Raw genomic sequence first — 115,343 nt, forward strand, 5'->3', positions numbered from 1 at the left:
CCGTTAACGGCGCAGATGACTTTTTTGGGGCTGTCGTATGAGGGGTGCGCTCGACAGGGCCGTCCAGCAATAACCGAGGTAGCGGGGTTTTACTGGTATCAGCCTCAGGGTGGACATCAGGTGATGTTTAAACTGTCTAAAGACTATAAAGTCCAGTTGGTGAGCCGTGATTCATTTGGAAAGGCGGTGACGGAGCATGGCCAGTGGCAATATCTGCAATCCGGCAAGTTGATCTTCAGTATGCGAGATGCCGAAAAGCATGAATATCTCATGTTATTCCGTCGAGCATCCAACGGTCAGCTAGTGTTACAAACAGGCTCTGATCGTTTGGCTGCATTGGGGGCAACGTTTCAACTTTGGCAGCCTTCAGACCTTCCGGGTGGGCAGCGGTTGCCTGCTGAGAACGCTAATCCAACTGACAAACCGCCGCTGATCAAAGCATCGGCGTTTGTAGAAGCGCCGACGCAACAACCTTCTTCCTTGCTGCCTTCTGCCCAGCCGCCGTCTTTGCTAACCGATACCCTGTTAGAGGACGCGCCGGTACAGGCAGCAGATATTGATGATGAACTCCTCAATGAAATTATTGTTGATGATAACGATCATCATTAAAAGATCCTCAAGCCGTTCAGTGCGGTTTAGGAAAAGTTTTTTAGTAGAAGATCTTTAGCCTGATTAATCTCTGCGGCAAGGTAGTCGCTGCCTCCACGGTCTGGATGGAGTTTTTGCATCAAACGACGATGTGCTTCAATAATCTCCTCTTTTGATGCGCCGGCTTCAAGCCCGAGAATCTGATAAGCCTTGTCGGTCTCGGATGTTTCTGCGGTGTTACTATCATCTTTACGCCAGCTATCACCAAAGCGTTTATCTAGATAGGTTTCCAGTAGACGGGCGGATTGCTCATCGTGTTGACGACAGTAACTCAGTAAGTCGATAAATTCATTTTCACTCAAGGTGCTAAGCTGGCGTCCCTGTAAAGGGCCTTCAAGTACCTCGCCTTCAAGAGAACCACTATCGTGATCGAGCTGCATGTTGAGAATTCTGCTTTGCACTTTAGAGGCATTGCCTGAGGTTTGTTGGTTACTCTTGTAATGCTGGAAGAGTTTACCCAGTACCGGAATCATCGGAATTAACCGTCGAGAGAAGGGGAGCAAAAGGGCGAACACCGCGCCGATCCAGCTCAGCTTACCGGTAAACGTTAGATAAAAGAGGGCGGCGGCGAGGACTGCCGCCAACAACATTAAGTTTGCCTTACGTTGATCCGCAGGTGATTTGGTGCGCAACCAAAGGAACCAACAGAGTAAAACTAAGCTTAGCAATATAAGTACAATGGGGTTCAAGGTTTGAATCCTTAAGATTTGAGCTGATGAGTGAGTTGCAAAATATCGGGGTGCCCATGTTTGGCGTATTCAAGTAGCGCACGTCGGCCACCGGTAGCATACACTGCGACCGCGCTTAATAACGCTTTTAAGGTGGCGGCACTGCTGTTATCAAAACGACAGTATGCCCCGCCTGACAGTTTAGCCATCTGTTTAAACGCGCTGGCGGCGGTAATATCACGGCCCTCTTGGAAGATAAAGAGTGGTGTCGAATGAATGCCCAGTTGCCCGGCTAGCTGACAGAGAAAATCAACCGGTTCTTCAACGCTGTCGCCGATAAAAATAATGGCTTGGACTGCCTGTTGACGTGTCTGTTTTAGACTGTGTTGTAGTAGGCGAGCAATTTGAGTATGACCGCCGAGGCAGTGAACTTGGTTCATCTGGTTGAGTAGACTGTTAGTGTCCCGTAGCCAGGTACTGGCGCTGAATTGATGCAGACCACCGTAATGACATAGTTGTACCGATAGCTTGCCCAATTCTTGGGTCTGGAGGAACATCTCGCTTTGCAGGTGACAGGCATGATCCCAGGTTTTTTCGCGGCTGGCGGTGGCATCCAATGCAAATATTAACCGAGCATCGTTATGAGGCACCGTCAGTTGTTTTGCCTGCTGCAGGAAGGCTTCAATCTCCTGATCGCTGGATATCGGGCTCAGGGCGCGTTTATCTTTCATAGGGTTTAGACCTGAATAGTGATTGAACATGGGTGTCTATTCGAAAGTCTGGCAGAAAAAAAGAGGCCTTGCAGCCCCTTTGTGGGTTTAATCCTGAGAATGTTAGTTTATCTCGCCAATGTAGCGCGCTCTTTTTTTCGCTTTAAGGTAATCCATATCGACGAGTACTAAGCCATCGACGCAGAAATTAAAGTCAGCATCGACACCGAAATCTAGAAAGCGTACGCCGCCCGCTTCGCAGACATCTGCATATTGCTTATACAGTGTGGGGACGGCGCAATTAAGGAAGTCCATCTGTTGCTTCAGTATTTTGAAGTCTTCTTTGTAGTCGTTACCACAGAAGAGGGCTTGCAGGTCTTTGGTCGCTTCCGGTTTAAGGTGATAAGGGGTAAATGATTTACCTAGGTTGTCCCTGTCTGGGAAATAGAGACGGTAAAAGTGTACGAGTAGGTCTTTAGCGTGTTGTGGATAACTGTTGCTAAGACTGACCGGTCCAAACATGTAACGTACGTTAGGATGCCGTTTAAGATACGCACCGATACCATACCAAAGATAATCGAGGCTCCGCTTACCCCAGTATTTAGGTTGCACAAAACTGCGACCGAGTTCTATACCCTGCTCAAAGTATTGCTGCATTGCAGGGGTATAGTTAAACAGTGTTGAGCTATACAGCTGATCATCTTCACTGTTATTCATTTTCCAAGCTTCGGCGAGACGGTAGGCACCGACGATTTCCAGTTCCTCCTCATCCCAGAGAATTAGATGGCGATAATGGGCATCATAACGATCTATATCGAGCTTTTCCCCGGTACCCTCGCCGACACAGCGGAAGGATACTTCTCGCAGCCGGCCAACTTCTCGCATGACCGCCGAGTCCGCATGGTAATCGAACAAGTAGATTCTTTTGCCATCAGCTGTTTCGCCTAGTCGTTCCGCTTGCTTGAGTTCCTTTTTTAACGCTTGGCGATCCTGTGGATGAGCAATGGTTTTTTCGGTTTTGAATATCGGCTTGCGGCCTTTAGCGAGGCGATAGAGATGTTTGCGCACCATCTTGCACTTTTCTTGACCCGCAACAGGGAGTTTATCTAACTGACTGTAGGGAATCGGTTCGCCGATTTTAAAAGGCAGGTTCATGGTGCGCTTATTGAACATCTCTCGTGGTAGTAGCAAGGCGGCAAGCGCTTTATTGATACCGGATACGGTGTAAAACAGAGATGAATTTTTCCCGCCAATGAAGATCGGTAAGATAGGGCTATTAGTTTTTTTAGCAAAGTGAAGAAACCCTTGGTTCCAGTGACTGTCTTTAATACCGGTGGGGCCTGCGCGGGAGACTTCGCCCGCGGGAAAGACGATGACCGCTTCTTCGTTATGCAGCGCATTACTGATATTGGCAATATCCTGTTTGCGGGTGGCTTTATTCAGATTGTCGACCGGTAGCAACAGTGGGCTCAGTTGGGTGAATGACGACAGCATATCATTAGCGACAATGCGTACATCCTTACGGATTTCGCCAATCATTTTTAACAATGCGAGTCCGTCGAGGGCTCCTAATGGATGATTCGCAATGATAAGCACACGCCCGCTAGAGGGGATATTCATAAGGTCTTTATTGCTTAGGGTGTAAGTGAAATTAAAGTAATCTAAAACCCGATCAATAAAATCGAACCCTTGGTAGCGACTGTTTTCTTCGAGAAAGCTGTTGACCTCCTGCTCATGGAAGATACGGCGTAAAACAAACAGTGCTGTATTACGAATCGCCGAGGGCTTGGAGGCAAAAGAGGGGTATTTATGGGTGATAACCTGTTCAACATTGATCACGATTGTCGACCTTTAACTATTATTGTTCACCCGAATCAATTTATGTGATTTTTGTGACAGTAGCTTGGCAGAAACATGACTATCTGGTGACAAGAGGATAGGGCTCAATCGGGCAGGTTTAATGAGTCAGCGTTTAATCAGACAGAGCCTAATCAGTGACGTTAACCCGTAGGTTCAATCAGTCGATGTTAATGAGTAGAACTTGGCGGGTCTTTTATTTGGGGGCTTTTATTAGGAAGGCCTTTTATTTGGCGAGTCTCTTATGGTGGGCTTACTTCAGCGCGAGAGCGTCTTTCCACGGATCTTTGTCCTCCTGACGTCGACCATGATTTTTTCCGATGGTTGGCTTCGAAGCGTATCGGCTCTCGTCGTTTTTTTATACTGGCGTCGATCGGCTCCCGAACGTTTGTCGTTAAAGGGATGATTATGCTCATGTGGCTTGTTGATTTTATTGGTCATGATCAGATTTCCCTCAGTTGTCTATACTTTAATTTAGAAGCTTCAGTTTAGAGGTTTTAGTTTAGAGGCTTCAGCTTAGAGGCTTTTTACTGGAGGGCTAATTTCAGCGCTGAGTAGCGTTCATATAGGGGTTGTTACTTATTTTTACTGTGAATATTTGCAGGTTATTGGGCGGAAGCCTTATAATGTAGTTTACTAAATTAGCAATAACGAATTTTAGGTGATTAGCGCTAAACTCGTTTGTTTAAAGGAAACCGAAGTCTCATGGAAAATCTCAACAGGACGTTTGCGCGCCGGTTGTATATCTCACATCTAATCGCAACCACGGAACGTCCCAGTGTGCCTGTTTTAATGGAACAAACCGCTTGGCCGCGGCGTACCATTCAAGATGTGATTAAAGCGATACCCGGCATGGGCATTAATGTCTATTTTAAGCAGGATGGACGGCGTAATAATGATGGTTATTATGTGATCGATAACTGGGGTGCGATTAACCCAGTTTGGTTAGAAAAAAATATTGAGAGTGTGAAGCGAGCATTGGAGGCTAAATAACTGTTCTTTTATACAGTATTTCGTAGTAGGCTTGGATAAATACAAAATGAGATTGTATTAATCTGGGCCATGAAGTGACCGATACGCTGGTACGAAAAATTATTCATTGTGATTGCGATTGTTTCTTTGCTGCTGTTGAGATGCGCGATGATCCTTCCCTGAGTGATATCCCCTTAGCCATTGGTGGTTCATCTGACCGTCGTGGTGTGATCTCCACCTGTAATTACCCCGCAAGAAAGTTTGGCATTCATTCAGCCATGGCAACGGCCCATGCGATGAAGCTGTGTCCCAGTCTTAAAGTCATTCCTGGTAATATGGAAAAATACCGGCAAGCGTCGGCGGCGATCATGTCTATTTATGCTGACTATACGGATCAGATTGAGCCGCTGTCTCTGGATGAGGCTTATCTTGATGTGACAGGGTCTACCCTTAAAGGTGGTAGCGCCACCTTTATCGCGCAGGAGATACGTCAGCGGGTTGAAGAACAGGTGGGTATTACTATCTCGGCAGGGGTCGCGCCAAATAAATTTGTTGCTAAAATTGCCAGTGATTGGCATAAACCCGATGGGTTATGCGTTATCACTCCGGATCAGTTGGAAGCTTTTGTGTTGCAATTACCGGTCAAAAAAATTTTTGGCGTCGGTAAGGTGACGACGGCTAAGTTGCAGCAGATGGGCATTGAGACCTGTGCTGATTTGAGAACCTTAAGTATGGCTCAACTGGTGGATCGGTTTGGTCGATTTGGTAAGCGACTATATGAACTCAGTCGCGGTATTGATGATCGGCCGGTGAGAACTTCTCGAGAGCGTAAGTCGATCAGTGTGGAGCATACCTTTGCAGTTGATCTGCCGAATCTTGCATGCTGTATCGAAAAATTACCGGTTATGCTGGCTGAGCTTGCGCAACGGTTTGAAAAACATGCCGAGCAGCGTGAAGTGGCTGGCGCAGTGATTAAGTTAAAGTTTTCTGACTTTTCTCAGACCACGGTTGAGCAAAGTGCTTCTGAGTGTCCGTTGGCATTGTATCAACACCTGTGTCAGGAGGCTTGGTTTCGAGGTAAAAAAGCTGTGCGTCTAATTGGCGTAGGCTATCGTTTACAGCCTAAAAATCAGCAACAGGCGGTGCAGTTGAAGTTGATCGACTAGGCTAAAATCTCAGGCGAGAGAGGTGTTACCGATGGGTAAGATGCGTCAGGATGAAACATCGTCGGCGACTCAGGGTGATAGACAGATAGTGGCTTTAATTGAACGCCTAAGTCTGCTGCAGCCGGATAGTCACTATAGAGATGATAGTCGGGGGTTGTATGCTTGTCGTTTGGCGCTCGATGCGCTGGAACAGGGGAATTACGGGGTAGCGGCACTGCTGGTTGATCCGCAGGGAAACGTGGTGGCGCAGTCTGAAAATCGGGTGTTTAGTGAAGATGGTCATGGTCGTTACCATAGTCATGCTCATGCTGAAATGCTGCTGGTGGATCAACTTGAGGCGGGGCTTGTGCCATATCCGACGGCTAAGTTGACGTTACTGGTGACGCTGGAGCCCTGTCCAATGTGTCTTACTCGGTTGCTGCTTTCTGGTATTGGGTCGGTACGCTATATGGCCGATGATCCACAAGGGGGAATGTTAACCCATGCTGATAAGTTACCCCCAGCATGGCGTAATTTGATGCAGTTGCAAAATCATTATAAAGCGCATCTCTCTGAACCGGTAAGGCGGCTTGCCGGCGATATTGCTAGCGCTCACCAAGATGTATTACGTCGCAAGCTGTTGACCTATATCCGTCCATGATGCTGTTTTGTGCAGTTGCTCAGTGCTATAATCGCGCTTTTTCGCCGCCCGTCCTCTTTCAAGACCTCAATTCAGGAAAAGTATTTTATTATGCTGCAGTTGATTTATAAACGTTCTCAAAGCATGAAATCCGATGTGCTATCCGGCCTTACGGTTGCGTTGGCGCTGGTTCCGGAAGCCGTAGCCTTCGCGTTTGTTGCTGGGGTGGATCCGTTGGTTGGTCTTTATGCCGCCTTTATGGTGGGATTGATTACCGCTTCGATTGGTGGTCGTCCGGGGATGATCTCCGGTGCCACCGGTGCGTTAGCGGTGGTCATGGTTAGCCTTGTCGCTGAGCATGGTGTTGAATATCTGTTTGCTACGGTAGTGTTAATGGGGGTTCTGCAAATATTGGCAGGGGTTTTCCGCTTAGGTAAGTTTATCCGCATGGTGCCCCATTCGGTGATGCTAGGATTTGTAAACGGTTTGGCTATTGTTATCTTTTTGGCGCAGATGAAGCAGTTTCAGGTTGCGGATGCCGATGGTGTGCTGGGCTGGATGCAAGGATATCAGTTGGGCGTGATGCTGGGTTTGGTGGCACTGACGATGGCGATTATCCATTTCTTGCCTAAATTAACCAAAGCGGTGCCATCGACATTAGTGGCTATTCTGGTGGTGACAGGTCTGGTTGTTGGATTGGATATTGATGCCGCTCGCAGTGTACAGGATGTTCTGGCGGACATGACGGGTGATCCAGCCGCGAGCATTGCCGGTGGTCTGCCGCAATTTCATATTCCGATGGTAGATATTAATTTTGAGACCCTGCGTATTATTTTCCCTTATGCGCTGATTTTGGCAGCGATTGGTTTGATTGAATCGTTGCTGACGTTGACGTTGATCGATGAGATTACCGAAACTCGCGGTCGGGGTAACCGGGAATGCGTAGGTCAGGGTGTAGCCAATGTAGCAACCGGCTTCTTCGGTGGTATGGGCGGCTGCGCAATGATCGGTCAGAGTATGATCAATATTGGCTCCGGCGGTACTGGACGGGCGTCCGGCATCTCGGCCGCACTCTTTTTGCTGCTCTTTATTTTGGTGGGTTCTAGTTGGATTGAAATCATTCCAGTAGCGGCATTGGTCGGGGTTATGTTTATTGTCGTCATCGGCACTTTCGAGTGGGCTAGTCTGAATTTGATGCGTAAAATCCCACCCTCTGATGCACTGGTGGTGGTGATTGTGACCGTTGTCACGGTGGCTACGGATTTGGCGATTGCCGTGATTGTGGGTGTGATTGTCTCTGCGTTGGTGTTTGCCTGGAAGCATGCCAAGCATATGCAAGTCGATACTAGTGTTGAAAATAACGGTTTTTTGAAGGTTTATAAGCCCCATGGTCCGCTTTTCTTTGGTTCAGTGCAGGCATTTCGGGATAACTTTACGCCTAAGTTTGACCCGCAAGAAGTGATTATCGATTTCGCTAACTGTCGTGTAATGGATCATTCTGGTGTTGAAGTGATCGATTCTTTGGTTGAACGGTACGAGAAAGCCAATATCGATATTCATATTCGTCACTTGAGCGATGAGTGTATTCGTTTGCTAGAAAAAGCGGGTTCCGCCGTTGAGATTGATCGGGAAAAGGATCCTGATTATAAGGTCGCGGCCGATAAGCTAGGCTGATTGCACTGATTATATTTTGCAAAACCGCGACCATTGTCGCGGTTTTTATCTATTGGGAATATGAATAATGGAAATTGAACTGATACTTGCCTTTGTTGTGCTGGGGACCGTTGTTGGGTTTCTAGCAGGCTTGCTGGGCATTGGTGGCGGTCTAGTCATGGTGCCGGTGCTCACCTCGCTGTTTATTTGGCAGGGAATTCCTGCGGATCAGGTGGTTCATCTGGCGCTGGGAACTTCAATGGCGTCGATTGTTATTACGTCGATCTCCAGTATGCGGGCTCACCACAAGAGAGGCGGCGTGATTTGGTCGGTGGTAAAGCGGATTGCACCGGGTATCGTAGTTGGGGCTTTTCTGGCAACGTTTCTGGCGTCGGTGTTGAGTTCTGAATTTCTGGGAATCTTTTTCTCCTGCTTTTTGGTATACGCATCGACTCAGATGTTTCTCAATATCAAACCTAAACCGAGTAGAGATCTGCCGGGAACGCCGGCACTGTTTGCCGCCGGCAGTGTTATTGGCAGTATCTCTGCGCTGGTTTCAATTGGGGGTGGAACCCTGACCGTGCCTTATCTTAGCTGGCACAATATTGATGTGAAGAAGGCCATTGGTACCTCTGCAGCTATCGGTTTGCCCATTTCGGTGGCCGGTACGATAGGTTATATCGTCAATGGTCTGTCAGCTGATCTGCAGATCGATTATGTGGTCGGTTTTATCTATCTGCCAGGTGTTGTGTTGATTTCGTTAATGAGTTCGATAATGGCGCCTGTGGGCGCGCATGTGGCGCATCTGCTGCCGATTCCCGTGCTAAAAAAAGTGTTTGCGTTATTGCTGCTAGGTTTGGCCGTTAAGATGATTAGTTCGGTCATTTAAGTGGTGCGGTTCGTGCCTCACCGGCACCTTACGAGGATGAGTGGGTTTGGCGCTGGTCGGTGCGGTTCGTGCCTCACCGGCACCTTACGAGGGTGAGTGGGTTTGATGTTGGTCGGTGCGGTTCGTGCCTCACCGGCACCTTACGAGGGTGAGTGGTGTTGGCGCTGGTGTCTCACCGGCACCTTACGAGGGTGAGTGGGTTTGATGTTGGTCGGTGCGGTTCGTGCCTCACCGGCACCTTACGAGGGTGAGTGGTGTTGACGCTGGTCGGTGCGGTTCGTGCCTCACCGGCACCTTACGAGGATGAGTGGGTTTGGCGCTCAGCATATAAAAAAAAGAGCTGCAGTTGCCTGAGCTCTTTTTTCTATAATCATTTCCACTGTGGTTGAAGCAGTTCCTTACTGCAGCCTCTTCATCATCCTAGAAGAGGCCTCCCGTCCATGGGTTTTTTTTAGCGAAATACCTATCAGCGTCCTGCCCTAGGTCTTCTCCTTATCGCCTGACCACGTCCTTGTTCCCCCAGCTTGTTCTTCAGTCCTTGAAGAGTGTCGATCCAACGGAAGTGATTATGGCGATATTGATAAAACCTTGATATAGGAAAAAGTCTTAAAACTGTCTTTATTAGACGACTTCAGTGTCTTTTTGTCGCGACAGTTCGTTGCGAGCTTATTAATTAGTATTGATTAACCACACTAACTTCAGAGTCTATTATTTTTTGGGGACAGTGGTGCTTTATCAAAAGACACACCAGACCAGCCGTGGGCGATAAAGTTACGGATATTGCCGTGGTCGCTGCCATTCGGATGCGCTAGAACGTCTTGATGATAGAAGCGTCCGAAACAGTTAAGGGTTTGTTGTTTTGATAGGTTGTTCAATTGGGCAAAGGCAAATATTTTACAGGAGCCTTCATTGGTACCTGCTTCATTAATGAGCTGGCCATTCATAAAGCGGGTAGGGGTGTAGTCATAGTTGGCTTCGATAACGGCGATGGTGTCTTCAAAGTCAATGCTATTAGGTTGATCGAGTTGTTGGATAAACTGTTGCAGGTCCATTCGGGACTCCTGTGTGAATCGATGAAATATAATGGGGTACTACTGTTCTTGTTGTAATAGTAGGGCGTGAACGAGTTCGGTATTCGGAACCTCGATATTTAATTTAGCCGCGCGTTGGATGACTGCGCCGCTGATACCGCCTAGCTCGAGAGGGCGACCTTTCTCTTTGTCGACGAGCATTGAGGTTTTAATGGCATCAAAATTACAAATTAAGTCAAACATCTCATCGATGTCTGCTGGGCTGAGTGTGACATCATCCGCAGGCGATACCATGGCGACTTCCTGCATCATCCGATAGACAGTTTTGCCAAAGGTTGGGTGAGAAGTCAGAGAGCGTGTATCAAGACGGGTGAGGGCTGATAGGGGGTTTACACCATTGTTGATGATCAGCTTCCGCCATAATTCATAGCGGATATCATCGGTTAACTGCGTTGGAATACCCGCTTCGTTAAATAGGTTTGCAAAGGCTGTCAAAGCCGCTGTTGGAAAAATCTGTTCACTATGATGATTAGGCCAGCTACCCATCACTATCTGGGCTGGACCGGTGGCTTCAATCTTACCTGGGGTTGTGATGTGGCCGCCGATACGTACCGCGAGTCCTCCGAGCGTTCGGTGGCGCCCTAGTGCTTGGGCTATCACCGGCTCATTATCAACGCCATTCTGTAAAGATAAAACCGGTGTCTCTGAGGTGTTTAGCCAGTCAGCTAGCTGTGTCAGTATGCTGGTGGTAGCGCCGGCTTTTAGTGTTAAAAGAATAAGGTCGAAATCATGGCATTGATAGCGGCTTTGCAGCTGATCCATATCCAGCGCGTCAACCGGTTGGTTGAAGTCGAGTTGGGGATGACTGATGGTTAGGCCGCTATTTTGTAACGCTTGCAGGTGTGCGCCACGGGCTAGATAAGAAACCTGATGACCCTGCAATTGTAGTCTGGCGCCGTAGTAGCAGCCAATGCCACCCGCGCCAATAACAAGAAAACGCATTATGTTACCTACTCATATAGTTACTGGAATGAGAGTAGCACTTTACCTGATGCGCGGATGATTTCCAGTTGGATTATAAGCTAGAGGATTAGCTTCGGCCTGTACTAGGCGTACTACGCGCTGGGCGACGGTTTCCTGGCTTGGCTGGGGCATTACCTGTGTTGGTGCGACCACTGCGGGCAGCGGGTTTAGCCGCCGTATTTCCCTGCTCTTGGCGATTGCCAGTACTGCTGCGATGGCGCTTATTTTTACCGGCTGGCTTGTGTCCCCGAGCAGCATCGCCTGAGCGTTGTCCGTCTTGATGACCGTTTTGTGGCTTGGCTCTTTTCGGCTTATTCGGCTTACGTTTACGGTTGCTCAAGCTCGATTCTGGTAGATTATGCAGGGGTTGAAAACCAAGGATCTCTTCCCGTTCGAGTATTCGACCAATCAGGTGTTCAATATCAGAGAGCTGGTCAAATTCATCGGCGCTGACGAGTGATATTGCCTGACCGCTGGCCCCGGCGCGTCCTGTACGACCAATACGGTGTACATAGTCTTCGGGAACATTGGGTAGATCAAAGTTAACAACCTGAGGAAGCTGATCTATATCCAAGCCACGGGCGGCGATATCGGTGGCGACCAATACTTGAATTTTACCCTGTTTGAATTCTAACAACGCCTTGGTGCGGGCTGATTGGCTTTTGTTACCGTGAATGGCGGCTGCTTTAACGTTTTCAGAATCGAGGTGTTTGCACAGTTGATTCGCGCCACGCTTAGTGCGGGTGAAAACTAAGACCTGATGCCACTGGTGTTCTGCCAGTAGATGGCTGAAAAGAGCGGATTTCTGTTTCTTGTCAACGGGGCAAATCCACTGCTTAACGTTGCTAGCGGTGGTGTTGCGTGCAGCGACAGAGATCTCAACAGGATTATTAACCAGGCCTTTGGCTAGCGTCCGAATTGAGTCAGAGAAGGTGGCAGAGAACATTAAATTCTGGCGCTGTTTCGGCAGCAGATTAATGATCTTTTTAATGTCATGGATAAAGCCCATATCCAGCATGCGGTCGGCTTCATCCAGTACCAGCACTTCAACTTTGTTGAATTTGACGGCATTTTGGTTATACAGGTCCATCAACCGGCCTGGGGTGGCGATCAGAATATCGACCCCTTTACGCAGTTGCATCATCTGAGGGTTGATACTGACACCACCAAAAACAACAGCCGAGCGTAATGGCAGGTTTTTACCATAGTCACCGACGCTTTCAGCTACCTGAGCCGCAAGTTCTCGGGTCGGGGTGAGAATCAGCGCCCGAATCTGGGTGCCTTGGGCGCGTTCACCATGGCTTAGCAGCTCGAGCAGGGGCAGGGTGAAGCCTGCGGTTTTGCCGGTGCCAGTCTGGGCCGCCGCCATTAGGTCTTTGCCTTCCAGTACCGCCGGAATCGCTTGGGCCTGAATCGGCGAAGGGGTCTCGTAACCTTTATCGGTAACGGCATCAAGTATCGGTGCCGATAGGCCCAGATCAGTAAATTTCATGCATACTCTCTATAACTACATTGTCGAAATGACAGGAGGCCGAAGGATACAGGAAAGGCAGTCGAAATGGCAGTGATTATAGCTTTTGTCCGTGACAACTCAGTTGCCAGACTTCCACTGCACCGGCATTTAAATTAGCCATCACATTGGGGCCCATCTGACTGAATGCCTCACCCAGAATTTTTGTGGGTGACAGGGCGGTTACAGACTTTCCTGAATCTTCTTTGTTAGCCTGTCGTTGACGCCATTGTAACGCTTCATTGGACCAGTTTTCAGCCCGCTCTAGCGTAAAATTATTCTGCTGTAATAATCCGCTCATCGCTTCAAAGGTAATGAGGTGTGATTGTTTTGCGCTGCTCGCCCAAGGGACGGGGTAACGCATACTGTGTGGGTTTGGTCCTTGCAGAACCTCGTGTAACAGCAGCGAGCCTTCAGTATTGAGCACCCGACGACACTCCTGTAAACAGAGGTCAGTGTGTGGAATGTTCAGCAGGCTGTGCTGAAAAATAATGCAGTCAAAGCTGTCATTGGCAAAGGGCAGTTGTCGGGCATCACAGGTAATCACTGCTGGGGATGTCGCAGGATCTGTCAGTCCGCTAATGGCTTGGTTGAGCCGATTAAAACGATGAGTGATATCAATGCCCACCACTTCGGCAGCTTTATTCGCTGTGAGCATTCGCATCAGGCCACCTATGCCTGAACCTATTTCAAGAATGCGGGCTGGTTTAAGTGTCTCGAGTTGCAGTAATAGCTTTTCTGAGGCTTTGATGCCGCCAATATGAAGTTGGTCTAAAGGGGCTAACTGATAGATAGAAGGGCCGTCAGGGTAGCGTTTGCGTAGCTGTTGCAGCAGAAAGGTTTCATCTGTGTGATGGCTGTAATGTTGATCAATATCCACCGGCATATCCTTGCGGTTAATCGTTAGTCAGTCGTAGTAGGTGACATCATTCGGTGTTTGGCGGGGTTAAACACTAAAAACGGGGTCATTAGACCCCGTATAATATCATCCAGAAGCCTTAGATATCATCTAGGCCGAGTTCTTTGATCGAGATCTCGCGCATCTTGAATTTCTGGATTTTGCCGGTAACTGTCATTGGGAACTCATCGACAAACTTAAAATATCGAGGAATTTTGAAGTGAGTGATCTGTCCTTTGCAGAACTCCCGTAGCTGGTGCTCGGTAACACTTTCAGAATCAACACTTAACTTAACCCAAGCGATCAGTTCCTCTCCATATTTTTTATCCGGTACGCCCGTCACCTGAACATCGGTGATATTGGGGTGAGTATAAAGAAATTCTTCGATCTCTTTCGGGTAGACGTTTTCGCCACCGCGGATCACCATATCTTTGATGCGGCCGACGATCTGAATATAACCCTCTTCATCCATCGTGGCGAGATCTTCGGTATGCATCCAGCCATTATCATCAATCGCTTTTTTGGTACCGTCTTCATTGTTCCAGTATTTGATCATGACACTGTAACCGCGGGTGCAAAGTTCGCCGATTTCTCCACGAGGAGACACGCGTCCGGTGAGGGGATCGATGATTTTGCTTTCTAGATGCGGTTGGGTGCGGCCGACAGTCGTGACCTGCTTGTCGAAGGGGTCATCCGCGGCGGTCTGGGTCGATACTGGGCTAGTTTCGGTCATCCCGTAGGCGATCTGAACCTCTTTCATATTCATTTTTGAGTTGACCGCTTTCATGACCTCAGCCGGACAGATAGAGCCAGCCATAATGCCGGTTCGCAGGCTCGAAAGGTCGTAATTGTCGAAATCGGGATGCTCTAGTTCGGCAATGAACATGGTCGGTACGCCATACAGCGCGGTGGCTTTCTCTTTTTGTACTGCTTCGAGCACCGCTTTAGGCTCGAAACCGTCGGTTGGGTAGATCATGGTAGAGCCATGGGTAACGCAGCCGAGATTACCCATCACCATACCAAAGCAATGGTAGAGAGGCACGGGGATGATCACGCGGTCTTTGTGGGTGAAATTCTGGCTTTCAGCGACAAAGAAACCGTTGTTTAGAATATTGTGGTGGCTCAGCGTAGCGCCTTTAGGAAAACCGGTTGTGCCTGAGGTGTACTGAATATTGATAGGATCATCAAATTGCAGGGTTACCTGAATATCTTTGACTTGTTGTAGATCGACTTTATCCGCCTGCTCAACAAAGTCATCCCAACGCCACATGCCGGGATGTTGCTCATCCGACAGGTTGATAATGCATTCCAGCGTTTTCAACTTGGCTGATTTGAGTTGCCCTTTTTCGCATTCATGCAGTTCAGGGGCTAGCTCTAGCAGCATTTGGGTGTAGTTAGAGCTCTTGAATGTATCGGCGGTTACGAGGAAGCGGGTACCTGATTGGTTGAGTGCGTATTCCAGTTCATGCAGACGGTATGCTGGATTGATATTGACCAGAATAGCGCCGACTTTAGCGGTAGCAAATTGTGTGACTGTCCACTGCGCGGTATTTGGGGACCAGATGCCAATACGGTCACCAGGTTCTATGCCGAGTGCGAGGAGGGCGCGGGCGCACTGCTCTACCTTTGCTTGTAGTTCTGCGTAACTCCAATGAATATTCTGATAATGCACGATTAATGCATCGTTATCAGGATAGGTGGCGCAGGTTTCATCAAATTTATCGCCAATGGTCATGCCCAGCAAAGGAGTGTTGCTGGTGCCGCTGGTATAGCTGGGTTGTGTGATGCTCATTGAATTATTCCCATCGTTGTTTTTATAGATCGGGGTTGGTCTTACGTTCTATCATCCTGATAGGACGTATCTTTGCTGTGTAATTGTTATCTTGCGAGCGCGTGGTATTCAGGGTTTGGCTGCATATCAACGGCACCGGCTACCCGGTTAGTCATATTGTAAAAGCCTGCTACGTTAGCAATATCCCAAATGTCTTGGTCGCTAAATTCTGCCTCTCTGAGAGCCAGACGGTCACTCTCGACAATGGAGTCCGGCGAAACGGTCATCTTGACGGCAAAATCGAGCATAGCGCGATGGCGTACAGAGAGTTCGGCGGCGCGATAGTTGATGGCGATCAACTCGCCTAAAGCGGGGTCACCGGAATATTTTCGCACCGCTGCTCCATGGGCGACGATGCAGTAAAAACAGTGATTTTGTGACGAGACCGCCACCGCGATCATCTCGCGTTCCAGAGCGGTTAGATTGCTTTCGCCAAACATCAGTTCGTTATAGTACTTAGAGAAAACCTCGAACTGAGCCATATTCTGGCTGTAAGCTTTTAGGACGTTGGGAACCATACCTAGCTTATTGTCACAAACGTCGAAGTATTTTTTGACGTCAGCGGGAAGTTCATCCCGTGAAGGGTATTTAAGGTCTAGCGCGGTAATATGATCTGGTTGAGACATTGTCTTACTCCGTATTATTTTTGTCCTTCAGAGTGCACAGATAGACGGTTCTGAGTAATACTTATTTTTATCTTATACTAGGGTAAACCCTTATATCAGTTCAAGATAAAAATTCAGGCTAGAAACACAGAAGTAAAGGTTTCTGCCTGAACTCAAACGTCTGATAACGCTCCTATGTGGGGTTAGCTGTTTCATGACAGCCCATCGCGAGTGCGACCTTCGAGCCGCTACTGCGCCCCAGTTGTGCGCTAATCCAATGGCCTGTGCGGGCCAGTTTATGCAGGTCGACACCGGTTTCTATCCCTAGTCCATTGAGCATATACAGCACATCTTCGGTGGCAACATTACCTGATGCACCTTTGGCATAAGGACAACCGCCTAGCCCTGCAACTGACGCATCGATCACGGCAACCCCTTCTTCAATGACTGCATAAAGATTAGCGAGTGCTTGGCCGTAGGTATCGTGAAAATGAGCCGCCAGTTTATCGACGGGTACCTGTTTGCTGACCGCCTCTAACATTCGTTTTGCCTTTAGCGGTGTGCCGACACCGATGGTGTCTCCCAGGGATATTTCATAGCAACCCATATCCAGTAACGCACGGCTCACCATCGCTACCTGTGCAGGGTCTATATCACCTTCATATGGACAGCCTAGTACGGTGGAAACATAACCCCTGACGCGGATGGCATGCGTCTGAGCTAGTTCAATCACCGGGGCGAAGCGCTCTAAGCTTTCTTTGATGGAGCAGTTAATATTTTTCTGCGTAAACGCTTCTGAGGCAGCGCCAAATACGGCCACCTCATCAACGCCTGCCGCGATAGCGGCTTCTAACCCTTTAAGGTTGGGGGTTAGGGCTGAGTAAATAACGCCCGGTTTGCGGTTGATGCCGGCCATCACCGCCGCGGCATCCCCCATTTGTGGCACCCATTTGGGGGATACAAAACTCGCCGCTTCGATATGGTTTAGGCCCGTTTCGCTGAGTTGATTAATCAGCTCCACTTTAACCGCCGTATCAATCACCGGCCCCGATTCATTTTGTAGCCCATCCCGGGCGCCCATCTCAAATAAGCGGATTGCCTTTGGGAACGCCATGATTATGCCTCCGCGATATCAAGTGCATTAAGTGAGATCAACTCGGCACCATCGGCAACTAGGTCGCCCTCGGCAAAATAGATCTCTGCGACGGTACCGTCATGGGGTGCTTTGAGGCTATGCTCCATTTTCATCGCTTCCATGATAACTAACGTCTCACCGGCTTTAACGCTTTGTCCAGATTCAACCAATACGGCCACAACGGCACCGTTCATGGGAGCGGTCAAACTGTTATCCGCCGCATGATCATCATTACCAAAGCTTTCACGATGTTGTTCGCAAATAAACTGCTCACCATCGTGGAACAGGGTGAGGTGGTCGCCGTCGTTATATAGATGAACACTCAACTGATGACCGTTAATCACCACTTTTAACAGATCATCGGTCAACGCAGCGCTAACCTGATAGCTGGCATCATCAATCTGAACCAGATATTGCCCCTGTTCTTGAGTGCTTTGCTCCAGAATATTGAGGTGATAGTCTGTTTCGGCGTGAATCAGCGTTAGCGGGCGAGCATACTCAGAATTTAAGCGCCAGTTATTCTGATAACCAAATGGCGAATAGGGGTCGTCGGGGTTATTAGCCTGCTGCTTGGTTTTTTCGCTAAAGAAACAGGCCGCCATCACTAAACAGAACGCAGTGTTTAGGTTGCTGGCAGGGAACAGCAGCTGTTCATGTTTATCAATAAAACCGGTGTCCAGATCCAGCGCTTTAAACGGTGCACTGCCGGCAAGGTTGCGTAAGAAACGCAGATTGGTGGTCAAGCCGCTGATGCGATATTCCTCAAGGGCTTGCTCCATACGGGCGATCGCACGGTCACGGTCATCATCCCAAACGATCAGTTTAGCGATCATCGGATCGTAAAATACACTCACTTCATCGCCTTCGACGACCCCAGTATCAACCCGTACATGCCGGTTTTCTTCAGGGGTGCGTAGATAACGCAGGGTGCCGGTGGCCGGTAAAAAGTCGTTATCCGGATCTTCAGCGTAGACGCGAGCTTCCAGTGCATGGCCGTTAATACGGACTTCATCCTGCTGTAGAGGCAACGGCTCGCCGCTGGCAATGCGCAGTTGCCATTCGACCAAGTCTTGACCGGTAATCATCTCTGTGACCGGGTGTTCAACCTGCAAGCGGGTGTTCATCTCCATAAAGTAAAATGAACCATCGACATCGTAGAGAAACTCGACAGTGCCCGCGCCAACATAATCGATCGCTTGTGCGGCGCGGACCGCAGCTTCACCCATCGCTTTGCGGGTGGCATCCGGCAAATTGGGTGCCGGTGCTTCTTCAATAACTTTTTGATGGCGGCGCTGGACTGAGCAGTCCCGTTCCGCCAGATAGACCCCATTGCCCTGTTTATCACAGAACACTTGGATTTCAACGTGGCGGGGTTGGGTGAGATAACGCTCGATTAGCATATCGGGGTTACCGAAGGCGTTCTTCGCTTCGCGGCAGGCCGATACCAGTGCTTCATCGAACTCTTCGATCGATTCGACCACCCGCATCCCTTTACCGCCACCACCGGCGACGGCTTTCAGCAGTTGAGGAAAACCACAGCGAACGGATTCGGCTTTTAATACTTCAGGTGATTGATCTTCGCCATGATAGCCCGGCACCAGAGGCACCGAAGCATGAGACATAATCTCTTTAGCGGCAGACTTTGAGCCCATCGCCTCGATAGCACCGGTTGGTGGCCCGATAAACTCAATACCGTTATCGAAGCAGGATTTGGCGAAGGCAGCATTTTCCGACAGGAAACCGTATCCAGGGTGTACCGCTTGGGCACCGGACTGTATCGCGATCTCAAGAATCTTATCGCCACGCAGGTAGCTTTCACTGCTCGGCGCAGGGCCTAGTAGAAAGGCTTCATCGGCCATGGCGACGTGACGGGCGTTTTTGTCGGCTTCAGAGTAGACGGCGACACAGCGGATACCCATGCGGTGGGCGGTTTGGATAACCCTGCAAGCGATCTCCCCACGGTTAGCAATTAAAATTTTATTAAACATGCCGTTTACTCCTGAATCCAGTTCGGTTTACGCTTTTGCAGAAAGGAGCTAAGCCCTTCCTGACCCTCGTCGCTGACACGGATATCGGCGATGCGACAGGCGGTGTCATCAATCACTTCAGCAGTGATCTCTTTTTGACTAACGGCATAGATAAGCTGTTTCGCGGCTTGCATCCCCTGTGGGCTGTTTTTTTGCAGCGTAGCGGTCATGCGGTCACAGGCTTCGTCCAGTTGCTCAACGTTCTCGACCACTTCATGCACTAAACCATAGTTTTGTGCAGCGCGGGCTGAGAAGGGTTCAGCGGTGAGGAAATAGCGGCGCGATTGACGTTCACCAATGGCCCGAACGACATAGGGGCTGATGACGGCGGGGATCAAGCCGATTTTGACTTCCGACAAGCAGAAAGCACTGCTTTCGGCTGCGATGACAATGTCGCAGCAGGCGGCGAGACCGACTGCGCCGCCATAGGCAGCGCCTTGGATCAGGGCAATGGTTGGTTTGCTATGGTTATTTAGCAGCTCCATTAGTTTTGCTAGACGACCCGCATCCACCCGATTTTCTTCATGGGTGTTGTTAGCCATGCGTTTCATCCAAGCTAAGTCGGCACCGGCAGAAAAATTCTTGCCGCGTGAGCGTAGCACTAACACCCGAACCTCTGGATCTATTTGGGTCGCTTCTAGCTGCTCGATAAGCTGTTCGATAACCGCATCATCGAAAGCATTGTGCACTTCAGGGCGGTTGATAATCAGTTCAGCGATACCGTTACTGCTTTTTTCCAGCAGCACAAATTGTTTTTGTTTGATCGACATCTGCAGGCTCTCCATTACATCCGGAATACGCCGAAGTGGGTTTCGCCCACCGGCTTATTGAGGGCGGCAGATAGACTCATGCCGATCACATCGCGGGTTTGTTTTGGATCGATAACGCCATCATCCCAAAGCCGAGCAGACGCATAATAAGGATGGCCCTGATGTTCATAGGTGTCGATGATAGGCTGTTTGAAGCGAGCTTCCTCTTCTTCAGACCAGCTTTCACCGGTGCGATCCATATTGTCACGTTTAACGGTTGCCAGTACGCCGGCAGCCTGTTCACCACCCATCACAGAGATTCGTGCGTTCGGCCACATAAACATTAGGTTAGGGCTATAGGCACGACCACACATGCCGTAGTTGCCGGCACCAAAGCTACCACCGATCAGTACGGTGAATTTAGGCACATCGGCACAGGCCACAGCGGTAACCATCTTGGCACCATGTTTGGCGATACCTTCCGCTTCATACTTTTGACCAACCATAAAGCCGGTAATGTTTTGCAGGAACAGGAGTGGTATTTTGCGTTGACAGCAGAGCTCGATAAAGTGAGCGCCTTTCTGTGCGGATTCACCAAACAAAATTCCATTGTTGGCGATAATACCTACGGGATAACCATGAATATGGGCAAAACCTGTTATTAAGGTGGTGCCATAGAGTTTTTTGAATTCATCAAATTCAGAGCCATCGACGATACGCGCAATCACTTCACGTACATCGTAGGGTTTTCTCAAGTCGGTGCCGACAATGCCGTATAACTCATCGGCAGGGTAGAGCGGCTCTTTAGTCGCTTGAGTCTTGATGTTGATCTCTTTACGACGGTTGAGATTGGCGACGCAGGTACGTGCAATCTCCAGCGCATGAGCATCATTTTCAGCGTAATGATCGGCCACACCCGAGACTTTACAGTGCACATCGGCACCGCCTAGGTCTTCAGCACTTACCACTTCACCGGTGGCGGCTTTTACCAGTGGCGGACCGGCTAGGAAGATGGTGCCTTGATCACGCACAATAATGGATTCGTCAGCCATGGCGGGAACATAAGCGCCGCCCGCAGTACACAACCCCATGACGACGGCAATTTGAGGAATCCCTTTGGCAGACATGCGGGCCTGGTTGTAAAATATACGGCCGAAGTGATCACGGTCGGGGAACACATCATCCTGTTGTGGCAGGTTGGCACCACCTGAATCGACTAGGTAGATACAGGGCAGGTGGTTTTGTTCCGCAATCTCTTGAGCGCGAAGGTGTTTCTTCACGGTCAGCGGGAAATAAGTGCCGCCCTTAACGGTGGCATCGTTGGCGATAATCATACATTCGATACCGCTAACCCGGCCGATGCCGGTGATGATACCCGCAGCGGGTACATCGTCATCGTACACTTTATAGGCGGCTAGTTGAGAGAGTTCTAACAGTGGAGAGCCGTCATCTAGCAGCGTATTAATACGTTCTCGGGGCAGTAATTTCCCGCGAGATAGGTGACGTTCTTGGTATTTAGCGCCGCCACCCTGATGAATTTGGGCTGTTTTGTTGCGTAGATCGTTTACCTCGTTGGCCATCGCATCGTAATTGGCACGAAACTCCTCAGCCCGAGGGTTAATTTTTGTTGTTATGGTAGCCATTGCTGTTCCTCTGATGTTCGCTGGTTGGGCGTTGCATCGGTATCTGGTATCGTTTTGAGTGAAAAACGAGGGGCAAGTGATGCCCCTCAAACCTTCGACGAAGGATCCACTGATAAAACGGGTCTATTTATTCAGGAATAGTTCGCGGCCGATCAGCATCCGGCGGATCTCAGAGGTGCCTGCGCCGATTTCGTATAGTTTAGCGTCACGCAGCAAGCGACCGGTTGGGAACTCATTGATGTAACCGTTGCCGCCGAGTAGCTGAATGGCGTCGAGTGCAATCTTGGTAGCCATCTCAGCGGTATAGAGGATGACCGCAGCACAGTCTTTACGTGACGTCTCGCCGCGCATTGCGGATTGGGCAACGGTGTAAGCGTAGGATTTAGAGGCGTTCATGAGGGTGTACATATCGGCTACTTTGCCCTGTACCATTTCAAACTCACCGATCGCTTTACCAAACTGAACCCGATCACGGGTGTAAGGAATGGTGATATCCATCGCCGCTTGCATAATGCCCAGTGGGCCGCCTGCTAGTACCAGTCGTTCGTAGTCTAGGCCAGACATCAATACGCGAACACCGCCGTTCAGTTCGCCGAGGATGTTTTCTTTGGGCACTGGGCAGTCTTGGAAAACCAGTTCACAGGTGTTGGAGCCACGCATACCCAGTTTGTCGAGTTTCTGGTGACGAGAAAAGCCAGGGTAGTCACGTTCAACGATAAAGGCTGTAATTCCTTTAGCGCCGGCAGCAACATCGGTTTTGGCATAAATCACGTAGGTGTTAGCATCTGGACCATTGGTGATCCACATCTTGTTGCCGTTCAGCAGGTAATGATCACCGTTGTCGCGCGCCGTCAATTTCATGGACACAACGTCAGAACCGGCATTCGGCTCAGACATAGCCAGTGCGCCGATATGTTCGCCGCTGATCAGCTTCGGTAGGTAAGTGAGTTTTTGCTCATGAGTACCGTTACGGTGGATCTGGTTGATACACAGGTTTGAATGCGCGCCATAGGATAGGCCAACAGAGGCAGATGCACGGCTGATCTCTTCCATCGCAATCATGTGGGCCAGATAGCCCATGCCAACACCGCCGTATTCCTCTTTAACAGTAATCCCTAACAAGCCCATATCACCAAATTTGCGCCATAGATCATTGGGGAACTCGTTATCGCGGTCGATCTGATCGGCGCGAGGGGCGATCTCCTGTGCAGCAAAACTATTCACGTGCTCTCGCAGCATATCGAGCGTTTCGCCGAGTCCAAAATTAAGTGAGCTATACTGTGCAATCATTTTATGTCCACCTGGCTTTAGGAGTTGGTAGGGCTAGTCGTTAATGGCTGTCCTGACCGTTTCCGGTTTGCGTTTATTGTTGTTGGTTAGTCACTAACCTAGTTTATTTGGTAAAGGGTTGCATTATTGCAGTGCTCTATACCGACTTCTCAATTTCTGTTTTTGCTGATAATTCATTCATCGCCTCGCGGCAGCGGGTTTCTGCGCTATCCAGTTCGAGCTGTAACATGGCGATATCGTTTAACTGTTGCTCAAGAGCGGCTTTTTTTTCTTCGATCTTGGCCATCAATAACTGTAGCTGCTTTATGCTGCCGGTGGGCGTTTCATCCCAAAGTTCAAACAGTTCGCGGGTCTCTGCAAGCGAGAAGCCCAAGCGTTTGCCCCGTAAAATCAGTTTTAACCGTACTCTGTCCTGCGCGCTGTAGATACGGGTTTGCCCGCGGCGAGTAGGAAATAGTAGCTGCTGATCTTCATAAAAACGGATGCTACGAGTCGTTACATCAAACTCGCTAGCCAGCTCGCTGATTGAAAAGGTGCCGGTATTGTTGATTTTCATTCTGACCTCGCAGATCACTCATATGCCTCTAATGTAGCGGAAGTTTACGTAAACGTAAAGTATCTTGCCGAATCTTGCCTGACTGTTACATTTGGTATGATTCGATATAAGTTATTGATAAATATGGTTTTAGCTAGTTTATTGTAAGACCAATGGATGAGCATAAGACTAAAGTATTACTTGTTATCCTGTAGGGGAAATTGCTAACTTGGTCGCAAGGCTGATATGGGCAAGATTGATTTTTGTCCATTTGATAATAAAAACAAATATAAATAGATAAGTGGGGCTGGTTCTTCATGAGTGCCGACTATGTTCTCGAAACCAGAAATCTGGTTAAGGAATTCAAGGGCTTTACCGCCGTTGATGATGTAAATCTTAAGGTTGAGCGGGGAACAATACATGCGCTGATCGGACCTAATGGTGCCGGTAAGACGACAGTATTTAACCTGCTGACAAAATTTCTCACTCCCTCTCGGGGCACCATTCTTTATAACGGTGCAGACATTACTTCAATGAAGTCTGCGGCAATTGCTCGAAAAGGCATTGTGCGTTCATTCCAAATTTCCGCTGTATTTCCGCATCTATCGGTGATGGAAAATGTGCGTATCGCCCTGCAACGTAAAGAGGGTAATAGCTTTCATTTCTGGAAGTCGGTCAAGGTGCTGGACAAGCTCAATGAGCGTGCCTATGAGTTGTTAAATGAAGTGGGTTTGAAAGACTATGCTAATGCGCTCACCGTCGATCTACCCTATGGTCGTAAGCGTGCGCTTGAGATCGCGACAACCTTAGCGCTCGATCCAGAGATGTTATTGCTGGATGAGCCAACTCAAGGTATGGGTCATGAAGATGTTAGCGTGGTTGCCGACCTGATTAAAAAGGTTTCCGCGAATCGCACCATCTTGATGGTTGAACATAACTTACATGTTGTGGCTCAACTGGCTGATACCATCACCGTATTGCAACGGGGTGCCATCTTGACCGAAGGCGACTATGAAACCGTGTCTCAAGATCCACAGGTACGTGAAGCGTATATGGGGGTTGAAGCGGATGATGAAGTTGCCCAAGCCATTGCCGCGGCTAATGTCGCTGGAAAAGCGAGCGCAGCTAAAGGGGAGGAAGTATGAGCACTACAGGTGAAAAGATCCGCATTAATGATCTGCATGCTTATTACGGTGAATCCCATATCCTTCACGGTATCGATATGACCATTATGCAGGGTGAATTGGTCACGCTGCTTGGACGTAACGGTGCAGGGCGCTCTACTACGCTGAAAGCGATCATGAATATGGTTGGCCGACGTACCGGTAAGATTAATATTAACGGTACTGAAACCATCAGCATGGCGGCACATAAAATTGCCCATCTTGGTGTCGGTTATTGCCCAGAAGAGCGGGGCATATTTTCCAGCCTTAATGTTGAAGAAAATCTGATGCTGCCGCCCAATGTGCGTTCCGATGGCATGAGTGTCGAAGAGATCTATGACATCTTTCCTAATCTCGCGGAGCGTCGTTATAGTCAGGGCACACGTCTATCGGGTGGTGAACAGCAAATGCTGGCGATGGCCCGTATTCTCAGAACTGGCGCCAATATTTTACTTCTCGATGAAATTACCGAGGGGCTAGCGCCGGTAATTGTGCAAAAACTCGCTGAGGTTCTATTAATGCTCAAGGAGCGAGGTCTGACGATCTTACTCGTTGAACAAAACTTCCGTTTCGCAGCTCCTATCGCGGATCGGCACTACGTTATGGAGCATGGGCATATCGTTGAGGAAGTTCATCAAGATGAACTTGCCGAAAAAACAGAACTATTAAATACCTATCTGGGTGTTTAAGGTTCGGAAAAACCAGTAAGAAAAAAACTCTAAAAATGAAGTTCGATAAAAATAAAAAGTTCTCAATCAGGAGTGACAACATGAAAGCGATGAAGAAGACCCTTTTGGCGGTAGCAATGACAGTGGCTGCAACCACCGGTGTTCAGGCTGCCGGTATCTCTAATGATGTGGTTAAGATCGGTGTTTTAGTGGATATGGGCGGTGTTTATGCCGATATCTGTGGTCAGGGGTGTGTCACCGCTGTAGAAATGGCCGTTGAAGATTTCGGCGGTACGGTACTCGGTAAACCGATTGAGATCGTGAGTGCCGATGATCAAAACAAGCCCGATGTAGGCTCTGCTAAAGTTCGTCAATGGATTGAAAATGACAACGTTGATGTTGTGACTGGCTTAGTTGCATCCTCAGTGACCGGTGCGGCAACTAAAGTGCTGACCGATGCGAAGAAAATTGCTCTGATCTCGACCTCTGCGAGTAATGCTTTCACGACTAAAGCCTGTTCTCCTTATAACGTTCATTGGACCTATAACGTTGCCGCATTGGCTAACGGTACTGTTAAACCGATGGTCGCTGCGGGTAAGAAAAAATGGTTCTTTATCACGGCTGATTACGCCTTTGGCCATGCGCTAGAAGGTATTGCGACTAAGGTTATCGAATCCAGCGGTGGTGAGGTGGTTGGTGCGGTGCGTGCGCCATTTGGTACCACTGACTTCTCTTCTTATGTACTCCAAGCTCAAGCATCAGGGGCTGATGTGGTTGGTCTGGCGAATGCCGGCGGTGACTTTGTGAACTCGCTGAAAACAGCGGCTGAGTTTGGTTTAACTGAGACCACCGATGTTGCTGGTTTGTTGGTGTTTACCAATAATGCCTTGGCGCTGGATCCTGCTATCGCAGCGGGTATGAAAGCGACTTCCGGTTTCTATTGGGATATGGATGACCAAACCCGTGAATGGTCTGCTCGCTTTAAGGCGCGTCATGGTGTAATTCCTTCGATGGGTCAGGCGGGTCAATACTCAATGACCATGCATTATCTGAATGCGATCAAAGCCGCCGGTACCGATGAGTCAGATGCGGTGATGAAAAAGATGAAAGAGACTAAACCAGATGACTTCTTTGCCCGTAACGCAACCCTGCGTAACGATGGTCGAATGGTTCACGATATGTTGTTAGTGAGCATTAAAGATGCTGCCAGCCGTAAGTCACCAGACGATATTTATAATATCGAAGAGGTTATTCCGGGTGATGTAGCATTCAACCCAATGCTGCCTGAGTGTGATTTCAAGTAACCAATACGGTTGAAACGTTTTACTTGAAAATAGGGGGTGGCGTGATGTGTTACCCGCCCCCGATCTTATCTGCAAAGATAGTCTGAAAGGTGTGTATGGGCTCGGCCGAAGGGGACGACCTCGTACACCACCTTTGCTTCTCTGGGTGATGTTATGGCGACGATATTTGGTATTAATCTGTTTGCGCTGTCGGGACAATTGTTGGTGGGACTGATCAATGGATCTTTCTATGCACTACTAAGTCTTGGCCTCGCGATTATTTTTGGTCTTTTAAAAATTATAAACTTCGCGCAGGGCGCGATGTATATGCTCGGCGCTTTCTTTGCTTGGATGGCCCTTAACTACATGGGCATCAATTATTGGTGGGCGCTGATTCTGGTGCCGATAGCGATTGGCTTGTTAGCCATACTGATGGAGCGCTTTTTAGTGCGTCCGATTGCTAACGAGGATCACCTTTACAGTCTGCTGCTAACCTTTGGTATCGCCTTGGTGCTGCAGGGGGCATTTACGCATATTTATGGTTCTTCCGGTTTGCCTTATCAGATTCCCGATGAGCTTAAAGGCGGGACTAAACTACCTTTTATGTATCTCCCTAATTACCGGGCATGGATTATCGTTAGTTCGTTGGTGGTCTGTTTTAGCACTTGGTGGGTGATAGAAAAAACTAAGCTTGGGGCCTACTTAAGGGCAGGCACTGAAAATCCACAGTTAATGCAGGGTTTCGGTATTAATGTACCGTTGATTACCACCTTAACCTTTGGTTTTGGCGTGGCGTTGGCCGGGTTTGCCGGTGTGCTGGCGGCACCTGTTTATTCAGTCAGTCCTGATATGGGGTCGAATATTCTGATTGTGGTATTTGCGATCGTGGTTATTGGCGGGATGGGTTCCATCGGCGGTGCCATTCTAACGGGCCTAATGATGGGGGTCGTAGAAGGGTTGACTAAGTTTTTCTACCCAGAGGCATCCACGACGGTGATCTTCCTCTTTATGGTCATTGTTCTGCTGGTTAAGCCAGCCGGTCTGTTTGGTAAAGAGGCGTAGGAGTTAGACATGAAAATAAATAAACTCTACCTATTTCTGATTGTTGTTGCGCTGGTTGCACCGAGCTTGGTATATCCGGTGTTTCTGATGAAGCTACTGTGCTTCGCGTTGTTTGCCTGTGCCTTTAACCTTTTGTTGGGTTTTGTTGGTTTGCTGTCATTTGGGCATGCCGCTTTTCTCGGCACTGGGGGTTATATCACCGGTTATCTTATGCTGGAAACCGGTATTACCCCAGAGCTAGGTATTCTGGCGGGGACGGTTGGTGCCGGTTTGCTGGGGGCTATTTACGGTAAGTTAGCGGTGAAGCGCGAAGGTATCTACTTTGCGATGGTGACGCTGGCACTGGCCCAGTTAGCTTTCTTCTTTTATCTGCAGGCTCCTTTTTCCGGAGGAGAAGATGGACTACAAGGGGTGCGTCGTGGCGCGTTGTTCGGTTTGATCGATCTATCGGATAACTTTGCCATGTATTACTTTGTACTCGCTATCTTTATCTTTGGCTTCTGGTTGATACATCGGACTGTTCACTCCCCATTTGGGCAGATCCTGAAAGCGATTCGTGAAAATGAACCGCGAGCCGTATCGCTGGGTTACAACGTGAATGATTATAAATGGGTCGCCTTTATTATTTCGTCAGCCTTAGCGGGTTTGGCAGGCTCAACTAAAACATTGGTATTCCAGTTGGCGTCATTGACCGATGTTCATTGGCATATGTCCGGTGAAGTGGTACTGATGACATTACTCGGTGGTATGGGCACGATTTTCGGCCCCTTGGTGGGTGCCGGTGTGGTGGTCTCGATTCAGAACCTGCTGTCCGGTGGTGAGTTGGGTAACTATATCAATATTGTGATGGGCGTTATCTTTATTATCTGTGTATTGGCATTCCGCAGCGGTTTAGTGGGCGAATTCCAAAAATTGATGAAGAAAAACTTCAACTAAGGCAATAACGCTAATTATCTGAATGCGCTGTTTTTAAACGCATAGACATAACAAAAGGGACGCAGCCTGCGTCCCTTTTTACCGTCAAGTTTACCGTTAAGGTTTAATCTATCTGATCAGGAGTGGAGAAAGATGAGTCAGGATTCAATTGTAATTGTGAGTGCCGCCCGTACGCCAATGGGCGGAATGATGGGCGCGTTGAGTGATGTGCGCTCTCCTGATCTGTGTGCTACAGCTATTAAGGCGGCGCTGGAACGCGCAGGTGTTAAAGGTGACGAAGTTGATGAAGTGATCATGGGCTGTGTGCTGCCAGCAGGCTTAGGCCAAGCACCGGCACGTCAGGCGGCTCGTGGTGCGGGTATCCATGATGCTGCTGGAGCGACGACCGTCAACAAAATGTGCGGCTCGGGTATGAAAGCGGTGATGTTGGCGCATGATCAACTCAAAGCGGGCCAGGTTGATATTATGGTTGCTGGCGGCATGGAAAATATGAGTCAGGCACCGTATTTGTTACCCAAGGCGCGGGCAGGTATGCGCATGGGGCATCAACAGGCGATTGATCATATGTTTTTCGATGGTCTAGAGGATGCCTATGACGGTGGCTTAATGGGGAGTTTTGCGCAACAAAGTGCCGATGATTTTAATGTCACCCGCGAAGCGATGGATGACTTTGCCATCGGCTCATTGGAAAAGGCATTGAAAGCGATCGAAACCGGCCGTTTTAAAGATGAGATCGCCGCGGTAAGCGTTAAATCTCGAAAAGGTGACACGGTGGTCGATACTGATGAACAGCCGGGTAATGCTCAGGTAGAAAAAATTCGTAAGCTGAACCCTGCCTTTAAAAAAGAGGGTACGATCACTGCGGCGAACTCGAGTTCAATCTCCGATGGTGGTTCTGCATTGGTGTTGATGCGTGAATCTGAAGCGCAAAAACGGGGTCTTAAGCCGATGGCTCGTATCGTTGCGCATTCAACCCATGCACAGTTACCCGCTGAGTTTTCTATCGCCCCGATTGGTGCCATCAGTAAAGTGCTAGAACGGGCTGGTTGGAGCAAAGATGATGTTGATCTGTATGAGATCAATGAAGCTTTTGCAGTGGTGTCGATGTTGGCCATTAGTGAGCTGGGTCTGGACGCCAGCAAAGTTAATGTTAACGGTGGTGCTTGTGCCTTGGGTCATCCGATCGGTTCATCCGGTTCACGTATTCTGGTGACGCTGCTTTATGCACTGAAAAACCTAGGTAAGAAAACCGGTGTTGCAACGCTCTGTATCGGTGGCGGAGAAGCGACCGCCGTTGCCGTTGAGATGCTTTAAGTTGATGTTAACGTCGCGTTAGCAAAGCTTAATTACGAGCTTGATTAACGATATCGCGTTAGAAAAACCGATGCAGAGATGTGTTGGTTTTTTTTCGAGCTATTTTTAACCTTTATGAATGAGATTGAACTGATTGAGCTTGATTTAAGCAACGTTTGTCGCTTAGAGGCCGACTATCATAGGCGGGTGAGCTCTCTGCTGCGACGCTGTAGTTGCTATAGGCGTTGAGGCTCAAGGGTCTATCATTGAGAGCGGGTGATCAATCTCATGGGGGTTGTTGTGGATTACCGGTAAGTCTGTCGTAAACGAGCATTGACCTGTTATCTGAAGTTATCAAGAATGCATGATTAATTGATCAACGTTAGGGAGCGAGTGTGTAATGGATATGAGTCTTAAGCTGATGTTTAGCGGATTGGCCATGGTGCTGACATTCGTGGCGTTTGTTCCCTATATTCGTTCAATTCTGGCAGGGAGAACGCGGCCCCATGTTTTTTCTTGGTTTATCTGGGGCATTACCACCGTTATTGTATTCTTTGCTCAGCTGGAAGCCGAAGGGGGTGTCGGTGCTTGGCCGATTGGCCTGTCGGGTGTTATCACGGTGGGTGTGGCGGTACTGGCTTTTGTTAAGCGGGGGGATATCAGTATTACGCGAACCGACTGGGGCTTTTTTGTCGTTGCATTGGCTTCGTTGCCGTTTTGGTACCTCACCTCTGATCCACTCTGGACAGTGGTCGTGTTAAGCCTTGTCGACTTACTGGGATTTGGGCCGACGATACGTAAAGCTTATGCTTTTCCACACGAGGAGAATCAGTTGTTTTTCTTGTCATTTATGCTGCGTAATGTGTTTGTTATTCTCGCGTTGGAACATTATTCCGTAACAACCGTTCTGTTTCCTCTTTCAATTGCCGCTGCCTGTACCTGTTTGTTGATGACTGTTGCGTATCGTCGCAGGGTAGTTCTGTCTGACGCCGCAGGATAATGATGACTGGCTGTCAGCCTTTTCGATAAGGTATATTGGTCTTATGAAAATACAACATTTAGTCATCCTATTTAGCTGTTTCTCTTTGTTCTCGGGCTTATCTATCGCGGGTGAGGCGGATGTGATCGCGGTAAAAATGACGCCGCGGGGTGATCATCGCTATGATTTTAGTGTGACGGTTCGTCATGCCGACAGTGGCTGGGATCATTATGCCAATCGTTGGGAGGTGTTGGATGTTGCCGGTAACGTAATTGCCAGTCGAGTATTGTTGCATCCTCATGTTGCAGAACAACCGTTTACACGAGGCTTGTCCGGCGTGGAAATTCCCGCCGAGATAAAACAGGTGAGAATTCGGGCTCATGATCTAGTGCATGAATATGGAGGCTCTGAGCTGGTGGTTGATTTGACCGAATAAAAATTCGGTTTTCGATAGCTCAAGCATTTGACTTAGCCACTTATATTGGTGTTGTGTGGTGGTATTTAAAGCGTAGTAACTGCCTAATTTGACGCGTTTTTTTATGTCTTTTAATGTATTTATTTATTGATGTGAACCCTTGTGAATAATCCTATTGACGTTAGAATAAAGTCCATTCTAATGGAGCGCACAGGGATTATTGCAAATGTCAGACCAATTTAAAGTCGTTTTTACCGGATCGCTTGTCGATGGTAGCGAGCCAGAAAGCGTAATATCTGCGTTTGCCGAAAAATTCAGGTGTAGTGAAGAGAAAGCGCGGGCACTGATTACATCAGGTAAAGAAAGCGTTATTAAGAGTGATGTGGATAAAGCTAAGGCTGAAAAGTATCAGGCTGCGTTAATCGGAATAGGTCTTAACGCTGAGGTGGTGGCACTTGAGCCCGTTAAGCCGCGGGTCACCTTTGAACTGGAAGGCGATGAGCCTGTTGGTGTGGTGAGCGATTCCTCTTCTGGTTCCTCTGGTTCTTCGGTCAAATCTTGCCCTAAATGTGGCTCGACTGAGATGGCTGATGACCGGTGTCTCAGCTGTAAAATTATCATCTCTAAATATTTAGCGCTGCAATCGAATGGTGCGGCTTCTGTCGCTTCAGGTGTAGTGGACTATACAGCGACCCCTTCTAGTAATGCAGCCTCATCTTCCGCTGAACGTTTCTCCAACAGCGACACAGATAACGCTTCTAACCATAGTTCTTCAAGTAATAGTGGTTCTACTAACCCTTATCAAGCACCCGAAGCTGAACTCACTCCGGAATATGACGATGATGAACTGACAGGGCCTTCATCCGTGCCGATGACCAATGGTTGGCGCTGGTTGGCAGGTGGATTTAATCACTTTAAACAGAACCCTGTTGCATGGATTGTAGCCATCATTCTTTGGGGTGTTCTATCCGCTGTCATTAGTATTATTCCGGTTGTCGGTTCATTGGTGATTACGTTATTTACGCCGGTGATTACTGCTGGCTTTATGTTGGGTTGCCAAGCTCAAGAAGAGGGCGATGATTTCCGTATAGGTCACCTATTCAGTGGTTTTAGCAGTGATGTTGGTCAGTTGGTCTTGGTGGGCTTGATTTACTTAGTCGCCATCTTTGTCGCTATGATGCTGGTTATCGGTGGATTCTTTTTAGCCGTGGGCAGTGATGTGGGCAATTTCGGACAGGACATGTCGGCGATGGCTCTGCCTATGTTGATTGGTTTAGTCATGGTTGTGCCGGTGGTTATGGCCTATTGGTTTGCTCCTGCACTGGTAGCGCTCAACGGACTTTCTGCCATTGCTGCGATGAAACTGAGCTTTAGCGCCTGTTTGAAAAACATGCTGCCAGGCTTACTCTATTCCATTACTGCAATGGTTCTGTTTACGCTGGGCATGATTCCTTTTGGTTTAGGTCTATTGGTGGTGCTTCCGATGATAGCGGCATCTATGTATACCTCATATCGGGATATCTTTTACCGCTAAGCCGGTGATATGGATGAGCACAAGCCTGTGACGTCTTTAATCGATACGCTCAGAGAGCATGAAACGCCGGAGGGTATCCGGCTTGAACTGCGCTTAGCTGGGCCTGTGGTAAGGGCCTGTGCTTGGAGTATCGATATGCTCATTCGGGTCATTCTGTATGGTTTGGTATCCGGTGTATTTGCCTTTTTTGGCGGCATCGGCACCTCCTTAATGCTGATCATGTTTTTTTTGATCGAGTGGTTTTATCCGGTACTGTTTGAGTTATATAACGGTGCGTCGCCGGGTAAAAAAGCGATGGGCTTGGTGGTGATTCAGGATAATGGCACGCCGATTACGTTCTCCTCTTCATTGATCAGAAATCTATTACGCGCGGCTGATTTTCTACCCTTCCTCTATGCGGTGGGTTTACTCTCAATGCTGCTAAACCGTAACTTTCAGCGTCTCGGTGATCTCGCTGCTGGCACGTTGGTTGTTTATCGTGAAAAGGAGCTTGTACGGGCCCATCTACCGGAAGCTGAACGGCGTCGTCCCCCTGTCGATCTCAGTGTTGATGAGCAGCGTGAGCTGATTCGATTTGCTGAACGTTGCCCGCAGTTAAGTCGAGATCGACGGATAGAGCTAGCGACATTGCTCTTTCCTGTGACCGGTAAGCGGGGGCACGCAGCGGTGCAGGAAATACTCGGTTATGCCGCTTGGTTAACCCGGGGGAATCGATGAGGCAGGAACAGTTCGAAGCGCGTTATCAGCCTTTGTGGCAGCGTTTAGATGAACAGCTTGAGCAATTAGAGTCGTTTCGCTTTCGTCGTGGAGCTGAGTTGCCCGCTGACCTGCCGCAGCTATATCGTCAATTGTGTAATCACTACGCGCTGTCTAGTACGCGTCGTTATAGTCCTCAACTGGTTGAATATCTACATCGCTTAGTTTTACGTGGGCATCAGCAGCTATATACTCGCCGCGGCGCTTGGCTTTGGCGTTTCTTGATCTTTCTTGGGCGAGACTTTCCCGTAAGTCTGAGAATGAATCGAGGCTATTTTGCGGTGGCACTAGCATTGTTTCTGCTGCCGGGATTGTTGGCAGGTGGCTATTGTATGTATGACGATAGCTTTATCTACAGTTTGATGAGTGATGCCGAAGTCAGCAAGATGGAAGAGATGTATCGGCCCGATAACAGTCAACTGGGTCGTACTATCGAGCGCAGTGCCGAATCTGATTTTGCTATGTTTGGTTTCTATATCTACAACAATATTGGGATTGGCTTTCGCACCTTTGCGATGGGAATTTTAGCCGGTGTTGGCACTGTCTTTACGTTATTTTACAACGGCTTAGTGATTGGCGGTGTGGCGGGTTATCTCACCAGCTTGGGTTATACCGAAACATTTTGGCCCTTCGTTAGTGGGCATTCCGCATTAGAATTAACGGCGATCGTCATTAGTGGTGCTGCCGGCGTAATGGTCGGTCGTGGGGTAATCTGCCCGGGGCAATTTAGTCGTTTAGATGCGATTAAGCGACAGGCGGGAAGTGCGATTCCACTGATGATGGGGGCGGGATTGATGCTCCTGGCGGCCGCGTTTATTGAGGCATTCTGGTCCGCCAGTCATATGCCAAACCCGGTTAAATATGTCGCTGCGGCGATACTTTGGATTAGCATGATTCTTTATTTTGTTTATGCTGGCAGGGGGACGGGTGGAACTCGATAAACTCGAAATATCCCTGCGTCGACGCACACCCTGGGAAGCGATAGATCTCGGCTTTGCGCTAGCTCGTCGTTGGTTTAAGCCGCTCTGGTTACTCTGGATGAGTAGTGCGATTCCGCTAGGGATCTTTGTGTTTTATTTTTTCTATGACCAATTCTGGTTATTAATGTTGATTATCTGGTGGTTTAAACCGCTATATGAACCTCCTTTGATGTTTTGGTTAAGCCGTGCGGTGTTCGGTGAACCGTTGCCGGTGAAGGTCGTGTTACGTCAGTGGTGGTCCATTGTTAGGCCGCAACTGCTACTTAATTTAACATTGCGCCGGTTTAATCCGTCGCGTTCTTTTACGTTACCGGTGGGGCTACTTGAGGGGGTGCAGGGTAAAGCGAGGCGTAACCGTTTACGGGTTTTATCGAGGAATCAACATGCGGCAACTTGGTTGAGTGTTGTTGGTATTCATCTAGAGACGGTGCTGGAAATTGCCTTTATGAGCACGGTTTTTCTGTTGATACCGGAAGATTTACGCTGGGCTAGTTTTAGTGATTTGTGGTTGGCGCCGGGTCATTTTGGTGATTGGTTGCAGTTAGCGGGCGGCTTACTCTGTATGTCGGTTATCGCTCCCTTTTATGTCGCGGCAGGCTTTGCTCTTTATCTTAATCGCCGCAGTGAGCTGGAAGCGTGGGATATTGAGATCAGCTTTCGGCGTACGGGCGAGCATATCAAAACGGCTGCTGCCGGTTTAGGTCGGAGTCTCTTGCTACTGCTGGTTAGCTCGGTGTTGATATTACCCCTGTTGAGCGAGCCGGCCGATGCGGCTCAGCAGGTCAGCGCCCGTGAAGCCAAGCCGTTGATCGAAAAAGTGTTGCATGATGATGCTTTTGGTCGGATGGAAGAAACCCATTCTTGGCAATATATAGGTGATCCGGAACCCGAGTCCGACCCCGATTCAGGGGATAGTGATTTTTGGGATTTTTTAGAAGGCTTTTTTGATGCGACGTCCGGGTCATTCGATGGGATCGCCGCTATTTTTAAAATCATGATCTGGGCTGTGGGTGTCTTAATCGTCGCCTATCTGTTGTATCAGGTGGTCCAACATCGGCAATGGTTGCTGGGGTTTAAACGCGATTTGAAGGCGCCGGATAAAGCCTCAACAGTGGAACTGTTTGGTCTTGATCTACGCCCTGAACAGTTACCGGCCGATCCCGCGACAGCGGCGAGAGAGCTTGCCCGTCGAGGCGCTTTCCGCGAAGCGCTGAGTCTGCTGTATCGAGGTGCATTGGTTCATCTGGTTACTCAACAACAGCTAGAGATACCGGACAGTGCCACAGAAGGTGAGTGCGAGAGACTCGTCAATGCTAGTCAGGGAGCGGTAAACGCGGAGTATTTTAGCGATTTGACGACCCACTGGTTACGCATGGCTTACGGTCATATGACGCCGGCGGAAGAGTTGGTGTTACTTCTATGTGAGCGTTGGCAGGAGGTGTACGGCCATGTCAACGATTAATCGCTTCGTGCTGTGGGGGCTGGGGGCGTTGCTATTGGCGAGTGTTGCTTGGTACACCCTGTGGTTTTTTAATCACTACGAGCGGCAGACGCAGGAACGACGGGTTGATGTATCACCCCAAGCTCAGCGTAATCCTTTTTTTGCTGCAGAGCTTTTCTTGATAGAGCTAGGGTATGAGGTAGAGAGCTTTCGCGCTCGAGATCTGACGGCGAGGCTGCCCGCGCCAAGTGACGCACTGTTGGTACGGCGGCTGCCAGCGGATTTTACGGATCAGCAGCGGATTGCACTGAAGGAGTGGCTATACGCCGGCGGTGTTCTGATTCTGACACCGCCATCTTTCGATGAAGATGATGAGATTAACAATGCTTTCCTTGCCGACATAGGGGTGCAGCTGCGTACTCCGCGCAAGGATGACTCTCCTGATAATGAGTGTGATGGCGATGCTTGTGTGGCGTCAAAGGATAATACCTCTGAAGAGGCGACAGAAGGTGAATCGGGTTATCAGACGGTCGCTATGTTACTGACAGGGGAGCCTGAACCGATACACGCTGCTTTTCGTCAGGGGCGTGTTTTACGGGATGGGGATCTATGGGCCGAAGAGCGGTTTGGCTCCAGTCAGGGCACGCACCTGCTTACGTTTGCCACGGGTCGTGGGCGAGTATATGTACTCAGCGATCTGGACCTTTTTACTAATGGGCGGATTAAAGAGTTAGATCATGCTTTTCTTCTGAGTCATCTGGTGGCGGGTAGCCGCAAGGTGTGGATACAGTATGGGATTGATACGCCATCGTTGCCGCTGCTTTTATGGCAGAAAATTCCGTTTATTCTGGTGTCGCTAGGGGTGTTGTTATTACTGATGGGCTGGCGGTTGTTTTTATATACCGGTCCGCGACTTAATCTAGATAAGGTGCAGCGGCGTAACCTGTTAGAGCATATTGATGCGACCGCTGATTATGCGTGGCGTCTCGATAGAGGCTATCGCCTGTTTGATCATAACCGTGTCGCGCTGGAACAGGCTTGGCGAAAACGTCATCCGGGATTAAATATGATGGATAATCGTCAGCGGGCCGAATGGATCGCAGAGAAAACCGGTATGGCGGCCCGAGCGGTTGAACGTAGTCTTTATCAGCCGATTACCAAAGATCAGGATTTTATTAAAGCAACGCTGGTATTGCAGCAGCTGGCCAGCGGTTTAAAACAGCGGGAGTTAAGATGAGCGATTTGCAGGGACAGGATCAGCTGTCAGACAAGGTGCTGCGCAAGCTCGGGCAGCTGGAACAAGAGATCGGTAAAGCGGTCATTGGTCAGCGTCAGGTGATTCGAGATACCACCATTGCACTCTTGGCCGGTGGGCATGTGCTGGTAGAAGGCGTGCCAGGTTTAGGAAAGACACTACTCGTGCGGAGCCTAGCGGCTGCCGTTGGTGGGGTGTTCAATCGGGTGCAGTTTACCCCAGACCTGATGCCGAGTGATATCAGCGGCCATATTATGTTTGATCGCAAAAGTGATTCGTTCCGCGTGCGCAAGGGTCCGGTTTTTTGTAACTTTTTACTCGCGGATGAGATCAACCGCGCACCGGCCAAAACACAATCGGCACTGTTGGAAGTGATGCAAGAGCAGCAGGTGACCATTGAAGGGCAAACGTATGAGTTGCAGTTACCTTTTTTGGCGCTAGCGACACAAAACCCGATCGAGCAAGAGGGCACTTATCCGTTGCCTCAAGCGCAATTAGACCGCTTTTTATTGAAGGTGTATATCGACTACCCCGATATGGATGAAGAACTACAGATGGTGAAACAGATTACCAGTGGTTCTGTGGCCGATAAGCTTGATGTATCGCAGATCGTCGAGGTATTGAAGCCTGAAGAAATTCTCAGCCTACAGCGTTATACCGCCAAATTGGGTGTCGATGAGCAGATTGTCAGCTATGCGGTGAATATTGTCCGTGCGACGCGGGATTGGAGCGGTATTGATTCCGGCAGTGGTCCCCGTGGCAGCATCGCGTTACTGCGTGCAGGGCGGGCCAATGCGGTGTTATCTGGGCGAAGCTTTGTTACCCCTGATGACATTAAAGCGGTGGCGCCGGCAGTATTGCGCCATCGAATTAAGCTCAGTGCCGATCTCGAAATCGAGGGCTATAAGGCCGATGATGTCCTAAAAGATATCCTCGCTAACGTGCAGGCGCCAAGGGTATGATTCCATCCCGTCGGACGGTAATGCTGGCGGCGCTGATCTTGGCGCTGGCCATCGGTGTTGCATTCTGGCCCGGCTTAGCATGGTTACGCAATCTGATCGTCGCTGGGGCGGCTATTGTGCTGTTGCTCGACTTGCTACTCCACCGACGGGAACCGGCCGCTCAGGTGAGCCGTGAGTTACGAGGCAGTATTCCGGTAGGTGTCTGGAGTGAGGTGAAGTTGCAGGTGGACAACCTCAGTGGTCGCACACAGCAATTGATATTGCATGATCATCATCCGGCTGACTATGCTGTTGAGGGTTTGCCGCTGAGCTTAACGGTACCGGCTGAGCGTGCGGCTAAAGCCGTTTATCGTATCAAGCCGGATAAACGTGGGGATGGTGAGTTTAACGGCATTGATGTACTCAGCGTGTCGCCACTGGGATTATGGCAGCGTAAACAGTGCTTGTCGTTGCCGGGCCGAGTGAAAGTGTATCCAAACTTTCGCGCCGTGAGTCAGTTCACACTGTTGGCTACCGATCATCAGTTGAGTCAGATGGGCATTAAACATCGCTTACGCCGCGGTGAAGGTAATGATTTTCTGCAGTTACGGGAGTATCGAGCGGGTGATTCTTTGCGGCAAATCGATTGGAAAGCGACTTCCCGTTATCACAAGTTGATCTCTCGTGAGTATCAAGATGAACGGGATCAGCAGATTCTGTTTATGCTTGATTGTGGGCGGCGTATGCGACACCGAGAAGATGAGAGTGGTCATCTTGATCAAGCCCTGAATGCGATGTTGCTGCTGTCTTATGTGGCTGCAGAGCAGGGCGATGCGGTGGGTTTTCATACCTTTGGTGGCGTTAAACGTTGGTTTCCACCGGCCAAAGGGAATGTTGTACGAGAGATGATTGCTGCCACCTATGATCTCGAAGCAACAATTGAAGCCGCGGATTACCTCGAAGCGGCGCGAGCGTTGATGCCTCTGCAGCGTCGGCGGGCACTGATTGTCTTAGTGACCAATACCCGTGATGAAGACAGTGATGATCTGGTGACGGCGGTACGGCTACTGTCCCGTCGTCACTTAGTGGTCATTGCTGATCTGCGTGAGCAGGTGCTGGATAGCGCCCAAGCGGCCAAGGTAACGGATCTTGATTCTGCTTTACGCTTTCATGGCGTGCAGCAGTTCCTCGAAAGCCGCGCTCAGAATCATGAGTTGTTGCGCCATCAGGGCGCAATGCCGATGGATCTACTGGCTAAGCAGTTACCGGTAGCATTAATCAACCAATATCTAACGGTGAAGGCTTCGGGGCGTTTATAGGCGCTGCCTTGTTAATTGACGATGCTAGGACGCCGACGGAATAGATTAACCTGAGAGGCTATCATGCCCAGCAACATCAGGCCGCAGCCGATCATCGCCCGTTGACTGAAGGCTTCATTGAGTAACCACCATCCGCCAATCACCGCGAATACGGCTTCTAAACTCATGATGATCGCCGCATGTGAGGCGGGAGCGTCCCGTTGTGCCACCACTTGTAGTGTATAAGCCACGCCCACCGAGAGTAGTCCCGCGTATGCGATCGGCTGCCAAGCGAGAACGATATTGTTAAGGCTGAGGCTGTCTTGTTCGAAGATTATCGCCACGATAAAGCTCAATAGCGCACAGATAAAAAATTGAATAATCGCGAGTCTCAGATTATCGAGCTGACTGGCCAGCTTGCCGATTATCACGACGTGACCGGCCCAGAAAAAAGCACTGCCAAGCACCAGTAGATCGCCGGTGTTAATGCTGAAGCTTTCTCCCGGCTGCTGAGTGACAGTCAGAAAGTAGAGCCCCAGCACGGCAAGTAGGCCGCCGATCCAAGTATTCAGACGGGTGACATGGCCGAGTAGCAGCCCAATAAGTGGGACGATGACGATATAGAGTCCGGTGATAAAGCCAGCGTTACCTGCGGATGTCCAGATCAATCCTACTTGCTGTAATGAGGCTCCGAGAAAGAGAAAAATACCCGCAGCGATACTGCCACGTAACATTGCTTTAGGTTCGGTAGATCCCGCTTTAGGGCGAAATATCAACAGTAAAGGGAGCAGTGACAAAGCCCCTAAGAGAAAGCGCGCGGCATTAAAGCTAAAGGGGCCAAGGTGATCCATTCCTAGGCGTTGGGCAACAAAGGCAAGCCCCCAGATAGCAGCGACTAACAGTAGCGTCAGATCAGCACGGATATTGCGGGTTTCCATCAATGGAGCCTCTTAGCATCGTCATAAAGCGGCTATTGTAGATAGCTGTTTTTTTTACGCAATGGGTAAGGCTCTTTTATCTTCTGCTGGGCTGTCGTTGCATCCGTGTTGAGTCGCAAATGATATCGTGTTTATGGGTTAGATGATTGCATATAGCGCTCAACCGTATCAACCACGGCTTGGGTTTGGCTGTCCACTTCTAGGTTGATAGGATCGCCCACTGAAGCTTGGCCAAATAGTGTCACCGATAGCGTTTCGGGAATCAAAAAGACATTGAAGCGGTTAGCCTCGACTTCACCAATGGTTAGGCTGCAGCCATTCAGGGCGACAAAGCCTTTGGGTAAAATGTATTTGATGATCTCGGCAGGGGCTTCAAACCAAACGATGCGGTTATCCGCCGGCTGTTCAATGTCTACAATGGTCGCCTGCCCATGGATATGGCCAGATAGCAGGTGTCCACCAATTTCATCGCCGATACGGGCCGCGCGTTCAAAATTCACCCGGTCGCCCGGCTTTAATCTACCTAGGTTAGTCACCCTCAGCGTTTCCATAATTAAATCAAATTGAATCTGATTCTGGTTGAATGCCGTAATGGTTAGGCAAGTACCGTTAATGGCGATGCTGGCGCCGGTTTGAAGGTTATCGCAATGCGCTTGGGGAAACGCCAGTGTGAGCTGCATGAACTGATCTTTAATCGTGGTCGTAACGACCGTTGCAGTGCCCTGAACAATACCGGTGAACATAAATATTCCTGTTAAATTATCACGGGTCTATGGTTATAAAGACTGACTGCGTTGATTGCAATGCTTTAAAGGAGATCTGTATGAAGGTTTTGATCACAGGGGCCACCGGGTTTATTGGTGGTCATCTTGTACCCCGTTTGTTGCAGGACGGACATGAGCTGATAATCATGAGTCGCTCAGCACAGAAAGCGCAGAAGCAATTTGGTACAGCTGTTCGCGTGATTACGCGTCCTGATCAGATTCAGAGTGATGAGCAGGTTGACGGTATTATTAATTTGGCCGGTGCTGGTATTGCGGATAAGCGCTGGAATGAAGCGCGTAAAAAGGTTTTGGTTGATAGCCGGGTTGAGATCACTAACCAGTTGATCTCTCTTATTAGTCGGTTGGAGCATAAGCCCGAAGTCATGATCAGTGGTTCAGCCATCGGTTATTACGGTTGTCGTGATGATGATCTGTTGTTAGACGAGCACGGAGATGTTGTCGAAGATTTTACACACACACTGTGTCAGCGCTGGGAGAGCGAAGCGCTCAAGGCTCAGGCGATGAATGTGAGAGTCTGTCTTATCAGAACGGGTATTGTCTTGGGACCAGGTGGCGCTTTGGCTAAAATGTTACCGCCTTTTCGTCTTGGACTGGGAGGCCCTGTTGCAGAAGGGCAGCAGTGGATGTCCTGGATTCATCTGGACGATCAGTTAGAGGTTATCTGTATGCTGTTAACCCATGATCAGTTTAGCGGGGCCTTTAACCTGACCGCCCCAGAGGCGGTGACTAATGCCACCTTTAGCCGGCAACTGGCGGCGATGCTATCCCGTCCCGCTTGGTTTAGGGTGCCTGCCTTTGTCTTGAAGTTGATATTGGGTGAGGGGAGTGATCTTTTGGTTAAAGGCCAGCGGGTCTATCCCCAGCGATTGTTGGATGCGGGTTATCAGTTTGCTTATCCTAAACTCAAGGATGCCTTGCAACAGATTAAAGCACCGAAGTAGCCTGTGGCTAATATGCCGCGAGCGGTGTTAATTATGAACGGATATGTTCAAGAGCTTTAGCGAGCAGATCGCCGGACCAACGTCCAGATTCAGAACCGCTGATATAGCTTTCCATATCAATTAACAAGAGTTCTAGGGTTTTACTCTTTTTTAGATCACTCAGATCGAGACTGTCTTCAAAGCGGTTATGGGGCCAAAATAGTCTGGCCCAATCGAGTATTAATAACCGGGCTTCTAAGGGTTGGTCGTTATAGCAGGCTTCTATGGCTAAGCGAAACGCTTGTTGCTCTTCCTGCATGATTTTATTGAGTTTGTCGTGGTTGCTTTGTTGTGCTGAGTTGTCTTGTGGCTGAGAGGGTTGTCGTGGCGTAACGGCAGGCTGATCGGTCTCGCCGATATCAAATCTTTTGCGGCGCTGAGAGGCGTGGCTATATAGCCATCCCAGTGAAGAGATAATCGCTATGGCGGCTAACAACCAAATGAGAAATTGTGCTTTCTGCTCCTTGTCCGCCTCTGTGGTTTTAGGTGGCGTGGGGGCTTTTGTTTCTTGGTCCGCGACGATAGCCGGTTTGGCCGCTAACACTTTCCTAGGCTCTATGTTGAGAATGAGCTGAGTTAGAGTGGCGGTTGCGCTTTTGTCCTGATTTATATTCCACCACGGGATACTAATCTCCGGCAATGTGACTTCACCGCGTTCGGTTGGCTGGATGCGCACGGTCTCAGTCCGACTGCTGATAATTCCGCTGGGCGTAACTTTCTGTTCTAGGCTGACATCGTCAACGCTAATCTGTGCGAGTTCATTACGCAGAGGCATAATGGCCGGCAACTGATTGGCGAGTAAGCCTTCAGCACTGATTTTGTATGTCCGTACTTGGCTGTCGCCGAGTGTGAGTGTGTTCTCGGCTCCACTGGTCAGGTCTTCAAGGGTGAGCTTGGTGGTTGGCAACCAATAACCCCGTTTTTGCTGTGCAACCTGAGGGAATACGTCGATCAGCACTGGAGCGGTGTTTAGCTCGGGAGTGCCAGGCCCAGCGCTAAAATGAGCACTGGGTATGGTGAGCTGACCGGCCTTTTCAGGGAATAGGGCATAACTTTGCTCTGTTACCTGATAGGTCTGGCCTTTCATTTGGCGGGAGTAGTGCTGTGTTTCCCCCAAGGGGATGATTTGCGTATCAGGGATTACCGGTTCAGACAGTGTCGACATCGGCGGAAGGTCATCCAAGTGAAATAGGCGAGTGCTATAAAGCAGTTGGCTATTTTGATACACCTCGTTGCTATCGACGGAGCTTTCGAGATAATCATCATGACTGACAAGCGCTGCAGCGCCACTTGTGCCTGCGACGCTGATCAGTTGTGGCTGGCTAAACTCGTTGTTCATCTGGAGCGCGGGGATCTGTAGATCGCCAGCACGACGTGGGCGTAACAGTATTTTCCAACGGGTAGTGTTTTGGTTTTCGCCATTAGCATAACTAGAGACAGTCATCTGCTTGCTGCCGAGGAAATGAAAGTCTTGCGTCAGTGGCGAAAAGTCGGGCCGGCTGGCTGTGCGTTGATCTACTTCTACCGTGAGTAGGATAGTTTCACCTTCGGTGATAGAGAATCGATCCGGGTAGACACTAAATTCGGCGCACACCGGAAAAGAAACAAAGGCAAAGATGACGGTAACAAGTAAACGGGTATGGTGAAACAAATGCGACATAAGTGGCTTTATCTCCGGTTGTCTGTCCGGCTCCAAGAGTTATGTGGCGGGTTTTGAGGGGCCGCTGGCGGCTGTGATGCCGCTGTTGATACGTTAGCATAACTGAAAAATAGAAGTAAAAGATATCTTTTGGGGTTTTATAAGCTATTGTTTTTGCTATATTCAGAATCCTGAACGGTCAGGGTGCGAACAAACATCATTGAGTGTCGTAACCGCCGAGTGATTGGCTTGCGGGAGGTCGCGATATAAAACCGATAGCTCGATCTGAACGCTCACCGTAAAATAGCCGTGAAAATCATAATGTAGGCCGCGGAGTCGGTCTTAAGTGCTGAGTATATGCAGTCTATAATCGTCGATATCAGTTTAACCGCTGAACAATATCTCGCCCATTACCGGCAAGAGGTAAAAGATGTGGTAGCAAGAAGCCGTGATGGCCGACGGGTTCGGTTTCCATCATCATTGTTGCAGCCTTACCTGTTACATAACGGTATTCAGGGGAGTTTTCGTATCTCTTTTACCCAGTCTGGTAAGTTCAGTGCCATAGAACGGCTTTGATTTTTTTACAGTGCCGGCGACATTGCTTATAATGCCCGCACTTTAAATTGACCTGTGGTATTTCATGCTCTATCAAGCTGCCCGATCGTTGTTGTTTAAGCTCGACCCTGAAACAGCCCATGATCTGTCTTTGAACAGTCTTAACCTGATGGCCAGTGTCGGATTAAATTCACTTATTCGTTGTAAAACGCTGAGTCAGCCAGTCGATGTTATGGGGATTAAGTTTCCGAACCCTGTAGGGTTGGCGGCAGGCTTGGATAAGAACGGTATTGCAATTGATGGTATGGCAGCACTTGGGTTTGGTTTTGTCGAGGTGGGGACCGTGACACCACGGCCGCAACCCGGTAACCCTAAACCGCGTTTATTTCGTATCCCTGAGCACCAAGCGATTATCAACCGTATGGGGTTTAATAATCAGGGTGTGGATACGCTACTCAAAAATATTGAAAAGAGTCGTTACGACGGCATCCTCGGCATTAATATCGGCAAAAACTTCGATACAGCGGTAGAAAATGCGATTGATGATTACCTCATCTGCATGCGTAAAGTGTATGACAAGGCGACCTATATTACGGTCAATGTGTCTTCGCCGAATACCCCAGGACTTCGCTCTTTGCAGTTTGGTGATTCACTGAATGAGTTGTTGGCCGCGCTGAAAACAGAGCAAGCTCGTTTGGCGCTGTTGCATGGTAAATATGTACCCGTGGCGGTTAAGATTGCTCCCGATATGAGCGAAGAAGAGTTTGGGCTGGTGGCTGCCGCGCTTAAGTCCTATGAGATGGATGGTGTGATTGCAACGAATACAACGCTTTCACGGGCCGGTGTTGAGGATTCTCCGGTGGCGCAAGAAGCGGGCGGCTTAAGTGGTGTGCCGGTGCGTAATGCCGCGACAAAAGCGATTCGCATTCTTTCTCGTGAATTGGGTGGCGCACTGCCTATTATTGGTGTGGGCGGTATTACCAATGGTTTTGACGCGGCAGAAAAAATTGAGGCCGGCGCTTCATTGGTGCAGGTTTATAGCGGTTTTATCTACCGCGGACCTGAACTCATCGCTGAGTCGGTTAAGGCGATTGCAGAACTTAATCGTAGTTTATAACAGCGGCGATTAAGTTGTTGAAAACAGCAGTATTGCCCGTTATTCGCTAGCGGATGATCAGACTAAAGAAAGGCTCCTCAGGAGCCTTTCTTTGTTTATGTAATAACCTTTTTAATGAGTATTACCGGTTACGTTAGTATTGCAGTGCTAGGTTAATGTAAAGAGGGATTAATATGTATGGCCGAGACACCCGACTGACCATCCCAATGTGCTTCACGGCCCTCACGCCAACCACTTAACCAGTGGTTCCTGAGGTCGCCAAGAGTGACTGGGCACTCGTCTTTGGATTTGCCTACGAGTCCGGCTGTGAAGCCGCGGTTGAAAAGTACTGAAGAACGATCACGTTTTTGTCTCTTCATGTAAAGATGCCTCTATATAGTGCTTAATGTTTTCGGGCGGATTACCGTGGTGATCAACGAGGTATTAAAGCTCAATGTTAAGCTTGCTACCTGTCATCATCTCAGTAGGTCCGGTTACAGTGACATATCTCTCCTGTCGTTGGTGTTATCTACTGTGATTCACAATGGCGGAAATGGTTTCCTGTGTGTAATTAAAAAAAAGTATCAAGAATCAGTTTTTAATTAAATTTTCACAAACGCATGTGCAAAAAGAGCATGACTTCAAAGGCTTGCGTAGTGTGGCTAAAACAACTAAGCCTGATTGAAAAAAATTCACTTTATTATAGTTTTCTTTGAATTGGCATCTTAGTCATTGGTCTTAAATGCGTTTGCCGTTAATATGCCTGTTCTTAAAAGAGGTATTCCCTGAGTATGAAATTCTTTGCTACCTGTCCGAAAGGACTGGAGCCTGTTCTGTTTGATGAGCTTCAGGCCCTGAATGTTGAAGCGCCAAAGCAAACCTTGGCCGGTGTTTATTTTTCTGGCGGCTTAGAGGCCGCTTATCGCACCTGTTTATGGTCGCGTGTGGCTAACCGTGTCTTGTTTGAGCTGCACCGTTGTCCGGCTGAAACCGCCGCAGCGCTTTATCGCGGCGTTCAGGAGGTCAAGTGGTTGGAACATATGCGCCCTGAGGGGACGCTAATCATCGATTTTACCGGACAGTCTGAAGGTATTAACCATAGCCGCTTTGGCTCACAAAAAGTTAAAGATGCCATTGTCGATCAGATTCGTGATGAAACCGGTCGTCGACCATCAGTAGACCGGTTGAAACCTGATCTGCGGGTCAATGTTCACCTGCAGCGAGGGGAGGCGACTATCGCCGTGGATATCTCCGGTGACAGTCTGCACCGCCGTGGTTACCGTTTACAGTCCGGCGCTGCGCCGATGAAAGAAAACCTTGCGGCCGCATTACTATATCGTTGCGGTTGGCCGGAGAAGGCTGCTCAGGGACAGGCGTTGCTGGATCCTATGTGTGGCTCTGGCACCCTACTGATTGAAGGGGTGTTGATGGCGGCGGATATTGCCCCAGGGTTGTTGCGTCGCGATTACGGTTTTACTTACTGGACTCAGCATAATAACGTTCTTTGGCAAAGTCTGTTAGAGGAAGCGCGGGAGCGTCGTGAGGTGGGTCTCAAACAGGTGACGAGCCGTTTTGAGGGCTTTGATGCCGATGCGAAGGTGTTGGGCATTGCGCGGGATAATGCCCGTCGAGCCGGAGTGGAGGATCTGATTCATCTGGAGCGTCGCGAGCTATCTCGGTTATCACATCCGGCCATCGATACTGCCGGGTTGGTACTGACCAACCCACCTTATGGTGAGCGTTTAGGCGACGAGCCGACACTGTTTTTCTTGTATCAGCATTTAGGCGAGCGTCTAAAGGCAGAGTTTACCGGTTGGCAGGCTGCTGTCTTTACTGGCAACCCTGAGCTTTGCAAGATGATGAAGTTGGCGTCGGATAAAACTTACAAACTGTATAACGGTGCTATCCCCAGCCAGCTACAGATTTTTAATATCCGCGCCCGTAGCGAGAAAGAGATCACGGCGGCCAATAAGCCTGTGTTGGTCGCGAAGGCTATGCCTGAGGCGGTAACGGAATCCGTTGATGAGGCGGTAGAAGCTGCGCCTGTTGTATTAAGCGATGGTGCGCAGATGTTAGCCAATCGATTGAGCAAAAATCTGAAGCAGTTAAGCAAGTGGGCTAAACGTCAGAATATCAACTGTTACCGTTTATACGATGCCGATCTGCCGGAGTATTCTGCAGCCATCGATATCTATAATGACTGGGTGCATGTGCAGGAATATCAGGCACCTAAGAGTGTGGATGTGGTTAAGGCGTTTGCGCGTTTACAAGAAATTGTTGCCGTGCTGCCGTCGGTGCTGAATATCCCCGCTGAGAATATTATCCTCAAGCAGCGTCGGAAGCAGCAGGGGACAAATCAATATGAAAAGCAGGATCAAACCGAACGTTTTATTGATGTCACCGAAGGGGGATGCCGTATTCTGGTTAACCTAGATGATTATCTTGATACCGGTTTGTTTTTGGATCATCGGCCGATTCGTTTGCAGATTCAGCAAGAGGCTAAAGGCAAAGATTTCCTTAATCTCTTTAGTTATACCGGCACAGCTTCGCTGCACGCTGCCAAAGGTGGTGCACGCTCGACCACCAGTATCGACATGTCAGCCACCTATATGAACTGGGCTAAGAAAAACTTCGCCTTGAATGGTTTTGCTGAAGCGCGGAATCACTTTCTTCAGGAAGATTGCATCAAATGGCTGCGGGCACAGAAAGGCGAGGGCTATGATCTGATCTTTATGGATCCGCCAACCTTCTCAAACTCTAAGCGGATGCATGACGTGTTTGATGTGCAGCGCGACCATGCCGATTTGATCAATCTTGCGATGGGCTTATTGCGTCCGGAGGGTAAGCTGATTTTCTCGAATAACTATCGCCGCTTTAAAATTGATCCGGCCTTGTCTGAGCGCTATCAGGTGGTTGATATTACGCGTAAGACCATTGATCTGGATTTTAAACGTAACAGTAAAATCCATCAGTGCTTTGAGATATCCGCTAAGCCGGAGATCGAGGACGTCTGATATTCGGCATTGTCATTGAAAAAACCACCGCAAGGTGGTTTTTTTTTTGGCGAACTCGCTGCTTTTAGTTGGTGCGTTGTAAGTGTTGGCATGGTCTCTGCTTAATATAACGCACATTTTTGGAGCGATTTTGGCTATTACCAATAGATCCCTGTATTTATGCTATGTATAGGGATGATTGCCAGCATCCAAAACTATTCTAATAAATCTATCTCGCACCATTGAAGGGCTTAATATTATTATTGGCCTTAAATGAGTGCGTAAGTTGGCAGGAGATCTCCGTGGAAAGCGTTAATAGTGCTGTAGAAACACTGGTTCAGAGTTCAAATACGTTGTTTATTCTGATGGGGGCGATCATGGTGTTCGCCATGCATGCGGGATTTGCCTTTCTTGAGGTCGGTACTGTACGTCAGAAAAACCAAGTCAATGCGTTGGTGAAAATCATGACTGACTTCGGTTTTTCCGCAGTAGCCTATTTTTTTATCGGCTACTGGGTCGCGTACGACGTGACATTTTTTCAGGATGCGGAAACGTTATCTCAAGGAAATGGCTATGAATTAGTGAAGTTTTTCTTTCTGCTCACTTTTGCGGCGGCTATTCCTGCCATTGTGTCAGGCGGTATTGCCGAGCGAGCGCGGTTCTGGCCTTTTTTGATTGCCTCTTCGTTAATCGTAGCGTTCGTTTATCCGTTTTTTGAAGGCATTATCTGGAACGGTAATTATGGCGTTCAGGATTGGCTGGAGGCTTCTTTTGGTGCTGCTTTTCATGACTTTGCTGGGTCGGTTGTGGTGCATGGTGTCGGCGGCTGGCTGGGTCTGGTTGCTGTCATTATGTTGGGGATTCGTAAGGGACGTTACCGTGGCGGTAAATTGGTGGCGTTTCCACCATCGAATATCCCGTTTTTGGCGCTGGGTGCGTGGATTCTATGTATCGGTTGGTTTGGTTTTAATGTGATGTCAGCGCAGACCTTGGAGGGTATATCTGGGTTGGTCGCGGTGAACAGTCTGATGGCAATGGTTGGCGGTATTATTGTGTCATTGTTGGTGGGTAAAAATGACCCTGGTTTTATTCATAATGGTCCTTTAGCGGGGTTGGTGGCGATCTGTGCGGGTTCAGATATTGTCCATCCTATTGGTGCGCTGATGATTGGTGGTGTAGCAGGGGGGCTGTTTGTCTGGATGTTTACCGTCGTACAGAATCGTTGGAAGATTGATGATGTACTCGGTGTATGGCCATTGCACGGCCTCTGTGGTGCTTGGGGCGGGATTGCAGCCGGTATCTTTGGCTCAGTCTCTCTTGGGGGTTTAGGTGGTGTAAGTCTGCTGACGCAGGTGGTCGGTACTGGGATGGGTATTGCTGTTGCGTTGATTGGCGGCGGTATCGTGTATGGTGGTTTGAAGGTGGTGATGGGGTTACGCCTCGATGAAGAAGATGAGTTTAATGGTGCCGACCTTTCTATTCATAAAATTGAATCGGTATCGGAAGATTAATCCTAGGTTATCAAACCATTAGATATACTTTAATGATTCATCAGAAAAACCAGGCTTGCCTGGTTTTTTTGCGACTATGAGGGCGCTCAACGAGGGGTGAGCTTCTCGGTGGCTTCTCTGTGGGTGTGGTTGGCGTGTATAACTGGGCCTGAGTGTGGCTTGTGAGGGTTAGGGGTCGATAGTTTATAGGGCTTTAAGTGAAAGAAAGGAATGCGGTTAGGTCGATTGCCTGCCGGCTTGGGTTGCTGCTAATAATCGGGCGAGGTTTGGTCGAGGCAAGTGCTTTAGATTGGCTATTGAGAATAGGTATAAAAAAAGCCGCAGATGCGGCTTTTTTTGGTGGGGCGGCTTACTTTTTAGGGTAGTCGCGTTTAACAGGTCCAGTGTACAGCTGACGTGGACGGCCGATTTTATTCGGGCTGCTGTGGAATTCACTCCAGTGGGAGATCCAACCGATGGTACGTGACACTGCAAAAATTACAGTGAACATGTTAGTTGGAATACCTACTGCTTTCAGAATGATACCGGAATAGAAATCAACGTTTGGATAGAGTTTACGATCCACGAAGTATTGGTCTTCCAGTGCGATCTGTTCAAGGCGTTTGGCGATTTTCAGCAGAGGGTCGTTTTCGATACCCAGTTCAGCCAGAACTTCGTCGCAGGTTTGCTTCATAACCTTAGCGCGTGGGTCAAAGTTACGGTAAACCCGGTGACCAAAGCCCATCAGGCGGAAAGAGTCTTCAGGGTCTTTAGCGCGCTGAATGAACTCTTCGATGTTGGATTCATCACCAATCTCGCTCAGCATGGTCAGAACGGCTTCGTTAGCGCCACCGTGAGCAGGCCCCCAAAGTGCTGCAATACCAGCAGAAATACAAGCAAATGGGTTAGCACCTGAAGAGCCGGCTAGACGTACCGTAGAAGTCGAGGCGTTTTGTTCATGGTCTGCATGTAACAGGAAGATCTTGTCCATTGCTTTGGCCAAGGTCGGGTTGGTTACATAATCTGAGCATGGGTTACCAAACATCATTTGCAGGAAGTTGTCGGCATAATCCAGATCGTTACGTGGATACTGGAATGGTTGGCCGATACTGTATTTGTAACACATAGCCGCAATAGTCGGCATCTTCGCAATTAAGCGGTAAGCGCAAACTTCGCGGTGATGAGCATCATCGATGTCCAGAGAGTCGTGATAGAAAGCAGACAGAGCACCAACAACACCGACCATAATCGCCATTGGGTGAGCATCACGACGAAAGCCGTTAAAAAAGTGGAGCATCTGTTCGTGAACCATGGTGTGGTTCTTAACAGTGTCTACAAATGTTTGCTTTTGTTCAGGAGTCGGTAATTCACCATTCAGCAGCAGGAAGCATACTTCGAGGTAGTCAGAGTTATCTGCTAATTGCTCAATGGGGTAACCGCCGTGCAGTAGTACGCCTTTGCCGCCATCGATATAGGTAATAGCGGAATCACAAGCCGCGGTAGAAACAAAGCCTGGGTCGTAAGTGAACAGGCCTTTACCAGTCAGGGCGCGAACATCAATAACATCAGGTCCCATTGTACCGGCGTATACCGGTAATTCGAAAACCTCGTCGATGCCGTCGACTGTTAAGCGTGCTTTTTTGTCAGCCATTATAGGCTCCTATCATTTCTGTTTAATCTGAATGACTTTATAAATTGTAGTAAGAGTATTTATCGCCACAGCAGGGTTTGCAGTTAATCCTGCGAGCGTTTGGCCCTAATAAATTAGTCAAACTCTAAAGGGCTTAGCTCATAACAGGACCCTGACACTATAGTGAGTTGAATCTGTTTGTCAATTCAATTGCACTGGCTTTTATTGCATTGCAACAATGGGCTAACCCCTTGTAATCAGGTGTTAACAGGAAATTTAAAAGAGCTGAATAGTCATTTGGTTGTAGGCGTTAAAAGCATTGTGTTCAGTAAATAAAACACTAGACAATAGACGTAGAAGCCGTGTTGGTTAATTGTATTGCGGCAATTTGCTGGTATACTCCGTTTCCAGCTTGCATTGCTCATTTCGGGATGGGGTGCAGGCGCTGGACCGAGGTACTTATCTTTGTCTTTGTACACTACCTTTAACAACCTGGCCCTGCAATTGGGCTTAACATAAGTGTGAACAAGAGCCGTGAACGAGAAAAGACCCGTAAACTTAGATCTACGAACTATTAAACAGCCACTTCCGGCTATCACTTCCATACTGCACCGTGCGACGGGGCTAGCGTTGTTCTTTGGCGCTTTCTTCATGCTCTATGCACTTGGAATGTCTCTTGAATCTGAGCAAGGCTTTGAAGCCGCTGCGCAGATGTTGACTGAGAGCTTCTTTGCGAAGCTGATTGCGTGGGGATTGGTTTCAGCGTTGCTGTATCACTTCTTTGCCGGTATCAAACATCTGGTAATGGATTTTGGTTATTGTGAAGAATTAGACACCGCTCAGATCGCTGCCAAAGCTACTTTGGCGATCGCAGTTGTTGCTATTCTTCTGGCAGGAGTATGGATATGGTAACTTCAATTACAAGTTTTGGCCGAAGCGGACTATACGACTGGATGATTCAGCGTGTAACTGCTGTTGTGCTTCTTGCATTTACTGTCTTTATGATGGGCTACATGCTGTTTAATCCAAATTTAGATTATCAGCAGTGGAGTGAGTTGTTCGAATGTACGTCAATGCGTATTTTTACGCTGCTAGCTTTACTGTCTATGGCGTCTCACGCCTGGATTGGTATGTGGTCAATTTCGACTGACTACATTAAGCCGACCGGCATTCGCTTCTTATTTCAGGCCTTTTGTGGTCTGTTGACGTTTATATACGTCGTCTGGGGCATTCAGATTCTGTGGGGAGTGTAAGATGAGCAGCAAGATACGTACGCTGACTTTTGATGGTATTGTCATTGGTGGTGGTGGTGCCGGAATGCGCGCTGCACTGCAATTGGCTCAAGGTGGCCTGAATACCGCGTGTATTACGAAAGTATTTCCAACCCGTTCGCACACCGTATCGGCTCAGGGTGGTATTACCTGTGCGATTGCGAGTGTTGATCCTAATGATGACTGGCGCTGGCACATGTACGATACCGTTAAGGGTTCCGATTATATCGGTGACCAAGACGCTATTGAATACATGTGTTCTGTTGGCCCTCAGGCGGTGTTTGAGCTAGACCATATGGGTCTGCCATTCTCTCGTACTGAAGAAGGCCGTATCTACCAGCGTCCGTTTGGTGGTCAGTCTAAAAACTTTGGTGAGGGCGGCCAGGCTGCTCGTACCTGTGCTGCTGCCGACCGTACCGGTCACGCACTGCTGCACACGCTGTATCAAGCGAACATGAAAGCCGGGACTACCTTCCTGAATGAATGGTATGCGGTTGATTTGGTAAAAAATAAGGATGGTGCCGTTGTTGGTGTTATCGCTATCTGTATCGAAACCGGTGAAACGGTTTACGTTAAAGCGAAAGCAACAGTGCTTGCAACCGGCGGTGCTGGACGTATCTTCCAGTCTACTACCAATGCTCTGATCAATACCGGTGACGGTATGGGTATGTCTCTGCGTGCGGGTGTACCTGCTCAGGATATGGAGATGTGGCAGTTCCACCCAACCGGTATTGCTGGTGCGGGTGTGTTAGTGACTGAAGGTTGTCGTGGTGAAGGTGGTTACTTAGTCAATAAAGACGGTGAACGCTTCATGGAGCGCTATGCGCCTAACGCGAAAGACCTAGCGGGTCGTGACGTTGTTGCACGTTCTATGGTTCTAGAGATTTTGGCTGGCCGTGGTTGTGGTGAAGATGGCGATCATGTATTCCTGAAGCTGGATCACCTGGGTGAGGAAGTATTGCACTCCCGTCTGCCTGGTATCTGTGAACTGTCTAAGACATTCGCTCATGCCGATCCAGTTAAAGAGCCTGTGCCTGTTGTACCGACGTGTCACTACCAGATGGGTGGCGTTGCTACCAATGTTGGTGGTCAAGCGATTGGTCGCGATGCTGATGGTAATGATCATATTATTGATGGTCTGTTCGCCTGTGGTGAAGTGGCCTGTGTATCCGTACATGGTGCTAACCGCTTAGGTGGTAACTCTCTGCTCGACTTGGTTGTATTTGGTCGTGCTGCGGGTATTCAGATCGAGAAGCAGATGGCTGAAGGCTATGCTGTTGATGATGCGACTGAAGCTGATATTGAACAAGCGATGGCACGTCTGAATCGTCTGAACAATTCTACCGGTGGTGAGCGTGTTTCTGAGGTTCGTGCTGATCTTCAGAAAACGATGCAACTGTACTTCGGTGTATTCCGCGAAGGCGAAAGCATGGAGAAAGGCCTTGAGATGCTGAAGGAGATCCGTACGCGCGTCTCTAATCTGCACCTTGAAGATAAGTCTAAGTCTTTCAATACTGCACGCATCGAAGCGCTTGAGCTGGAAAACCTGATGGAAGTTGCAGAAGCGACGGCTATCGCAGCGCTGACACGGACAGAAAGTCGCGGAGCTCACGCCCGTAATGATTATACTGAACGTGATGACGTCAACTGGTTATGCCACTCAATGTTTGATCCGAAGACCAAAGAGATCACTAAACGTGATGTTAACTTTGCTCCGAAGACCATGGATGCATTCCCACCAAAAGTTCGAACTTACTAAGGGGTTGTTACGATGCTGGTAAGTGTATATCGCTATAATCCTGAGATCGATGATGCGCCTTACATGCAGGATATCCATATTGATATCCCGGGTGGAAAGGACATCATGGTTCTGGATCTGCTGCAATTACTGAAGGACAAAGATCCGACGTTAGGATATCGTCGTTCATGTCGTGAAGGTGTATGTGGCTCAGATGGTATGAACATGAACGGCCTGAATGGTCTGGCATGTATTACGCCATTATCTGATGTTGTTGAGAATGATAAGCTGGTTTTACGTCCATTGCCGGGTCTTCCGGTAATTCGTGACCTGGTTGTCGATATGACTCAGTTCTACACACAATACGAAAAGATCAAACCGTTCTTGCTCAACGATACGCCGCCGCCGGCTATTGAGCGTCTACAGTCGCCAGAAGAGCGTGCTGAGATCGATGGTCTTTATGAGTGTATTTTGTGCGCATGTTGTTCTACAGCATGTCCATCGTTCTGGTGGAACCCTGACAAGTTTATTGGTCCGTCTGGTTTGCTCCAGGCTTACCGTTTCTTGGCAGATAGTCGTGATACTGCAACGGAGCAACGATTGGCTGAATTGGATGATCCATTCAGTGTCTTCCGCTGCCATAGCATCATGAACTGTGTCGCAGTTTGCCCTAAGGGACTCAACCCGACCAAGGCAATTGGTAAGATCCGCAATATGTTGCTTGCACAAGCGACCTAATTGCAAAAATAAGGCGGCTCCTGTTGGAGCCGCTTTTTTTTAAGGAATTTTTGGGTACTAGTCAAAAGACTTATATCCGTTTGTATGGAAAGTTTTTAGAATTCCCTCTGCATTGATATATGAACCAAGCGTTAAAAAGCGTAGAATCACGTCCCGTATGCTCTGTACCTCTAACAGGGCATAGACGTGAGAAATAATAACGGTAACTAAACAGGGGACGGCCCAACAGGCCAGTTGGACAGGACGTGGTGCATCCTGTTCTTCCAAAGTACCCCTGAGCCAGGGTGATCAAGAATGCAAGAAGGCATAATGGAGCTGATGTGGAAGAATGCCCATCTATACGGTGGCAACCTATCTTACATTGAGCAGCTATATGAATCCTATCTGATGGACCCCAACGCGATTCCTCAGGAATGGCGTGAAGAATTTGATCGACTACCCAAAGTCGGCGACAACCTGACCCAGGATGTTCCACATTCTCCGGTTCGGGATCATTTCCTCTATTTGGCCCAACATCAGCGTCATGCCGCAACTGCCAATGGCAGCGGTAATAGCTCTGATCATGAGCAAAAGCAGATCCGTGTGTTACGGATGATTAATGCTTACCGGGTACGTGGTCATCAGGCAGCGGATATTGATCCGTTGGACCTGAGTAAACGTGAGCCGGTGCCGGATCTCGATCCGCGTTTTCATGAGCTGTCTGAAGCTGATTTCGATACGACCTTCCAAACAGGTTCACTGTTTTTTGGTGGTGAAGAAGCGACGCTTAAAGAGATCCTTGATGATCTTAAGAAAACCTACTGTACAACAGTGGGTGCTGAGTATATGCATATCGTTGATACTCAGGAAAAACGTTGGATTCAGTCCCGCTTAGAACCTGTTCGCTCTCATCCATCTGTCGATGCCGATAGAAAGATGATGGTGCTTGAACGTCTGACAGCTGCCGAAGGTTTAGAGAAATATTTAGGTTCTCGCTTTGCGGGGGCTAAACGTTTCGGTCTTGAAGGCGGTGAATCACTGATTGTTTCACTGAATACATTGATTCAACGTGCTGGAAAGCAGGGTGCCCGTGAAGTTGTGATCGGCATGGCTCACCGTGGACGTTTGAATACCTTGGTGAATATTTTCGGTAAGAGTCCTACTGAACTGTTTGGTGAGTTTGAAGGCAAGAAAACGCTGGAAACGTCAGGTGATGTTAAATACCACCAAGGTTTCTCGTCGAATGTGATGACCGGTGGTGGTGAAGTTCACCTCGCGATGGCGTTTAACCCATCCCACTTGGAAATTTCTTCACCAGTTGTTGAAGGCTCTGTGCGTGCCCGTCAAGATCGTCGTGAAGATGCGGTCGGTACGACGGTTGTCCCTGTGAATATTCACGGTGACCAAGCGTTTGCGGGTCAAGGCGTGGTGATGGAGACGTTCCAGATGTCTCAGACCCGTGCTTATAAGACCGGTGGTACCATTCACATTGTTGTGAATAACCAAGTTGGTTTTACCACCAACAAGCAGGAAGACTCCCGTTCAACTGAATACTGTACCGATATCGCTAAGATGGTTCAGGCGCCAATCTTCCATGTGAATGGTGATGACCCTGAAGCCGTACGTTTTGTTACGCAGTTGGCGGTTGATTATCGTACTGAATTTAAGAAAGACGTAGTTATTGATTTGGTTTGCTACCGTCGTCGTGGTCATAACGAAGCGGATGAGCCGTCAGGCACGCAGCCATTGATGTACAAACAGATCAAAGTACAGAAGTCCACCCGTGAGCTCTATGCACAGCAATTGATATCTGAAGGGCTGCTTTCCGCCGAACAGAGCAAGCAGCTGGAACTGGACTACCGTAAGGATCTCGAAGAGGGCAAGCATGTAACGCATTCGTTAGTGCTCGAACCTAACCAAGAGCTGTTTGTAGACTGGACACCTTACCTAGGTCACCAGTGGTCATTTGATTGCGATACCCGCGTCGATAGCAAGTTGCTGCAAGAGCTGGGTACTAAAATCTGTGAAGTGCCTGAAGGCTTCCAGGTGCAGCGTCAAGTGCAAAAAATCTACGATGACCGTAAACGTATGGCCGTCGGTGCAATGCAATTGAATTGGGGTATGGCTGAATCACTGGCTTATGCCACTATTTTGGCTGAAGGTTTCCCTGTTCGTTTGACTGGTCAAGATGTGGGACGTGGTACGTTCTCACACCGTCACGCGGTATTGCATGATCAGCGTAATGGTGATGTCTATGAGCCATTGAAAAATATTGCGGCTGATCAGCCTGTATTAACCCTGCATGACTCTTTCCTCTCTGAGGAAGCGGTATTGGCCTTTGAGTATGGCTACTCAACTACCATGCCGAATGCGTTGGTTATTTGGGAAGCTCAATTTGGTGATTTTGCTAACGGTGCACAGGTTGTTATCGATCAGTTTATTACCAGTGGTGAGCACAAGTGGGCACGCTTATGTGGTTTGACTATGCTGTTGCCACATGGCTTTGAAGGGCAGGGGCCTGAGCATTCTTCAGCGCGTCTGGAGCGTTTCCTGCAATTGTCTGCAGAACACAATATTCAAGTGTGTGTTCCAACGACTCCTGCGCAGATGTTCCATCTGCTGCGTCGTCAGATTGTTCGCCCACTGCGTAAGCCGTTGGTGGTCATGACGCCGAAGAGTCTGTTGCGTCACAAGCAGGCCGTTTCAAGTCTGGAAGATCTGTCCGAAGGGGCTTTCTATCCCGTTATTGCTGAAACCGATACCTTGGATCCTAAGAAAGTTAAACGTCTTGTGCTGTGTAGCGGTAAGGTCTACTACGATCTGTATAATCGCCGCGCTGAACTAGAGAAGGATGATGTTGCGATTATTCGTATTGAGCAACTGTATCCGTTCCCTGAAGATCAAATGTTTGATGCGATCAAAGATTACACGAACCTTGAGTCTGCTGTTTGGTGTCAAGAAGAGCCAATGAACCAAGGTGCTTGGTATTGTTCGCAGCATCATATGCGCCATGCACTGGCTCGTCACAATGACAAGATTCATATGGAAGGTGTGGGTCGTCCACATGCCGCAGCTCCTGCCGTAGGTTACATTTCTGTACACCTTGAACAGCAGGAAAAACTGGTTAATGAAGCAATCAATGGCTAACAGGCCAGAATAAAAAAGCCTGTTATGTAGCACTGAGAAAGGAAAAGACATGTCAATCGAAATCAAAACGCCGACCTTCCCTGAATCCGTAGCCGACGGTACTGTAGCGACCTGGCACAAACAGCCCGGTGAGGCTTGTGCCACCGATGAGCTAATCGTTGATATTGAAACTGATAAAGTGGTATTGGAAGTAGTAGCGCCGACTGATGGTGTGATCAAAGAGATCATCAAAGGTGAAGGCGATACTGTACTGAGTGAAGAAGTGCTGGCTATTTTTGAAGCCGGCGCAGCAGCGTCTGCAGCTCCCGCGGCCTCTGCTCCAGCTGAAGCATCTGCAACATCTGCAGCCGCTGAAGCTTCTGGTCCAACAGATGCTGAAAAAGTAGGTCCAGCAGCACGTAAGCTGATTGAAGAAAATGGTCTGGATGCTAACAAGATCCCGGGTACTGGCAAGAATGGCGGTATCACTAAGGAAGATGTAGTTAACTTCCTGAAAAACAAACCAGCTGCAGCACCCGCTGCACCGGTTAAAGTTGATAATGCAGCGGCACTGAATATTGTTAGTGGTGAGCGTATCGAGAAGCGTGTACCAATGACGCGTCTGCGGGCCACTATCGCTAAGCGTTTGGTTGAAGCGCAACAAACTGCGGCCATGCTGACAACTTATAACGAAGTTAACATGAAGCCGATCATGGAACTGCGTAAGCAGTACAAAGATCTGTTCGAGAAGACCCATAACGGTACTCGTTTAGGCTTTATGTCTTTCTTCGTTAAAGCAGCGACTGAAGCGCTGAAGCGTTTCCCTGCGGTTAACGCTTCTATCGATGGTAACGACATGGTTTATCATGGTTATCAGGATATCGGTGTTGCAGTATCGACAGAGCGTGGCCTGATGGTGCCTGTTCTGCGTGATACAGATGGTATGACGTTAGCCGATGTTGAATCGACTATTGCTGATTTTGGTAAGCGCGGTCGTGAGGGCAAGTTGGGTCTTGATGATATGCAGGGCGGTACATTCACCATTACTAATGGTGGTGTGTTCGGTTCTCTGATGTCGACGCCTATTCTGAATCCACCACAAACTGCCATCATGGGTATGCACAAAATCCAAGATCGCCCAATGGCGGTTAATGGACAGGTTGAAATTCTGCCTATGATGTATCTGGCGCTCTCTTATGACCATCGTATGATTGATGGTAAGGAAGCGGTACAATTTCTCGTGACTATTAAAGACCTTCTGGAAGATCCTGCACGTATGTTGTTGGAAATTTAATCTAGTCCATTAATAGAACCGAATTGATAGGTAGGAAAGAGATGTCTGATAAATTTGACGTAATTGTTATTGGTGCAGGCCCTGGCGGTTATGTAGCCGCTATTCGCGCAGCACAGTTGGGTCTGAAGACTGCATGTGTTGAAAAATGGATTGATGACAAAGGGGCTCCTGTATTGGGAGGTACTTGTCTCAACGTGGGTTGTATCCCTTCTAAAGCATTGCTTGAGTCAACTCATCAGTTCCACAAGACACAGCACGCAGACGTGCACGGCATCCAAACGGGTGATGTCACCATGGATGTTGAGAAGATGGTTGCCCGTAAGAATAAGATTGTTAGCAATCTTACTATGGGTGTTGCCGGTCTATTTAAAGCTAACGGCGTTACTATTATCCAAGGTATGGGTAAGTTGCTGGCGAATAAGCAGGTTCAGGTGACCGCTGCTGATGGTGTTGAGACTGTTTATGCCGCTGAAAATGTTATCCTGGCATCCGGTTCTGTACCGGTAGAAATTCCGCCAGCACCGCTGACTGAAGGACTGATTCTGGATAACGTTGGCGCATTGAATATCAGCGAAACGCCAAAACGTTTGGGTGTTATCGGTGCCGGTGTTATCGGTCTTGAGATGGGCTCTGTTTGGGCGCGTCTGGGTACTGAAGTTACTGTACTGGAAGCGATGGATGAATTCTTGGGAATGGCTGATAAAGACGTTGCTAAAGAAGCCGCCAAAGTCTTTAAGAAACAGAACCTCGATATTAAATTGGGCGCACGTTGCACCGGTACAGAGGTCAATGGTCAAGAAGTGACCCTGAAGTATACCGATGCTGAAGGTGATAAAGAGCTGGTTGTCGATAAGTTGATCGTTGCTGTTGGTCGTCGTCCATTGACTAAAGGTCTGTTGGCGGATGATTCTGGCGTTAAACTGGATGAGCGTGGCTTTATCTTTGTTGATGGTCAGTGTCGTACTGAAGCACCGGGCGTGTATGCGGTTGGTGACTCTGTACGTGGTCCAATGCTGGCACACAAAGCATCTGAAGAAGGCATCATGGTTGCTGATATTATTGCTGGCCACCATGCACAGATGAACTACGATGTTATTCCTAGCATCATCTATACTCATCCTGAATTGGCGTGGGTTGGTAAGACTGAGCAAGAGCTAAAAGCCGCTGGCGTTGCAATCAAAGTGGGTAAATTCCCATTTGCTGCTTCTGGCCGTGCGATGGCTGCCGATGATACCGATGGTTTCGTTAAGATGATCGCCGATGAAGCGACCGACCGTATTCTGGGTGTTCATATCGTGGGTGGTATGGCTTCTGAGTTGATTGCTCAGGCAGCAATAGCGATGGAATTTGGTTCAACTGCTGAAGATTTGCAGCTGACTGTCTTTGCGCACCCAACCGTATCGGAAGTGATCCATGAAGCAGCCTTAGCTGTTGATGGTCATGCTATCCATATGGCTAATCGCAAAAAGCGTTAATCACTGTACAATAAGATTTTAAATTTCGGCCGGGTTCTTCCCGGCCGATTATTGTGGCAGATGGTTTTTTTATCATCTAAAGCAATTGGGCTGCGAAAGGATACACTCTCCTATCTTTTTGCAGGTTCCTAGATAAGTGTGAAATAGACGACGGATTAGAGCATGAATCTTCATGAGTACCAAGGTAAACAGCTGTTTGCCGAATATGGTCTGCCGGTTTCAAAAGGAATCGCGGTAGATACTCCAGAAGCTGCTGCGGCGGCTGCTGAGAAAATTGGCGGTGATAAGTGGGTAGTTAAAACGCAGGTTCACGCAGGTGGCCGCGGTAAGGCTGGCGGCGTAAAGCTGATCAACTCTCCTGCTGAAGCAAAAGAATTTGCTGCCAACTGGCTGGGTAAAAACCTAGTAACCTACCAAACTGACGCTAATGGTCAGCCCGTTTCCAAAATTCTGGTTGAAGACTGCACTGATATTGCTAATGAGCTATATCTGGGTGCAGTTGTTGATCGTTCATCTCGTCGTATTGTCTTCATGGCCTCTACTGAAGGTGGTGTTGAGATCGAGAAGGTTGCGGAAGAAACGCCAGATAAAATTCTGAAAGCAACGATTGATCCCGTTACCGGTGCACAGCCATATCAGGCGCGTGAACTGGCATTCAAACTGGGTCTTGAAGGCGTTCAGATTAAGCAGTTTACTCAGATTTTCCTGGGTCTGGCTAAGATGTTCAAAGAGAAAGATCTGGCTCTGCTTGAAATCAACCCGCTGGTTATTACTACCGAAGGCAACCTGCACTGCTTGGATGCTAAAGTAGCGATCGATGGTAACTCTGTTTACCGTCATAAAGATCTGCAAGCGATGCAAGATCCTTCACAAGAAGACGAGCGTGAAGCACGCGCGGCTCAGTGGGAGCTTAACTATGTAGCGCTGGATGGTACCATCGGTTGCATGGTTAACGGTGCAGGCCTGGCAATGGGTACGATGGATATCGTTTCGTTGTTCGGCGGCTTCCCAGCTAACTTCCTGGACGTTGGTGGCGGCGCAACTAAAGAGCGTGTTACCGAGGCTTTCAAAATTATCCTTGAAGACTCTAAGGTTAAAGCCGTTCTGGTTAACATCTTTGGTGGTATCGTACGTTGCGATCTAATTGCTGAAGGTATTATCGGTGCAGTTAAGGAAGTAGGCGTAAAAGTACCAGTTGTTGTACGTCTGGAAGGTAACAATGCAGAGCTTGGTTCTAAGCTGCTGTCTGAGTCTGGTCTGGCTATCATTGCCGCGACTAGCCTGACAGATGCTGCAGAGCAAGCCGTTAAAGCAGCGGAGGGTAAATAACAATGTCCGTTCTGATTAATAAAGACACCAAAGTAATCTGTCAGGGTTTCACTGGTGGTCAGGGTACCTTCCACTCTGAACAAGCGATTGCTTACGGTACTAAAATGGTCGGTGGTGTTACACCGGGTAAAGGCGGTACTGAGCATTTAGGTCTGCCTGTATTTAATACAGTCGCTGAAGCGGTTGAAGTGACAGGTGCTGAAGCATCGGTTATCTACGTACCGGCTCCTTTCTGTAAGGATTCTATCCTTGAAGCGGCTAATAGCGGCATCAAACTGATCGTTTGTATCACTGAGCACATCCCGGTTCTTGATATGCTGGAATGTAAAGTGGTATGTGACAATCTAGGTGTTCGTCTGATCGGACCAAACTGCCCGGGTGTTATCACTCCGGGAGAGTGTAAGATTGGTATCATGCCAGGCCATATTCATCTGCCAGGTAAGGTCGGTATCGTTTCACGTTCCGGTACCCTGACTTATGAAGCCGTTAAGCAGACTACAGATGCTGGTTTCGGTCAGTCTACCTGTGTCGGTATTGGTGGTGACCCAATTCCAGGTTCTAACTTCATCGATATTCTGGAACTGTTCCAGAACGATCCACAGACTGAAGCGATCGTTATGATCGGTGAGATCGGTGGTTCTGCTGAAGAAGAAGCGGCAGCTTACATCAAAGCTAACGTAACTAAGCCTGTTGTGTCTTACATCGCTGGTGTTACTGCACCTGCTGGTAAGCGTATGGGTCATGCGGGCGCGATCATCTCTGGTGGTAAAGGTACAGCAGACGAGAAGTTTGCTGCTCTGGAAGCGGCTGGTGTTAAAACTGTTCGTTCCCTCGCTCAGATCGCTGACGGTCTGCGTGAAGTAACTGGTTGGAAATAATCGCACTGCGATTTTCTAGTCGCTATGAGTGATGCGTTACTTGTTAATGACTAGATGTTAGAAAAACCGCCTATCGGCGGTTTTTTTGTGCCTGTTGATTGCGTTTGATTCTTATCTGCAGGTATTCTGGTTTGATCTATTAAAGGAGTTGTTATGAGTTTGTTTTCTACTATCAAATCACTTTTTGGTTCGGCGGAGCAAAAGCCGGAAGTGCCGCAGGAATTGCCATCAGAAGAGTATCAAGGGTTCACGATTACACCGGCACCTGTGCATGAAGATGGCGGTTATCGTGTCAATGGGCTAATCACTAAGGGGGAGCAGAGCCATCGGTTTATTCGGGCTGATATGCTGCCCTCCAGTGAAAGTTGTGCAGCCGAAGTGATTCGTAAAGCCAAGCAGATGATTGATCAACAAGGTGATGGGTTGTTCTAACACGATGACTCAAAAGCAGCTGTTTGCCCGTTATGGTAAAGATCTTAAGCCTGGTCGGCTTGAGTGGATCGGCTTACGACCCGGGCGTAAACAAGCGATGTGGGTGGTTGATGAGGCGCAAGCGCTCGCGGGTTTGGGCCTTGAGGGTGATCATCGGTGTGCTAAAACACCGGGTTCTGCGCGGCAGATCACTCTGATCTCCAGTGAGTTTATTAGTTTGATTGAAACCTATACGGGTATCGAGCAGATAGACCCGAGTTTGCTGCGACGTAATTTAGTGGTCAGTGGTATCAACCTTAACGCCTTACGGCATCAAACCTTCAGTATTGATGCTGCAGTATTCGAGGCGACCGCATTGTGTCATCCCTGTGTTCGGATGAATCAGGCCTTAGGTCAGGGCGGTGCGGCCTCGATGTTAGGCTATGGAGGGCTGTGTGCTCGTATTCTGGAATCGGGGCTTGTACGGCTTGGTGATCAGTTGAAACCCCTAGCAAGTAGTTGAATTGGGGTGAGGGTTTTGTAATTCAAGGCCATAGGCCAAACAACATAGCGTCTGTCGATTTAGCAGGGGCAATGATTGATTCGCTTAAGGGAGATAAGTAATAGAAGGGTGTGGAGAAAAGAGAGCCTTAGGCTCTCTTTTCTGTGGAGGATTACTTTTCTTTTTTGCTGGTTTTAAAGTACAGCCACGCAAAGCCGATGAGACCGGAGATCAATGAGGCAAACAGGATGCCCGTTTTAGCCATCAATAGGTCTGATGGGTATTGGGCAAAGCCTAGTTCTGCGATGAATATCGACATGGTAAAGCCGATACCCCCCATAAACGCAACACCGATAATATGATCAAAATTCAGACCTTTTGGTAAAGCGCTGACTTTCAGTTTAACGGCCAGCCATGTAAATCCAGCGATGCCAATTAACTTACCAAAAATTAGACCGGCACCTATACCCAGAGTGACTTGGTGTGAAAGCACTTCGGCATATTCAGACCAATTAATAGGCACGCCGGCATTGGCAAGGGCGAAGATTGGAATGATTAGATAAGCCGATGGTAGGTGCAGTTTATGTTCGAGTACTTGAGCCGGTGCTTGAACTTTATACACCCCTTGGCCGAGTGCACGAACCCGAGATCTTAATGCATCATTGAGTATGATGTTTTCATTTTGTCCAAATATGCTTTTGATATGAGCGGCACTCTCGTTGACTAACGTGAGAAATCGCTTCGGATCATACTTGGGTTTCATCGGAATGGTAAAGGCAAGTAAAACACCGGCAAGCGTGGCGTGCACACCGCTTTTTAGCATCGCAATCCAGAGGATAACGCCAATAAGCGAGTAGGGTAGAATGCGTCTGACGCCGCCTAGGTTGAAGCAGATCAGGATAAAGATCATAAAGGCAGCGGTAAGCAATGCTGATAGGTTAATTGTTTCGGTATAAAACACAGCAATGACCACCACGGCACCAAGGTCATCGACAATCGCCAGTGCAACTAGAAACATCAGTAGATTTTGCGGCACCCGATTGCCCAACAGCGCGAGTGCGCCAAGGGCGAAAGCAATATCCGTTGCCATGGGTATGCCCCAGCCAATTAAGGTGTGCCCCTCTAAGTTAATTGCAGCATAGATCAATGCTGGCATTAGCATGCCGCCGACGGCTGCAATGATTGGCAGTGAAGCTTGTTTGATATTGGCCAGTTCGCCCACCAGTATCTCGCGTTTTAATTCGAGCCCGACGACTAGGAAAAACAGCGCCATCAAACCGTCGTTGATCCAGTGGTGTAGGGTTTTGGACAGCTGAAAGCCTTCGAAGCCGATAACAAATTTGGTTTGTAATATATGATGGTAGCCTTCACTTAATTGTGTGTTGGCAATAACGAGTGCGACAACCGCAAACAGCATCAGCAAGATGCCACTGGTGGTCTGGCGATGAATGAACTCCTCTAGAGGTGTTAGAATCGTCGCAAAAGCTTTTTCCCAGGGTGCGGTATAGACTTTACCTACACGTCTCATTGATGACTCCTGAATTCTGTAATCGGCTATTTAATTGTGCTTGTATCATAAACATAAGGTAGATGTTGTTCTATGTGTGATTGAGTTGATTCGCATTAAAGGATTACTCATTGCAAGGGTAGAGTGATTTGATGGTGTTATAAACGATAATATCTCGCTGAGTTTTCTCTGGGTAGGTGGTGGTTTTTAATTTTTCGGTTACTTTATTGATAACCGTTTTGTCATCTATCCCCTCGGGTAGGCAGAAGCCGGCCAAATAAGTTACCTGTGTACTAGGGTGTTTTTTGCCTAAACGGGTGCGGTAGGCGCGCTGCAAAAATTCACTTTCTTCCCCAGTGCTAATATTTTTAATAATTGCGCCATCGGTAAGGTTAGCGCCAGCAAGAAAGCCTGCAATATATTCTGCAGAGATGTCGTTTTGGTCATGCTGATCGGCAAATGCAGGAGCAGTCATAAAGGTCATTGCGAAAACTACAGTCATTGCTTTTTTCATGATGGCTTTCCTTAAATTACAATTATCTGTTCAGATGAGTGTGGCGATGAAAGCTGATGCTTCAGCTTTTTATTGTAGATGATTTTAGGATGCTGACGTGTGGCAGGGAAAGTGACATGGCTACCTTTATTGCCCTGTTTGTTGATGCTGATGGCTGGATATCCTATTTTGTTAAATTATCTGAAAGCGTTTATCGCGCTTTATTTAGCTAGAGATTAGCAGAGGGTAGCGCGCTGTTGCAACAGAATCCTTGGTTAGATTTTTGCGGCTTCATGATCAGGTTCAATGGGTTATGTTGCCGGTGCTTGGGGGATTTGCTAACGGGGTATTAAGGGGAGGTTAAAGACAAAAAAAGAGAGCCAATAGGCTCCCTTTTAATCTGTTTCTTAACGCTTAGACGCGATTAACTTTCGCGCTTTGGACGAGGCTTGCGAGGTGCACCGCGGTCGTTAGTGCCGCGACCTTTGCCTTTAAACTCGCCACGTGGTTTGCGTGGTGCAGGGCGAGCAATCTCACCTTCCATCAGGCTGATATCGATCTTCTTGCGACAGATAAACACGCCTTTGAGTTGCTGCAATACTTCGGTCGGCATCCCTTTAGGTAGCTGAACAGTACTGTAATCATCAAATAGGCGAATATCACCGATATGGCGGCTGTTAATGTCCGCTTCATTGGCAATAGCACCAACGATGTTTTTAACCTGTATGCCGTCGTTACGACCCACTTCCAGACGATATACATCGAGATCGGCGTAGTCAATGCGTTCGCGCTTAGCACCGCGATCACTGTCACGGTCATTATCACGTTCACGACGAGCACGAGGTTCAGGCTCAGGTGGTAGAATCAATGGTTTCTCTTTCTGTGCCATAAATAGCAAGGCAGAGGCTAGATCCAGTGTTTCCAATTTGGTTTCGCTGGCCAGTTGGTCGATCAGCTCGCGGTAAGTGCCCATATCTTCATCATTAAAGATAGTGGTGATCTGTTCGCGGAAAGATTCTAGACGTTTGCTCTGAACCATATCCCGTGAAGGGAGATCCATCTGTTTGATTGGCTGACGGGTCGCTTGTTCAATCTGTTTTAGTAGGCGACGTTCCCGTGGCGCAACAAAGAGAATCGCCTTACCATCACGCCCAGCACGGCCGGTACGGCCGATACGGTGTACGTAGGCTTCGGTGTCGTAAGGGATATCATAGTTGATGACCATGCCGACACGCTCAACATCAAGACCACGTGCGGCAACATCGGTTGCGACAACGATATCGAGCTTAGCGTCTTTCAGGCGTTGCACGGTGCGTTCACGTAGCTGCTGGTTCATATCACCGTTAAGTGCTGCTGCGGAATAACCGCGGGCTTCAAGCTTCTCAGCAATTTCGGTGGTAGCTGTTTTAGTACGGGCGAAGATAATAATACCGCCACAATCTTCTGTTTCCAGAATACGTACTAGAGCATCCAGTTTGTTCACACCTGATACGATCCAGCAACGCTGATCGATATTTTCCATGGTGGACGTTTTTGATGCAATTTTGATCTCTTGCGGATCGCGCATATAGCGCTTGGTGATCCGACGGATCTGCTCAGGCATGGTGGCAGAAAATAATGCAGTCTGACGTTCAGCTGGCGTTTTGGCCATGATGGTTTCAACGTCATCAATAAAGCCCATGCGGAGCATTTCGTCGGCTTCATCGAGTACCATTGCTTTGAGTTCATCAAGCTTCAGTGTACCGCGATTCAAGTGGTCCATAACGCGACCTGGTGTGCCCACAACAACATGTGGTCCACGACGCAGTTGTTTCAGCTGCAGGGTATAGCTCTGGCCGCCGTAGATAGGCAGTACGTGGAAACCAGGAACGTGACGTGCATACGCTTGAAACGCTTCAGCAACCTGAACCGCGAGTTCGCGTGTTGGTGCTAGCACTAAAACCTGAGGTTTGTTGAGTTTCAGGTCAATACGGCTCAGTAAAGGTAAAGCAAAAGCAGCGGTTTTACCGGTACCTGTTTGTGCCATCCCCAGAACATCCTGCCCGTTCAGTAATAGCGGGATACATGCGGCTTGAATTGGTGATGGTGTTTCATAGCCAAGCTCTGTGATGGATTTAAGAACGGAAGAGGGGAGATCAAGGTCGCTGAATGCGACTTGTGTGTCTGACATATTTGAAGGTACCGGAAGGAATGCAATTGTAAAACGCAGTATTATACGCGCATTGTTAGATAAATGCCCACTTTTTATTGCCGAGACTCAGAGGGGCTTATCTAGTTTAGTTGAATGTCATCATACCAGCTGAGAAAGCTAGCGCCGCCATTATCGCTGTCGGTCATAATCGCAATAGCGTCTATCTCAGTGTAGGTTTTGTTAAACGCGGTTTGTAAGTCTGCTTGTATCGTGCGGCGGTGTTCGGTCCACTGTCCTATTAAGTCGGCTCCACTATCGATGGCCCACATATGTGCTCTGTTGGTGAAAGGGTTGTCCCAGCGGCTGTTGACCGGTTTGTTGTTTGACCAAACATAAACTAAGGTGCGTTTTTGCCAGAAAAAAGGGCCATCTGAGACAACGATGTATACGCGTACTGGAAAGTCATCGCCTGCTTTACTGGTTTCAACTGCGTCGGGCCAGATTGCGCTGATTTTCCAGCGCCAGCTGAGCTGAGTGTTGGCCGTTATCGGCAATGTTTTTTTATAAAAAAGGCCGGATGCAGCACTATCGGAGCGGGCTTCTAATATCTGGTTGTTGGTTTCTTTTATTAGACGATACTGGGTTTTGTCGACAAAGTTTTCGGTTTCCCACTGTTTAATGCCCTGCTGATCAAAGTTTGGAATCTGCGATGCCGAGGCTTGGCTTGGGGTTATTAAAAGCAGTGATATTAGGCTGTATGCGTAAACTGCTGAGTAAATAATAGACATGTTTGTCTTCATTGTTCGGTTTTCGTCTATACTGAAAGAGTGTTTATGGTCAATGTATCAGAGTTTAATGCCTATTTCCCCTTCTGGTTAAGCTCTGAATGTTCTGCTATCGGTCGCTTTATTGCGGTTTCGGTGGGTTTCCTTGATCTGTCACGATGAGCATGAGGGTTGTCGGTCTATTCCCCTAGATGGCAGCTAATCATCGATTTTATGATGCTCATTTAAGGAGCCTAGAGTCATCTAGGCTCCTTTTTTTGTCTTAAATTAAGCTGCTTGATGTGATGTTTGTGGCAACGAGCAGGTAGGCTAGACTTTCGGCTTCTATAGCTATCGATTATATTGGCGTATACATCGGTTTATGGGTGTAATATTTATCAATTTATCAATTTATCGGGCTTTTGTTGGAGAGTAGTGTGGTGCAGAATCCAGCCTATGAAGTGATTTGGCAGATTGTGGCGGCGATTCCGCAGGGCAAGGTTGCGACCTATGGGCAGGTAGCGCAATTAGCAGGGCTTCCTGGGGCCGCGAGGATGGTTGGTCGGTGTCTTAGTCAGTTGCCTCGCGACACTAAGTTGCCTTGGTTTCGAGTGGTTAATGCCAGTGGGCGAATCTCTTTGCCTGTGGGTAGTGAGGGCTATCTAAAGCAAGTGGCTCTATTGCAGGAGGAGGGTGTCGCGGTATTGAATGGGCGGATCAGTTTGGCTAAGTTTCGTTTATGACTGAATTGGCTTGGGGTAGGATCAGAATGCTCACTTTCTGCTCGCCCTGATCCTTAGTTAGCCGTTCAGTTACTCTAGGTTGCCAGCTTCCATGTCATAGGGGAAGCAACCGACAAAGTGGACGTATTCATCTTCAAAGATGTGGGTTTTCTTGGCGCGGTACTCAAAATCAAACAGCAGTATCAGCCAGCTGACCTGTTTATCGCCGAGCTTTTCGATCTTTTTAATGATGGCGTCGCCATAGGAGTATGACCAAGAGCAGGGGGCAATAATCTCGCGAGTCGGTGCGGTGCCTTTCTCGCAGCCGTTGGTTTCCATGTTTTCAGGGTCATATTCTGTGATTTCAAAGTTCTTGGCCCAGCGGTCTAGCCCCTGTTCATCTTCTTCAAAATAGCTGTCAGGAATGCTGGAGTAGTCGGTGGTTGAATACCAGACGGAAACAATACCTTCTTTCTCGAAATTCATGCGCTGGTCTCGCTTAGTTGTCGCCAAAGGGCGCGAATATCGTTGATATCCTGCTCGCTGAGTTGGTCTATCTTGAACGCAGCTTCTAGGCTCTGTTCCAGTTGCTGTCTGAACTGTAACGCAGTGTCGCCTTGTTCAGCGCTAACCAGGCTGATATGGCCGAGTAAGTAGCTACAGAGAAATAACTGATTGGGCTCAGCGCCGTTTTCCATGGCGATCAGCTGGTTATGCATTGAATCAGCCTGTTGTTCGTATGGGGTCATCAGGGTTCCATAAAGTCCAGTTTGTCGATGAGTAAGCTGTATTCCTTGCCGCTTTTTTCGACCTGTTGCAGTTTTACTACCATATAGCCGAGTTCTGGCGCGCACCACAGGAAGGTTTCACGGTTACTGTCGGGGCCTCGATCACGCTGTATTTTTACAGCCTCGAAGGAGCCAATCCCCGTTGAGACGGTTTCCATTCCGACAATAATGAACGGGTAGGTTTTAATCTTTCCGCCATCGGCTACTTGGTAGGACAGTTCTTTTTTTCCTGCTGCCAGATCGAGGCGCATCTGCATTTGGTAGCTAAGCTTGTCCTGTGTACCGGCGGGGATATTCATCGTCCAGGGTTTTTTGGCAATATCATTGAGCACAGTGCCGGTGCTCCAATTAAACTGCAGAACTGCATTTTTATTATTACCAATCACTTTGCGATGATATTCATAATGCTGTGGTAATACGTTTTGGTCCTGCAGGGTGAATTCGGTGAATTCGTCGACCTTAGCGATCAGCGCTGTTGCGTTAAGAGTGTGCTTCCAACGATCGCCGTTACGTGTTAATTCACTGATTGCATCGCCACCAAAGGAAATGCCGATATCCCATTGGGCTTTGTAAACCGCCTTGTAGGGTTTGAATAGCTCAGAGGCCTGTGTCGGCAATGCGCAAATAAACAGCAGTGTCGGGATAAGTAGTTTGCTAAATCGCATCGGTTACTCCTGAATGAATTGATATCCTTCAGGTGGCAGGGTAGTGCCATCGAGCTGAACAGCGCCTGAAACCGATAGTGACAAGCGGTCTGCGCAAAACCATTCAACCGCTAGCGGGTAAATGTCGTGCTCGGCGCGGTGAACTCGCAGTTGCAAACTGTCAGCATTATCGGTGGCGTGGATATTAAGTGGTGCTTGAATGGCTAAGGGGCCGCCATCTAGTTCTTCGGTGACAAAATGAACTGTGCAACCATGCTGGGCATCACCGGCATCCAGCGCCCGTTGATGTGTATGTAGTCCTTTGTATTTCGGCAGTAGGGATGGATGAATATTCAGCATCCGGCCTTGATAGTGGCGGACAAACTCAGCGGTGAGTATGCGCATGAAACCCGCGAGTACAATTAGATCTGGCGCGTATGTATCGATGGCCTCGATCATCGCCAGATCGAAATCTTCGCGGCTGTCATAATCTTTGTGATTAATGATGATTTGAGGAATGCCGGCTGTTTTGGCCCGTTCAAGACCAAAGGCCTCTGCTTTATTACTCAGTACCGCTGCGATGCGGCCAGCAACCTGGCCGCTCGCGATAGCATCGATGATCGCTTGCAGGTTTGAGCCGCTGCCGGAGATCAGAACAACAATGCTTTTGTCTGTCATTATTAGGCCTCCAGACCCAATAGATCGACCTGTTCTTCGCCCTCAGTGGCGGTTGCAATCTCACCCACGATAAAGGGGGCTTCGCCGGCATCAGTAAGAATCTGCAGTGCGGTGTCAACGGTTTCGGCTGGTACACAGATAACCATGCCGATGCCGCAGTTCAGGGTGCGGTACATTTCGCGGGCATCGACATTGCCCAGCTTTTGAATCCATCGGAATACTTCCGGCATCTGCCAGCTATTAATATCGATAACGGCTTTAGCATTTTGCGGCAGTACGCGGGGAATGTTTTCCAGCAAACCACCACCGGTAATGTGGGATAGGGCGTTAACCTGGCTGTTTCTAATCAGTTCCAATACCGGTTTGACATAGATACGGGTTGGCTCAAGCAGTGCTTCAGTTAGCGGTTTGCCATCGACAGTGCCGCTCAGATCGGCGCCGCGGACTTCGATGATCTTGCGGATCAAAGAATAACCGTTGGAGTGGGGGCCGGATGAAGGTAGGGCGATGATTTTGTCGCCAACGCTGACTTTAGAGCCATCGATAATGTCATCTTTCTCAACGACGCCAACACAGAAACCAGCGAGATCATAATCTTCGCCTTCATACATGCCGGGCATTTCTGCGGTTTCACCACCGACAAGGGCTGCGCCGGCGAGTTCACAACCTGCACCAATGCCGGTAACAACATCGGCAGCGATATCGATGTTCAGTTTGCCAGTGGCATAGTAATCCAAGAAAAATAAGGGCTCAGCCCCCGCAACGATCAGATCGTTGACACACATAGCCACGAGATCGATACCGATGGTATCGTGTTTTTTCAGGTCCATTGCTAGACGCAACTTAGTACCTACACCGTCGGTGCCGGATACCAGTACAGGCTTTTTATAACCTTCTGGGATTTCGCATAGAGCACCAAAGCCGCCTAGGCCACCCATAACTTCGGGACGGGCGGTGCGTTTTGCAACGCCTTTAATGCGATCTACCAGTGCGTTTCCGGCATCGATATCGACACCAGCGTCTTTGTAGCTGATAGGAGTGTTATGGTCAGTTGCAGACATAGTTTGTATGAACCTGTTCGGGCTGATGACTGATTGAAAAAATTTGACGCGTATTCTATCAGGTTGATGGTGAGGGGGCTATTGTGTGTTAAAGTTTATGCCGCTTAAAAAGTCACTTTTTTCAGACTGCCAAGAATGACTGTAGGGCAGTAAAATGGAGTTTAACCACGATCATGATACGCAAGCTTTATAACTGTCTACTGGTAGTGATGTTGACGGGCCTGTGCTCCCTCAGTCAGGCAGCCATGGTAAAGGGGCTGTATAGCGCTGTAATGTTGGTACCTGAACAGTTATCCGAACCATCAAATGAACAGTTGATGCAGGGATTAAAAACGGTATTGGTTAAGGTATCTGGACGGAGTAATGTGGTTAATAAACCGTCGGTGGCGAGTGCCTTGCAGCAGCCTTCCGCTTGGTTGAATCAGTTTAGTTATCAGGCAACCCAAACACCGATATCGGCTGGCGATGGTCGTGAAGTGTTGGGGCAGCGGTTATTGTTGGAGTTTGATCCCGTGTTGATCGAACAGCTATTGCAGCAAGCGGGGTTAAAGGCGGTAGGTCATGCCCGTCCAGTCTTGCTGGTTTGGTTGGCGCAGCAGCGCGGCAATACAGCCCGGGATTATGTGGCGCCGGAAAGCCAAATATATACTGATCTGGCAGAGCAAGCCCAAGTCCGTGGTATTCCCATGGATGTGCCGCTACTGGATTTGAATGATCAGACCGCACTGGATGTGAGTGATCTGTGGGGCTTTTTTCGTGAGCCTATTGAACAAGCGTCGCAACGCTACCAGCCTGATGCTATCTTGATTGGTCGGTTGATACAGAGTAGCGGCGGCGGCTGGCAAACTGAATGGTTATTGTTGCAACAGGGGAGATCCCATTCAATGAAGCCGACCGGTGCTTTATCAGAGCAACTGAAGCAGGTTATCAATGAGTCTGCAGATACAGTGCTCGCTTCATTGGGGACGACTCAATTTAATTATATTGAAACCGGTTTGCAGCTCGAGGTGACTAATATAGTCGATATAGAAGATTTTTTGCAGCTGACGGACTATCTACAGCAGTTACCGCCGGTTGATGAGGTGCGGGTCAGCCGTGTGGAAGCTGATCGAGTGCTCTTTCGCGTTGAAATTCAGGGCGGTGTCCAGTCATTGGAGCAGGCGATTCGTTTGAATCCCCGTATGTCGGCGATGCCAAGGCTAAACCATGAAGCGGGCGAGGCTGTTTATTCTTATCGCTGGCAGGATTAATGATCGATGCTGATAGCGCGCATGTTTACGCGGTGTGAATCAATTGTTGGCTTTGAAAGGGTGTATATATGAGTGACTCGCAACGTTGGTTTTTTCTTATTCTTGCTGTGGTAATGGCGTTTTTACTTTATTTGTTGCAGCCTATCTTATCGCCATTTGTTGTTGCGGCCTTGCTAGCCTATCTAGCTGATCCATTGGCTGATCGCCTAGAGGCTCGGGGATTAAGCCGAACTCTGTCGGTAGTTGTGGTGTTTCTGGTGATGACCACTGTTTTGCTGTTATTGGTAATCTGGTTATTGCCTAAGTTGGGTTATCAGATACAGGTGATGCTTAAAATGGTGCCCCAGGTGTTTACCATGATTCAAACGGTCTGGATTCCCTGGTTGGAGACGAATACCGGAATCTCATTGGTGGGTTTCGATCTACAGAGCTTGCAAGCGTTGATGAGTGGTCACTGGCAGCAGACTGGGAGTTTGGTTAAAACGGTCTTTAGTAGTGTGGGTGAGTCGGGTTTGGCGGTGGCTGCTTGGGTGGCTAATCTAGTGCTTATTCCGGTGGTGATGTTCTATCTGCTGCGTGACTGGGATGTCATGATGGGTAAAATTGGCTATTTATTACCGCGTAATTTAGAAAAAAAGGTCACCCTTTGGGCGAATGAATGTGATGAGGTGCTGGGTGCCTTTATTAAAGGTCAATTGCTGGTGATGCTAGCGCTGGGCATTATCTACGCATTGGGGCTGTGGACGGTTGGACTGGATTTAGCCTTGCTCGTGGGGATGCTAGCCGGCTTAGCGAGTATTGTGCCTTATATGGGCTTTATTGTGGGTATTGTGGCTGCCGGTGTAGCCGCCATGTTGCAATTCAATGATGTTACCATGCTGGCTTGGGTTGCCGTGGTATTTGCCATTGGTCAAGCATTGGAAGGAATGGTGCTAACACCATTGCTGGTTGGCGATCGCATTGGCTTGCATCCCGTCGCGGTTATTTTTGCCATTATGGCCGGTGGTCAGCTGTTTGGTTTTGTTGGGATTTTGATTGCACTTCCCGTTGCGGCGGTTATTATGGTGCTCCTTCGTCACCTGCATCAGGGTTATAAAAGTAGTAAACTTTATGATTGTTAAGCGGTGGGTAGGATTGGATAACGAGATTTGAGGTTTAGCGCTCAGTCCTCATGAGCAGAGAATACCTTGCTGACAACAAGAACAGACCGAAAAATGTTTTTGGTGTGATATAGCTTGGCAAACCCGAAATTTAAAAGTGAGAAAAGGCCCAGTGCCCAACTGTTGGCCAATAAGTATAGATATAGATGAGTAGTCCTGAGCCGTTTCAGATCCCCCTAGGGATCACCTTAAGGGATGATGCCCGATTTGAAAATTTCCTTTGTCAGGGGAATGAATTGCTTTGCAGTACCCTAGATCAGGCTGCCCGCGGTGAAGGCGAGCAGTATCTCTATATTTGGGGTAACAGTGATAGTGGTTGTTCTCACCTGCTGCAGGCGGTTTGTCATGCCTCGGATCCAGTTGGCCGTACGGCGGTCTATCTTCCCTTGGATGAATTGATGGATATGGGGCCGGGTATCCTTGACGGGATGGAACATCTTGATCTGGTTTGTATTGACCATATTCAAATCATCGCGGGTAATAAAGCTTGGGAAGAGGGTGTATTTCACTTCTTCAACCGTATTCGCGCTGAAAACAATCGTTTACTGGTTGCGGGTGATCGTGCGCCGCGACAGTTAAACCTTAATTTGCCTGATTTAGCATCCCGTCTTAGTTGGGGGATGGTGTTTCAGGTACATAATCTTGATGATGATGGCAAGGTGCAAGCCCTGCAATTACGTGCTAGAGGGCGTGGGTTTACGATCAGTGAAGAGGTCGCATGGTTTCTAATCCATCGGGCCAGTCGCAGTATGTCAGATCTGTTTAAGCTATTAGATAAGCTTGATTCAGCTTCATTGAGCGCCAAACGCAAAGTGACGATTCCCTTTGTTAAGCAGGTACTTGGCCTCTGATCTTACTATGGGTGACTATGAAAATTATTCTGGCAGGTTTTTCTTCTGATGTAACTGAAACAGAGTTACTAGAAATGTTAGCGCATTACACTGAAGTGGATGAATTGGAATTGATTCCCGGCGATCTTCCTGAGCAGACCATAGCGGTATTAACGATTGAAGGCACCAATGCCGAAGCCCATTGGGTGACCCGCCATTTAAACGGGTTGTATTGGCATGGCCACTCTCTGCGGGCCTTCGTGTCGCTCTTTTGATGCGGACATCACTTTAATGTCTGCTTATTCCGTGATTGTACAGACCCCTGATTATCTGATTATTAATAAAGCCCCAGGCGTCTCTGTGCATCGAGATCAAGAAGATACGGGTTTGTTGCAGCAGATATCAGCAGATTTAAACTGTGGTCCGCTTTATCTGGTACATCGGTTAGATAAAATGACCTCCGGCTTGCTGATTCTGGCACGTCATGCCGAGGCTGCCTCCATTCTGTCGCGCCAGTTTCAGGCGAGAACCGTCGAAAAATACTATATTGCCCTATCTGATCAGAAACCTCGTAAAAAGCAGGGGCTGATTAAAGGGGATATGGAACGTAGTCGACGAGGTAGTTGGAAACTGACCAGCGGCCAGAAAAATCCAGCGATTACCCGTTTTTTTAGTTGTTCTCTCCAGCCGGGATTACGGTTGTTTTTGTTGCGTCCCTTGACGGGCAAAACCCATCAGTTGCGTGTAGCATTGAAAAGTATCGGTTCGGCGATTGTGGGTGATCAGCGCTATCACAGCGTATCTGCAGCAACCGGTGATCGAGGTTATCTTCATGCTTGGAGTATTGCCTTTGACTGGCAGGGGCAGCGTTGTGAATATCTATGTGACCCGACAATCGGTGAGCTTTTTTTGCAGCCCTTGGTAAAACAGCAGTTAGAGCATTGGAAGCCACCGGCCAGCCTTGCTTGGCCTGGCGCATCATGACAAGCACATCATAAAAGGCCGTTATTGCCGACGGTAACCATTATCTCTAAGAGTAAAACCATGCAAAATGAACGAATAGAACGGGATTTTAATGCCCGTAGTGAGGAAGAACAGCACGCTTTTTTGCAACAAACTTGGTGTGATCATTGTCAGGAGGTTAATCTCGGTATGACCAATCCCCGTGAATATCTGCTTAAGGGCGTTGTGTTTGTTGAAGGTGACTGTCTACGCTGCGGTAATGCAGTGCTGACCGAATTGACAGAAGATGACTTTTAGAGACAATTTTATTTATGTCAGACACTTTTAATCAACGATTTGGCGGTACTCAACGGCTATATGGCCTGGCTGGCGTCGAATTGTTTCGACAGGCAAATATCTGTGTCATCGGTATTGGTGGCGTGGGATCATGGGCGGCGGAAGCATTAGCCCGCTCAGCTATTGGGCATATCACACTGATCGATCTCGATGATATCTGTATCACCAATACCAATCGTCAGATCCATACCCTGAATACCACTATTGGTGAGCCCAAAACTGAGGCGATGGCCGAGCGGATTCGATTGATTAATCCTGAATGCCAGGTTGAGGTCGTAGATGACTTCATTACGTTGCAGAATATTCCTGAGTTAATCGGTAAGCAGTTTGATTATGTGATCGACTGTATTGACAGTGTTAAAGAGAAAGCGGCGCTGATTGCTCACTGTAAACGCAGTAAAATCCCCGTGATCACAGTGGGTGGCGCGGGAGGGCAAACAGACCCAACCCAAATAAATATTGCTGACTTAAGCAAAACCCATCACGATCCATTGGCGGCTAAGACTCGCTCGTTATTGCGCCGCTACTACAATTTCAGTAAAAGTGGTCGCCGATTTGCGGTTGATTGCGTCTACTCTACCGAGCAACTGGTGTATCCGCAGCCTGACGGTAGTGTGTGTCAAATGAAAACAGTGACTGATGGTAATACTCGACTAGACTGTAGCGGTGGTTTTGGTGCATCTACTTGCGTGACGGCAACCTTTGGTTTTGTGGCCGTGTCACGGGTATTGCAAAAAATGCTCGAAAGAGCAGAGCGGGAGAAAAATGTGCTGTAAACATGCTATTATGCTGCTTATGCCGACAGGTCTATATTTTATTGTTTGATTTTGCGGCATTATCAGTCTCACTGTATTGATTCGTAAAATGGATATTTGGACCAATCATGTCACGATGCTTTCCGGAAGGATTCTATAAAGCTATTTTTGAAGGCTGTAGCGATGCAATCTATGTGTTAGAGCCGCAAACCTCTCGCGTTCTTGATGCGAACACCTGTGCTTGGCAAGATTTGGGCATGAGTCGCGAACAGCTCTTACAACACAGTGTTATCTCACTGCAGCAAGGCGTCGAAAATGAGGAGCACTGGGCACAGATTGCCGAATTAATTTATGCTGCCCGTCCTCAAGCATTTACCTTTATTGGTCGTCATTATCACCAGCATGGCACCTATTTTCCCGTCGAAGTTTACACCTCGGTGATTGAATTTGAAGGTCAGGAGCTGTTTCTTTCAATTGCTCGTAATTTGGATCGTACCTCGTCTCAACGGGAAGCATTTCGTACTAGGGATGCACGTTTAACCTATGCCTTGAATGAGGCGGCGGACGGTATGTGGGATTGGAATACCATCACCGATGAGGTGTTTTTCTCGCCTCAGTTAAAGCATCTGCTGGGTTATCTTCCCGATGAGATGGAACCCAATGTGAAAACGTGGGTTGAGGCCGTTCATGACACCGATAGAGAGCGGGTTATGGGGGTGTTGAAAGCACACGTCGAAGGCCAGACTGATCGCTATGAAGCTGAATATCAACTCAGAAAGCGGGATGGTGGATATATCTGGGTGAGGGATCGTGGTCGGGTGTGCCAACGTGATGCTGATGGCAATGCATTACGCGTTGTGGGCATGTGTCACGATATTACTCGCAGTAAGCAGTTAGAGGAGATGCTTAGATCACAGGCGAGCTATGATCACCTTACCGGTCTGTTGAATCGGCGTGCAGGTTATATCCATTTTTCAAAACAGCTGAGTTATGCGCAACGCTACCATCAGGAATTGACCATCTGCCTGATCGATCTAGATCACTTCAAGAATATTAATGATAGTTTTGGTCATCTAGTCGGCGATGCCGTGCTGAAGCATTTTGTTTCATTAATGAATGGAACCTTGCGCCGATCAGATTCTTTGATGCGCTGGGGAGGGGAAGAGTTTCTCTTACTGTTGCCGAATACCGATATTAACAGCGCCGTACGGTTGATTTCTCAACTGAAAAAAGAGTTAAAGCGCTATCCTGCGATATTAGAGCAGGAGGTGTGTGAAATTGCTTATACCTTTAGTGCAGGCATCTCGTGTTACCCATCCCATTCGCCGACCTTGGATGGACTGATTAAATGTGCTGACGATGCGCTTTACCTCGCGAAAGGGGATGGTCGTGATCTGATTATGATCAGCCCGCCGGCGGATATCTAGCTGAGCCTTGTTTAAGCCTTGCGCCGTTAACTGACAGACGATTAGCTGAGAGGGGTCTTCCTATGCTATCAGCTTATCTGGCTTATGTTTTAGGCTCGCAAAGTTATGTTGCTGAATCACTGAGTGTGTCGCCCGCGTTCTTTCTTACAGCGTCAATAATAGCTTTTAAACCATTGCCACGCGAGGGGCTAAGGTGTCGGCTTAGCTGTAGTTGTTCAAAGTAACCATCAATATCAAAGTCCAGAATTTCTTGTGCTTGTCGACCGTTTAGCGCAGCAAGAACTAAGGCGATTAATCCGCGAATAATGCGGGCATCCGAGTCGGCGGCAAACCACAGTGCGCCGTCAGCGTCTTTTTCGACCATGACCCAGGCATCACTTTCACAACCGTTAATGCGCGGTGTATCGCTTTTCATCGTTACTGTAAATGATGGTAGGCGCTTGCCAAGTAGCATGATCTCCCGATAACGATCATTCCAGTTTTTTAAAGGTGTCAGTTTGGCCAGAATATCACGGTCATTCACTTCTCGACCAAAAGGGGAGCTATCAAAAACGGATTGAGTGGGCGCCGTTTCAGCGGTTGAAAATGAGCCACCTTGGGCGATTAGGCTGAGGGCTTCGGCAAAGCGTTCAACATCCTCAATGCTATTATAAAACGCGAATGAAGCGCGGATGGTGCCCGGTAAGCCAAGTCGTTCCATTAAGGGCATCGCGCAGTGATGGCCGGTACGTACCGCAATACCTTGTTGATCCAGCATCAGGCCGACATCCTGTTGATGGTGGCTGCTTAATTGAAATGACAAAATTGATGCGCAGGCGGTGGGGTTACCGATGCGGGTAAAGCCAGGAATTGCTGAGCATAACTCAATCGCTTTACTCATCAGCGCCCGTTCATGTCGGGCCAGCGCTTTACGGTCTAGGCGATTGAGAAAACGAATCGCTTCCGCTAACCCCAATGCGCCGCTGATATTAGGCGTGCCGGCTTCAAATTTAAACGGCAGGTCGTTGTATTCGGTGCCTGAAAAAGACACCTTACTAATCATCTCCCCACCGCTTTGCCAAGGCGGCATCGCCTCTAGCAGTGCTTGACGTCCGTAGAGAACACCGATACCGGTTGGGCCAAACAGTTTATGACCGGAAAATAGATAAAAGTCACAGCCGAGCCGTTGAACATCGACCTCGAGATGAGATACCGCCTGTGCGCCATCAACAATCACGGTGGCGCCCATACTCTTCGCTTGGCGAATCAATCCGGCCACCGGGTTGATAGTGCCTAGGGCATTGGATATATGGGTCAGGCTGACAATGCGTGTTCGCTCATTGAGCAGCTCGGCAAAGCGTTGCAGGTTAAGGTCGCCATTATCATGAATCGGCACGACCTTGATCACTGCGCCGGTTTGTTCCGCTACGATCTGCCAAGGGACGATATTGGCGTGGTGTTCCAGTTCGGTTAGGAGGATCTCATCACCGGGTTGCAGCAACGGGCGGGCATAGCTTTGTGCTATGAGATTGATCCCCTCCGTGGTGCCACGGGTCCAGATGATCTCCTGTTCACTGTCCGCATTGATAAAGGTTTTGATCTCTGTGCGCGCGGCTTCAAACAGGCGAGTGGCTTGTTCGCTCAGATGGTGGGCGCCCCGATGAACATTGGCATTCTGTTGTCGATAAAACTGTTCCACAGCACGGATAACGGCCTCGGGTTTCTGGCTGGTGGCAGCATTATCAAGGTACACCAATGGCTGGTTGTTTATCTGCTGTTGCAGCGCTGGAAACTGTTTTCTGACTGACTTGAGATCCACGTGACCTTCCCGTTACCGGTTTTGTTCAGGGTTATTTAACAGTTTGTTTAACTGGCTCTGCCAACGGGCAAACATCATGGCGCCAATAAACAGTGCCGCGACCAGCAGTGTTTCAGCTAAGCCGAGAATCGCGCTGCTATGAGCGGACATGGCGATGGTCACTGAATGCATGAAGTACACCGTGATAAAGAAACATAACCAGATGTGTCCACGCAGATGCTTCTTCAGAATAACCGGATAGAACAGTAGCAACGGCACTGTCTGGAAGGCCCAGATACTATAAGGGTTGGCGTTTTCGGGTGGCGCAATGATCAGGTGCCAAGCGGTTAGCAATAGAATCAGACCAAAATAGCTGAAGAGAGTCACAGCGCGGCTAATGGCCACTTTTTTTACGAGAGTTTCCTGCATCTTTAATCCTGAATATTAAGCTGATAACTGAAGCGCCAATCGCCCGAGTCGTTTACCCTGTGCCAGGCAAAGCGCGGCTTCGGTGTCATCGACGGGGCGGTTACTCTGTTGTCCGGCAAGATGAGTCACGCCGTAAGGGGTGCCGCCGCTGGTGGTGCTGATGAGCCCAGCTTCGCTGTAAGGCAAGCCGCAGATCACCATGCCATGATGCAGCAAGGGCAGCATCATACTAAGGAGGGTGCTTTCTTGACCGCCATGTAGGCTTGAGCTGGAGCTGAATACTGCGGCCGGCTTATCGATCAATGTTCCGTTTAGCCAGAGGTTGCTCGTAGAATCAATAAAGTATTTCAGCGGCGCGGCCATATTGCCAAAGCGGGTTGGGCTGCCGAGTGCGAGGCCGCAACAGTGAGCAAGATCGGCTTCGCTGCAGTACAGGTCACCATTCTCGGGGATGCTGTCCTCGGTCGCTTCACAGTTTGCTGAGATTGCAGGGACAGTCCGTAGGCGAGCTTCTATTCCGCTCTGTTCGATGCCCTGAGCTATCAAGCCCGCCATGGCGCGGGTGGCACCTTGGCGGCTGTAGTAGAGTACCAGAACGTAAGGGTTAGGCACTTACAGAATCTCCAGTACAGACTCTGGTGGGCGGCCGATGCGGGCCTGACCATTGGTAATCACGATAGGACGTTCAATCAATCGTGGAAATTGCACCATTAACGCGATAATTTGCTGATCGCTTAGGCTGTCATCGTTTAGATTGTTCTCTTTGTATTCCGCCTCGCCTTTGCGCAGTAGTTCACGGGGGCTTATACCCAGTTGTGAAATGACGTCGGCTAGTTGTTCTTCCGTGGGCGGGTTTTCTAGATAGAGGCGTATATTAGGGGTAATACCTTTCTCTTCCAACAGCGCGAGTGTAGCGCGGGATTTTGAGCAGCGTGGATTATGATAAATTTCAACAGACATGGTACTTATCCTGTTCGGAATGACAGTTTTTGATGTAAGTGCGATATTGTATACAGCTTAGCTACCAGCCTAAAGAGCGGCAGGGTATTATATCTGTTTTATTCATCGTTACAGGATCGTTATGAAGGGCAATCATCTGTATACCCTGCGGGGAATTGGGCATTTTATGCTCTATTTAGCTCGCCAGTTTATCAATAATAAAGGGATGCTGAATGCCTCCGCGTTAACTTACACGACTTTGTTTGCGGTGGTGCCGCTGATGACGGTTTCATATGCGATGTTAGCGGCGATCCCTTCGTTTCAGGGCGCGGGAGAGCAGTTGCAGAGCTGGATTTTTGAAAACTTTGTCCCGGCAACCGGTGCGGTCGTGCAGGAGTATTTGAGTGATTTCGCTGCTCAGGCCAGTAAGTTAACCGCAGTGGGTTTGATCTTCCTATTTGTTACATCAATTATGATGATGAAAAATATTGAGGGCGCTTTTAACCGTATCTGGCGGGTGAGCGAGCCACGTAAAGGGATGTCGAGTTTTCTGCTGTACTGGGCCGTCTTAAGCCTTGGGCCGATCCTGATTGGCTTGGGCTTGTTGGTTAGTTCCTATATCGCTTCGCTGTCTCTGTTTACCAGTGCGACGGAGTTAGTCGGCCGAGCGCGGTTATTATCGGCCTTGCCCTTAGTCATGTCGGCTGCCGCCTTTACGCTGCTTTACGCGGCGGTACCTAACTGTAAGGTGCCACTGCGCAATGCCATTATTGGTGGTCTAGTCGTGGCAATTCTATTTGAAACGGCCAAACGTGCCTTTGCGCTGTTTGTCACCCAGTTTCCTTCCTATGAGTTGATCTACGGAGCCTTTGCCGCCGTGCCGTTGTTTTTGGCATGGATCTTTATCTCTTGGACGATTATTCTGCTCGGGGCTGAATTGAGCCGTGCATTGACGGTCTACCGGGATCATCGCAAAGGCAAGCATCTGTCGCATCTGCATACGTTAGTCGCGGTGCTGCAGCGTCTTTGGAAGGCACAGCAGGTGGGAGAGTCGCTTTCTGATCGACAGCTGTTACAGCAGGTGGAAGGGCTCGAACAGAATGAGTGGGATCACTATAATGGTATTTTACTGCATGCTTCGGTGATCAGTCGTACTGAGAAAGGCGGCTATATATTGGCTCGAGATATGGGTAACTTTACGCTGGATCAGTTGAATCAACTACTTCCATGGCCGCTGCCAGAATGCTCGCCGGTGGCCGCCGTGACGCCTTGGCAGCAGGTGTTAGATCAGCGGTTACAACATCTCTGTGAAGTGCGTCGACAAGATCTGGGTCTGACGCTTGAGCAGTTGTTTACCGAAAAAGCTAAGGGTGATGCTGAGCTTGAACTGCCCAGCACGCCTATTCTAAACGATGTTTCACAACCGCAAGAGGGTTCTTAAATGGTGCAATGTTTACACGCTTTTGTCAGTGGTCGGGTACAGGGTGTTTGGTTTCGAAAATCAACACTGGAAGCCGCGCAGGCGCATGGGTTAACTGGCTGGGTACGTAACCTCGATGATGGTCGGGTCGAAGTGATGGCTCATGGGCACGAACATGGATTGTTGCAACTGGAAGCTTGGCTGAGTATCGGGCCTGAATTGGCGACGGTGGCCGAGGTAAAAAGTGCACGGGTTGAGCCTGCAGAGGAGTATATCGAGTTTATGATTATCTGATGGCCCCTGATAAGCCGCCTGACGTGAAACGCTAAGGTTGTGTTGCGGCAAATTGATATAGCTAAGAGCTGTCGAATTTATATTCGATGGCTCTTTTTTATGGCTGGAAGGTTGATGAATCAACGCCTACCCAAGGGTATGGCAATTAAGGTGTTGGTTTATCTGTCGTGATTTGGAGAGGAATATTAGTCTTGGCTGTTATCAAAGGTTTTATCCTTTTCAGCTTTGAACGATCAATGTTCAGTCTTCAGTCTTCAGTCTTCAGTCTTCAGTCTTCATAGCGGCGTTGGCTGCGGTACACTTTTTCGGGATACCAAACTTTGCCATAGCTGCCGTTATAGCGGGCTAAGGCTTCGGTTAGGTTGCCTTTGGAGCGCTTGAGGTAGTGTTTCAAAATAGTGGCGCCGTAGCGGAGATTGGTTTTGATATTGGTAAGATTGTCATCATTGCGGCCAATCTCTTTTTTCCAGAAAGGCATAATCTGCATCAGCCCCTGTGCACCAACGACCGATACAGCAAAGCGGTCGAAACGGCTTTCTGTGTGGATGACGCCGAGGAGCAGAGCGGGTGGTAGTTGTACGCGGTCTGCTTCGGCGTGCACGGTTCTGAGAATCTCGATGCGTTCTCGATCACTGTCCACATAGCGTTTGATTCGGCCGGACATATCCATCAACCAAACCTCGGCGGCAAATCGATCTTCGAAACTACTGCTATCGGCAAACGCCTGTTTCAACTCTTCCCGTAATTCAGGGTCGATTTCCTGCGTCGCCGCCGATAGCGATAAGCTCCATACCAGTAACAACAGAGTCGTGATCAGTCGCACAAAGAGATTCCTAAGCGGTTTAAACATGGATTATAGCGGTTTTTAAATGACCGCTTCAAAACCTTCAAATTGTGGTGGGCCCATATAGATATCTTTGCGGCCACCGGCATTAGCATGGGCTTTTTTGAAGGCATCGGATTTTAGCCAGCCATCAAATGCCGCTTTGTCCTGCCAGACAGCATGGGATGACATCAGTGTGTACTCTTCGGTGGTGTCGCCCTGCAACAGGTTGAAGGAGATAAAGCCCGGCACTGATTCGAGGTGGCTATCGCGGTTTTTCCAGATGTCGATAAAGTCTTGTTCGTGGCCCAGTTTAATACGGAAACGGTTCATGGCAATAAACATAGCGAGTGAGTTCCTATCAGAGTGTAAGGCGGTTCAGCGGGTCGTTGATAAGCAAGGGCTGAACCTTATGGTGTTAATAATGCTTGGCTTTGGCGGGGATTTCCAGCCTTCGGGCAAGGTATTCAGCAATACTGTTTGAGTAGACTCGGTTTTCGTCGTGTTGTTCCCCCACTTTTGAGGTGATAACCGGTAATGGGGTGCCGAAGTGGCGATTGGCCGTTATTTTAGGCAAAAAAAAGCAGGCGCGAGGCCTGCTTCGATTACTGAGGACTTAAATGAACCCTAGGGCTTAAATTAACTGAGCCCCGAGATAAGCCCTGAGAGATTTTACTGTGCGAAGGTTGAGCGCATAAACGCATCGAGTTCGGCCAGTTGAATCTCCTGCTTGTCGGCTGCGCGGCGGTATTTATACTCTACGGTGCCCGCTTCAAGACCGCGATCAGAGATCACGATACGATGAGGAATGCCCATCAGTTCCATATCGGCCATCTTAGCACCAGGGCTAACCTTAGGGCGATCATCAAGAATCACGTCATAGCCTGCCGCTGTCAGTGTTTCATACAGGGCATCAGCTTGGCTGCGAACCGCTTCCGATTTTTCATACTTAAGCGCAACCAGTGCAATGCTGAATGGCGCAATCGCTTCTGGCCAGATAATGCCGCGGTCGTCATAGTTTTGCTCAATGGCAGCAGCTACCACACGGGAAACCCCGATACCGTAACAGCCCATATCCATGGTGACGGCTTTGCCATTTTCATCCAGAACGTTGGCATTCAGTGCTTTGGCGTACTGTTGTCCAAGTTGGAAAATATGGCCCACTTCGATACCGCGTTTAATGACGATGTTACCTTTACCGCAAGGGCTAGGGTCGCCTTCGACGACATTACGTAGATCGGCCACTTCGGGTAGGGCAACATCACGCTCCCAGTTGACACCGAAGTAGTGCTTGCCTTCGATATTGGCACCGGCACCGAAGTCAGACATCATCGCAACGGTACGGTCAACGATACAAGGGATTGGCAGATTGACTGGACCGAGGGAGCCAGGGCCGGCACCGATGAGTGCTTTAATAGCTTCTTCATCGGCCATTTCTAATGGTACGGCAACCTGCGGTAGTTTTTCTGCTTTGATCTCGTTGAGGTCGTGATCGCCGCGTACCAGCAATGCAACAAAGTCGGCATCGCACTCGTCAGACGCGTTTACAAACAGTGTCTTGATGGTTTTTTCAATCGGTAAATTATGCAGTTCAACCAACTGAGCGATGGTTTTGGCGTTGGGTGTTTCTACCAATCTCATCTCTTCGGTGGGCGCTGCGCGTTCACCTGCAGGGGCTACGGCTTCGGCTTTTTCAATATTCGCGGCAAAATCACTGCTATCGGAAAAGGCGATATCGTCCTCACCTGAATCGGCCAGTACATGGAATTCATGGGATGAATTACCACCAATTGAGCCGTTATCGGCCAGTACAGGGCGGTAGTCCAGTCCGATACGGTCAAATATTTTGCAATAAGTTTGATGCATCAGATCGTAAGTCTGCTGCAGAGACTCCAGATTACAATGGAAAGAGTAAGCGTCTTTCATAATAAATTCGCGTGAGCGCATGATGCCGAAGCGAGGTCGGACTTCATCACGGAACTTGGTCTGAATCTGGTAGAAGTTAGCAGGCAACTGCTTGTAACTATGTATCTCGTTGCGCACCAGGTCAGTGATCACTTCTTCGTGGGTTGGACCTACGCAGAATTCGCGGTTATGGCGGTCATGCAAACGCAGCAGTTCTGGGCCATACTTTTCCCAGCGACCGGATTCCTGCCATAGCTCAGCGGGTTGAATAGACGGCATCAGGACTTCCTGAGCGCCGGATTTGTCCATCTCTTCACGAACAATCCGTTCAACTTTGCGCAGGGTACGCAGACCCGTGGGCAGCCAGTTGTACAGCCCCGCCGCGACTTTACGGACCATGCCCGAGCGAAGCATCAGCTGGTGGCTGATAACTTCTGCATCAGAAGGTGTTTCTTTCAGTGTTGCAATCAGAAATTGACTGGCGCGCATAGATTTTTATACCTGATATCCGAAACTTTAAAGAGCAAGCATTTTAGGGGGGGGAGGCGTTTGGAACAAGGGGGCAACGGAACTATTCAATATAAAAACCTAAATACTGATATCACACAGGTTCCTTTGGCCTCAGGAGGCTCTATAATCGGCCGCTGATGTTACAGGGGAAAAACGATGCAGCTTAAAGAGATCAACAAAGAACGTTACAGTAAACATTATAAGCAGACGATGGTTGGCGTGGTGATTGTACTGGCGGTGATTGCATTAGCGGTCTCTACCCTACTGATTCAGTTATTGGGTAATGGCGATGGCAGTCATTTTTGGTTTAACGTGGCTGGCGTCGTTTGTGGCGGCGTTGTGGTGTTGATGCTGCTGCGTCGTTACCGTCACCATGAGTATATGCATGAGATGGTCTATGTTTGGGATCTGAAACAGATGCTGAATAAGATCTATCGTAAGCAGAAAAAGATCAAAGCAGCGATGGAAGAGGGCGATCGAGACGCGATGATCATCATGAACTGGAGTTATAACGGTTCAGAGCAGTTGTATAACTTAGATAACAACACTATCACCATGGAAGACCTGCACGAATCGATGCGAGAGCTGCAACAGGTTATGGACAAATATGGTGTAAGCGTTAGCAATGACGATTTTCGCCCTGAGATGTTGGATAAGTTTTGAGTTTAAGCTTTTAACGTCAACATAATTTAAATCATGTCAGGGCGTCGTTGCGATCAGACGCGCCGCCTTGGTCTTTAGGTATCTGTGCTTGCGAGTGTTCAGCTATGACGTCCAACTTTTCGCGAGCAACGCGCATAATAGGGCGGCGTTAAGGCCGATTCTATTATTCACATCATCACTCCTAGGGCTCTAACGCTGAGCTTTAGCGACTCACTTAAGCCGTCAGACGACTGCGCTTATATTTTAATGAACTCAGATGTGTCGTCGTTGTGTGTGCTTAAGCGGCAGTCTCATCAGATTAGACTCAGGCAGCCGTCTTCTCCTAAGAACGATAATGTCTGTTTTTTTCGGTGATTTTTTGTTGCAGTATTCGTCGCTTCAATCTCTGTTTTTCCCCGAGTATTTCTAAATACACATGTTTATTCACCAAAGCTTAGCTATTTAATTAGGGTAATCCCCTGAGAAAAATGGTTTTTTTCTAATTGAAAGTAAAAATAATTGACACACCTGTTTTAAAGAGTAGCATTTCGCAAATGATAGTCATTCTTATTCGCAGTGTAGTTAGCTTCACGTAATTACGAGGTATTTATGAGTTTACAAAAAACGTCCATCGCATTGGCTTTATTCGCATCTTTAACGGTATCCAGTGTTTCACAAGCAGCACTAAATTTTGATCAAGAGCTACAAACGTATAAAACATTTGCCGTTGATAAGATTGATGGGCTTGTGACCCAAACTCAGCAGTTTGTCGATTATCTTAATGCTGGAAAAATCGATGAAGCAAAAGCCCTTTATCCACTTGTGCGTATGAACTTTGAAGCGGCAGAGCCGATTGCTGAAAGTTTTGGTGACTTAGATCCACGCATTGATGCACGTAAAGCAGACCTTGAGCCGGGTGAACAGTGGACCGGTTTTCATCCTATTGAAGAGATTCTGTGGGTGAAAAATACCACTCAAGGGACAGAAAAGTATTCAGGACAGTTAATGTCTGACGTTAAAGAACTACGTGCCAAAGTCTCAACCGTTGAAGTGACGCCTGAACTGATGGTTCAAGGTGCCGTTGATCTACTCAATGAAGTCTCTACCAGTAAGGTCTCAGGTGAAGAGGAAATCTTCTCTCATACTGACCTGTACGACTTCCAAGGCAATATCGATGGTGCAGAAAAGATCTTTGTTATTTTTAAGCCAAAACTCACCGAGCTTAATGCTGATTTAGTTCAAACGCTAGAATTGCGCTTTGCCGAAGTGAACCAGTTATTAGCAGCACAAAAAGTCGATGATAAATTTAAATTTTATACCGAATTGAACCAAGACGAGATTGCAGCCTTAGCCGAAGCGGTTAATAAATTAGGCGAACCTCTGGCTCAAATGGGCATCATTCTAGGATAAGCAATGACCAGTAAACGACTTACCCATGCTGTCGATGAGCCTTCTAGCTTATCTCGCCGTCGCTTGCTAAAAGGAGCCGCCATTGGCGGCTCTGGCCTTTTGTTTGGTAAAGCCATAGCGGCTCAAACATCTGATCAGCCTCAACCGACTCGCAGCACTGACACTACGCAAAGCATTCCCTTTTATGGCGAGCATCAGGCGGGCATTACCACACCGGCCCAGCGTCATGTTTACTTCATGGTGCTTAAGCTAGATAACACGGACCGGCAGGCCGTGATCAAGCTGTTCAAAGAGTGGACTCGACAAGCGGCGCTACTGACACAGGGTAAAAATATTGGCCCTTACAGCAACAACCATTTTATTCCCCCCGCTGATACGGGTGAGGCCGATAGTCTGCATGCTTATAATTTGAGCCTAACCTTCGGTGTTTCTCCCTCTTTTCTTGAGAAATTAGGTTTGCAGGATAAAGCGCCAGCCGAGTTTAAACCACTGCCTCATTTCCCCCGTGATCAATTGCAAGCGCAGTACACCGGTGGTGATATCTGTATTCAATCCTGTGCTGATGATCCTCAGGTGGCTTTCCATGCGATACGCCAGTTAGTTCGTCATGCGCGTACCTCAATGGTTTCGATGTTGTGGGCTCAAAATGGTTTTAACGCCTACAACGATGTCAGCCAAACGCCCCGTAACTTATTTGCATTTAAAGATGGTACGGCGAACGCATTAACCTTAAAAGATGCTGAAAAATATATTTGGGTTGATGATAAAAACTGGCTACAGGGCGGCAGTTATATGGTTGTCCGCCGTATTCAAATGCATTTAGAAACCTGGGATCGCACCAGTTATGGTGAACAAGAAAATACCTTTGGGCGCGATAAGCTCAGCGGTGCACCGATGGGACAGCAGCACGAGTTTGAGCCCATCGATACGGGGCTAAAAGAGAGCAATGGCGACCCTGTGATGCCGGTCGACTCCCATGTGCACCTTGCTCATCGGACAGGGCAGCAGTTACTGCGTCGTTCTTATTCCTATACCGGCGGCATTAATACGCTGACGAGTCAGTATGATGCTGGGTTACTGTTTATCTCTTTTCAAAAATCGCCACAGCAATTTATTACCATCCAAAATGCTTTTGGCAAAATCGATAAAATGAATGAGTACATTACCCATGTTGGAAGCGGTTTGTTTGCCTGTTTCCCTGGTGTAAAAGAGGGGGACTATCTTGGACAAGCTCTACTCGAAGGTTAATCGCTATCGCTTTCTAAGTCGTTTGATTATCGGTTGTGTGATTGCCTTTAGCTGGCCGTCATTTGCGGCTGAAAAAATCAACTTTGCGCCAGCGTATATCGCTATCTCAGATGCGATAGGTGCCACTAAAAGTGGTCAGCAAAAGGCGGCAAAAAACGATTTAGGGCAGATGAGACAGTACTTAAATAGCTTAAGTATCGCCGACACCGCAAAGAAACAGTTAGTGGTTCAAGCGTTGGAGACGGCGAGCAACAGCCCATCCGTTGATAATTTGACCGCACTCTCGGCGTCTTTGATTCAGCTAGAGAAGTATGTCAATCCCGTTGATTATGACACGCTGCGTAAGCAGTTTATCAAGCGGGTCATGCCGAGTTACCAAGCGATGGCTAGCGCGGTGGCGAAAAAGGATATGGCTGAATTGCAGTCGACATTTTATACCTTTAACCGAGCATGGGCGAAAAGAGAACGGGTGGTTCATGAGACCAGTATGGGGCATTACGGCAGAATAGAAACCGCGCTGGCCCTGCTCAATGTCGCTAAAGCGCGAGAAAACCCATCTTGGGATGAGATTGCTCAGCAAACGAATATCCTTGGCGAAACCCTTAGAAGCTTTAATAACGGCGAGACGATAGCCACCACTGATAGCGATATGAGCTTAGGAGAGGGAATTTCGTTATTAAACACCGCTCTCAGTGATTATCAGCAAAACGACAGTGAGGCCGGTAATCAGCGGGTGTTGGCGTTTATCCAAAACTGGCCAGTGTTTGAAAGTGACGTGAGTACCCGTTCACCGCGGTTATATACTCAGGTTGAAAGCCAGCTACCGCTGATTATTGCTGCTGATGGCGACGACAAGAGCCAGGCTAAGTTAGCTACGCTGATCACTGAACTGTCGGCGTTAAATCCTTCTGCTAATTACACCGCAATGGATGCGGCGCTTATCTTATTGCGTGAAGGGTTAGAGGCGTTATTCATTGTGATGGCGCTGTTCTCTGCGATGCAGGCGGCACAACAAAAACGGGGGCAACGCTGGGTTGTCGGTGGTGCGGTGATCGGTCTAACGGCCAGCTTAGTGCTCGCGTGGGCGTTGGTGCGTTTCTTACCGTCTAATTTAGCTGGCAGCACCCGTGAGGTACTGGAAGGTGTTGTCGGGTTGTTTGCGGTGGTGATGATGTTGTTCGTTGGCATCTGGTTGCATGGTAAATCCTCGGCAGCGGCGTGGAAGACGTTTTTGCATAAGCATTCCACCGCAGCGGTTACCGCCGGCAGCTTTCTCTCTTTAGCAACCCTGAGTTTTCTAGCGGTCTTTAGGGAAGGGGCGGAAACCGTTCTGTTTTATGCTGGGATTTTACCAAAGATAGCACTGAGTCAGTTTTTCCTCGGTATTGTGATAGCGTTGGTGATTCTCGCCATTGTTGCTGCCATTATTCTTAGAACCTCGGTTAAATTGCCGATTCCCGTGCTCTTTAAGATCTTTACGTGGTTAATCTATTTCTTAGGTTTCAAAATGCTAGGGGTGAGTATCCACGCATTGCAATTGACGGGTCATATCAATATCAAGGTACTGGAATGGTTGCCGACCATTAATGTTATCGGTTTCTATCCAACCGTTGAAACGCTGAGCGGACACGCTATCTATGTGTTGATCGTGATTGCATCGATTGGCTGGCAGCGAAGAAAACAAAGGTGTTGATGGCGCTTTGATTGCTAAGTTAGGCATTATGAAAATGGGTATAAGCCATCGCTTATACCCATTTTTTATTGACCAACGATCAAGGTTAAACAGTGACTACTTGGTAGTAAGTTCGGTAGTAAGTTCGCTGCAACCTTCTAGGATTGAAGGGGTTCTGCTTGCTTGAGGGTCACTTCCCGCTGCGGGAATGGAATCTCAATGTTGGCATCATTGAATGCTTTATAGATGGCACCGTTAATCTGAAACTGTAGTTCAAATAACTGTTTAGTCGGCACCCAGTAGCGGTAAGCAATATCGACGCCGGAGTCGCCGAAGTTGGCTATCCCCACCTGTGGGGCGGGCTCTTTAACGATCTCCTGGTTGGCTTGCAGTTGTGCTTGAATCAGTGCGATAGCTTGGTCTGAATTAGCCGAGTAGCTGATGCCTATACTGGCTTCAACAATGGTATTTTCAAATGAGTTAATCAGTACCTCGCCAACGATATGTTTATTGGGAATGGTAATGATTTCACCATCTTCGGTCGACAGCTGCGTATAGGCCAAACGGATCTCTTCTACGACACCACAGACATCGTTACAGCGCAGGGTATTACCCACTACAAACGGGCGGGTCAAAATAATGGTAAAGCCCGCGCCGTAGTTTGAGAAAACCCCCTGTAAGGCTAAGCCGATACTCAGTGAGATAGCACCAATCGCGGCAATAAACGGCGCGACACTGATACCAAACTTGCCGAGGCAGATGATCGCCACCATGGCGATCAGCAATAGCTTAATGGTGCTGCTGATAAAGTTACTGAGGGTGACATCGACCTTATTGCGTAGGCAGATATTGAGTACTAATTTACCGACCCAGCGCGCGACGATCAGGCCAATAATCAGGATGATGATGGCGCCGATCACCTGAAAACTGTAGTTCACAAAGAAATCGATAATTAGGGTGTAAAACTTTGACAGATCTGCCAGCTCGTCTGTGATCATAGACGGGTCTCCTGTAGCTGAACGGTTGATTGCCCTGCTTAGCAAGGCTAATCAGCTGAACGTGCCACGAAACCAGATTTAATGGTCCTGCAGCGCCATAAATTCGGTCAGCTGATCGAGTTGCCGTTCATTGTATACTGGAATGCCGCTGCGCATAAGTTCATCCGCTGTTGCACCAGAACCAGGCTTGATGGTGCCGTTGAACTGGCCATCATAAACTTCGTGATTACCACAGGAGGGGCTGCGAGACTTCATCAAGGCACAACAGCAGCCTTCACGCTTAGCTATTTCGAGGGTTTTTTCTGCCCCCGCTAAAAATTGCGGAGTGACATCCTCATCGTCAATGTTGGTGATATGTAGCGGAAATTTATCCTGAATTTCTGCTGGCGCTCGGGGCGTGCTTAAACCCCCTTCGATTTCAGGGCAGACAGGCACTAAGCGGCCCTCATCCCGCAGCCGTTGGATAAGCGGGCTGTCGATGAGATTATCTTTACCGTCGTAACGGACTTTGCTGCCGAGTAAGCAGGCACTGATCAGTATTTTATTGTTTTTTTTGGTTTTCATCATTCTAGGTACAGATGCGTGGCTTTGTGACGGGGCGGATTCTAACAGGTAAAACGGGCAGGGCAATTAAACTCAGAAGAAAGCTGATGTTATCGCGATATTTTTATGATCTAGCGCAGTTTCCAGACGGGATTCATTCTTAGTAAATAGCAAAAAAATTAATTTACTGTTTACGACTTTACTGTTTTTAGGGTATATACTTAGGGGTATACCCTAATTACGCTCTGGCGCTGGCCAAGCTTAGATAATAAAAACTAGGAATTTCCGATGGATCTGAATCTTACCGAAGAACAACAAATGATTCAGGACGCCGCCCGCCGCTATGCGGAAAGTGAATTGGCGCCGACCGCAGAGCAGCTCGACCAAACTAAAGATCATAGTATTCTTACCGCCCATTGTCGTGAACTTGCCGAGCTGGGCTTTATGGGCCTGAATATCGATGCCGATTACGGCGGAACAGAAGCGGGCGCGGTTGCCTTTAGTGTAGCGGTGACCGAGATCGCACGGGCCTGCGCATCAACGGCCGTTACCATGTCCGTTACCAATATGGTGGCCGAGGTTATTCAGGTAGTCGGCAACGAAGAACAGAAGCAGCATTACTTGCCGAAGATTTGTAGCGGTGAATACCTCAGTGGTAGCTTCTGTTTAACGGAAGCGGGGGCGGGTTCTGATCCGGCCTCAATGCGTACTAAAGCCGTTAAAACCGATACGGGCTGGTCTATTTCCGGCACTAAACAATGGATCACCAGTGCCGAATTTGCCGGTGTTTTCGTGGTCTGGGCCGTGACCGATCCTGAGGCGAGAAAAGGCAAAGGGATTACCTGCTTTCTGGTGCCCGCCGATACTGCCGGTATCACCGTCGGTGCTGCCGAGAAAAAGATGGGCCAGCACGGCTCAGCCACCAATGAAGTCCATTTTGATCAGTGTGAAGTACCCGACTCAGCCATTCTCGGTAAGCTGAATGATGGTTTTCGAATTGCCGTCAGTGAATTGGCTGGTGGGCGTATCGGTGTTGGCTCACTGGCGTTAGGTATCGGGCTGGCGGCGATGGATTACGCCATTGCCTACACCAAAGAGCGTCAGCAGTTTGGTAAGCCGATTGCTGATTTTCAAGGGTTGCAATGGATGATTGCCGACCGGATGACAGAACTTGAAGCCGCACGTCTTTTGTTGATGAGCGCCGCAGATCGTAAACAGCGGGGCCAGAGCTTCGCTAAAGAAGCCTCAATGGCCAAATTGTTTGCCAGTGAAAAAGCCAATCAGGCCTGTTACACCGCCTTACAGTTGCTCGGAGGCTACGGTTATATGCAGGAATATCCGTTGGAGCGTATGAGTCGGGATGTGCGCATTACCTCAATCTATGAGGGCACCAGCGAAGTTCAAAGGCTGATCATCGCACGCGAAATTCTAAACGCTGTTAGCTGAGGATCTACTTTTGAAAGAGCCCCTGAAAGGTCTAAAAGTTCTCGATTTGTCCACGCTGTTGCCGGGCCCTTATGCAACCATGATGTTGGCAGATTTAGGTGCAGAAGTGTTACGGGTTGAGTCGGCTTCTCGACATGATCTGGTGCGCAATATGAAACCGTTGATCGATGGTCAGTCGGCTGCCTTTAGCTACCTTAACCGGGGTAAACAATCTCTTGCGCTGAATTTGAAACACCCCGAGGCGATTGGGCTAATCAGTCAGCTGGTGGCGGAATACGATATTTTGATTGAACAGTTTCGCCCAGGGGTGATGGCGCGTTTGGGATTGGATTACGACACCCTAAAACAGGTTAACCCTCGGCTGATTTACTGCTCTATCACCGGTTATGGTCAAACGGGCCCCTACCGTGATAAAGCGGGCCACGATCTTAACTATCTGGCTTTGTCTGGGGCGGCCAGTCATATGGGGCGTAAGGCCAGCGGCCCTGCACCGATGGGCTTGCAGGTAGCCGATGTGGCGGCCGGCTCTCACCCCGCCGTGATTTCCATATTGGCGGCGGTGATTGGTCGGCAAAGTAGTGGTGAAGGCTGTTATTTGGATATCTCGATGGCGGATAACACCCTAGCGTTACAGGCATTGATGATACCCGCTGCGCTAAACGGTGCGCCGGACCCGCAGCCCGAGAGTAACTTTCTCAATGGCGGTGGCGTCTATGATTATTATCGTACCGCCGATGATCGTTACCTGTCGGTGGGCAGCCTAGAGCCGCAGTTTCGTCAACGGCTGGCAAGGGCGTTGAATATTCAAGACAACCCGCCTTTAGAAGATCGTCAGCTGAAAACCTTATTACAGCAAAAATTTGCCAAGCAGGATCTCGAAACCTGGTGTGAGGAATTGGCCGAGCAAGATATCTGTGTCGAGCCGGTCTTAACGGTGTCTGAAGCTGCCGAACACCCCCAATTTATTGCCCGCAATATGATCGTCACACAACCGAGTGGTGAACGGCAGGTCGATTCGGCGCTGGGGTTTGAGCAACAACCGATACAGCCTGCGCCTCGGTGTGGTGAGCAGGGTGCACAAGTAATGGAAAGATTAGGCTATAGCCAGACTGAAATTGATAAATTGAGGGATGCCGGGTTGTTTGATTAGCCTGTCATCTTACGACCAATAGCGGTTTGAATAGATAAAAATAAGCAGATAAAGGATGAACCTGTTACGAGAACCATCGTGTTTTCTAACAGGGCCTTAATAAACATAATAACGAGGCAAATAATGACTATTGAGAACTATCAGGAATTTTACGATTCCTTTACTCCATCCATGATTGAAGAGAAGCTGATTGGTGATCTGAAACAGGGCTTTAATGTCTGTGAAGAGATCTGTGACCGTTGGGCTGAGGATGATCAACGTATCGCCTTAAATTACGAAGGCGCTAGCCGTCCGGCATCGAGTCATTCTTTTGCCGAGTTGCAGCAGCGTGCGGCACAGTTTGCCAATCTGTTGACAGCTCGGGGTATCGGTAAAGGCGATCGGGTGGCGTGTTTAATGCCACGGACGCCAGAACTGCTGGTGGTCGTGTTAGGCACATTGCGGGCCGGTGCGGTGTATCAGCCGTTGTTTACCGCGTTTGGTAGTGGTGCGATTGAGTATCGGGTGACGCAGGCTGAGACGAAACTGATTGTCACGGATCCCGATAATATTGAGAAACTGGACACCGTGAATGGTTGTCCTCCGGTCCTGTTATTTAATCGTGATAACGCGGCGGATAACTATGCTGAGCTGCCTGATTTTGAAACAGAGATGGCCGCTCAGAGCAGTGCATTTGAACCGGTTAGAATCGAGGCGGATGATCCCTTCCTGCAGATGTTTACCTCCGGTACGGTGGGTAAGGCAAAAGGGGTGGCAGTGCCTACGCGTGCACTGTTGTCATTCTATGTTTATATGCGCTATGCCGTTGGCTTAGAGCCACAAGACCGTTATTGGAATGTAGCCGATCCCGGTTGGGCTTATGGTTTGTATTATGCGGTTGTTGGACCCTTACTCTTAGGTAACACCACGCATTTCAATGAGAATGCGTTTACCCCTGAAACCACCTATCAGATGCTGAGCAAGTATAATATTACCAACCTTGCCGCAGCACCGACGGCCTATCGTTTATTGATGGCCCATGAGAACTTGTTAGCCGAGCATAACGGTTTTGAACTGCGGCTTGCCAGTAGTGCCGGTGAACCCCTAAACCCTGAGGTAATTGGCTGGGTTGAGCGTCGTTTAGGCTGCCCTGTAATGGATCATTATGGTCAAACAGAAACCGGTATGACTGCCTGTAATCACCATAACCTCAAACAGGATATTGTCCGCGTTGGGTCCATGGGATTCTCCCTGCCGGGTCATCGTGTAGTGGCATTGGATAATGATCTCAATGAGCTACAAGAGGGGCAGATTGGTGAGCTAGCCGTGGATATGGAAAAATCCCCACTGTTTATCTTCCCTGGCTATACCTGGGGTGAGAAAAACCCGTTCCGCGGCAAATACTATCTGACCGGTGATGTGGTGGTTAGCCATGGTGACGGCAGCTACTCCTTTAACGGCCGTGATGACGATATTATCACGACCGCTGGTTACCGTGTTGGGCCATCGGATGTTGAAAATACGCTGCTAGAGCATGAAGCCGTGGCGGAAAGTGGCGTGATCGGTAAGCCGGATCTTGAGCGTGGCGCGATTATTAAAGCCTATGTGGTACTGCGCGAGCAGTTCGATCCGAGTGAGGAATTGATCGCCGAGTTGAAAACCCATGTGCGTAGCCGTTTATCGACCCATGCTTTCCCGCGTGAGATCGAATTTATGGTGGAACTGCCGAAGACACCGAGCGGTAAAATTCAGCGCTTTATTCTGCGTAATCGCGCCAAGGATGAAGCGGATGGCATGTCATAACGATGACTGAGCTACTAGCACTGCCGACGGAGTACCGGGTACGTAACCCGAACTTCGCGGCAGAAGTTGAACGGGTATTTTCTCAGGCACCCTTTGTCCAAGCGTTAGGGTTTCAGTTAACGGGTTTTGAAGCAGGGCGCTGTAACACGGCTTTGACATTGCAAGAGAACCACCTGCAACAGGACGGTTATGTTCACGCCGGAGTGCAAGCCACTCTGGCTGATCATAGTGCGGGAACCGCCGCGGCCACGCTGTTGGCCGAAGGACAGATTATTCTCACCGCAGAGTTTAAGATTAATCTGTTGCGGGCGGCTAAAGGTGAGCGGCTTTGCTGTCAGGCGCGGGTGCTAAAACCCGGTGCTCGTTTGATCATTGCCGAGGCTGATGTATTTTGCCTCAATGGTTCTAGTGCCGAGTTAGTGGCTAAAGCTATGGTGACGCTCGCGGTGGTCGATAAGCGTTAATAATAAAACGAATAAAAACTATAGGGCGACGTTTCTATGCCTGTTATGACAATCGAACAGATGAATGATTTTCTGGCGGAGCATTTTCCGCAGGGTGAAAAGTTTGGCGTACTCTCCGACTTAGGGGATAGTTGGGCCGAGATGAGGCTACCGGTTGATACCGGACACCTGCGGCCGGGCGGTACGGTTTCTGGGCCATCGATGATGGCGCTGGCGGATGTTTGCATGTATGCGGCACTGCTAGGCCAGATTGGTCCGGTGGCGTTGGCGGTGACGACTAACTTGAATATCAATTTTATGAGCAAACCTCGACCGGATTGCGATCTGATCGCCCGCTGTAATTTGATGAAAGTGGGCAAGCGATTAGCGGTTGGCGAAGTGTGGATCCGTTCAGAGGGCAGTGATGAGGTGGTGGCGCATACGACGCTGACCTACTCAATACCAGTGGAGCGTTAAAGAATGGCTGAGATTCAGTGGCAGGAGCGGCGACTTATTCTCGACGATGGTACTGAGATTTTTGCGCTGCACGGTCGTCATCCCCATAACGAGGGTTGGGATAGGCCCACCCTTGTGTTGTTGCATGAGGCATTGGGGCATATCGATATGTGGAAGGATTTTCCACAATTGTTAGCCGATGCAACCGGTATGGACTTGTTGGTTTATGAGCGCCGAGGTTATGGGCGTTCATCTCCGATTACCTTACCGCGCCCAGATGATTATCTTGATCAAGAGGGGCGGGATTGGGTTAAGCCGGTGTTGGATGCGGCAGGACTAGAGCAGGTGATCCTAGTCGGACACAGTGATGGTGGTTCTATCGCACTGATTGCCGCGGCGGCGTTGCCTGATCGGGTAGTGGCGGTGATTACCGAGGCGGCGCATATTCGGATCGATTCTTTAACTACGGCGGGTATTGTTGCCGCCGTAGAACTGTATAACACCACTGACTTTCCTGAAAAACTGGCCCGTTACCATGGTGAACGCACGGAGCTGTTATTTCGCGCCTGGCATGAAACCTGGCTGCGGGATCGTTTCCAGCCGCTAGACTTGACGGACTGGGTGCACAATATTCATTGTCCAGCGCTGATTATTCAGGGGGCAGAGGATGAATATGGCGAAGTCTCGCAGGTGGATGATATTGTCAATGGCATCGGCGAAAGCGCAACGGGCTTGTTTATTCCGCAGTGTGGTCATGTACCCCATCTACAAGCCAAAAAAGCGACGCTGAAAGCCATGACCCAATTTATTGAATCCTTGACGTTGTAGCCTGATTTTTTAGGGGCTATCAATAATGGCGATAACGAGGAGTATTGGATTTCAATACGCTGGATCTGGTTATCGTTTACGCCGGTCTGAGAAAGCCCATCGCGGCAACATAAAAACGCAATCTCTTATGCTATGATGCCTGCTTATTTTTCCTATATATCGACTTCTGCGCTCTATAGGCTGTGTTTGCAACGTTAGAGAGGGAGATCGGTTATGAGTCGTTCAGCTAGTACCAACGCTGTTTGGATGTTGCTGCTGTGTACGTTTTTCTGGGGCGCGTGTTTTCCGGTGGGGAAACATGCACTAACTGAAGTGAGTGCTCTTACCCTAGTGCTTTGGCGTTTTGCGGTGGCGGCAACTTGTTTATCCGTTTATGCCGTTTGGGCGAAGGTTCCGCTGCCACGGTTAGCGCCAAAACAGTGGTTGTGGGCGATTATTGCTTCGATAGTGGGCGTCGGCGGGCTGAATCTATGCCTGTTTACTGGACTGACAAAAACCGATGCCAGTAATGGGGCATTGATTATGGCGTTGAGTCCGTTAACGACCTCCTTAATGGGCACACTGTGGCAGCGAAAATTCCCGCATCTGATTGCCATCTTCAGTCTGATTATCTGTTTGTCTGGTGTGTTGTTGGTACTGACCAATGGCGAGCTATCCCGGTTGCTAGGCTTTGAATTTAATCAGGGCGATCAACTGATTTTTGTCGGCATGCTGTGTTGGAGTTTGTATACCTGCCTGACTCAAAGTATCGGTCGTTGGCTGCCGATGATTCCTTTCACCCTCGTTGGCATGATGGCGGGTGCTGGGGTGATCTCGCTGATGTTAGCCTTTAGCGCTGAGGTGCATCCGTTGCAGGAAAGTCTAGGGATCTCCTCATGGGTATTGGCAGATCTGTTGTTCATTGGTGTCTTTGGTACGGTGGGCGGCTATCTGTTATGGATCAGCGGTGTGAATCAGTTGGGTGCTGCGACGGCCTCGCTGTTTTTTAATTTCGTACCGGTGTTTGCGGTATTGACTGCATTGCTCTTTGGCCAGTCCGTGACGGAGTTGCAGTTTGTCGGGATGGCTATTGTGATTGCGGGGCTACTGCTGCCGAGGGGGCTCGCGTGGCTGAAACAGCACTCGACTGCTGTTGAGGAGCTTGAAGCTGCCGTTGAGTTAGAGGTCGAGTCGGTGGTTGAAGCGGTTGTCTCGATTGAGACGGCGGTGATTCGTGAAACGGTTAGCCGCGATAAGTAGTCAAGGCCTCTGACCATTGCCCAGTTAGATAGGTGTCAGCGGGGTAGGCAACAGAGTGGTCGTCAACCGATGTTGAGTGATGACTCTGCTACCGTCTTTTCTGTGATCTTTGCTAACCGTGTAATGATCTAGCCACTTAGCTTTCTAGTTGCGCGGCTTGGTTTACCAGTACCGGTAAGCTTTCTGCCCGCATTTTACTCATCACCCGAGAGCGGTGTACTTCGACCGTTTTTGGACTGATGCCCAATTCTTCGGCTATCTCTCGGTTAGCTTTGCCTGAAACCACTAAGGCCATGACTTCCCGTTCACGTCGGCTCAGGGTTTCATAGAGTTGGTGTATCTGTTCCCGCTGCTGTTGCGCGGCGAGTATCTCATCTGATTTTTTCAAGGCATTCTGCACTAACGGAATCAACACTTCGTCATCGAAGGGTTTTTCCAGAAAGTCGATGGCACCATTTTTCATGGCGGTGACGGCCATGGGAATATCGCCGTGACCACTGAGTACAATGATGGGTAGGCGGATATCTCTTTCTAACATGATCTGCTGTAGTGCAAGACCATTGATTTCGGGCATGCGAACATCCAGCAGCATACAGCCCTGATCACCCTTATAATTATTGAGAAAGTCTCGGGCGGATGAGAAGCTCTTGACCGGCAGGTCGTCACTTTCTAAAAGCCACTGCATGGAATCACGAAAATCATCGTCATCATCGACTATAAAAACGGTGCCGTTGTATTTACTCATGTTTATCTGGTCCTAGCCTTTCGCTGGAATTTTAATATAAAACTGTGTGCCTGTCTGGCCATCACTTTCTGCCCATAGTTGTCCACCATGGGCCTCGATAATTGTGCGGGAGATCGATAACCCCATCCCCAGTCCGGTCGATTTTGAGGTAAAGAACGGCTCAAATAATTTGCTTAATATCTCGCTGCTGATGCCTTGCGCATGATCAGACACGGAAATATAGATACAATCTTTGGTTTTGCGAGTGTTGATAATAACGGGACGGTGACTGATTTCACAGCCGTTATATGCTTCGATTGCATTACGGATCAGATTTAGTAGTACCTGCTCAATCTGAATTTTATCAGCGACGATCGGTAATTCACCATGTTCCAGTTCGAACTCAAAGGTGGTGTTGTGATCCAGCGCTTCTTGCTTTAAGAATTCGGTGATCTCCTGACAACTCTCGTTGAGGGAGAATTCCATGCGCTGATATTCAGTTTTCTTCACAAAGCTACGCATCCGTTTGACGATCTCGGCGGCGCGTTTGGCCTGGCGGGTAATCAGCCCCATTGAGTTGCTAATTTCGTCGACTGAGGTGATACGACCCTCTTCGATCCGGCGCATCGATCCGCGACAATAATTTAGAATCGCAGCCAAGGGTTGATTGATCTCATGGGCAAGCCCAGAAGCCATTTCGCCGACGGAGAGCAGTCGGGCAATATGGGCCATTTCCAGTTGGTTACGTTTCATCTCATCTTCGGCTTTACGCCGCAGCGTAATATCACGGCCGATTATGGAGTAATACTCCACCTGCATATCATCGTTAAGGTTTCGGTGGGCGATTACTTCACGGATCTCAGCGGTGCGCTCTCGTCCCGAAGGTAGCTGCATTTTGATGCTGCCATACCAAGTGCCATGCGCGGCGGCATGGCTTAGCGCATCCTGCACCAACGAGGCAAAGACTTTAGGCTCAAACATCTGCTCAAGATAGAACACCATGGGGTTCTCTTTTTCGGTGCCCAAGGTGATGTAGGTAGCCTCGTTCATATAGGTCAGCTGCATGGTTTTATGATTGCAGAACATAATCATATCGGAGGAGGACTCCACCACTCGTGCTAGACGGCGGGTGGCCTGCTGCGCGAGGGTTTGTTCGGTAACATCACGGGAGACACAGACCACCTCAATCGGTTTACCCTCGGCATTTCGCAGAGTACGGCTGGTGGTTTCAAGCCAAATATAGTGACCATTTTTATGTTTGTAACGATAAACGTTGGTGTACATCCCTTTGCGATAGCGGACGGAATCTGAACGTTTAATCAGATTGTCAGCATCTTCCGGGTGGAATAGGTCGTAGCCGGCGGTGCCAATCATCTCTTCAACGGTATAGCCTAGCATCCGTTCCACGGCGGGGCTGACATCGAGAAAGGTCCATTCCGTGGTAGGGGTGTGGCGAGAGATCATATCGGTGGATTGCTCTACCAGAAAGCGGGAACGTTCGCCCTCATCCATCTCACTGATCGCTTTCAGATTTTGTTCTATACTCATGGGTGCTCGCTGATCAGGTAAAAACCCTTAAATAGTCAATTCCTAGGGGGCGTTTTACGCGACTTAGGACTTAAGGCTAACTTGTTTCGCCAGGGTAATTACGTATTATAGCGGATGCAATCAGGGTATACCCTAGAGGGTAAGATTTAACACACCCTTTTCATACAATAATAATGCTGTACCTGCTAGCTGATCGCAGATACAGCAATGTTCAGGGCTAACTATTATGTCAACACACTCGAACCCCTATCAGTTCGGACTGGATAAAAACAGTGCGAACTTCTCGGCAATGAGTCCGTTAAGTTTTATCGAGCGTTCAGCTTTCGTTTTTCCTAATCATACGGCAGTGGTTCATCAGCAGACTCAGCGTAACTGGTCAGAAACCTATGACCGTTGTCGTCAGCTTGCCAGCGCTTTGGCTCAGAATGGTATTAGCAAAGGCGATACCGTGGCCGTGATGGCCCCCAACCTGCCTGAGCTGTTTGAAGCACACTTTGGTGTGCCAATGTGTGGTGCGGTTTTAAATGCGCTTAACGTGCGTCTGGATGCTGAAGCGATCGCCTTTATTCTGCAACACGGCGAAGCCAAAGTGATTATGGTGGATCGGGAGTTTTCTGAGGTAATTGAACAAGCACTGAAAATGATTCCCCATAAACCTTTAGTGATCGATATCGACGACCCTTATTATGAAGGGGGACATTTGATCGGTTCTACCGATTATGAAGCCTTTATTGCGACAGGGGATGCCGATTACAAATGGCAGATGCCTGAGGATGAGTGGGATGCGATTACCCTGAACTACACTTCGGGTACCACGGGTAACCCTAAAGGTGTGGTTTATCACCACCGTGGTGCTTACTTGAACGCCATGAGTAATATTGTTTCTTGGGATATGGGACATCACCCCGTGTATCTTTGGACGCTGCCAATGTTTCACTGTAATGGCTGGTGTTTCCCTTGGAGTCTGGCTGCTGCAAGTGGCGTTAGTGTGTGCCTGCGACATGTTCGGGCGGATGATATTTATGCGGCAATCAAAAATGAGAAAGTTAATCATTTTTGTAGTGCGCCGATTGTCTTGAATATGTTGAATAATGCGCCGGATGAGATGAAAGCGGGGATCGATCATCAGGTTAAGGTGATGACTGCAGGGGCAGCGCCACCGGCTGCGGTGATTCAAGGTATGGAAGCGATGGGCTTCAGTGTGACCCATGTGTATGGGCTGACAGAAACCTATGGTCCATCGGTGGTGTGTGAGTGGCACCAGGAGTGGAATGATCGCAGTGATGAAGAGATCGCACGGTTGAAGTCACGTCAGGGCGTTCGAGCACCCATGTTGGATGGACTGATGGTGGCTGATCCGACGACGCTCGAACCCGTACCTCAGGATGGTCTCACCATGGGCGAGATCTTTATGCGCGGTAACCTAGTGATGAAGGGCTATTTGAAAAACCCGACTACCACAGAAGAAAGCTTCGCCGGTGGCTGGTTCCACTCTGGTGATTTGGCGGTATGGCATCCCGATGGCTACATCGAAATAAAGGATCGTTCTAAAGATATTATTATTTCAGGCGGTGAAAATATCTCTTCGATTGAGGTCGAAGATGTGCTGTATCGCAACAGCAGTGTGATGGAAGCGGCGGTGGTTGCCCGAGATGATGACAAGTGGGGTGAAGTCCCCTGTGCTTTTGTCACCCTAAAAGAGGGCGCCGAAGTATCTGAGCAGGAGATTATCGATTTCTGTCGGGAGAATATGGCGAAGTTTAAAACACCGAAGAAAGTCGTCTTTGGTCCTTTGCCCAAAACCTCAACCGGTAAAATACAGAAGTTTGTTTTGCGGGATAAAGCCAACAAAGATTAACGGCTTGTCAGTAGAAACAGCTGAGCAACAAGACATCGTATCTCTTGTTGCTCAGGTTTTTATCTCTAGATAGCCATGCTAGTGGTTATCGTCTCTATTCCACTCCTAACTGTCCCCTAACGATAGTCGCCCAGCTGACGAACGACCCTCTCTATCTGTTAGTGATGCAGAGTAAAGACGATTGACCTAAACACTTACCAAGTGTCGTGACGTTTTCTGCGTTTTGGCAGGTAAGGGACCATAAGACCTAAGAGTAGTCCGCCAAACGCGACTAAACCACCATAGGTAAACCAGCGCATTAGATTGCTTTCATCCATACCGTTAATCGTACGGTTGAGGCTGACGATCTCTTCCTCAAGGGCCGATACTTTTCCAGCATTGCCCGCATTTTGGCCCGCAAGGCTTTGATTATGTTGTTTCAGCGCTAAAATCTCTTCAGCTTGTGCAGCGAGATTCGCTTCATTCTGTTTTAGCTGTTCTTCCAGTTTGGGATAACGATCGGCCAAGCTCGTGCCAGACGAGATCTTATCGGCAGGCATCCAGCCCACTTTCCCACTCGGGGTTTTAATCTGGATGAAGTCGGTTTTTTCATTACGAGTAAGAACCGTTACAGGCGAGCCACTACGTATCCTTCCTGTAATCCGGTACTCGGTTCCCGGTCCTCCATGATAAAAGGTATAGACATCATCGCTGACATAATTAGCGGCGCTTGCTGATGTCGATAGTGCCGCGGCCAAAAGACATGCAAGCCATGGCTTTTTCGGGAGTTTAATTGACGAATTCATGTTCTTCCTGTTTGTGTAGACGTTCAGCCTTCCCCCCCCTAAAACCGAAACCTGGTTTTCAGGCAAAGCTGGACAGCGGTAGACCGGTATTGATGCGATAAGTTCAGCGGCTGTCGTAATAATTTAACATTATACAATCAATTGGCTTTGGGTTAAGCCCTGATTTTTTACGGGAACAATTGATTAAGGTAGTGATATACTAACGCGCGAATTAACCGGTTGCCATCAGGCCCGAATTAAGGAGTTATCAGAGTGGCATTTATTCGTTGGTTTCTCGGTAGGATCATCCTGCTATTGAACTTTGTTTTTCGTCCTCGCACCATTAAACGGGACTCTGAGCAACAGCGTGAGTTAGATCTTCGCACCGCTCATCTATCACTCTATCAGTATGAGGCGTGTCCGTTTTGCGTCAAAGTACGTCGTGCCTTGCGTCGTAACGGTCTAAATATTGAATTACGTGATGCCAAAAAAGTTGATCTGTACCGTCAAGAATTGCTTGAAGGGGGTGGTCGGCTAAAGGTTCCATGCCTACGTATCGATGAAGCGGACGGCGAAGTTCGTTGGATGTATGAATCTTCCGATATTATTCATTACCTTGAACAGGCCTATGTCACGCCAAACATTGGTGCATAAGCATTGTTGAGGGTAATAAAGGCAGCGAAGGCTGCTTTTTTTGTGCCCGCCGCTAGCGTCGCTGAGCGAATTAAGATAACTTATCTGTATATTTAACCAGTGTTATTGAACATGATTTTATACATAGCAGAAAAGCCCAGCTTAGCCCGTGCCATCGCGGATGTGTTGCCTAAACCCCATAAAAAACAGGATGGCTTTATTGAGCTAGGTAATGGTGATTGCGTCAGCTGGTGTTTAGGGCATCTGCTCGAACTGGCGGACCCCGCAGACTACAATCCTGATTTCAAACCGTGGCGGTTTGAGCATCTGCCGATTATCCCCGATGAGTGGAAATTAAAACCTCGGACGAAAACTCGTTCACAGCTAACGGTGTTACGGCGCTTGATTCGCCAATCGAAACAATTGGTACATGCGGGCGACCCAGACCGAGAAGGCCAACTGCTGGTGGATGAGGTGATTAATTATCTGGGCGCTAGTGAAACGAAGAAAAGAACAGCGCAGCGGTTGCTGATCAGTGACCTTAACCCTAAAGCGGTGAGTGCTGCCTTACAGAATTTAAAACCTAATAGTGAATTTATACCGTTATCTGTTTCCGCATTAGCGCGTTCCCGCGCGGATTGGATTTATGGCATCAATATGACCCGCGCCTACAGTATTCAGGGGCGTAAAGCGGGTTATCAAGGCGTCTTGTCGGTGGGGCGGGTGCAGACGCCGTTGTTGGGCTTGGTTGTACGCCGTGATGCCGAGATTGAAAACTTTGTATCCAAGCCCTTTTACGAAGTGCAAGCGGTCGTTGAAACGCAAGCAGGGGAGCGTTTTAATGCCAAATGGAAGCCGAGTGAGAATTGTCAGCCTTATCAGGATGATGAAGGGCGGGTATTAAACCGTAAACTGGCGGAAACGGTGATCAGCCGGATCAAAGGTCAACCGGCAGAGTTGCTGAATCTGACGCAAAAACGTAAGCGTGAGAATGCCCCGTTACCTTTTAGTTTGTCTAGCTTACAGATAGAAGCGGCCAAGCGTTTTGGCATGAGTGCTAAAGAGGTACTGGATAACTGCCAAAAACTCTATGAACGCCATAAACTGCTGACCTACCCACGTTCCGATTGTCGTTATCTGCCAGAAGGTCATTTTGCGCAGGCGGCTGAGGTTATCGCGAGTATCACGAGCAATCAACCAAGCCTTGCAGAGCATCTACCGCAGATTGATGCTAGCCGGCGCTCCTCTGCTTGGAACAATAAAAAAGTCAGTGCCCACCATGCGATTATTCCAACCACGCGACAGGCGAATCTGTCTTCCCTGAATGATGCCGAGCGTAAGCTTTACACCCTCGTTAGCCGCTATTATTTGGCGCAGTTTATGCCGCCGTATGAATATGATGATACTCGGGTTGATCTGCGTATTGCCGGTGGGCAGTTTATTGCTAATGCTCATCAGACAAAGAGTCTAGGTTGGAAACCCCTGCTCTCGGACGCTACCGAGAAACATAGTAGTTTACCGGTATTGCGTGAGGGGCAGCCATTAACCTGCATTGAGGGGATTTTGGATGAGAAAAATACACAACCCCCTAAGTACTTTACGGATGCGACGCTATTAGCAGCGATGACCGGTATCGGTCGTTATGTCACCGATGCCGAAATCCGCAAAGTGCTCAAGGAAACGGATGGTCTAGGAACTGAAGCGACGCGCGCGGGAATTATCGAACTGCTGTTCACTCGGGGCTTTTTGAGTCGGGAAGGCAAAGCGATCCGCTCCACGGAGGTGGGTAGGGCGCTCATCAATTGCTTGCCTGAAAGCGCAACGACCCCGGATATGACCGCCTTATGGGAATCTGAACTCGGCCGGGTATGTCAGCAAGAAGCCAGTTATAACAGCTTCATGCAACCGCTGGCAGAACGGCTCAAAGAGTTGATTGCTCAGTCATCTCAGGTGGTAATTCCTGATACGCTCAAAGCGCTCAGCCCTAAACTAAAACCAAAACGGCGAACCAGTCGAACGGGCACACGTAAACCCGCTAGTGGGGTTAAACGTACGTCAGCGAAAAGTAAAACACCGAGTAAGCCGAGAAAAGCCGCGCCCCGCAAGGCATAGACTGCTTTACGCGTGTTTGATACAAAAGGTAATTAAAAACGGTGCTCATGGCACCGTTTGATTAAGACTGCGGGATGTGAGCATTACTGCTTAGCTAAAAAGGTTATTCAACCTAGTTTAGGTTCATGCCAGTTGATACATTTGAGGAACTTGTGGCCCGGATAGAACTTACCATCACTGCCGGTTTGATCCTCTGCTGATTTGATAAAGGCTTCGGGCAGTTCGCCACCACGGTAAACATTCAGACCAACCTCGTTACGGTAATAAGCCAGTGTTTGTTCGACTTCGTCCTCTGTTTTGCAGAGTTTTGATAGGTTGCTCGCTTGCACCGCCGACATGTCAGTGTCGGCATCAATACCTAGGATATGGGCCATGCCGTAGGTGACCACAAGGATATCCGCTACCGCATCACGGACTTCAGACATATCTTTATTGTTAATCCCTTCCACCAGCTCAGCCAGCTCTTCGTGAATCAGGTGTAGTTGTTTGCCTGCCTTTTCCCAGTCGGGGTTTTGCAGATCGCCTTTCAGGTTGCCGAAGACAGTGTTTAGATAAGATACGTCGGTGAAATTACTCATTGTGCTGTGTATACCGTTGACAGTTAAAAACGGCCTCTATGATGACGGTTTCACCTCTGAATCGCAATTTTGAAAGGGCGGGAATGCAGTTAATGGTCATTATTGTTGATTGCATAATTAGAGAGGGAAGGAAGAACTGTGGTTCTCGGCAAAAAGCATCTCGCTGTTTCTAGCTCGACACGACCTGTTCGCAGGCACCTTATTCTGTTTTAAAATCATAACGATTAGCATTCGGGTCACCTTGCTTCATTTTAATGCTAGGCGAACGCGCAGAACTTACCTTCTTAACGGCATGATTGCCTTGAACGGAGGTCTTATCACCACTCACACCAGGAGCAATGGGGGCTTTTTCATCACAGTGTGGGTGGCACAGCGCAGATCTATCTATGATGATATCAATGCCCCCGATGGGGTCATTGCCGGCCATTGCTAGTGTCGTTGATGAAAGTGCGACAGAGACCGCGATGTTAGATAGCAGTAATTTAAGCTTCATGAATGTCCCCCAATTGTACTTTGTATTGTGAGAACCGTGCGCTCATTCCCTCGTTACTATTCAGAGTATATAGCATGGATGAATGGAACCTTAAAACTATCTTGAAGCACGTAACATTGCTTATCGAAATGCTAAAAACTCTTTGGTTTTGACCGCGGCGGGCGGTGGCTTTTTTGAAGAAGTGTTTGGTGCTGAGTCGGATGTGATGAGAAGGTGACGGGTTCGATTGAAGATGTTGCCAGGTTTGATAGAAGAGCTCTGATACACGAAAGCCACCGTTGTCAGACGGTGGCTTGTTGGTTGAGTGATGCCGCGTTGATTACTGACGAATCAAGTAATCAAACGCCCCGAGTGCAGCGGTTGCACCGGCGCCCATAGAGATAATGATCTGCTTGAACGGCACGGTAGTGACATCGCCAGCAGCAAACACGCCCGGCATACTGGTTTGGCCTCGGTCGTCGATAACGATCTCGCCGCGGTTGCTCAGTTCGATAGTGTTTTTCAAAAAGTCGCTGTTGGGCACTAATCCGATCTGGACGAAAATACCGTCTACATTGACAACGTGGCTTTCGTCGGTGCTCCGATCTTTATACGAAAGGCCAGTGACCTTATTGCCATCCCCCAGTACTTCGGTGGTCATAGCCTCTTTAATAATGGTGATGTTAGGCAGTGATTCTGCTTTTTTCACCAACACCGCATCGGCCCGTAAGATATCGGAAAATTCCAATACCGTTACATGTTCAACAATTCCAGCAAGGTCGATCGCGGCTTCGATGCCGGAGTTACCGCCACCAATGACGGCTACGGGCTTGCCTTTAAATAGAGGGCCATCACAGTGCGGGCAGAAGGCGACCCCTTTAGTTTTATATTGCTCTTCGCCGGGGACGTTCATTTCGCGCCAGCGGGCACCGGTGGCTAGAATCACCGATTTAGCGGTTAAGATAGCACCGTTCTCCAGTTCAACCTGTTTGACCTGTTGGCCATCAGGCCCCGCTATGTCACGGATATCGACGGCACGCTGGTTCGTCATCACATCGATGTCATACTCTTTGACGTGCTCTTCTAGTCCCGCGACCAGCCTAGGGCCATCGGTTGCCTTAACCGAAATAAAGTTCTCGATAGCCATGGTATCCATCACCTGGCCACCAAAACGGTCAGCGACAATACCGGTACGAATGCCTTTACGGGCAGCGTAAATCGCGGCGGATGCGCCGGCGGGGCCGCCACCGACGACCAGCACATCAAAGGGTGCTTTAGCGGCGAGTGCTGCGGCTTGTTTCTCGTCGGCACTATCATCGACCTTGTTAATAATCTCTTCTAATGTCATGCGGCCATTGCCAAAGGGTTGGCCGTTTAACATTAGGGTTGGCACTGCCATGATACCGAGTTCTTCCACTTCTTGTGGGAAGACTCCGCCATCGATCATGGTTGCGCTGATGTTGGGGTTCAGTATTGCCATCAAATTAATGGCCTGAACTACATCGGGGCAGTTGTGGCATGAAAGCGAGATATACACTTCAAAATTGAGTGGCTTGGTCAGGCTTTTTGCCTGCGCCTGTAGCGCTTCACTTTCTTTACTCGGGTAGCCACCGGCTTGTAGCAGGGCTAACACTAGCGAGGTGAACTCATGCCCCATCGGCACACCGGCAAAGGTGACTCTGGCGACTTCTCCTTTAGGCGCAATCGCCATGCGGGGTACGCGGCCTGAATCATCGGTTTTGATGTTTAGGGTTATGTTGGCTGATAGCTCAGCGATCTCTTTCGCGAGTGCTTCCAGCTCTTTTGATTTTGGAGTTTCGTTTACAGACACCGTCAACTCAATCGGACTATCGATTTTCTGAAGGTAGGTGCCCAGTTGTTGTTTCATGTTGCTGTCTAACATAAATCACCATCCGGATTGAATTGAGTTAAAAGATATTGAGCGGTAGGTTAAATCCCCCACCATCAACGCTTTTAAGAAGCGTGATGGTGGGTGTCTTTCTTCTGCGATGGGGTAGCCTATAAAAGCCCCGTCATCGCTGGTGGATCAGATTTTGCCGACGAGATCGAGTGATGGTGCTAAAGTCGCTTCACCTTCTTTCCATTTCGCTGGGCAAACTTCACCTGGGTGAGCTGCAACATATTGTGCGGCTTTGATTTTGCGCATCAGGTCGTCAGCATCACGGCCAATACCTTCGGCAGTGATTTCCATCGCTTGAATCACACCTTCTGGGTCGATCAAGAAGGTCGCACGATCCGCAAGGCCTTGGCCTTCACGCAGTACACCAAAGTTGTTAGTAATAGTGGCAGTCTGATCACCAACCATGTAATAGTTGATAGTGCCGATAGCGTCAGAGGTGTCGTGCCAAGCTTTATGGCAAAAGTGTGTGTCGGTAGAAACAGAGAACACTTCAACGCCCATTTTTTTCAGCTCTTCATATTTGCTGCCGAGGTCTTCCAGTTCGGTTGGGCAGACAAAGGTGAAGTCAGCAGGGTAGAAAAAGAAAACAGCCCATTTGCCTAATACATCCGCTTCGGTGATATCGACGAATTCGCCCTGTTTGAACGCTGTAGCTGAGAAAGGTTTGATAGTTGTGTTGATCATGATAGTCACTCCAGTGAGTAAGATGTTGTGTTTGGGAACGAGATCTATAATGCACTACCGGCCCGTATAGGTTAAATTGATTGTATTTAGCATGTTGATAGCTAATATTTATATAATGAGTTGAGGCGGCTTGAGCAATACGATACAAAGGACTTCAGTATTGAGATTGTGCGAGGGATTTCTTGTCTTATAAGGGGTATGTGTTGGTATGTTGCATTCTTGGAGACATCGCTAGTTATTAGCCCTGAATCGCTGCGGGTAGTGAGTAGGTCAATAATGAGTGTTCATCTTTGTTCTGTTTAACTTCCAGTCTTATGTAGGAAGTTACAGAATTGACCTGAGGTTTAGATACTCAGCACTGGCCGTATAGGCCCTTCAGACGAAGGCCAGATTTAGTTTTACCACTGGCGAGTTCACTATTTATCCATAGGCTGAACGGTCAATTCCATACTTGTTCAGCTTGTTATACAGGGTGCTTTTGGCAATATTTAACTGTTTGGCGGCTTGGGTGAGATTACCTCCGTGCTCTTGAATAGCACGACAGATCACCTCTTTTTCTGCTTGATCTAGAGGGTTTACCGTCGCGACAGTCTGATCATTGTGAGCCTCATGAGTAGTGGGTGTTATGTTTTGCAGAGGACTCGGTAGATCGTCTGGTGTGAGTTCTTCACTATCGGTTAGAAAATAGGCGGCTGTGATAAGGTTACTTAATTCGCGAATATTACCGGGCCAACGGTGATGTTGCAGTAGAGACTGTAACGCCGGACTGATTGTCTTTTTCGGCCCCCCATGTTGTGCGGTTAACCCCTCGAGTATATGTTCAGCCAGTACTAGAATATCTTCGTTACGCTCTCTTAGGGGGGGAATTGTCAGAATCATTGATGATATACGGTAGTATAGATCCATGCGAAAGCGTCCTTCCGTTACTTCCTGCGCAAGATTTCTATTGGTCGCAGCAATCAAACGAAAATTTACTTTACGAGGGTAGGTTTCACCGATGCGACAGATCTCTGACTCCTGTAATACACGGAGAAAAATAGGCTGCAAATCGAGAGGCATCTCACCTATCTCATCTAAAAAGAGAGTGCCACCGTTAGAGGCCTCGATTTTACCGATCATCCCTCCACGGCGAGCGCCAGTAAAAGCTCCTTCTATATAACCAAACAACTCACCTGCTAATAGGTCTCTGGATAAGCTTCCGCAGTTAAGGGCGATAAATTCTTTGTTGTTTGCCTGACTCATTTCATGCATTGCATTAGCAAACATCTCTTTGCCAACGCCAGTTTCACCCTGCAGTAATACTGGGATTGGGGTTTTTGCTAAGCGGGTAGCTTGCTTTATAGATTTTTGGAATAGTGCACTATTACCGACTAGCCGTGAAAACCCTTTTTTATTATTGTCAGTAATTATGTTGGTTTCTTTGGGCAATTTTTGTGTTGGGTTGTGCCGAGGAGTAGGGAAAGGCACGATAGCTATAAAGCCAATATGCTCGCCATGATGGTAGATGGGCTCAACCCATTCTGGCTGAAGTTGGTGAATAATAGATGTTAACTGTCCTGAAAAAGGCTCATTTTTGTTTAGGCTAAGGATAGGATCAAAAGGACTCAAGTTTATTTTAAGGCCGCGGGCGGCTAGCACTCGATCTGCTTGATGATTAGAACGTATTAGATAGCCATTAAGATCTAACAGGAGCAGACCGTCATTTCTTGGAATACTGAAAAGCTCGAGGGTTATACCCAGTAATTGGTCACGTTTTGCTAGTTGTTGTTGTACCAGTTGACCTTCGATTAGGTGGGCTCCGGAAACGGCTAGTGCCAGACAGTAGTCATGCAGTGTTTCTTTGAGGCCGGAGATATTTACTGCCCCTAAAATGGTGTTTTCAAATGGATCGCGAATGACTGCAGCAGAGCAGGTCCAAATATTTATATTTTCGCAAAAATGCTCAAATGCGTGCACCTGTATAGATGAGCCTGTACGGAGTGCTGTGCCAATAGCATTTGTACCGGCAATTTGTTCGCTCCAGTTAACGCCGGGAACCAGCCTGTAATTATTGGCTAAGTCGAGGGTGTTATCATCCCCTTGTGAGCATAGAATCGTCCCGTCAGGAGCGACTAAATGCATAATGGTTCCAGAATCCGCCAATAAATTTTCAGCATCACGAATAATGGGTTTAGCTGCAGTGATAAGGCCCTGATAATCTTCTTTCAGGGAGTCTAGCTGGCACTTATTCATCCTAACCTCCTTATTGGCGATCAGGGGGTTAACGTCTGTCGAGA

General features: G+C 48.6%; 108 protein-coding genes. 62 read left to right on the forward strand and 46 right to left on the reverse strand.

The genetic code is table 11. The features are described from left to right. Positions 1–609, forward strand: a 609-nt coding sequence (locus tag KO512_RS12295) for a hypothetical protein (protein ID WP_215952651.1), incomplete at its 5' end; no start/stop codon positions are given. Positions 610–635: 26 nt separating this feature from the next. On the opposite strand, the gene KO512_RS12300 is transcribed toward KO512_RS12295, so the two are convergent. The 3 genes from KO512_RS12300 to KO512_RS12310 all read right to left on the reverse strand — a co-directional run bounded on the left by KO512_RS12300 (position 636) and on the right by KO512_RS12310 (position 3,865). After that, complete coding sequence (locus tag KO512_RS12300) at positions 636–1,280, reverse strand: DnaJ domain-containing protein (RefSeq protein ID WP_252735004.1); 645 nt, start codon at positions 1,278–1,280, stop codon at positions 636–638. A gap of 68 nt (positions 1,281–1,348) precedes the next feature. Continuing rightward, positions 1,349–2,047, reverse strand: a complete 699-nt coding sequence (locus tag KO512_RS12305; RefSeq protein WP_215952653.1) for a VWA domain-containing protein — start codon at positions 2,045–2,047, stop codon at positions 1,349–1,351. A 102-nt stretch (positions 2,048–2,149) separates the two neighbouring features. Next, a complete protein-coding gene (locus KO512_RS12310) occupies positions 2,150–3,865 on the reverse strand; it encodes a GNAT family N-acyltransferase (protein ID WP_215952654.1) in 1,716 nt (571 codons plus the stop codon). Between the two features lie 723 nt (positions 3,866–4,588). Between KO512_RS12310 and KO512_RS12315 the strand changes: the two genes are divergently transcribed. The 5 genes from KO512_RS12315 to KO512_RS12335 all read left to right on the forward strand — a co-directional run bounded on the left by KO512_RS12315 (position 4,589) and on the right by KO512_RS12335 (position 9,182). Further along, a complete protein-coding gene (locus KO512_RS12315) occupies positions 4,589–4,876 on the forward strand; it encodes a helix-turn-helix domain-containing protein (protein ID WP_215952655.1) in 288 nt (95 codons plus the stop codon). Positions 4,877–4,950: 74 nt separating this feature from the next. Continuing rightward, positions 4,951–6,021, forward strand: a complete 1,071-nt coding sequence (gene dinB / locus KO512_RS12320) for a DNA polymerase IV (protein ID WP_303493091.1) — start codon at positions 4,951–4,953, stop codon at positions 6,019–6,021. Between the two features lie 31 nt (positions 6,022–6,052). After that, positions 6,053–6,661, forward strand: a complete 609-nt coding sequence (locus tag KO512_RS12325) for a nucleoside deaminase (protein WP_215952656.1) — start codon at positions 6,053–6,055, stop codon at positions 6,659–6,661. A 90-nt stretch (positions 6,662–6,751) separates the two neighbouring features. Next, positions 6,752–8,314: a SulP family inorganic anion transporter gene (locus tag KO512_RS12330; protein WP_215952657.1), complete on the forward strand. Its 1,563-nt coding sequence runs from the start codon at positions 6,752–6,754 to the stop codon at positions 8,312–8,314. A gap of 67 nt (positions 8,315–8,381) precedes the next feature. Continuing rightward, positions 8,382–9,182: a sulfite exporter TauE/SafE family protein gene (locus tag KO512_RS12335; RefSeq protein WP_215952658.1), complete on the forward strand. Its 801-nt coding sequence runs from the start codon at positions 8,382–8,384 to the stop codon at positions 9,180–9,182. A 698-nt stretch (positions 9,183–9,880) separates the two neighbouring features. Here KO512_RS12335 and KO512_RS12340 read toward each other — a convergent pair. The 12 genes from KO512_RS12340 to KO512_RS12395 all read right to left on the reverse strand — a co-directional run bounded on the left by KO512_RS12340 (position 9,881) and on the right by KO512_RS12395 (position 23,480). Next, on the reverse strand, positions 9,881–10,234 hold the full coding sequence (locus tag KO512_RS12340) for a HopJ type III effector protein (RefSeq protein WP_215952659.1): 354 nt from the start codon (positions 10,232–10,234) through the stop codon (positions 9,881–9,883). A gap of 39 nt (positions 10,235–10,273) precedes the next feature. After that, positions 10,274–11,215, reverse strand: coding sequence for a ketopantoate reductase family protein (locus tag KO512_RS12345; RefSeq protein ID WP_215952660.1), 942 nt, complete (start codon positions 11,213–11,215; stop codon positions 10,274–10,276). Between the two features lie 88 nt (positions 11,216–11,303). After that, positions 11,304–12,728, reverse strand: coding sequence for a DEAD/DEAH box helicase (locus KO512_RS12350; RefSeq protein WP_215952661.1), 1,425 nt, complete (start codon positions 12,726–12,728; stop codon positions 11,304–11,306). A 76-nt stretch (positions 12,729–12,804) separates the two neighbouring features. Beyond that, positions 12,805–13,626 (reverse strand): class I SAM-dependent methyltransferase, encoded by an 822-nt coding sequence (locus KO512_RS12355; RefSeq protein WP_303493313.1) that lies wholly within the window; start codon positions 13,624–13,626, stop codon positions 12,805–12,807. 118 nt (positions 13,627–13,744) lie between these two features. Beyond that, positions 13,745–15,436: an AMP-binding protein gene (locus KO512_RS12360; protein WP_215952663.1), complete on the reverse strand. Its 1,692-nt coding sequence runs from the start codon at positions 15,434–15,436 to the stop codon at positions 13,745–13,747. Positions 15,437–15,522: 86 nt separating this feature from the next. Continuing rightward, positions 15,523–16,101 (reverse strand): peroxidase-related enzyme, encoded by a 579-nt coding sequence (locus KO512_RS12365; RefSeq protein WP_215952664.1) that lies wholly within the window; start codon positions 16,099–16,101, stop codon positions 15,523–15,525. A 172-nt stretch (positions 16,102–16,273) separates the two neighbouring features. Next, positions 16,274–17,194 carry a hydroxymethylglutaryl-CoA lyase gene (locus tag KO512_RS12370; protein WP_215952665.1) on the reverse strand — a complete coding sequence of 307 codons (921 nt, stop codon included), beginning with the start codon at positions 17,192–17,194 and terminating at the stop codon, positions 16,274–16,276. A 2-nt stretch (positions 17,195–17,196) separates the two neighbouring features. Then, complete coding sequence (locus KO512_RS12375) at positions 17,197–19,203, reverse strand: acetyl/propionyl/methylcrotonyl-CoA carboxylase subunit alpha (protein ID WP_215952666.1); 2,007 nt, start codon at positions 19,201–19,203, stop codon at positions 17,197–17,199. Positions 19,204–19,208: 5 nt separating this feature from the next. Continuing rightward, positions 19,209–20,012, reverse strand: a complete 804-nt coding sequence (locus KO512_RS12380; protein WP_215952667.1) for an enoyl-CoA hydratase/isomerase family protein — start codon at positions 20,010–20,012, stop codon at positions 19,209–19,211. A 14-nt stretch (positions 20,013–20,026) separates the two neighbouring features. After that, a complete protein-coding gene (locus KO512_RS12385) occupies positions 20,027–21,634 on the reverse strand; it encodes a carboxyl transferase domain-containing protein (RefSeq protein ID WP_215952668.1) in 1,608 nt (535 codons plus the stop codon). Positions 21,635–21,757: 123 nt separating this feature from the next. Beyond that, positions 21,758–22,924, reverse strand: coding sequence for an isovaleryl-CoA dehydrogenase (locus KO512_RS12390; RefSeq protein ID WP_215952669.1), 1,167 nt, complete (start codon positions 22,922–22,924; stop codon positions 21,758–21,760). 136 nt (positions 22,925–23,060) lie between these two features. Further along, the gene (locus KO512_RS12395) at positions 23,061–23,480 is read right to left on the reverse strand and encodes a MerR family transcriptional regulator (protein ID WP_215952670.1); all 420 of its coding nucleotides are present in this window, start codon (positions 23,478–23,480) and stop codon (positions 23,061–23,063) included. A gap of 296 nt (positions 23,481–23,776) precedes the next feature. Here KO512_RS12395 and KO512_RS12400 point away from each other — a divergent pair, with 296 nt between their 5' ends. The 15 genes from KO512_RS12400 to KO512_RS12470 all read left to right on the forward strand — a co-directional run bounded on the left by KO512_RS12400 (position 23,777) and on the right by KO512_RS12470 (position 39,484). Next, positions 23,777–24,604: an ABC transporter ATP-binding protein gene (locus KO512_RS12400; protein WP_215952671.1), complete on the forward strand. Its 828-nt coding sequence runs from the start codon at positions 23,777–23,779 to the stop codon at positions 24,602–24,604. Continuing rightward, positions 24,601–25,311 (forward strand): ABC transporter ATP-binding protein, encoded by a 711-nt coding sequence (locus KO512_RS12405; protein ID WP_215952672.1) that lies wholly within the window; start codon positions 24,601–24,603, stop codon positions 25,309–25,311. The genes KO512_RS12400 and KO512_RS12405 overlap by 4 nt, the downstream gene beginning before the upstream one ends. An 80-nt stretch (positions 25,312–25,391) precedes the next feature. Next, positions 25,392–26,594, forward strand: coding sequence for an ABC transporter substrate-binding protein (locus KO512_RS12410; RefSeq protein WP_215952673.1), 1,203 nt, complete (start codon positions 25,392–25,394; stop codon positions 26,592–26,594). 153 nt (positions 26,595–26,747) lie between these two features. Further along, positions 26,748–27,635 (forward strand): branched-chain amino acid ABC transporter permease, encoded by an 888-nt coding sequence (locus KO512_RS12415; RefSeq protein ID WP_215952674.1) that lies wholly within the window; start codon positions 26,748–26,750, stop codon positions 27,633–27,635. A gap of 9 nt (positions 27,636–27,644) precedes the next feature. Continuing rightward, positions 27,645–28,571: a branched-chain amino acid ABC transporter permease gene (locus KO512_RS12420; RefSeq protein ID WP_215952675.1), complete on the forward strand. Its 927-nt coding sequence runs from the start codon at positions 27,645–27,647 to the stop codon at positions 28,569–28,571. Between the two features lie 132 nt (positions 28,572–28,703). After that, on the forward strand, positions 28,704–29,885 hold the full coding sequence (locus KO512_RS12425; protein ID WP_215952676.1) for a thiolase family protein: 1,182 nt from the start codon (positions 28,704–28,706) through the stop codon (positions 29,883–29,885). 379 nt (positions 29,886–30,264) lie between these two features. Further along, positions 30,265–30,864 (forward strand): hypothetical protein, encoded by a 600-nt coding sequence (locus KO512_RS12430; protein ID WP_215952677.1) that lies wholly within the window; start codon positions 30,265–30,267, stop codon positions 30,862–30,864. Positions 30,865–30,907: 43 nt separating this feature from the next. After that, positions 30,908–31,279, forward strand: a complete 372-nt coding sequence (locus KO512_RS12435) for a hypothetical protein (protein ID WP_215952678.1) — start codon at positions 30,908–30,910, stop codon at positions 31,277–31,279. Between the two features lie 205 nt (positions 31,280–31,484). Further along, positions 31,485–32,792 carry a BPSS1780 family membrane protein gene (locus tag KO512_RS12440; protein WP_215952679.1) on the forward strand — a complete coding sequence of 436 codons (1,308 nt, stop codon included), beginning with the start codon at positions 31,485–31,487 and terminating at the stop codon, positions 32,790–32,792. A 9-nt stretch (positions 32,793–32,801) separates the two neighbouring features. Beyond that, on the forward strand, positions 32,802–33,509 hold the full coding sequence (locus KO512_RS12445) for an RDD family protein (protein ID WP_252735005.1): 708 nt from the start codon (positions 32,802–32,804) through the stop codon (positions 33,507–33,509). Then, positions 33,506–34,489, forward strand: a complete 984-nt coding sequence (locus KO512_RS12450; protein WP_215952680.1) for a stage II sporulation protein M — start codon at positions 33,506–33,508, stop codon at positions 34,487–34,489. Before KO512_RS12445 ends, KO512_RS12450 begins: the two co-directional genes overlap by 4 nt. Next, on the forward strand, positions 34,476–35,990 hold the full coding sequence (locus KO512_RS12455) for a DUF4129 domain-containing protein (RefSeq protein WP_215952681.1): 1,515 nt from the start codon (positions 34,476–34,478) through the stop codon (positions 35,988–35,990). The genes KO512_RS12450 and KO512_RS12455 overlap by 14 nt, the downstream gene beginning before the upstream one ends. After that, on the forward strand, positions 35,977–37,206 hold the full coding sequence (locus KO512_RS12460; protein ID WP_215952682.1) for a DUF4350 domain-containing protein: 1,230 nt from the start codon (positions 35,977–35,979) through the stop codon (positions 37,204–37,206). The genes KO512_RS12455 and KO512_RS12460 overlap by 14 nt, the downstream gene beginning before the upstream one ends. Continuing rightward, positions 37,203–38,186: an AAA family ATPase gene (locus tag KO512_RS12465; protein ID WP_215952683.1), complete on the forward strand. Its 984-nt coding sequence runs from the start codon at positions 37,203–37,205 to the stop codon at positions 38,184–38,186. Before KO512_RS12460 ends, KO512_RS12465 begins: the two co-directional genes overlap by 4 nt. Beyond that, entirely contained in the window at positions 38,183–39,484 is a 1,302-nt protein-coding gene (locus KO512_RS12470; protein WP_215952684.1) for a DUF58 domain-containing protein, read from the forward strand. Before KO512_RS12465 ends, KO512_RS12470 begins: the two co-directional genes overlap by 4 nt. An 11-nt stretch (positions 39,485–39,495) precedes the next feature. Here KO512_RS12470 and KO512_RS12475 read toward each other — a convergent pair whose 3' ends face one another. Together KO512_RS12475 and KO512_RS12480 are read right to left on the reverse strand one after the other, a co-directional pair. Continuing rightward, positions 39,496–40,401: a DMT family transporter gene (locus KO512_RS12475; protein WP_215952685.1), complete on the reverse strand. Its 906-nt coding sequence runs from the start codon at positions 40,399–40,401 to the stop codon at positions 39,496–39,498. 131 nt (positions 40,402–40,532) lie between these two features. Beyond that, complete coding sequence (locus KO512_RS12480) at positions 40,533–41,144, reverse strand: riboflavin synthase subunit alpha (RefSeq protein WP_215952686.1); 612 nt, start codon at positions 41,142–41,144, stop codon at positions 40,533–40,535. An 80-nt stretch (positions 41,145–41,224) separates the two neighbouring features. Between KO512_RS12480 and KO512_RS12485 the strand changes: the two genes are divergently transcribed. Beyond that, positions 41,225–42,127 carry a TIGR01777 family oxidoreductase gene (locus tag KO512_RS12485; protein ID WP_215952687.1) on the forward strand — a complete coding sequence of 301 codons (903 nt, stop codon included), beginning with the start codon at positions 41,225–41,227 and terminating at the stop codon, positions 42,125–42,127. A gap of 31 nt (positions 42,128–42,158) precedes the next feature. Here KO512_RS12485 and KO512_RS12490 read toward each other — a convergent pair whose 3' ends face one another. Continuing rightward, the gene (locus KO512_RS12490; RefSeq protein ID WP_215952688.1) at positions 42,159–43,826 is read right to left on the reverse strand and encodes a BatD family protein; all 1,668 of its coding nucleotides are present in this window, start codon (positions 43,824–43,826) and stop codon (positions 42,159–42,161) included. Positions 43,827–44,162: 336 nt separating this feature from the next. On the opposite strand from KO512_RS12490, the gene KO512_RS12495 reads away from it, so the two are divergent. Beyond that, positions 44,163–44,381, forward strand: coding sequence for a DUF2835 domain-containing protein (locus KO512_RS12495; RefSeq protein WP_215952689.1), 219 nt, complete (start codon positions 44,163–44,165; stop codon positions 44,379–44,381). A 64-nt stretch (positions 44,382–44,445) separates the two neighbouring features. After that, on the forward strand, positions 44,446–45,477 hold the full coding sequence (locus KO512_RS12500) for a quinone-dependent dihydroorotate dehydrogenase (RefSeq protein ID WP_215952690.1): 1,032 nt from the start codon (positions 44,446–44,448) through the stop codon (positions 45,475–45,477). A 152-nt stretch (positions 45,478–45,629) separates the two neighbouring features. Here the strand turns inward: KO512_RS12500 and rmf are convergent, their stop codons facing one another. Beyond that, positions 45,630–45,836 (reverse strand): ribosome modulation factor, encoded by a 207-nt coding sequence (gene rmf / locus KO512_RS12505; protein WP_215952691.1) that lies wholly within the window; start codon positions 45,834–45,836, stop codon positions 45,630–45,632. Positions 45,837–46,247: 411 nt separating this feature from the next. Here rmf and rlmKL point away from each other — a divergent pair, with 411 nt between their 5' ends. Both rlmKL and KO512_RS12515 read left to right on the forward strand, forming a co-directional pair. Then, a complete protein-coding gene (gene rlmKL / locus KO512_RS12510; RefSeq protein ID WP_215952692.1) occupies positions 46,248–48,470 on the forward strand; it encodes a bifunctional 23S rRNA (guanine(2069)-N(7))-methyltransferase RlmK/23S rRNA (guanine(2445)-N(2))-methyltransferase RlmL in 2,223 nt (740 codons plus the stop codon). Between the two features lie 281 nt (positions 48,471–48,751). Beyond that, on the forward strand, positions 48,752–49,960 hold the full coding sequence (locus KO512_RS12515) for an ammonium transporter (RefSeq protein WP_215952693.1): 1,209 nt from the start codon (positions 48,752–48,754) through the stop codon (positions 49,958–49,960). A gap of 349 nt (positions 49,961–50,309) precedes the next feature. Here the strand turns inward: KO512_RS12515 and gltA are convergent, their stop codons facing one another. Then, a complete protein-coding gene (gltA, locus tag KO512_RS12520; RefSeq protein WP_215952694.1) occupies positions 50,310–51,590 on the reverse strand; it encodes a citrate synthase in 1,281 nt (426 codons plus the stop codon). 513 nt (positions 51,591–52,103) lie between these two features. Here gltA and sdhC point away from each other — a divergent pair. From sdhC to KO512_RS12575, 11 genes are all read left to right on the forward strand, one after another. Beyond that, complete coding sequence (sdhC, locus tag KO512_RS12525) at positions 52,104–52,481, forward strand: succinate dehydrogenase, cytochrome b556 subunit (protein WP_215952695.1); 378 nt, start codon at positions 52,104–52,106, stop codon at positions 52,479–52,481. Continuing rightward, positions 52,475–52,822, forward strand: a complete 348-nt coding sequence (gene sdhD / locus KO512_RS12530; RefSeq protein WP_215952696.1) for a succinate dehydrogenase, hydrophobic membrane anchor protein — start codon at positions 52,475–52,477, stop codon at positions 52,820–52,822. The genes sdhC and sdhD overlap by 7 nt, the downstream gene beginning before the upstream one ends. Position 52,823: 1 nt before the next feature. Continuing rightward, positions 52,824–54,599: a succinate dehydrogenase flavoprotein subunit gene (sdhA, locus tag KO512_RS12535; RefSeq protein ID WP_215952697.1), complete on the forward strand. Its 1,776-nt coding sequence runs from the start codon at positions 52,824–52,826 to the stop codon at positions 54,597–54,599. A gap of 12 nt (positions 54,600–54,611) precedes the next feature. Then, a complete protein-coding gene (locus KO512_RS12540) occupies positions 54,612–55,316 on the forward strand; it encodes a succinate dehydrogenase iron-sulfur subunit (protein ID WP_215952698.1) in 705 nt (234 codons plus the stop codon). 294 nt (positions 55,317–55,610) lie between these two features. Further along, the gene (locus tag KO512_RS12545) at positions 55,611–58,442 is read left to right on the forward strand and encodes a 2-oxoglutarate dehydrogenase E1 component (RefSeq protein WP_215952699.1); all 2,832 of its coding nucleotides are present in this window, start codon (positions 55,611–55,613) and stop codon (positions 58,440–58,442) included. A 49-nt stretch (positions 58,443–58,491) separates the two neighbouring features. Next, positions 58,492–59,715 carry a 2-oxoglutarate dehydrogenase complex dihydrolipoyllysine-residue succinyltransferase gene (gene odhB / locus KO512_RS12550; RefSeq protein ID WP_215952700.1) on the forward strand — a complete coding sequence of 408 codons (1,224 nt, stop codon included), beginning with the start codon at positions 58,492–58,494 and terminating at the stop codon, positions 59,713–59,715. Between the two features lie 41 nt (positions 59,716–59,756). Beyond that, positions 59,757–61,190 (forward strand): dihydrolipoyl dehydrogenase, encoded by a 1,434-nt coding sequence (lpdA, locus tag KO512_RS12555; protein WP_215952701.1) that lies wholly within the window; start codon positions 59,757–59,759, stop codon positions 61,188–61,190. 162 nt (positions 61,191–61,352) lie between these two features. Beyond that, on the forward strand, positions 61,353–62,519 hold the full coding sequence (gene sucC / locus KO512_RS12560; protein ID WP_215952702.1) for an ADP-forming succinate--CoA ligase subunit beta: 1,167 nt from the start codon (positions 61,353–61,355) through the stop codon (positions 62,517–62,519). A gap of 2 nt (positions 62,520–62,521) precedes the next feature. Continuing rightward, on the forward strand, positions 62,522–63,397 hold the full coding sequence (gene sucD, locus KO512_RS12565) for a succinate--CoA ligase subunit alpha (protein ID WP_215952703.1): 876 nt from the start codon (positions 62,522–62,524) through the stop codon (positions 63,395–63,397). Between the two features lie 153 nt (positions 63,398–63,550). Continuing rightward, a complete protein-coding gene (locus KO512_RS12570; protein WP_215952704.1) occupies positions 63,551–63,829 on the forward strand; it encodes an HlyU family transcriptional regulator in 279 nt (92 codons plus the stop codon). Positions 63,830–63,833: 4 nt separating this feature from the next. Further along, on the forward strand, positions 63,834–64,331 hold the full coding sequence (locus tag KO512_RS12575) for an MOSC domain-containing protein (protein ID WP_215952705.1): 498 nt from the start codon (positions 63,834–63,836) through the stop codon (positions 64,329–64,331). 151 nt (positions 64,332–64,482) lie between these two features. Here the strand turns inward: KO512_RS12575 and nhaA are convergent, their stop codons facing one another. The 4 genes from nhaA to KO512_RS12595 all read right to left on the reverse strand — a co-directional run bounded on the left by nhaA (position 64,483) and on the right by KO512_RS12595 (position 69,229). Then, complete coding sequence (gene nhaA, locus KO512_RS12580) at positions 64,483–65,838, reverse strand: Na+/H+ antiporter NhaA (protein ID WP_215952706.1); 1,356 nt, start codon at positions 65,836–65,838, stop codon at positions 64,483–64,485. Between the two features lie 103 nt (positions 65,839–65,941). After that, complete coding sequence (locus tag KO512_RS12585) at positions 65,942–66,331, reverse strand: hypothetical protein (protein WP_215952707.1); 390 nt, start codon at positions 66,329–66,331, stop codon at positions 65,942–65,944. 403 nt (positions 66,332–66,734) lie between these two features. Beyond that, complete coding sequence (locus KO512_RS12590; protein ID WP_215952708.1) at positions 66,735–68,480, reverse strand: DEAD/DEAH box helicase; 1,746 nt, start codon at positions 68,478–68,480, stop codon at positions 66,735–66,737. Positions 68,481–68,581: 101 nt separating this feature from the next. Next, positions 68,582–69,229, reverse strand: a complete 648-nt coding sequence (locus tag KO512_RS12595; protein WP_215952709.1) for a DUF3047 domain-containing protein — start codon at positions 69,227–69,229, stop codon at positions 68,582–68,584. 413 nt (positions 69,230–69,642) lie between these two features. Here KO512_RS12595 and KO512_RS12600 point away from each other — a divergent pair, with 413 nt between their 5' ends. Next, positions 69,643–69,948: an MGMT family protein gene (locus KO512_RS12600; protein ID WP_215952710.1), complete on the forward strand. Its 306-nt coding sequence runs from the start codon at positions 69,643–69,645 to the stop codon at positions 69,946–69,948. 69 nt (positions 69,949–70,017) lie between these two features. Here the strand turns inward: KO512_RS12600 and KO512_RS12605 are convergent, their stop codons facing one another. Genes KO512_RS12605 through purM form a run of 5 tightly spaced genes read right to left on the reverse strand, consistent with a single transcriptional unit; the run spans position 70,018 to position 73,098 of the window. Then, the gene (locus KO512_RS12605) at positions 70,018–70,413 is read right to left on the reverse strand and encodes an immunity 22 family protein (RefSeq protein WP_215952711.1); all 396 of its coding nucleotides are present in this window, start codon (positions 70,411–70,413) and stop codon (positions 70,018–70,020) included. Beyond that, positions 70,410–70,676, reverse strand: a complete 267-nt coding sequence (locus KO512_RS12610) for a YfcL family protein (protein WP_215952712.1) — start codon at positions 70,674–70,676, stop codon at positions 70,410–70,412. Before KO512_RS12610 ends, KO512_RS12605 begins: the two co-directional genes overlap by 4 nt. Beyond that, on the reverse strand, positions 70,676–71,380 hold the full coding sequence (locus tag KO512_RS12615; RefSeq protein WP_215952713.1) for a DUF3108 domain-containing protein: 705 nt from the start codon (positions 71,378–71,380) through the stop codon (positions 70,676–70,678). The genes KO512_RS12610 and KO512_RS12615 overlap by 1 nt, the downstream gene beginning before the upstream one ends. Positions 71,381–71,383: 3 nt before the next feature. Further along, positions 71,384–72,037, reverse strand: a complete 654-nt coding sequence (gene purN, locus KO512_RS12620; RefSeq protein WP_215952714.1) for a phosphoribosylglycinamide formyltransferase — start codon at positions 72,035–72,037, stop codon at positions 71,384–71,386. Between the two features lie 2 nt (positions 72,038–72,039). Next, positions 72,040–73,098: a phosphoribosylformylglycinamidine cyclo-ligase gene (gene purM / locus KO512_RS12625; RefSeq protein ID WP_215952715.1), complete on the reverse strand. Its 1,059-nt coding sequence runs from the start codon at positions 73,096–73,098 to the stop codon at positions 72,040–72,042. A 173-nt stretch (positions 73,099–73,271) separates the two neighbouring features. Between purM and KO512_RS12630 the strand changes: the two genes are divergently transcribed. From KO512_RS12630 to KO512_RS12665, 8 genes are all read left to right on the forward strand, one after another. Next, positions 73,272–74,348 carry a DUF2066 domain-containing protein gene (locus KO512_RS12630; protein WP_215952716.1) on the forward strand — a complete coding sequence of 359 codons (1,077 nt, stop codon included), beginning with the start codon at positions 73,272–73,274 and terminating at the stop codon, positions 74,346–74,348. Between the two features lie 68 nt (positions 74,349–74,416). After that, a complete protein-coding gene (locus tag KO512_RS12635) occupies positions 74,417–75,469 on the forward strand; it encodes an AI-2E family transporter (RefSeq protein WP_215952717.1) in 1,053 nt (350 codons plus the stop codon). A gap of 185 nt (positions 75,470–75,654) precedes the next feature. Continuing rightward, positions 75,655–76,359, forward strand: a complete 705-nt coding sequence (hda, locus tag KO512_RS12640; RefSeq protein WP_215952718.1) for a DnaA regulatory inactivator Hda — start codon at positions 75,655–75,657, stop codon at positions 76,357–76,359. A gap of 17 nt (positions 76,360–76,376) precedes the next feature. Continuing rightward, positions 76,377–76,613 (forward strand): RNA recognition motif domain-containing protein, encoded by a 237-nt coding sequence (locus tag KO512_RS12645; RefSeq protein WP_215952719.1) that lies wholly within the window; start codon positions 76,377–76,379, stop codon positions 76,611–76,613. Between the two features lie 16 nt (positions 76,614–76,629). Then, positions 76,630–77,322 (forward strand): TIGR01621 family pseudouridine synthase, encoded by a 693-nt coding sequence (locus KO512_RS12650; protein ID WP_215952720.1) that lies wholly within the window; start codon positions 76,630–76,632, stop codon positions 77,320–77,322. Between the two features lie 60 nt (positions 77,323–77,382). Then, positions 77,383–77,598: a hypothetical protein gene (locus KO512_RS12655; RefSeq protein ID WP_215952721.1), complete on the forward strand. Its 216-nt coding sequence runs from the start codon at positions 77,383–77,385 to the stop codon at positions 77,596–77,598. A 14-nt stretch (positions 77,599–77,612) separates the two neighbouring features. After that, a complete protein-coding gene (tcdA, locus tag KO512_RS12660; RefSeq protein ID WP_215952722.1) occupies positions 77,613–78,413 on the forward strand; it encodes a tRNA cyclic N6-threonylcarbamoyladenosine(37) synthase TcdA in 801 nt (266 codons plus the stop codon). A 107-nt stretch (positions 78,414–78,520) separates the two neighbouring features. Next, positions 78,521–79,819, forward strand: a complete 1,299-nt coding sequence (locus tag KO512_RS12665) for a sensor domain-containing diguanylate cyclase (RefSeq protein WP_215952723.1) — start codon at positions 78,521–78,523, stop codon at positions 79,817–79,819. Between the two features lie 103 nt (positions 79,820–79,922). On the opposite strand, the gene KO512_RS12670 is transcribed toward KO512_RS12665, so the two are convergent. The 4 genes from KO512_RS12670 to arsC are packed head-to-tail and all read right to left on the reverse strand — an operon-like array spanning position 79,923 to position 82,985. Beyond that, complete coding sequence (locus KO512_RS12670) at positions 79,923–81,617, reverse strand: SufS family cysteine desulfurase (protein ID WP_215952724.1); 1,695 nt, start codon at positions 81,615–81,617, stop codon at positions 79,923–79,925. Between the two features lie 12 nt (positions 81,618–81,629). Further along, positions 81,630–82,025, reverse strand: coding sequence for a DUF2069 domain-containing protein (locus KO512_RS12675; RefSeq protein WP_215952725.1), 396 nt, complete (start codon positions 82,023–82,025; stop codon positions 81,630–81,632). Between the two features lie 15 nt (positions 82,026–82,040). Next, positions 82,041–82,637, reverse strand: a complete 597-nt coding sequence (wrbA, locus tag KO512_RS12680) for an NAD(P)H:quinone oxidoreductase (RefSeq protein WP_215952726.1) — start codon at positions 82,635–82,637, stop codon at positions 82,041–82,043. Next, positions 82,638–82,985 carry an arsenate reductase (glutaredoxin) gene (gene arsC, locus KO512_RS12685; RefSeq protein WP_215952727.1) on the reverse strand — a complete coding sequence of 116 codons (348 nt, stop codon included), beginning with the start codon at positions 82,983–82,985 and terminating at the stop codon, positions 82,638–82,640. It lies immediately after the preceding gene. 121 nt (positions 82,986–83,106) lie between these two features. Between arsC and KO512_RS12690 the strand changes: the two genes are divergently transcribed. Beyond that, positions 83,107–84,405 carry a virulence factor BrkB family protein gene (locus KO512_RS12690; RefSeq protein ID WP_215952728.1) on the forward strand — a complete coding sequence of 433 codons (1,299 nt, stop codon included), beginning with the start codon at positions 83,107–83,109 and terminating at the stop codon, positions 84,403–84,405. Next, entirely contained in the window at positions 84,406–84,678 is a 273-nt protein-coding gene (locus tag KO512_RS12695) for an acylphosphatase (protein WP_215952729.1), read from the forward strand. A gap of 268 nt (positions 84,679–84,946) precedes the next feature. Here the strand turns inward: KO512_RS12695 and KO512_RS12700 are convergent, their stop codons facing one another. From KO512_RS12700 to KO512_RS12710, 3 genes are all read right to left on the reverse strand, one after another. Continuing rightward, the gene (locus tag KO512_RS12700) at positions 84,947–85,501 is read right to left on the reverse strand and encodes a lytic transglycosylase domain-containing protein (protein WP_303493328.1); all 555 of its coding nucleotides are present in this window, start codon (positions 85,499–85,501) and stop codon (positions 84,947–84,949) included. 42 nt (positions 85,502–85,543) lie between these two features. Then, positions 85,544–85,846, reverse strand: coding sequence for an antibiotic biosynthesis monooxygenase family protein (locus tag KO512_RS12705; protein WP_215952731.1), 303 nt, complete (start codon positions 85,844–85,846; stop codon positions 85,544–85,546). A 327-nt stretch (positions 85,847–86,173) separates the two neighbouring features. Next, on the reverse strand, positions 86,174–87,895 hold the full coding sequence (locus KO512_RS12710; RefSeq protein ID WP_215952732.1) for a proline--tRNA ligase: 1,722 nt from the start codon (positions 87,893–87,895) through the stop codon (positions 86,174–86,176). Positions 87,896–88,072: 177 nt separating this feature from the next. Between KO512_RS12710 and KO512_RS12715 the strand changes: the two genes are divergently transcribed. The 4 genes from KO512_RS12715 to KO512_RS12730 all read left to right on the forward strand — a co-directional run bounded on the left by KO512_RS12715 (position 88,073) and on the right by KO512_RS12730 (position 92,909). Continuing rightward, complete coding sequence (locus KO512_RS12715; protein ID WP_215952733.1) at positions 88,073–88,579, forward strand: DUF3087 family protein; 507 nt, start codon at positions 88,073–88,075, stop codon at positions 88,577–88,579. Positions 88,580–89,167: 588 nt separating this feature from the next. Continuing rightward, positions 89,168–89,968, forward strand: coding sequence for an iron uptake system protein EfeO (efeO, locus tag KO512_RS12720; protein WP_215952734.1), 801 nt, complete (start codon positions 89,168–89,170; stop codon positions 89,966–89,968). A gap of 3 nt (positions 89,969–89,971) precedes the next feature. Then, entirely contained in the window at positions 89,972–91,216 is a 1,245-nt protein-coding gene (gene efeB / locus KO512_RS12725) for an iron uptake transporter deferrochelatase/peroxidase subunit (RefSeq protein WP_215952735.1), read from the forward strand. After that, positions 91,191–92,909 (forward strand): FTR1 family iron permease, encoded by a 1,719-nt coding sequence (locus KO512_RS12730; protein ID WP_215952736.1) that lies wholly within the window; start codon positions 91,191–91,193, stop codon positions 92,907–92,909. Before efeB ends, KO512_RS12730 begins: the two co-directional genes overlap by 26 nt. Positions 92,910–93,046: 137 nt before the next feature. On the opposite strand, the gene KO512_RS12735 is transcribed toward KO512_RS12730, so the two are convergent. Both KO512_RS12735 and KO512_RS12740 read right to left on the reverse strand, forming a co-directional pair. Next, on the reverse strand, positions 93,047–93,886 hold the full coding sequence (locus KO512_RS12735) for a mechanosensitive ion channel family protein (protein WP_215952737.1): 840 nt from the start codon (positions 93,884–93,886) through the stop codon (positions 93,047–93,049). A gap of 78 nt (positions 93,887–93,964) precedes the next feature. Continuing rightward, positions 93,965–94,453 (reverse strand): DUF523 domain-containing protein, encoded by a 489-nt coding sequence (locus tag KO512_RS12740; protein WP_252735007.1) that lies wholly within the window; start codon positions 94,451–94,453, stop codon positions 93,965–93,967. Between the two features lie 264 nt (positions 94,454–94,717). Between KO512_RS12740 and KO512_RS12745 the strand changes: the two genes are divergently transcribed. The 7 genes from KO512_RS12745 to KO512_RS12775 all read left to right on the forward strand — a co-directional run bounded on the left by KO512_RS12745 (position 94,718) and on the right by KO512_RS12775 (position 101,773). Beyond that, on the forward strand, positions 94,718–95,875 hold the full coding sequence (locus tag KO512_RS12745) for an acyl-CoA dehydrogenase family protein (RefSeq protein WP_215952738.1): 1,158 nt from the start codon (positions 94,718–94,720) through the stop codon (positions 95,873–95,875). Positions 95,876–95,885: 10 nt separating this feature from the next. Further along, positions 95,886–97,025: a CaiB/BaiF CoA transferase family protein gene (locus tag KO512_RS12750; RefSeq protein WP_215952739.1), complete on the forward strand. Its 1,140-nt coding sequence runs from the start codon at positions 95,886–95,888 to the stop codon at positions 97,023–97,025. Positions 97,026–97,148: 123 nt separating this feature from the next. Continuing rightward, the gene (locus tag KO512_RS12755; RefSeq protein ID WP_215952740.1) at positions 97,149–98,807 is read left to right on the forward strand and encodes an AMP-binding protein; all 1,659 of its coding nucleotides are present in this window, start codon (positions 97,149–97,151) and stop codon (positions 98,805–98,807) included. A 2-nt stretch (positions 98,808–98,809) separates the two neighbouring features. Then, on the forward strand, positions 98,810–99,271 hold the full coding sequence (locus KO512_RS12760; protein ID WP_215952741.1) for a PaaI family thioesterase: 462 nt from the start codon (positions 98,810–98,812) through the stop codon (positions 99,269–99,271). Positions 99,272–99,307: 36 nt separating this feature from the next. Continuing rightward, complete coding sequence (locus tag KO512_RS12765; RefSeq protein WP_215952742.1) at positions 99,308–99,727, forward strand: PaaI family thioesterase; 420 nt, start codon at positions 99,308–99,310, stop codon at positions 99,725–99,727. Between the two features lie 3 nt (positions 99,728–99,730). Beyond that, positions 99,731–100,534 carry an alpha/beta fold hydrolase gene (locus KO512_RS12770; RefSeq protein ID WP_215952743.1) on the forward strand — a complete coding sequence of 268 codons (804 nt, stop codon included), beginning with the start codon at positions 99,731–99,733 and terminating at the stop codon, positions 100,532–100,534. Between the two features lie 213 nt (positions 100,535–100,747). After that, positions 100,748–101,773: a DMT family transporter gene (locus KO512_RS12775; RefSeq protein WP_215952744.1), complete on the forward strand. Its 1,026-nt coding sequence runs from the start codon at positions 100,748–100,750 to the stop codon at positions 101,771–101,773. Positions 101,774–101,909: 136 nt separating this feature from the next. On the opposite strand, the gene KO512_RS12780 is transcribed toward KO512_RS12775, so the two are convergent. Next, positions 101,910–102,518: a response regulator transcription factor gene (locus KO512_RS12780; protein ID WP_215952745.1), complete on the reverse strand. Its 609-nt coding sequence runs from the start codon at positions 102,516–102,518 to the stop codon at positions 101,910–101,912. Positions 102,519–102,530: 12 nt separating this feature from the next. After that, positions 102,531–104,045, reverse strand: coding sequence for a PAS domain-containing sensor histidine kinase (locus tag KO512_RS12785; RefSeq protein ID WP_215952746.1), 1,515 nt, complete (start codon positions 104,043–104,045; stop codon positions 102,531–102,533). A 226-nt stretch (positions 104,046–104,271) separates the two neighbouring features. Here KO512_RS12785 and KO512_RS12790 point away from each other — a divergent pair, with 226 nt between their 5' ends. Beyond that, positions 104,272–105,903 (forward strand): acyl-CoA synthetase, encoded by a 1,632-nt coding sequence (locus tag KO512_RS12790; RefSeq protein WP_215952747.1) that lies wholly within the window; start codon positions 104,272–104,274, stop codon positions 105,901–105,903. Between the two features lie 194 nt (positions 105,904–106,097). On the opposite strand, the gene KO512_RS12795 is transcribed toward KO512_RS12790, so the two are convergent. Beyond that, the gene (locus KO512_RS12795) at positions 106,098–106,688 is read right to left on the reverse strand and encodes a TIGR04211 family SH3 domain-containing protein (protein WP_215952748.1); all 591 of its coding nucleotides are present in this window, start codon (positions 106,686–106,688) and stop codon (positions 106,098–106,100) included. 252 nt (positions 106,689–106,940) lie between these two features. Between KO512_RS12795 and KO512_RS12800 the strand changes: the two genes are divergently transcribed. Continuing rightward, on the forward strand, positions 106,941–107,321 hold the full coding sequence (locus KO512_RS12800; RefSeq protein ID WP_215952749.1) for a glutathione S-transferase N-terminal domain-containing protein: 381 nt from the start codon (positions 106,941–106,943) through the stop codon (positions 107,319–107,321). 111 nt (positions 107,322–107,432) lie between these two features. Further along, positions 107,433–109,412, forward strand: coding sequence for a DNA topoisomerase III (locus tag KO512_RS12805; protein ID WP_215952750.1), 1,980 nt, complete (start codon positions 107,433–107,435; stop codon positions 109,410–109,412). Between the two features lie 107 nt (positions 109,413–109,519). Here the strand turns inward: KO512_RS12805 and KO512_RS12810 are convergent, their stop codons facing one another. From KO512_RS12810 to KO512_RS12830, 5 genes are all read right to left on the reverse strand, one after another. Then, positions 109,520–109,990: a nucleoside triphosphate pyrophosphohydrolase family protein gene (locus KO512_RS12810; RefSeq protein ID WP_215952751.1), complete on the reverse strand. Its 471-nt coding sequence runs from the start codon at positions 109,988–109,990 to the stop codon at positions 109,520–109,522. Positions 109,991–110,189: 199 nt separating this feature from the next. Then, entirely contained in the window at positions 110,190–110,483 is a 294-nt protein-coding gene (locus tag KO512_RS12815) for a hypothetical protein (RefSeq protein WP_215952752.1), read from the reverse strand. A gap of 319 nt (positions 110,484–110,802) precedes the next feature. Continuing rightward, on the reverse strand, positions 110,803–112,365 hold the full coding sequence (gene ahpF, locus KO512_RS12820) for an alkyl hydroperoxide reductase subunit F (protein ID WP_215952753.1): 1,563 nt from the start codon (positions 112,363–112,365) through the stop codon (positions 110,803–110,805). Between the two features lie 144 nt (positions 112,366–112,509). Further along, positions 112,510–113,067, reverse strand: coding sequence for an alkyl hydroperoxide reductase subunit C (gene ahpC, locus KO512_RS12825; protein WP_215952754.1), 558 nt, complete (start codon positions 113,065–113,067; stop codon positions 112,510–112,512). 420 nt (positions 113,068–113,487) lie between these two features. Further along, positions 113,488–115,299: a sigma-54-dependent Fis family transcriptional regulator gene (locus KO512_RS12830; protein ID WP_215952755.1), complete on the reverse strand. Its 1,812-nt coding sequence runs from the start codon at positions 115,297–115,299 to the stop codon at positions 113,488–113,490. Positions 115,300–115,343: the final 44 nt, after the last annotated feature.

The organism is Amphritea atlantica (assembly GCF_018860855.1).
GTDB lineage: Bacteria > Pseudomonadota > Gammaproteobacteria > Pseudomonadales > Balneatricaceae > Amphritea > Amphritea atlantica_A.

Excerpts from the sequence above, each read along its gene's own strand:
- KO512_RS12305 (WP_215952653.1), bottom strand. The coding sequence starts at position 2,047 with ATGAAAGATAAACGCGCCCTGAGCCCGATATCCAGCGATCAGGAGATT.
- KO512_RS12315 (WP_215952655.1), top strand. The coding sequence starts at position 4,589 with ATGGAAAATCTCAACAGGACGTTTGCGCGCCGGTTGTATATCTCACAT.
- KO512_RS12325 (WP_215952656.1), top strand. The coding sequence starts at position 6,053 with ATGGGTAAGATGCGTCAGGATGAAACATCGTCGGCGACTCAGGGTGAT.
- KO512_RS12330 (WP_215952657.1), top strand. The coding sequence starts at position 6,752 with ATGCTGCAGTTGATTTATAAACGTTCTCAAAGCATGAAATCCGATGTG.
- KO512_RS12335 (WP_215952658.1), top strand. The coding sequence starts at position 8,382 with ATGGAAATTGAACTGATACTTGCCTTTGTTGTGCTGGGGACCGTTGTT.
- KO512_RS12340 (WP_215952659.1), bottom strand. The coding sequence starts at position 10,234 with ATGGACCTGCAACAGTTTATCCAACAACTCGATCAACCTAATAGCATT.
- KO512_RS12345 (WP_215952660.1), bottom strand. The coding sequence starts at position 11,215 with ATGCGTTTTCTTGTTATTGGCGCGGGTGGCATTGGCTGCTACTACGGC.
- KO512_RS12350 (WP_215952661.1), bottom strand. The coding sequence starts at position 12,728 with ATGAAATTTACTGATCTGGGCCTATCGGCACCGATACTTGATGCCGTT.
- KO512_RS12360 (WP_215952663.1), bottom strand. The coding sequence starts at position 15,436 with ATGAGCATCACACAACCCAGCTATACCAGCGGCACCAGCAACACTCCT.
- KO512_RS12365 (WP_215952664.1), bottom strand. The coding sequence starts at position 16,101 with ATGTCTCAACCAGATCATATTACCGCGCTAGACCTTAAATACCCTTCA.
- KO512_RS12370 (WP_215952665.1), bottom strand. The coding sequence starts at position 17,194 with ATGGCGTTCCCAAAGGCAATCCGCTTATTTGAGATGGGCGCCCGGGAT.
- KO512_RS12375 (WP_215952666.1), bottom strand. The coding sequence starts at position 19,203 with ATGTTTAATAAAATTTTAATTGCTAACCGTGGGGAGATCGCTTGCAGG.
- KO512_RS12380 (WP_215952667.1), bottom strand. The coding sequence starts at position 20,012 with ATGTCGATCAAACAAAAACAATTTGTGCTGCTGGAAAAAAGCAGTAAC.
- KO512_RS12385 (WP_215952668.1), bottom strand. The coding sequence starts at position 21,634 with ATGGCTACCATAACAACAAAAATTAACCCTCGGGCTGAGGAGTTTCGT.
- KO512_RS12390 (WP_215952669.1), bottom strand. The coding sequence starts at position 22,924 with ATGATTGCACAGTATAGCTCACTTAATTTTGGACTCGGCGAAACGCTC.
- KO512_RS12395 (WP_215952670.1), bottom strand. The coding sequence starts at position 23,480 with ATGAAAATCAACAATACCGGCACCTTTTCAATCAGCGAGCTGGCTAGC.
- KO512_RS12400 (WP_215952671.1), top strand. The coding sequence starts at position 23,777 with ATGAGTGCCGACTATGTTCTCGAAACCAGAAATCTGGTTAAGGAATTC.
- KO512_RS12405 (WP_215952672.1), top strand. The coding sequence starts at position 24,601 with ATGAGCACTACAGGTGAAAAGATCCGCATTAATGATCTGCATGCTTAT.
- KO512_RS12410 (WP_215952673.1), top strand. The coding sequence starts at position 25,392 with ATGAAAGCGATGAAGAAGACCCTTTTGGCGGTAGCAATGACAGTGGCT.
- KO512_RS12415 (WP_215952674.1), top strand. The coding sequence starts at position 26,748 with ATGGCGACGATATTTGGTATTAATCTGTTTGCGCTGTCGGGACAATTG.
- KO512_RS12420 (WP_215952675.1), top strand. The coding sequence starts at position 27,645 with ATGAAAATAAATAAACTCTACCTATTTCTGATTGTTGTTGCGCTGGTT.
- KO512_RS12425 (WP_215952676.1), top strand. The coding sequence starts at position 28,704 with ATGAGTCAGGATTCAATTGTAATTGTGAGTGCCGCCCGTACGCCAATG.
- KO512_RS12430 (WP_215952677.1), top strand. The coding sequence starts at position 30,265 with ATGGATATGAGTCTTAAGCTGATGTTTAGCGGATTGGCCATGGTGCTG.
- KO512_RS12435 (WP_215952678.1), top strand. The coding sequence starts at position 30,908 with ATGAAAATACAACATTTAGTCATCCTATTTAGCTGTTTCTCTTTGTTC.
- KO512_RS12440 (WP_215952679.1), top strand. The coding sequence starts at position 31,485 with ATGTCAGACCAATTTAAAGTCGTTTTTACCGGATCGCTTGTCGATGGT.
- KO512_RS12445 (WP_252735005.1), top strand. The coding sequence starts at position 32,802 with ATGGATGAGCACAAGCCTGTGACGTCTTTAATCGATACGCTCAGAGAG.
- KO512_RS12450 (WP_215952680.1), top strand. The coding sequence starts at position 33,506 with ATGAGGCAGGAACAGTTCGAAGCGCGTTATCAGCCTTTGTGGCAGCGT.
- KO512_RS12460 (WP_215952682.1), top strand. The coding sequence starts at position 35,977 with ATGTCAACGATTAATCGCTTCGTGCTGTGGGGGCTGGGGGCGTTGCTA.
- KO512_RS12465 (WP_215952683.1), top strand. The coding sequence starts at position 37,203 with ATGAGCGATTTGCAGGGACAGGATCAGCTGTCAGACAAGGTGCTGCGC.
- KO512_RS12470 (WP_215952684.1), top strand. The coding sequence starts at position 38,183 with ATGATTCCATCCCGTCGGACGGTAATGCTGGCGGCGCTGATCTTGGCG.
- KO512_RS12475 (WP_215952685.1), bottom strand. The coding sequence starts at position 40,401 with ATGGAAACCCGCAATATCCGTGCTGATCTGACGCTACTGTTAGTCGCT.
- KO512_RS12480 (WP_215952686.1), bottom strand. The coding sequence starts at position 41,144 with ATGTTCACCGGTATTGTTCAGGGCACTGCAACGGTCGTTACGACCACG.
- KO512_RS12485 (WP_215952687.1), top strand. The coding sequence starts at position 41,225 with ATGAAGGTTTTGATCACAGGGGCCACCGGGTTTATTGGTGGTCATCTT.
- KO512_RS12490 (WP_215952688.1), bottom strand. The coding sequence starts at position 43,826 with ATGTCGCATTTGTTTCACCATACCCGTTTACTTGTTACCGTCATCTTT.
- KO512_RS12495 (WP_215952689.1), top strand. The coding sequence starts at position 44,163 with ATGCAGTCTATAATCGTCGATATCAGTTTAACCGCTGAACAATATCTC.
- KO512_RS12500 (WP_215952690.1), top strand. The coding sequence starts at position 44,446 with ATGCTCTATCAAGCTGCCCGATCGTTGTTGTTTAAGCTCGACCCTGAA.
- rmf (WP_215952691.1), bottom strand. The coding sequence starts at position 45,836 with ATGAAGAGACAAAAACGTGATCGTTCTTCAGTACTTTTCAACCGCGGC.
- rlmKL (WP_215952692.1), top strand. The coding sequence starts at position 46,248 with ATGAAATTCTTTGCTACCTGTCCGAAAGGACTGGAGCCTGTTCTGTTT.
- gltA (WP_215952694.1), bottom strand. The coding sequence starts at position 51,590 with ATGGCTGACAAAAAAGCACGCTTAACAGTCGACGGCATCGACGAGGTT.
- sdhD (WP_215952696.1), top strand. The coding sequence starts at position 52,475 with ATGGTAACTTCAATTACAAGTTTTGGCCGAAGCGGACTATACGACTGG.
- sdhA (WP_215952697.1), top strand. The coding sequence starts at position 52,824 with ATGAGCAGCAAGATACGTACGCTGACTTTTGATGGTATTGTCATTGGT.
- KO512_RS12540 (WP_215952698.1), top strand. The coding sequence starts at position 54,612 with ATGCTGGTAAGTGTATATCGCTATAATCCTGAGATCGATGATGCGCCT.
- KO512_RS12545 (WP_215952699.1), top strand. The coding sequence starts at position 55,611 with ATGCAAGAAGGCATAATGGAGCTGATGTGGAAGAATGCCCATCTATAC.
- odhB (WP_215952700.1), top strand. The coding sequence starts at position 58,492 with ATGTCAATCGAAATCAAAACGCCGACCTTCCCTGAATCCGTAGCCGAC.
- lpdA (WP_215952701.1), top strand. The coding sequence starts at position 59,757 with ATGTCTGATAAATTTGACGTAATTGTTATTGGTGCAGGCCCTGGCGGT.
- sucC (WP_215952702.1), top strand. The coding sequence starts at position 61,353 with ATGAATCTTCATGAGTACCAAGGTAAACAGCTGTTTGCCGAATATGGT.
- sucD (WP_215952703.1), top strand. The coding sequence starts at position 62,522 with ATGTCCGTTCTGATTAATAAAGACACCAAAGTAATCTGTCAGGGTTTC.
- KO512_RS12570 (WP_215952704.1), top strand. The coding sequence starts at position 63,551 with ATGAGTTTGTTTTCTACTATCAAATCACTTTTTGGTTCGGCGGAGCAA.
- KO512_RS12575 (WP_215952705.1), top strand. The coding sequence starts at position 63,834 with ATGACTCAAAAGCAGCTGTTTGCCCGTTATGGTAAAGATCTTAAGCCT.
- nhaA (WP_215952706.1), bottom strand. The coding sequence starts at position 65,838 with ATGAGACGTGTAGGTAAAGTCTATACCGCACCCTGGGAAAAAGCTTTT.
- KO512_RS12585 (WP_215952707.1), bottom strand. The coding sequence starts at position 66,331 with ATGAAAAAAGCAATGACTGTAGTTTTCGCAATGACCTTTATGACTGCT.
- KO512_RS12590 (WP_215952708.1), bottom strand. The coding sequence starts at position 68,480 with ATGTCAGACACACAAGTCGCATTCAGCGACCTTGATCTCCCCTCTTCC.
- KO512_RS12595 (WP_215952709.1), bottom strand. The coding sequence starts at position 69,229 with ATGTCTATTATTTACTCAGCAGTTTACGCATACAGCCTAATATCACTG.
- KO512_RS12605 (WP_215952711.1), bottom strand. The coding sequence starts at position 70,413 with ATGAATTTCGAGAAAGAAGGTATTGTTTCCGTCTGGTATTCAACCACC.
- KO512_RS12610 (WP_215952712.1), bottom strand. The coding sequence starts at position 70,676 with ATGACCCCATACGAACAACAGGCTGATTCAATGCATAACCAGCTGATC.
- KO512_RS12615 (WP_215952713.1), bottom strand. The coding sequence starts at position 71,380 with ATGCGATTTAGCAAACTACTTATCCCGACACTGCTGTTTATTTGCGCA.
- purN (WP_215952714.1), bottom strand. The coding sequence starts at position 72,037 with ATGACAGACAAAAGCATTGTTGTTCTGATCTCCGGCAGCGGCTCAAAC.
- purM (WP_215952715.1), bottom strand. The coding sequence starts at position 73,098 with ATGTCTGCAACTGACCATAACACTCCTATCAGCTACAAAGACGCTGGT.
- KO512_RS12630 (WP_215952716.1), top strand. The coding sequence starts at position 73,272 with ATGATACGCAAGCTTTATAACTGTCTACTGGTAGTGATGTTGACGGGC.
- KO512_RS12635 (WP_215952717.1), top strand. The coding sequence starts at position 74,417 with ATGAGTGACTCGCAACGTTGGTTTTTTCTTATTCTTGCTGTGGTAATG.
- hda (WP_215952718.1), top strand. The coding sequence starts at position 75,655 with ATGAGTAGTCCTGAGCCGTTTCAGATCCCCCTAGGGATCACCTTAAGG.
- KO512_RS12645 (WP_215952719.1), top strand. The coding sequence starts at position 76,377 with ATGAAAATTATTCTGGCAGGTTTTTCTTCTGATGTAACTGAAACAGAG.
- KO512_RS12650 (WP_215952720.1), top strand. The coding sequence starts at position 76,630 with ATGTCTGCTTATTCCGTGATTGTACAGACCCCTGATTATCTGATTATT.
- KO512_RS12655 (WP_215952721.1), top strand. The coding sequence starts at position 77,383 with ATGCAAAATGAACGAATAGAACGGGATTTTAATGCCCGTAGTGAGGAA.
- tcdA (WP_215952722.1), top strand. The coding sequence starts at position 77,613 with ATGTCAGACACTTTTAATCAACGATTTGGCGGTACTCAACGGCTATAT.
- KO512_RS12665 (WP_215952723.1), top strand. The coding sequence starts at position 78,521 with ATGTCACGATGCTTTCCGGAAGGATTCTATAAAGCTATTTTTGAAGGC.
- KO512_RS12675 (WP_215952725.1), bottom strand. The coding sequence starts at position 82,025 with ATGCAGGAAACTCTCGTAAAAAAAGTGGCCATTAGCCGCGCTGTGACT.
- arsC (WP_215952727.1), bottom strand. The coding sequence starts at position 82,985 with ATGTCTGTTGAAATTTATCATAATCCACGCTGCTCAAAATCCCGCGCT.
- KO512_RS12690 (WP_215952728.1), top strand. The coding sequence starts at position 83,107 with ATGAAGGGCAATCATCTGTATACCCTGCGGGGAATTGGGCATTTTATG.
- KO512_RS12695 (WP_215952729.1), top strand. The coding sequence starts at position 84,406 with ATGGTGCAATGTTTACACGCTTTTGTCAGTGGTCGGGTACAGGGTGTT.
- KO512_RS12705 (WP_215952731.1), bottom strand. The coding sequence starts at position 85,846 with ATGTTTATTGCCATGAACCGTTTCCGTATTAAACTGGGCCACGAACAA.
- KO512_RS12710 (WP_215952732.1), bottom strand. The coding sequence starts at position 87,895 with ATGCGCGCCAGTCAATTTCTGATTGCAACACTGAAAGAAACACCTTCT.
- KO512_RS12715 (WP_215952733.1), top strand. The coding sequence starts at position 88,073 with ATGCAGCTTAAAGAGATCAACAAAGAACGTTACAGTAAACATTATAAG.
- efeO (WP_215952734.1), top strand. The coding sequence starts at position 89,168 with ATGAGTTTACAAAAAACGTCCATCGCATTGGCTTTATTCGCATCTTTA.
- efeB (WP_215952735.1), top strand. The coding sequence starts at position 89,972 with ATGACCAGTAAACGACTTACCCATGCTGTCGATGAGCCTTCTAGCTTA.
- KO512_RS12735 (WP_215952737.1), bottom strand. The coding sequence starts at position 93,886 with ATGATCACAGACGAGCTGGCAGATCTGTCAAAGTTTTACACCCTAATT.
- KO512_RS12740 (WP_252735007.1), bottom strand. The coding sequence starts at position 94,453 with ATGATGAAAACCAAAAAAAACAATAAAATACTGATCAGTGCCTGCTTA.
- KO512_RS12745 (WP_215952738.1), top strand. The coding sequence starts at position 94,718 with ATGGATCTGAATCTTACCGAAGAACAACAAATGATTCAGGACGCCGCC.
- KO512_RS12755 (WP_215952740.1), top strand. The coding sequence starts at position 97,149 with ATGACTATTGAGAACTATCAGGAATTTTACGATTCCTTTACTCCATCC.
- KO512_RS12760 (WP_215952741.1), top strand. The coding sequence starts at position 98,810 with ATGACTGAGCTACTAGCACTGCCGACGGAGTACCGGGTACGTAACCCG.
- KO512_RS12765 (WP_215952742.1), top strand. The coding sequence starts at position 99,308 with ATGCCTGTTATGACAATCGAACAGATGAATGATTTTCTGGCGGAGCAT.
- KO512_RS12770 (WP_215952743.1), top strand. The coding sequence starts at position 99,731 with ATGGCTGAGATTCAGTGGCAGGAGCGGCGACTTATTCTCGACGATGGT.
- KO512_RS12775 (WP_215952744.1), top strand. The coding sequence starts at position 100,748 with ATGAGTCGTTCAGCTAGTACCAACGCTGTTTGGATGTTGCTGCTGTGT.
- KO512_RS12780 (WP_215952745.1), bottom strand. The coding sequence starts at position 102,518 with ATGAGTAAATACAACGGCACCGTTTTTATAGTCGATGATGACGATGAT.
- KO512_RS12785 (WP_215952746.1), bottom strand. The coding sequence starts at position 104,045 with ATGAGTATAGAACAAAATCTGAAAGCGATCAGTGAGATGGATGAGGGC.
- KO512_RS12790 (WP_215952747.1), top strand. The coding sequence starts at position 104,272 with ATGTCAACACACTCGAACCCCTATCAGTTCGGACTGGATAAAAACAGT.
- KO512_RS12795 (WP_215952748.1), bottom strand. The coding sequence starts at position 106,688 with ATGAATTCGTCAATTAAACTCCCGAAAAAGCCATGGCTTGCATGTCTT.
- KO512_RS12805 (WP_215952750.1), top strand. The coding sequence starts at position 107,433 with ATGATTTTATACATAGCAGAAAAGCCCAGCTTAGCCCGTGCCATCGCG.
- KO512_RS12810 (WP_215952751.1), bottom strand. The coding sequence starts at position 109,990 with ATGAGTAATTTCACCGACGTATCTTATCTAAACACTGTCTTCGGCAAC.
- KO512_RS12815 (WP_215952752.1), bottom strand. The coding sequence starts at position 110,483 with ATGAAGCTTAAATTACTGCTATCTAACATCGCGGTCTCTGTCGCACTT.
- ahpF (WP_215952753.1), bottom strand. The coding sequence starts at position 112,365 with ATGTTAGACAGCAACATGAAACAACAACTGGGCACCTACCTTCAGAAA.
- ahpC (WP_215952754.1), bottom strand. The coding sequence starts at position 113,067 with ATGATCAACACAACTATCAAACCTTTCTCAGCTACAGCGTTCAAACAG.
- KO512_RS12830 (WP_215952755.1), bottom strand. The coding sequence starts at position 115,299 with ATGAATAAGTGCCAGCTAGACTCCCTGAAAGAAGATTATCAGGGCCTT.